109 protein-coding genes, 1 tRNA gene and 3 rRNA genes (2 of these 113 only partly in view) are annotated in these 111,007 nt (G+C 67.9%); 77 read left to right on the top strand and 36 right to left on the bottom strand.

Annotated elements, in window-relative coordinates:
- A protein-coding gene (locus JSQ98_RS15420; RefSeq protein WP_211649595.1) for a helix-turn-helix transcriptional regulator crosses the window boundary here: on the bottom strand, positions 1–593 show its start. Its footprint begins 1,984 nt before the window's first position; only the first 593 of its 2,577 coding nucleotides appear in the window; it begins with the start codon at positions 591–593; its stop codon lies off the left edge, out of view.
- Between the two features lie 282 nt (positions 594–875).
- On the opposite strand from JSQ98_RS15420, the gene JSQ98_RS10355 reads away from it, so the two are divergent.
- From JSQ98_RS10355 to JSQ98_RS10340, 4 genes are all read left to right on the top strand, one after another.
- On the top strand, positions 876–1,775 hold the full coding sequence (locus JSQ98_RS10355) for an ABC transporter substrate-binding protein (RefSeq protein ID WP_090145636.1): 900 nt from the start codon (positions 876–878) through the stop codon (positions 1,773–1,775).
- Between the two features lie 11 nt (positions 1,776–1,786).
- On the top strand, positions 1,787–2,815 hold the full coding sequence (locus JSQ98_RS10350; RefSeq protein ID WP_090145634.1) for an amino acid ABC transporter permease: 1,029 nt from the start codon (positions 1,787–1,789) through the stop codon (positions 2,813–2,815).
- On the top strand, positions 2,812–3,591 hold the full coding sequence (locus JSQ98_RS10345) for an amino acid ABC transporter ATP-binding protein (RefSeq protein WP_283242027.1): 780 nt from the start codon (positions 2,812–2,814) through the stop codon (positions 3,589–3,591). Before JSQ98_RS10350 ends, JSQ98_RS10345 begins: the two co-directional genes overlap by 4 nt.
- A gap of 150 nt (positions 3,592–3,741) precedes the next feature.
- The gene (locus JSQ98_RS10340) at positions 3,742–6,996 is read left to right on the top strand and encodes a M14 family zinc carboxypeptidase (RefSeq protein WP_211649593.1); all 3,255 of its coding nucleotides are present in this window, start codon (positions 3,742–3,744) and stop codon (positions 6,994–6,996) included.
- 57 nt (positions 6,997–7,053) lie between these two features.
- On the opposite strand, the gene tagD is transcribed toward JSQ98_RS10340, so the two are convergent.
- From tagD to JSQ98_RS10320, 4 genes are read right to left on the bottom strand one after another with little or no spacing between them, the layout of a single operon-like run.
- Positions 7,054–7,452 carry a glycerol-3-phosphate cytidylyltransferase gene (gene tagD / locus JSQ98_RS10335; RefSeq protein WP_090145630.1) on the bottom strand — a complete coding sequence of 133 codons (399 nt, stop codon included), beginning with the start codon at positions 7,450–7,452 and terminating at the stop codon, positions 7,054–7,056.
- Between the two features lie 35 nt (positions 7,453–7,487).
- Positions 7,488–7,703, bottom strand: coding sequence for an SCO4848 family membrane protein (locus JSQ98_RS10330; RefSeq protein ID WP_200330861.1), 216 nt, complete (start codon positions 7,701–7,703; stop codon positions 7,488–7,490).
- A gap of 56 nt (positions 7,704–7,759) precedes the next feature.
- Entirely contained in the window at positions 7,760–8,947 is a 1,188-nt protein-coding gene (locus JSQ98_RS10325; RefSeq protein WP_200330863.1) for an MFS transporter, read from the bottom strand.
- The gene (locus tag JSQ98_RS10320) at positions 8,934–9,617 is read right to left on the bottom strand and encodes an FCD domain-containing protein (protein WP_090145626.1); all 684 of its coding nucleotides are present in this window, start codon (positions 9,615–9,617) and stop codon (positions 8,934–8,936) included. The genes JSQ98_RS10325 and JSQ98_RS10320 overlap by 14 nt, the downstream gene beginning before the upstream one ends.
- A 100-nt stretch (positions 9,618–9,717) precedes the next feature.
- Here JSQ98_RS10320 and JSQ98_RS10315 point away from each other — a divergent pair, with 100 nt between their 5' ends.
- The 8 genes from JSQ98_RS10315 to JSQ98_RS10280 all read left to right on the top strand — a co-directional run bounded on the left by JSQ98_RS10315 (position 9,718) and on the right by JSQ98_RS10280 (position 17,978).
- The gene (locus JSQ98_RS10315; RefSeq protein WP_211649591.1) at positions 9,718–10,767 is read left to right on the top strand and encodes an amidohydrolase family protein; all 1,050 of its coding nucleotides are present in this window, start codon (positions 9,718–9,720) and stop codon (positions 10,765–10,767) included.
- An 83-nt stretch (positions 10,768–10,850) separates the two neighbouring features.
- On the top strand, positions 10,851–12,500 hold the full coding sequence (locus tag JSQ98_RS10310) for an ABC transporter substrate-binding protein (RefSeq protein WP_211649589.1): 1,650 nt from the start codon (positions 10,851–10,853) through the stop codon (positions 12,498–12,500).
- Positions 12,501–12,503: 3 nt separating this feature from the next.
- Entirely contained in the window at positions 12,504–13,454 is a 951-nt protein-coding gene (locus JSQ98_RS10305) for an ABC transporter permease (RefSeq protein WP_336662180.1), read from the top strand.
- A complete protein-coding gene (locus JSQ98_RS10300; RefSeq protein ID WP_090145618.1) occupies positions 13,451–14,335 on the top strand; it encodes an ABC transporter permease in 885 nt (294 codons plus the stop codon). The genes JSQ98_RS10305 and JSQ98_RS10300 overlap by 4 nt, the downstream gene beginning before the upstream one ends.
- Positions 14,332–15,189 carry an ABC transporter ATP-binding protein gene (locus JSQ98_RS10295; RefSeq protein ID WP_234037130.1) on the top strand — a complete coding sequence of 286 codons (858 nt, stop codon included), beginning with the start codon at positions 14,332–14,334 and terminating at the stop codon, positions 15,187–15,189. Before JSQ98_RS10300 ends, JSQ98_RS10295 begins: the two co-directional genes overlap by 4 nt.
- A complete protein-coding gene (locus tag JSQ98_RS10290; RefSeq protein WP_211649587.1) occupies positions 15,186–16,022 on the top strand; it encodes an ATP-binding cassette domain-containing protein in 837 nt (278 codons plus the stop codon). The genes JSQ98_RS10295 and JSQ98_RS10290 overlap by 4 nt, the downstream gene beginning before the upstream one ends.
- Positions 16,019–17,548: a chlorohydrolase family protein gene (locus JSQ98_RS10285; protein WP_211649586.1), complete on the top strand. Its 1,530-nt coding sequence runs from the start codon at positions 16,019–16,021 to the stop codon at positions 17,546–17,548. The genes JSQ98_RS10290 and JSQ98_RS10285 overlap by 4 nt, the downstream gene beginning before the upstream one ends.
- A gap of 22 nt (positions 17,549–17,570) precedes the next feature.
- Complete coding sequence (locus JSQ98_RS10280; RefSeq protein WP_090145610.1) at positions 17,571–17,978, top strand: acyl-CoA thioesterase; 408 nt, start codon at positions 17,571–17,573, stop codon at positions 17,976–17,978.
- Between the two features lie 6 nt (positions 17,979–17,984).
- Here JSQ98_RS10280 and JSQ98_RS10275 read toward each other — a convergent pair whose 3' ends face one another.
- From JSQ98_RS10275 to JSQ98_RS10265, 3 genes are all read right to left on the bottom strand, one after another.
- On the bottom strand, positions 17,985–18,455 hold the full coding sequence (locus tag JSQ98_RS10275; RefSeq protein WP_211649584.1) for a GNAT family N-acetyltransferase: 471 nt from the start codon (positions 18,453–18,455) through the stop codon (positions 17,985–17,987).
- Complete coding sequence (locus JSQ98_RS10270) at positions 18,452–18,757, bottom strand: cupin domain-containing protein (RefSeq protein ID WP_090145604.1); 306 nt, start codon at positions 18,755–18,757, stop codon at positions 18,452–18,454. Before JSQ98_RS10270 ends, JSQ98_RS10275 begins: the two co-directional genes overlap by 4 nt.
- Positions 18,758–18,822: 65 nt before the next feature.
- The gene (locus JSQ98_RS10265) at positions 18,823–20,034 is read right to left on the bottom strand and encodes a PucR family transcriptional regulator (protein ID WP_211649582.1); all 1,212 of its coding nucleotides are present in this window, start codon (positions 20,032–20,034) and stop codon (positions 18,823–18,825) included.
- A 172-nt stretch (positions 20,035–20,206) separates the two neighbouring features.
- On the opposite strand from JSQ98_RS10265, the gene JSQ98_RS10260 reads away from it, so the two are divergent.
- The 3 genes from JSQ98_RS10260 (at position 20,207) to JSQ98_RS10250 (ending at position 25,843) form a co-directional block, all read left to right on the top strand.
- A complete protein-coding gene (locus JSQ98_RS10260) occupies positions 20,207–22,249 on the top strand; it encodes a hydantoinase/oxoprolinase family protein (RefSeq protein ID WP_211649580.1) in 2,043 nt (680 codons plus the stop codon).
- A complete protein-coding gene (locus JSQ98_RS10255; RefSeq protein WP_090145595.1) occupies positions 22,246–24,249 on the top strand; it encodes a hydantoinase B/oxoprolinase family protein in 2,004 nt (667 codons plus the stop codon). The genes JSQ98_RS10260 and JSQ98_RS10255 overlap by 4 nt, the downstream gene beginning before the upstream one ends.
- Positions 24,250–24,448: 199 nt before the next feature.
- The gene (locus JSQ98_RS10250; protein WP_346728772.1) at positions 24,449–25,843 is read left to right on the top strand and encodes a purine-cytosine permease family protein; all 1,395 of its coding nucleotides are present in this window, start codon (positions 24,449–24,451) and stop codon (positions 25,841–25,843) included.
- A gap of 109 nt (positions 25,844–25,952) precedes the next feature.
- On the opposite strand, the gene JSQ98_RS10245 is transcribed toward JSQ98_RS10250, so the two are convergent.
- Entirely contained in the window at positions 25,953–27,419 is a 1,467-nt protein-coding gene (locus tag JSQ98_RS10245) for a helix-turn-helix domain-containing protein (protein ID WP_176698232.1), read from the bottom strand.
- Positions 27,420–27,511: 92 nt separating this feature from the next.
- Between JSQ98_RS10245 and pxpA the strand changes: the two genes are divergently transcribed.
- The 7 genes from pxpA (at position 27,512) to JSQ98_RS10210 (ending at position 32,724) form a co-directional block, all read left to right on the top strand.
- Positions 27,512–28,246 carry a 5-oxoprolinase subunit PxpA gene (pxpA, locus tag JSQ98_RS10240; protein ID WP_090145589.1) on the top strand — a complete coding sequence of 245 codons (735 nt, stop codon included), beginning with the start codon at positions 27,512–27,514 and terminating at the stop codon, positions 28,244–28,246.
- 95 nt (positions 28,247–28,341) lie between these two features.
- The gene (locus JSQ98_RS10235; protein WP_090145587.1) at positions 28,342–28,578 is read left to right on the top strand and encodes an acetyl-CoA carboxylase; all 237 of its coding nucleotides are present in this window, start codon (positions 28,342–28,344) and stop codon (positions 28,576–28,578) included.
- Positions 28,579–28,628: 50 nt separating this feature from the next.
- Complete coding sequence (locus JSQ98_RS10230; RefSeq protein WP_211649576.1) at positions 28,629–29,984, top strand: acetyl-CoA carboxylase biotin carboxylase subunit; 1,356 nt, start codon at positions 28,629–28,631, stop codon at positions 29,982–29,984.
- Positions 29,981–30,874, top strand: a complete 894-nt coding sequence (locus JSQ98_RS10225; protein WP_211649574.1) for a 5-oxoprolinase subunit B family protein — start codon at positions 29,981–29,983, stop codon at positions 30,872–30,874. Before JSQ98_RS10230 ends, JSQ98_RS10225 begins: the two co-directional genes overlap by 4 nt.
- The gene (locus tag JSQ98_RS10220) at positions 30,864–31,829 is read left to right on the top strand and encodes a 5-oxoprolinase subunit C family protein (RefSeq protein WP_211649572.1); all 966 of its coding nucleotides are present in this window, start codon (positions 30,864–30,866) and stop codon (positions 31,827–31,829) included. Before JSQ98_RS10225 ends, JSQ98_RS10220 begins: the two co-directional genes overlap by 11 nt.
- A gap of 10 nt (positions 31,830–31,839) precedes the next feature.
- A complete protein-coding gene (locus JSQ98_RS10215) occupies positions 31,840–32,034 on the top strand; it encodes a tautomerase family protein (protein WP_090145576.1) in 195 nt (64 codons plus the stop codon).
- Between the two features lie 120 nt (positions 32,035–32,154).
- Entirely contained in the window at positions 32,155–32,724 is a 570-nt protein-coding gene (locus JSQ98_RS10210; RefSeq protein WP_211649570.1) for an HdeD family acid-resistance protein, read from the top strand.
- A 12-nt stretch (positions 32,725–32,736) separates the two neighbouring features.
- Here the strand turns inward: JSQ98_RS10210 and JSQ98_RS10205 are convergent, their stop codons facing one another.
- The 4 genes from JSQ98_RS10205 to JSQ98_RS15280 are packed head-to-tail and all read right to left on the bottom strand — an operon-like array spanning position 32,737 to position 35,251.
- Positions 32,737–33,198, bottom strand: a complete 462-nt coding sequence (locus JSQ98_RS10205) for an SseB family protein (RefSeq protein ID WP_200330885.1) — start codon at positions 33,196–33,198, stop codon at positions 32,737–32,739.
- A gap of 18 nt (positions 33,199–33,216) precedes the next feature.
- Positions 33,217–33,900: an energy-coupling factor transporter transmembrane component T family protein gene (locus JSQ98_RS10200; protein ID WP_211649568.1), complete on the bottom strand. Its 684-nt coding sequence runs from the start codon at positions 33,898–33,900 to the stop codon at positions 33,217–33,219.
- Entirely contained in the window at positions 33,897–34,646 is a 750-nt protein-coding gene (locus tag JSQ98_RS10195) for an energy-coupling factor ABC transporter ATP-binding protein (protein WP_211649567.1), read from the bottom strand. Before JSQ98_RS10195 ends, JSQ98_RS10200 begins: the two co-directional genes overlap by 4 nt.
- Complete coding sequence (locus JSQ98_RS15280; RefSeq protein ID WP_090145561.1) at positions 34,643–35,251, bottom strand: biotin transporter BioY; 609 nt, start codon at positions 35,249–35,251, stop codon at positions 34,643–34,645. The genes JSQ98_RS10195 and JSQ98_RS15280 overlap by 4 nt, the downstream gene beginning before the upstream one ends.
- 125 nt (positions 35,252–35,376) lie before the next feature.
- Here JSQ98_RS15280 and JSQ98_RS10185 point away from each other — a divergent pair, with 125 nt between their 5' ends.
- From JSQ98_RS10185 to JSQ98_RS10160, 6 genes are all read left to right on the top strand, one after another.
- Positions 35,377–36,015 carry a TetR family transcriptional regulator gene (locus tag JSQ98_RS10185; RefSeq protein WP_211649565.1) on the top strand — a complete coding sequence of 213 codons (639 nt, stop codon included), beginning with the start codon at positions 35,377–35,379 and terminating at the stop codon, positions 36,013–36,015.
- On the top strand, positions 36,015–36,782 hold the full coding sequence (locus JSQ98_RS10180; protein ID WP_211649564.1) for an alpha/beta fold hydrolase: 768 nt from the start codon (positions 36,015–36,017) through the stop codon (positions 36,780–36,782). The genes JSQ98_RS10185 and JSQ98_RS10180 overlap by 1 nt, the downstream gene beginning before the upstream one ends.
- Before the next feature lie 35 nt (positions 36,783–36,817).
- Complete coding sequence (locus tag JSQ98_RS10175) at positions 36,818–37,105, top strand: hypothetical protein (RefSeq protein WP_200330892.1); 288 nt, start codon at positions 36,818–36,820, stop codon at positions 37,103–37,105.
- A 20-nt stretch (positions 37,106–37,125) separates the two neighbouring features.
- Positions 37,126–37,422, top strand: coding sequence for a hypothetical protein (locus tag JSQ98_RS10170; protein ID WP_211649563.1), 297 nt, complete (start codon positions 37,126–37,128; stop codon positions 37,420–37,422).
- A gap of 161 nt (positions 37,423–37,583) precedes the next feature.
- Positions 37,584–37,727: a hypothetical protein gene (locus tag JSQ98_RS10165; RefSeq protein WP_211649562.1), complete on the top strand. Its 144-nt coding sequence runs from the start codon at positions 37,584–37,586 to the stop codon at positions 37,725–37,727.
- Between the two features lie 45 nt (positions 37,728–37,772).
- Entirely contained in the window at positions 37,773–37,976 is a 204-nt protein-coding gene (locus JSQ98_RS10160) for a hypothetical protein (protein WP_211649561.1), read from the top strand.
- A gap of 105 nt (positions 37,977–38,081) precedes the next feature.
- Here the strand turns inward: JSQ98_RS10160 and JSQ98_RS10155 are convergent, their stop codons facing one another.
- Both JSQ98_RS10155 and JSQ98_RS10150 read right to left on the bottom strand, forming a co-directional pair.
- On the bottom strand, positions 38,082–38,411 hold the full coding sequence (locus tag JSQ98_RS10155; protein ID WP_200330898.1) for a DUF7882 family protein: 330 nt from the start codon (positions 38,409–38,411) through the stop codon (positions 38,082–38,084).
- 143 nt (positions 38,412–38,554) lie between these two features.
- A complete protein-coding gene (locus tag JSQ98_RS10150; protein ID WP_176698230.1) occupies positions 38,555–38,722 on the bottom strand; it encodes a hypothetical protein in 168 nt (55 codons plus the stop codon).
- Positions 38,723–39,017: 295 nt separating this feature from the next.
- Between JSQ98_RS10150 and JSQ98_RS10145 the strand changes: the two genes are divergently transcribed.
- Complete coding sequence (locus tag JSQ98_RS10145; RefSeq protein ID WP_090145548.1) at positions 39,018–39,446, top strand: hypothetical protein; 429 nt, start codon at positions 39,018–39,020, stop codon at positions 39,444–39,446.
- 41 nt (positions 39,447–39,487) lie between these two features.
- On the opposite strand, the gene nucS is transcribed toward JSQ98_RS10145, so the two are convergent.
- The 3 genes from nucS to JSQ98_RS10130 all read right to left on the bottom strand — a co-directional run bounded on the left by nucS (position 39,488) and on the right by JSQ98_RS10130 (position 42,877).
- Positions 39,488–40,180, bottom strand: a complete 693-nt coding sequence (gene nucS, locus JSQ98_RS10140; protein ID WP_211649560.1) for an endonuclease NucS — start codon at positions 40,178–40,180, stop codon at positions 39,488–39,490.
- Positions 40,181–40,204: 24 nt separating this feature from the next.
- Positions 40,205–41,458, bottom strand: coding sequence for an MFS transporter (locus tag JSQ98_RS10135; RefSeq protein WP_211649559.1), 1,254 nt, complete (start codon positions 41,456–41,458; stop codon positions 40,205–40,207).
- 78 nt (positions 41,459–41,536) lie between these two features.
- A complete protein-coding gene (locus tag JSQ98_RS10130; RefSeq protein WP_249290805.1) occupies positions 41,537–42,877 on the bottom strand; it encodes an MATE family efflux transporter in 1,341 nt (446 codons plus the stop codon).
- A gap of 47 nt (positions 42,878–42,924) precedes the next feature.
- On the opposite strand from JSQ98_RS10130, the gene JSQ98_RS10125 reads away from it, so the two are divergent.
- Positions 42,925–44,901, top strand: a complete 1,977-nt coding sequence (locus JSQ98_RS10125; protein ID WP_211649557.1) for a M13 family metallopeptidase — start codon at positions 42,925–42,927, stop codon at positions 44,899–44,901.
- 18 nt (positions 44,902–44,919) lie between these two features.
- Here JSQ98_RS10125 and JSQ98_RS10120 read toward each other — a convergent pair whose 3' ends face one another.
- Positions 44,920–45,813 (bottom strand): hypothetical protein, encoded by an 894-nt coding sequence (locus tag JSQ98_RS10120; protein WP_141653184.1) that lies wholly within the window; start codon positions 45,811–45,813, stop codon positions 44,920–44,922.
- Positions 45,814–46,090: 277 nt separating this feature from the next.
- Here JSQ98_RS10120 and JSQ98_RS10115 point away from each other — a divergent pair, with 277 nt between their 5' ends.
- The 6 genes from JSQ98_RS10115 to JSQ98_RS10090 all read left to right on the top strand — a co-directional run bounded on the left by JSQ98_RS10115 (position 46,091) and on the right by JSQ98_RS10090 (position 51,942).
- Positions 46,091–46,861 carry a DUF1684 domain-containing protein gene (locus JSQ98_RS10115; protein WP_090145522.1) on the top strand — a complete coding sequence of 257 codons (771 nt, stop codon included), beginning with the start codon at positions 46,091–46,093 and terminating at the stop codon, positions 46,859–46,861.
- 44 nt (positions 46,862–46,905) lie between these two features.
- Positions 46,906–48,411: an ABC transporter substrate-binding protein gene (locus JSQ98_RS10110; protein WP_211649555.1), complete on the top strand. Its 1,506-nt coding sequence runs from the start codon at positions 46,906–46,908 to the stop codon at positions 48,409–48,411.
- Positions 48,412–48,510: 99 nt separating this feature from the next.
- Complete coding sequence (locus tag JSQ98_RS10105) at positions 48,511–49,473, top strand: ABC transporter permease (RefSeq protein WP_211649554.1); 963 nt, start codon at positions 48,511–48,513, stop codon at positions 49,471–49,473.
- Positions 49,470–50,372, top strand: coding sequence for an ABC transporter permease (locus tag JSQ98_RS10100; protein WP_249290804.1), 903 nt, complete (start codon positions 49,470–49,472; stop codon positions 50,370–50,372). The genes JSQ98_RS10105 and JSQ98_RS10100 overlap by 4 nt, the downstream gene beginning before the upstream one ends.
- A complete protein-coding gene (locus JSQ98_RS10095; protein ID WP_211649553.1) occupies positions 50,369–51,187 on the top strand; it encodes an ATP-binding cassette domain-containing protein in 819 nt (272 codons plus the stop codon). The genes JSQ98_RS10100 and JSQ98_RS10095 overlap by 4 nt, the downstream gene beginning before the upstream one ends.
- Complete coding sequence (locus JSQ98_RS10090) at positions 51,184–51,942, top strand: ABC transporter ATP-binding protein (protein WP_200330914.1); 759 nt, start codon at positions 51,184–51,186, stop codon at positions 51,940–51,942. Before JSQ98_RS10095 ends, JSQ98_RS10090 begins: the two co-directional genes overlap by 4 nt.
- Positions 51,943–52,060: 118 nt before the next feature.
- Here JSQ98_RS10090 and JSQ98_RS10085 read toward each other — a convergent pair whose 3' ends face one another.
- Positions 52,061–52,996: a tRNA uridine(34) hydroxylase gene (locus tag JSQ98_RS10085; RefSeq protein WP_211649552.1), complete on the bottom strand. Its 936-nt coding sequence runs from the start codon at positions 52,994–52,996 to the stop codon at positions 52,061–52,063.
- A gap of 102 nt (positions 52,997–53,098) precedes the next feature.
- Between JSQ98_RS10085 and JSQ98_RS10080 the strand changes: the two genes are divergently transcribed.
- Positions 53,099–53,962 (top strand): MerR family transcriptional regulator, encoded by an 864-nt coding sequence (locus tag JSQ98_RS10080; RefSeq protein WP_211649551.1) that lies wholly within the window; start codon positions 53,099–53,101, stop codon positions 53,960–53,962.
- Positions 53,963–53,973: 11 nt separating this feature from the next.
- Here the strand turns inward: JSQ98_RS10080 and JSQ98_RS10075 are convergent, their stop codons facing one another.
- Together JSQ98_RS10075 and JSQ98_RS10070 are read right to left on the bottom strand one after the other, a co-directional pair.
- Positions 53,974–55,539 (bottom strand): carboxylesterase/lipase family protein, encoded by a 1,566-nt coding sequence (locus JSQ98_RS10075; RefSeq protein WP_346728771.1) that lies wholly within the window; start codon positions 55,537–55,539, stop codon positions 53,974–53,976.
- Positions 55,540–55,547: 8 nt separating this feature from the next.
- Positions 55,548–56,351 (bottom strand): FadR/GntR family transcriptional regulator, encoded by an 804-nt coding sequence (locus tag JSQ98_RS10070; RefSeq protein ID WP_090147232.1) that lies wholly within the window; start codon positions 56,349–56,351, stop codon positions 55,548–55,550.
- 158 nt (positions 56,352–56,509) lie between these two features.
- Here JSQ98_RS10070 and JSQ98_RS10065 point away from each other — a divergent pair, with 158 nt between their 5' ends.
- The 5 genes from JSQ98_RS10065 (at position 56,510) to JSQ98_RS10045 (ending at position 64,076) form a co-directional block, all read left to right on the top strand.
- On the top strand, positions 56,510–57,079 hold the full coding sequence (locus JSQ98_RS10065; protein ID WP_211649550.1) for a YbhB/YbcL family Raf kinase inhibitor-like protein: 570 nt from the start codon (positions 56,510–56,512) through the stop codon (positions 57,077–57,079).
- Positions 57,080–57,247: 168 nt separating this feature from the next.
- Positions 57,248–58,255, top strand: coding sequence for an ABC transporter substrate-binding protein (locus JSQ98_RS10060; RefSeq protein WP_090145513.1), 1,008 nt, complete (start codon positions 57,248–57,250; stop codon positions 58,253–58,255).
- 60 nt (positions 58,256–58,315) lie between these two features.
- Positions 58,316–59,371, top strand: coding sequence for an ABC transporter permease (locus tag JSQ98_RS10055; protein ID WP_211649549.1), 1,056 nt, complete (start codon positions 58,316–58,318; stop codon positions 59,369–59,371).
- A gap of 4 nt (positions 59,372–59,375) precedes the next feature.
- Positions 59,376–60,167, top strand: coding sequence for an ABC transporter ATP-binding protein (locus JSQ98_RS10050; RefSeq protein ID WP_211649547.1), 792 nt, complete (start codon positions 59,376–59,378; stop codon positions 60,165–60,167).
- Positions 60,168–60,281: 114 nt separating this feature from the next.
- Positions 60,282–64,076: an aldehyde dehydrogenase family protein gene (locus JSQ98_RS10045; protein ID WP_249290803.1), complete on the top strand. Its 3,795-nt coding sequence runs from the start codon at positions 60,282–60,284 to the stop codon at positions 64,074–64,076.
- Positions 64,077–64,080: 4 nt separating this feature from the next.
- Here JSQ98_RS10045 and JSQ98_RS10040 read toward each other — a convergent pair whose 3' ends face one another.
- Positions 64,081–64,542 carry a GNAT family N-acetyltransferase gene (locus JSQ98_RS10040; RefSeq protein WP_090147226.1) on the bottom strand — a complete coding sequence of 154 codons (462 nt, stop codon included), beginning with the start codon at positions 64,540–64,542 and terminating at the stop codon, positions 64,081–64,083.
- A 116-nt stretch (positions 64,543–64,658) separates the two neighbouring features.
- On the opposite strand from JSQ98_RS10040, the gene JSQ98_RS10035 reads away from it, so the two are divergent.
- From JSQ98_RS10035 to JSQ98_RS10015, 5 genes are all read left to right on the top strand, one after another.
- A tRNA-Tyr gene (locus JSQ98_RS10035) sits at positions 64,659–64,743 on the top strand.
- A gap of 605 nt (positions 64,744–65,348) precedes the next feature.
- Positions 65,349–66,876: ribosomal RNA gene (locus JSQ98_RS10030) — 16S ribosomal RNA — on the top strand.
- 490 nt (positions 66,877–67,366) lie between these two features.
- A 23S ribosomal RNA gene (locus JSQ98_RS10025) occupies positions 67,367–70,475 on the top strand.
- A gap of 132 nt (positions 70,476–70,607) precedes the next feature.
- Positions 70,608–70,724 (top strand): 5S ribosomal RNA (gene rrf, locus JSQ98_RS10020).
- The 16S, 23S and 5S rRNA genes sit together here, the layout of an rRNA operon.
- Before the next feature lie 144 nt (positions 70,725–70,868).
- Positions 70,869–71,135 (top strand): helix-turn-helix domain-containing protein, encoded by a 267-nt coding sequence (locus tag JSQ98_RS10015; RefSeq protein ID WP_200331941.1) that lies wholly within the window; start codon positions 70,869–70,871, stop codon positions 71,133–71,135.
- Between the two features lie 16 nt (positions 71,136–71,151).
- Here the strand turns inward: JSQ98_RS10015 and JSQ98_RS10010 are convergent, their stop codons facing one another.
- Both JSQ98_RS10010 and JSQ98_RS10005 read right to left on the bottom strand, forming a co-directional pair.
- Positions 71,152–71,529, bottom strand: a complete 378-nt coding sequence (locus tag JSQ98_RS10010; RefSeq protein WP_211649545.1) for a hypothetical protein — start codon at positions 71,527–71,529, stop codon at positions 71,152–71,154.
- Positions 71,530–71,664: 135 nt separating this feature from the next.
- Positions 71,665–72,477, bottom strand: coding sequence for an endo alpha-1,4 polygalactosaminidase (locus JSQ98_RS10005; protein ID WP_211649543.1), 813 nt, complete (start codon positions 72,475–72,477; stop codon positions 71,665–71,667).
- 73 nt (positions 72,478–72,550) lie between these two features.
- Here JSQ98_RS10005 and JSQ98_RS10000 point away from each other — a divergent pair, with 73 nt between their 5' ends.
- Entirely contained in the window at positions 72,551–73,492 is a 942-nt protein-coding gene (locus JSQ98_RS10000; RefSeq protein WP_211649541.1) for a 2-hydroxyacid dehydrogenase, read from the top strand.
- 31 nt (positions 73,493–73,523) lie between these two features.
- On the opposite strand, the gene JSQ98_RS09995 is transcribed toward JSQ98_RS10000, so the two are convergent.
- Positions 73,524–74,375, bottom strand: a complete 852-nt coding sequence (locus JSQ98_RS09995; protein WP_249290802.1) for a LysR family transcriptional regulator — start codon at positions 74,373–74,375, stop codon at positions 73,524–73,526.
- A gap of 227 nt (positions 74,376–74,602) precedes the next feature.
- On the opposite strand from JSQ98_RS09995, the gene JSQ98_RS09990 reads away from it, so the two are divergent.
- The 9 genes from JSQ98_RS09990 to JSQ98_RS09950 all read left to right on the top strand — a co-directional run bounded on the left by JSQ98_RS09990 (position 74,603) and on the right by JSQ98_RS09950 (position 82,378).
- The gene (locus JSQ98_RS09990; protein ID WP_211649537.1) at positions 74,603–75,073 is read left to right on the top strand and encodes a CBU_0592 family membrane protein; all 471 of its coding nucleotides are present in this window, start codon (positions 74,603–74,605) and stop codon (positions 75,071–75,073) included.
- A 134-nt stretch (positions 75,074–75,207) separates the two neighbouring features.
- Positions 75,208–76,593, top strand: coding sequence for a glycine--tRNA ligase (locus JSQ98_RS09985; protein ID WP_090153028.1), 1,386 nt, complete (start codon positions 75,208–75,210; stop codon positions 76,591–76,593).
- Positions 76,594–77,033: 440 nt separating this feature from the next.
- Entirely contained in the window at positions 77,034–78,200 is a 1,167-nt protein-coding gene (locus tag JSQ98_RS09980; protein WP_211649535.1) for a CPBP family intramembrane glutamic endopeptidase, read from the top strand.
- Positions 78,193–79,722 (top strand): hypothetical protein, encoded by a 1,530-nt coding sequence (locus JSQ98_RS09975; protein WP_211649534.1) that lies wholly within the window; start codon positions 78,193–78,195, stop codon positions 79,720–79,722. Before JSQ98_RS09980 ends, JSQ98_RS09975 begins: the two co-directional genes overlap by 8 nt.
- A gap of 116 nt (positions 79,723–79,838) precedes the next feature.
- Entirely contained in the window at positions 79,839–80,276 is a 438-nt protein-coding gene (locus JSQ98_RS09970) for a YtxH domain-containing protein (protein WP_090153019.1), read from the top strand.
- Positions 80,273–80,737, top strand: coding sequence for a phage holin family protein (locus JSQ98_RS09965; RefSeq protein WP_200331955.1), 465 nt, complete (start codon positions 80,273–80,275; stop codon positions 80,735–80,737). The genes JSQ98_RS09970 and JSQ98_RS09965 overlap by 4 nt, the downstream gene beginning before the upstream one ends.
- Positions 80,734–80,994 carry a DUF3618 domain-containing protein gene (locus tag JSQ98_RS09960; protein ID WP_090153010.1) on the top strand — a complete coding sequence of 87 codons (261 nt, stop codon included), beginning with the start codon at positions 80,734–80,736 and terminating at the stop codon, positions 80,992–80,994. Before JSQ98_RS09965 ends, JSQ98_RS09960 begins: the two co-directional genes overlap by 4 nt.
- A gap of 169 nt (positions 80,995–81,163) precedes the next feature.
- Positions 81,164–81,955, top strand: coding sequence for a uroporphyrinogen-III synthase (locus JSQ98_RS09955; RefSeq protein WP_211649532.1), 792 nt, complete (start codon positions 81,164–81,166; stop codon positions 81,953–81,955).
- 3 nt (positions 81,956–81,958) lie between these two features.
- A complete protein-coding gene (locus tag JSQ98_RS09950; RefSeq protein ID WP_090153001.1) occupies positions 81,959–82,378 on the top strand; it encodes a hypothetical protein in 420 nt (139 codons plus the stop codon).
- 92 nt (positions 82,379–82,470) lie between these two features.
- Here JSQ98_RS09950 and JSQ98_RS09945 read toward each other — a convergent pair whose 3' ends face one another.
- The 3 genes from JSQ98_RS09945 to JSQ98_RS09935 all read right to left on the bottom strand — a co-directional run bounded on the left by JSQ98_RS09945 (position 82,471) and on the right by JSQ98_RS09935 (position 85,059).
- On the bottom strand, positions 82,471–83,046 hold the full coding sequence (locus JSQ98_RS09945) for a nitroreductase family protein (protein ID WP_211649530.1): 576 nt from the start codon (positions 83,044–83,046) through the stop codon (positions 82,471–82,473).
- A 103-nt stretch (positions 83,047–83,149) separates the two neighbouring features.
- Positions 83,150–84,133, bottom strand: coding sequence for an AEC family transporter (locus JSQ98_RS09940; RefSeq protein ID WP_211649529.1), 984 nt, complete (start codon positions 84,131–84,133; stop codon positions 83,150–83,152).
- A gap of 44 nt (positions 84,134–84,177) precedes the next feature.
- Positions 84,178–85,059 carry a LysR family transcriptional regulator ArgP gene (locus JSQ98_RS09935; protein WP_211649528.1) on the bottom strand — a complete coding sequence of 294 codons (882 nt, stop codon included), beginning with the start codon at positions 85,057–85,059 and terminating at the stop codon, positions 84,178–84,180.
- 87 nt (positions 85,060–85,146) lie between these two features.
- Here JSQ98_RS09935 and JSQ98_RS09930 point away from each other — a divergent pair, with 87 nt between their 5' ends.
- On the top strand, positions 85,147–85,764 hold the full coding sequence (locus JSQ98_RS09930) for a LysE/ArgO family amino acid transporter (protein ID WP_211649527.1): 618 nt from the start codon (positions 85,147–85,149) through the stop codon (positions 85,762–85,764).
- A 20-nt stretch (positions 85,765–85,784) separates the two neighbouring features.
- Here JSQ98_RS09930 and JSQ98_RS09925 read toward each other — a convergent pair whose 3' ends face one another.
- Together JSQ98_RS09925 and JSQ98_RS09920 are read right to left on the bottom strand one after the other, a co-directional pair.
- Complete coding sequence (locus JSQ98_RS09925; RefSeq protein WP_090152985.1) at positions 85,785–86,531, bottom strand: response regulator; 747 nt, start codon at positions 86,529–86,531, stop codon at positions 85,785–85,787.
- The gene (locus JSQ98_RS09920) at positions 86,528–87,763 is read right to left on the bottom strand and encodes a sensor histidine kinase (RefSeq protein WP_211649526.1); all 1,236 of its coding nucleotides are present in this window, start codon (positions 87,761–87,763) and stop codon (positions 86,528–86,530) included. Before JSQ98_RS09920 ends, JSQ98_RS09925 begins: the two co-directional genes overlap by 4 nt.
- A gap of 174 nt (positions 87,764–87,937) precedes the next feature.
- Here JSQ98_RS09920 and JSQ98_RS09915 point away from each other — a divergent pair, with 174 nt between their 5' ends.
- From JSQ98_RS09915 to codB, 5 genes are all read left to right on the top strand, one after another.
- The gene (locus tag JSQ98_RS09915; RefSeq protein ID WP_090152974.1) at positions 87,938–88,939 is read left to right on the top strand and encodes a tripartite tricarboxylate transporter substrate binding protein; all 1,002 of its coding nucleotides are present in this window, start codon (positions 87,938–87,940) and stop codon (positions 88,937–88,939) included.
- Positions 88,936–89,592: a tripartite tricarboxylate transporter TctB family protein gene (locus JSQ98_RS09910; RefSeq protein WP_211649525.1), complete on the top strand. Its 657-nt coding sequence runs from the start codon at positions 88,936–88,938 to the stop codon at positions 89,590–89,592. The genes JSQ98_RS09915 and JSQ98_RS09910 overlap by 4 nt, the downstream gene beginning before the upstream one ends.
- A gap of 2 nt (positions 89,593–89,594) precedes the next feature.
- A complete protein-coding gene (locus tag JSQ98_RS09905) occupies positions 89,595–91,133 on the top strand; it encodes a tripartite tricarboxylate transporter permease (protein ID WP_211649524.1) in 1,539 nt (512 codons plus the stop codon).
- Between the two features lie 152 nt (positions 91,134–91,285).
- On the top strand, positions 91,286–91,792 hold the full coding sequence (locus JSQ98_RS09900; RefSeq protein ID WP_090152965.1) for a nucleoside deaminase: 507 nt from the start codon (positions 91,286–91,288) through the stop codon (positions 91,790–91,792).
- Positions 91,789–93,078, top strand: coding sequence for a cytosine permease (gene codB / locus JSQ98_RS09895; RefSeq protein ID WP_090152962.1), 1,290 nt, complete (start codon positions 91,789–91,791; stop codon positions 93,076–93,078). Before JSQ98_RS09900 ends, codB begins: the two co-directional genes overlap by 4 nt.
- 39 nt (positions 93,079–93,117) lie before the next feature.
- Here codB and JSQ98_RS09890 read toward each other — a convergent pair whose 3' ends face one another.
- Positions 93,118–94,188 (bottom strand): threonine aldolase family protein, encoded by a 1,071-nt coding sequence (locus tag JSQ98_RS09890; protein ID WP_211649523.1) that lies wholly within the window; start codon positions 94,186–94,188, stop codon positions 93,118–93,120.
- Between the two features lie 137 nt (positions 94,189–94,325).
- On the opposite strand from JSQ98_RS09890, the gene JSQ98_RS09885 reads away from it, so the two are divergent.
- The 4 genes from JSQ98_RS09885 to JSQ98_RS09870 all read left to right on the top strand — a co-directional run bounded on the left by JSQ98_RS09885 (position 94,326) and on the right by JSQ98_RS09870 (position 98,258).
- Complete coding sequence (locus tag JSQ98_RS09885; protein WP_211649521.1) at positions 94,326–95,210, top strand: ABC transporter ATP-binding protein; 885 nt, start codon at positions 94,326–94,328, stop codon at positions 95,208–95,210.
- Entirely contained in the window at positions 95,207–96,130 is a 924-nt protein-coding gene (locus JSQ98_RS09880) for an ABC transporter permease (RefSeq protein ID WP_211649519.1), read from the top strand. The genes JSQ98_RS09885 and JSQ98_RS09880 overlap by 4 nt, the downstream gene beginning before the upstream one ends.
- A gap of 218 nt (positions 96,131–96,348) precedes the next feature.
- Positions 96,349–97,620 (top strand): sensor histidine kinase, encoded by a 1,272-nt coding sequence (locus JSQ98_RS09875; protein ID WP_211649518.1) that lies wholly within the window; start codon positions 96,349–96,351, stop codon positions 97,618–97,620.
- The gene (locus tag JSQ98_RS09870) at positions 97,620–98,258 is read left to right on the top strand and encodes a response regulator (RefSeq protein WP_211649516.1); all 639 of its coding nucleotides are present in this window, start codon (positions 97,620–97,622) and stop codon (positions 98,256–98,258) included. Before JSQ98_RS09875 ends, JSQ98_RS09870 begins: the two co-directional genes overlap by 1 nt.
- A 200-nt stretch (positions 98,259–98,458) precedes the next feature.
- On the opposite strand, the gene JSQ98_RS09865 is transcribed toward JSQ98_RS09870, so the two are convergent.
- Positions 98,459–99,277 carry a siderophore-interacting protein gene (locus JSQ98_RS09865; RefSeq protein ID WP_211649514.1) on the bottom strand — a complete coding sequence of 273 codons (819 nt, stop codon included), beginning with the start codon at positions 99,275–99,277 and terminating at the stop codon, positions 98,459–98,461.
- Between the two features lie 199 nt (positions 99,278–99,476).
- Between JSQ98_RS09865 and JSQ98_RS09860 the strand changes: the two genes are divergently transcribed.
- From JSQ98_RS09860 to JSQ98_RS09850, 3 genes are read left to right on the top strand one after another with little or no spacing between them, the layout of a single operon-like run.
- A complete protein-coding gene (locus JSQ98_RS09860) occupies positions 99,477–99,836 on the top strand; it encodes a GntR family transcriptional regulator (protein WP_211649512.1) in 360 nt (119 codons plus the stop codon).
- Positions 99,833–100,747 carry an ABC transporter ATP-binding protein gene (locus JSQ98_RS09855; RefSeq protein ID WP_090152937.1) on the top strand — a complete coding sequence of 305 codons (915 nt, stop codon included), beginning with the start codon at positions 99,833–99,835 and terminating at the stop codon, positions 100,745–100,747. The genes JSQ98_RS09860 and JSQ98_RS09855 overlap by 4 nt, the downstream gene beginning before the upstream one ends.
- A complete protein-coding gene (locus tag JSQ98_RS09850; protein ID WP_211649510.1) occupies positions 100,744–101,454 on the top strand; it encodes a hypothetical protein in 711 nt (236 codons plus the stop codon). The genes JSQ98_RS09855 and JSQ98_RS09850 overlap by 4 nt, the downstream gene beginning before the upstream one ends.
- 112 nt (positions 101,455–101,566) lie before the next feature.
- Here the strand turns inward: JSQ98_RS09850 and JSQ98_RS09845 are convergent, their stop codons facing one another.
- The gene (locus JSQ98_RS09845; protein ID WP_249291115.1) at positions 101,567–102,943 is read right to left on the bottom strand and encodes a dicarboxylate/amino acid:cation symporter; all 1,377 of its coding nucleotides are present in this window, start codon (positions 102,941–102,943) and stop codon (positions 101,567–101,569) included.
- 206 nt (positions 102,944–103,149) lie between these two features.
- On the opposite strand from JSQ98_RS09845, the gene JSQ98_RS09840 reads away from it, so the two are divergent.
- From JSQ98_RS09840 to JSQ98_RS09820, 5 genes are all read left to right on the top strand, one after another.
- Positions 103,150–103,638, top strand: coding sequence for a YajQ family cyclic di-GMP-binding protein (locus JSQ98_RS09840; protein WP_090153057.1), 489 nt, complete (start codon positions 103,150–103,152; stop codon positions 103,636–103,638).
- A gap of 40 nt (positions 103,639–103,678) precedes the next feature.
- Positions 103,679–104,446, top strand: a complete 768-nt coding sequence (locus JSQ98_RS09835; RefSeq protein ID WP_141653264.1) for a hypothetical protein — start codon at positions 103,679–103,681, stop codon at positions 104,444–104,446.
- Positions 104,447–104,485: 39 nt separating this feature from the next.
- Positions 104,486–104,902, top strand: a complete 417-nt coding sequence (locus JSQ98_RS09830; protein ID WP_090152918.1) for a DUF3151 domain-containing protein — start codon at positions 104,486–104,488, stop codon at positions 104,900–104,902.
- Between the two features lie 106 nt (positions 104,903–105,008).
- Complete coding sequence (locus JSQ98_RS09825) at positions 105,009–106,295, top strand: adenylosuccinate synthase (RefSeq protein WP_211649507.1); 1,287 nt, start codon at positions 105,009–105,011, stop codon at positions 106,293–106,295.
- A gap of 12 nt (positions 106,296–106,307) precedes the next feature.
- Positions 106,308–106,610, top strand: a complete 303-nt coding sequence (locus JSQ98_RS09820; RefSeq protein WP_090152909.1) for a chorismate mutase — start codon at positions 106,308–106,310, stop codon at positions 106,608–106,610.
- 74 nt (positions 106,611–106,684) lie between these two features.
- Here JSQ98_RS09820 and fdhA read toward each other — a convergent pair whose 3' ends face one another.
- Positions 106,685–107,896: a formaldehyde dehydrogenase, glutathione-independent gene (gene fdhA, locus JSQ98_RS09815; RefSeq protein WP_200331989.1), complete on the bottom strand. Its 1,212-nt coding sequence runs from the start codon at positions 107,894–107,896 to the stop codon at positions 106,685–106,687.
- 213 nt (positions 107,897–108,109) lie between these two features.
- Here fdhA and JSQ98_RS09810 point away from each other — a divergent pair, with 213 nt between their 5' ends.
- A complete protein-coding gene (locus JSQ98_RS09810) occupies positions 108,110–109,042 on the top strand; it encodes a helix-turn-helix domain-containing protein (RefSeq protein WP_211649506.1) in 933 nt (310 codons plus the stop codon).
- Between the two features lie 54 nt (positions 109,043–109,096).
- Positions 109,097–110,146, top strand: a complete 1,050-nt coding sequence (locus tag JSQ98_RS09805) for an Rv2578c family radical SAM protein (RefSeq protein ID WP_211649505.1) — start codon at positions 109,097–109,099, stop codon at positions 110,144–110,146.
- A gap of 48 nt (positions 110,147–110,194) precedes the next feature.
- On the opposite strand, the gene JSQ98_RS09800 is transcribed toward JSQ98_RS09805, so the two are convergent.
- A protein-coding gene (locus JSQ98_RS09800; protein WP_211649504.1) for a 3-methyladenine DNA glycosylase crosses the window boundary here: on the bottom strand, positions 110,195–111,007 show its 3' portion. The gene runs 204 nt beyond the window's last position; 813 of the gene's 1,017 nt are visible here — the last part of the coding sequence; the start codon falls outside the window, past its right edge; the stop codon is at positions 110,195–110,197.

Here is a 111,007-nt window from a genome sequence, read left to right as displayed (position 1 = left end):
GGCAGCGTCGCCGCGAGCGCAGCGATCTCGTCCGTCGTGAATGCGAGATCGCTGATGCTGAGGGAGGTGACGGCGAGCCCTGCCGCGGTCAGGGGAACCTCGAAACGGGTGCGCGATCTCGATGCGGCGAGCAGTCTCAGGTTCGGGGATCGGCGAAGCAGCGACACCAGTTGATCCTGCAGCTCGCCCGCGACGAAGTGCAGGTCGTCGAGCACGAGCGTGACGGGATGCGGGTCGCGCATCGAGGCCGAGGTGATGAGCGAGAGTGCTTCTTCGGGGCGAATGCGTCCCGCCAGGTAGTCGTTCGCGAGCGACGCGAAGGTCTCGGGGCGTGCGGCCTGCAGCGCCTGGAGGAGTCTGGACCACAGACTGTGCGGATCGCTCGCACCGGAATCGAGTGCGACCCATGCCGGTGCGGAGGGGCGGTGATACGCCAGCCACTGCGACATGAGCTCGGTCTTCCCCGCGCCCTGCTCGGCGTGGATGATGACCACGCGCCCGGAATGGCCGATCCGGTGGAGGAGGCGGTCGCGCCGTACGTGCCCGTGCGCGTCGACCGCGGCGCGCGCTTCGGCCACAACGTCCCCCGGCACTGAGCTTCCCCACTTCTTCAGCCCGGTTCGTTCCCGCGACCACGGGCTGAGGTGCTTCGCGTATCCTGCGGCTCCTGGTCGGGCCGGTCACAGCTTAACCGGAATGTTACCTCAGCCGCCCGGCCGGGGAAGCGGCGGATTCCAGCGCCGTACTGCCGGTCGCGGCAGTCGCTGTATGGACCGGGGGAGAGACTCTGTCACAGATCCGTTACCGGAGCGCAGTAGGCTCGGGGTCGAGATTCAGACCGGACTCCCAGTCCCTTCCGAAACATGGAGACATCAATGAAGATTCGTTTCGCACTTCCCGCTCTCGCCGCAGCGGCCGTGCTCACACTCACCGGGTGCGTCAACAACGCCGAGTCCGAAGGAGGCGCGGGGTCGGGCGATGCCGCACCGGCGACCGAGATCACCGCGGATGACGCCGCGGTCGAACTCCTTCCGCAGGAGCTCAAGGATTCCGGCGAACTCCGCATCGGCACCGACGCGGAGTACCCGCCGAACGAGTACAAAGACGCCGACGGCAACCCCGTGGGCTGGGGCGTCACCCTCGCCGAGGCGGTCTCCGCGAAGCTCGGTCTCGAGCCCAAGTGGGAGATCCTCGGGTTCGACAGCATCATCCCGCGCATCCAGGAGGGGGCACTCGACATGGGCTCCTCCTCGTTCACCGACAACGTCGAGCGCCAGAAGTCGGTGGACTTCGTCGACTTCCTGAACGCGGGCACGCAGTGGGCCGCTGCCAGCGGCTCCGACGTCGACCCCGACGACGCGTGCGGCCTCACCGTGGCCGTGCAGGCGACGACGGTCCAGGACACCGACGAGCTGCCGGCGAAGTCGAAGGCCTGCACCGACGCCGGTAAGGATGCGATCGAGATCCTGCGGTTCGACGGGCAGCCCGAGGTGACGCAGGCCGTCGTCGACGGCCGCGCCGACGCCTTCTCGGCCGACCTGCCCGTAACGGGCGACGCGGTCGCGAAGCTGAGCGACCAGCTCGAGACCGTCGGAGACGTGTTCGATGCAGCTCCGTACGGGTTCGCCACGCAGAAGGACAGCGACACCACGAAGGCGATCCAGGCGGCGCTGCAGTCGCTGATCGATGACGGCACCTACCTCGACATCCTCACCGAAGCGGGGATCGAAGACGGCGCGGTGGAGCAGGCCGACATCAACGCCGGCACGGAGTAAACGCGTAGATCATGTCGCATACCCACTCCTCTGATGCGGGGCCAGAGGCCCCGCATCAGGAGTCGGCGCCGATCGAGGCGATCCGACTCCGGCACCCCTGGCGCACGGTGTTCGCCGTCGTGCTCCTGCTCCTCGTGGCGCTCTTCATCTACGACACAGCGTTCAACCGTCCGGTGTTCAACTGGGGCGAGGTCGGCAAGTATCTGTTCGATGTGCGCATCGTGTCGGGCGCCGGCTACGCGCTGCAGCTGACGGTCTACTCGATGATCATCGCCGTGCTGCTCGGCGTCACCATCGCCGTGATGCGCCAGTCGCCGAACCCGGTCGTGAAGTCGATCGCCTGGGTGTTCCTGTGGCTCTTCCGCGGCACCCCGGTCTACGTGCAGCTCGTCTTCTGGGGCCTGGTCCCCACGATCTACAAGTCGATCAGCCTCGGGGTCCCGTTCACGGAGGCCGCCTTCACGCTCAACACGAAAGATCTGCTGAGCTACTTCACGCTCGCCGTCATCGGCCTGGCCTTGAATGAAGCGGCCTACATGGCGGAGATCGTTCGCGCTGGGCTCCTCTCCGTGGAGAAGGGGCAGAACGAAGCGGCGACCGCGCTCGGCCTCGGCTGGTGGCACACGATGAGTCGCGTGATCCTGCCCCAGGCCATGCGCGTCATCATTCCGCCGACCGGCAACGAAGTCATCTCCATGCTGAAGACCACGTCGCTCGTGACCGCCGTGCCCTTCACGCTCGACCTGTACGGGCGGGCGCGCGACATCTCGGCGGTGACCTATCAGCCTGTGCCGATGCTGATCGTGGCGTCCATCTGGTACCTGGCCGTCACCTCGATCCTCATGGTGGGTCAGTACTTCCTCGAGAAGCACTTCGCCAAGGGGGTGCTGCAGCGACCGGACGTCATGAAGCCGACCGTCGCCACGCAGTCGGTCCGCGTCGTCGGCGTCGAGGACCCGGCGCATCCGACCTACCCCAGTGCGAGCGGCGGCGAGAACATCGTGCCTCCCCACAATCGACCCGGAGGGGGCGGCGCATGAGCGTGCACGCGACAGATACGCCGATGGTGCAGGCGGAGGGCGTCTCGAAGTCCTTCGGCTCGAACCTGGTGCTCAAGTCGATCTCACTCGAGGTGCAGCGCGGCGAAGTGCTCTGCCTCGTCGGGCCCTCCGGCTCCGGCAAGTCGACGTTCCTCCGGTGCATCAATCACCTGGAGACCGTGAACGCCGGCCGGCTCACCGTCGACGGGGTGCTCGTCGGGTATCGGCAGAAGGGCGACAAGCTCTACGAGATGCATCCCCGCGAGGCTGCGGCACAGCGTCGCGACATCGGCATGGTCTTCCAGCGGTTCAACCTCTTCCCGCACATGACCGCGCTCGAGAACGTCATGGTCGCCCCTACGCTGCTGAAGAAGGGCACCAAGGCAGAGCTGAAGTCGCGGGCGATGGAGCTGCTCGCGCGCGTCGGCCTCGCCGAGCGCCACGACTACTACCCGGCGCACCTGTCGGGCGGGCAGCAGCAGCGCGTCGCGATCGCGCGAGCGCTCGCGATGGATCCGAAGCTCATGCTCTTCGACGAGCCGACGTCGGCCCTCGATCCCGAGCTCGTCGGCGAGGTGCTCGACGTGATGAAGGGTCTCGCGGAGAGCGGCATGACGATGATCGTCGTGACGCACGAGATGGGATTCGCGCGGGAGGTCGCCGACAAGCTCGTGTTCATGGACGGCGGCGTCGTCGTGGAATCGGGAGACCCTGCAGAGGTGCTCGCGAATCCGAAGCGCGAGCGCACCAAGGCCTTCCTGTCGAAGGTGCTGTAGACGCCGAGAACCTCAGTGCTCGACGCCGCGGCGTCGGCGCGGGATCGTGGCGGGCCCGTTCGGGCCCCCGCCACGTGTGCAATACCCGGCCGCATCGGAGAAGTCTTCCGACGCGGTTGGAGTCAATGACGACTGAACAGAAAGGCAACGATGGTTACGAAACGGTCATCAACGGCCATGATCGGTGCGGGAGCACTGGTCGCGGCGTTGTTCGTGGGGGGGATTCCCACCGCGGCCACTGCAGCTCCGGGCGATGCGCCCACTCCCATCACCTATGAGATCTCCGACCGCGTGCAGGGGCCGGCCAGCTATCCGGTGCAGTCGCCGCTGCCCGAAGCGCCCGATGATGCGAACGATCGCTCCATCGCGCGCGGTGCCGTGCCGTACGCGGAGGTGGCCCGCACGGTGAACCGCCTGATGACCGAGAGCGATCGTGTCTCCGCGCAGGTCGTGGGCAGCTCCGTGCAGGGGCGCGACATTCAGCTCGTCACGCTGACGTCGCCGGAGACGGCCGAGCAGACCGCGCAGCAGCGCGCCTGGAAGGAGCGGATCAAGCAGGATCCCGCCGGAGCCTCGGCCGATACCGCCCTCACCGAGGGCTACAAGGTGCCGATCTGGTTCAACGGCAACATCCACGGCAACGAGTGGGAGGGCGCGGACATCATTCTCGAGTACATCGAGAAGCTCGCCACCTCCGAGGATCCCGCGATCGTCGAGATGCTCGAGCAGTACCGGTTCTACTTCACCGTGACCAACAACCCCGACGGGCGCGTCAACGGCACCCGCGCGAACGCCGACGGCTTCGACGCGAACCGCGACATGATCACCGGCGTCACCCCCGAGTCCCGCGTGATCCGCGACCTCGCAGGGATCATCCAGCCGACCTTCTACGTCGACCTCCACGGGTACACCGACGTGCTCCAGATCGAGCCCTGCGGCCCGCCGCACGGTGAGAACTACGAGTACGACCTCTTCCTGCCGCACGCCTACTCGGCAGCGCTCGCGATCGAGCAGGCCGTGGTCGGCGCGAACATCGAGGGCAACACCTACGTGGGCGCAGACGGCAACGCGACGACGGAGAACACGGGCAAGATCCTGATTCCGTACCGCGACATCCGTTCGGGCTGGGATGACTGGCCCCCGCTCTTCACGCCCCAGTTCCTCGCATACCAGGGTGCCGTCACCAACACGGTCGAGTTGCCTCTCGGACGCGGCGGCAACCCGGATCAGGCCGAGAGCCAGCGCCGCACCGACGTCAACGTCGAGGTCGGCATGGTCACGGTCGAGAGCGCGACGGATTACTTCGCCACGAACTCGGCAGCCCTGCTGCAGAACCAGATGGAGATCTTCCGCCGGGGCGACGCGGGCGAGCCGCTGAAGTCGATTCCGGCCGACCCGAATCCCGCGGACTACCCCGGTATGCCGCACGAGTGGATCGACGTCTGGGACGAGACCGACGTGTACGGCGCGGAGTTCCCGCGCGCCTATGTGATCCCGGAGAACACGGATCAGCAGCGGTCGGTGACCGACGCTGCGCGACTGGTCGACCAACTCATCGCCAACGGGGTCGAGGTGTCGCGCGCGACCTCGCCGCTGACCGCCGGAGACACGACGTATCCGGCCGGGAGCTATGTTGTCGACATGCACCAGCCGCTCCGAGGAATGGCGAATGTGCTGCTCGCAGACGGCTCGGACATCACGGAGCGCGTGCCCGACATGTACGACATGTCGGCGTGGAGCCTGTCTCTGCTGTGGGGCGCTGACGTCTTCCCCGTCGGCGCGTCGCAGGACGCCTCGCTGGACGGAGTCGGGCTGGAGGCCGTCGCGGCGGCCGCACCGACGGGCGTGCTGCCAGATGCAGCCGGCTACCTCGAACTCGAAACTCCCGGAGCCGCCGAGTACCAGGCGATCAACGTGCTGCTCGAGCAGGGCGTCGCCGTGTCGTCGTTCGCCGACGGATCCGTGATCATCGGCGGCGACGAGGCGACACGCGCCGCAGCGCTGGCCGTGGCCGACGCCTACGGCGTGCAGTTCACCGCGACGACGGGGGTGCGACTCCTCACCGAGACGAGCACCGCATTGAAGCCGCTGCGGGTCGCCTACACCGGCAACCAGGATGACCGCGTGACGTTGAACCGGCTCGGGTTCACCGACCAGGTGCGCGTCGACGCGGCGTCGCTCACGGCCGACCCGTCGCTGCTCGACGACGTCGACGTGCTGTGGGTCGGCGGCAACCTCGCCTTCACCGCTGCCCAGACGGCGGGAGCCGACGCCGTGGCTGCGTTCATCGCGGCCGGCAACGGCGTCGCGGGCCGCGGCACGGCGGTCGCGAATGTCGCGAACGCTTTCGGTCTGACCCAGGTGACCGCGACGGCCGGAACGAACAGCTCGAACGGCATCGTCCGCGTGGACAACACCGAGGGCGGCCTGCTCTCGACCTATCCGCAGGACACGGCCTTCGTCACTCCGGCGGTCTGGTACACCGGGTTGGCGGAGAACGCCGTGATCGAGCAGAGCTACGCGGCGGAGAACCTCTTCGTCTCGGGGCACTGGGCAGATGGCGAGGGCACCGGCCGTGCAGCGGCCGCAGGCCAGGCGTCCGCGATATCGGCGGTCGCCGAGTCGGGCAGCGAGCTCGTGATGTTCGGCACGTCGGTCAACTACCGCACGCACCCGGTCGGCAGCTACCCGTGGATCGCTCGCGCGCTCTTCGAGGTGAATGCGAACGCCGGCACCGCGGTCCCGGTGACGCTCGGCGAGGAGCACCTCACCGACGACACCCGCGGTGGCGTACAGGTGCCCGATGAGATCGAGATCGGCGCATCGTTCGACGTGACCTTCGCGGACATCGCCGACGGCACCGAAGTCGCGCTGAGCTACTTCGGTGCAGGCGTGCCGGCCTCGGACTCGACGGAACCGGCCGCGATGTCACTCCTCGCGATGGGCACCGTCACCGGCAACACACTCACCGTCGATGCGCTCCCAGAGGGCATCGAGCCCGGTGAGCTGCGGATCGCGGCGACGCGGGACGCGGGCGCCGTGCTCATCGGCTGGGACGACACGGTCGCGGTCGCTGCCGAGGTTCCGGGCGGAGACCCGGGTGCTGAAGCCGACGGCACCGCGGCGGGTGGTGCTGCCGGTGCAGCCGACGGCGGCGCGAGCGGCGCGGCCGCTGGTGCGGCCGACGGCAGCGCGTCCGCCGGTGGAGCATCGGCCGGCGGGGCATCGGCATCGGCCGACGCCGCATCGGCGAATGGTGCCGCTGACGGCGGCCGTGGCGAGCTCAGCAACACCGGCGGCATGGAGCTCACCGGTGGAATCGCGCTCGCACTGCTGCTGGTGCTCGGTGGCGGAGCAGTGCTGGTAGCGCGTCGCAAGCGTCTCGCACAGGAGACCGGCGCCTAACCGGCGGGCAGGGTCAGTGCGGGGGCGGGAGCTGGTCTTCCGCCCCCGCACTGCGCGTTACGCGCCCTCGCCGAGGTCGTTCTTGATCTTGGTGGTGGAGACGCCCTCGGTGCGATCGAGGTAGACGACCTCGCAGTAGTCGCGCAGGATCTCGAAGCGCGGGTCGCCCTCCCAGTCGCCGCCCATCACGACGGTGTCGATCTCGTACTTCTGCACGTCGCGGATCTTCTGATCCCACGCTTCCTCCGGGATCACGAGGTCGACGTAGCGCACAGCCTCGAGCATGTTCTTGCGCGTCTCGAAGTCGTGGTACGTCTGCTTGCCCTTGCCGGCGTTGAACGCTTCGGATGATGCCGCGACGACGAGGTAGTCGCCGAGCGCTCTGGCCCGGCGCAGGAGTCGAATGTGGCCCCAGTGCAGCAGGTCGAACGTGCCATAGGTCAGGATCCGCTTCATCCTCCCAGTGTACGGTTCGCGGCGTCGGCGAGGACTCAGGCGACGAGCACCCAGACCCCCGCGATCGCGGAGGCGATCGCGATGAGCAAAGCGATGCCGATGAGCACGGCGTGCACCGTCAAGAATGTGGTCGCCCGGCCCTGCTCGTCGCGTGCGCGCGGATCCTTCGCGATGCGCGTCCAGAACCGCGGCCACACCACCACGTTGTAGAAGGCGTTGACGAGCAGCAGGATTCCGGCGAAGACGACCATCTGATCAGTGTAAATGCCCGCGGGCGCGCGTGCATCGTCGCGCACGCGGGCAGCTTTCACGCGCTCGGGGGGCGGGAGGCGCGGGCGCTCGCGATCCCGAACCCGAGTTCGCAGAGGGCGACGGCCGCCAGCATGAGCAGCACCGCCGGCCAGGTCACTCCGGCTTCGACGAGAAGCCCGGGTACGAGCGGACCGGCCGCCGCACCGCCGTACCCGATGCCCTGGCTGACCGCGGAGAAGGCGGCGGTCTGCGCGACGTTCGGGGAGGTGAACACGATGAGCGCGATCGAGAGACCGAATGCGGAGCTCAGCGCGACGCCGAGAATCGCGATGGCCACCGGCATGAGCGCCACCGGTGCGAACCCGAGGCCGACGAGGCCAACGATGGCGAGGAGCGCAGCCGCGACGATCAGGCCGATGCGCCAGCGCGCACGCGAGGCGAGGCTGGGGGCGATCAGCGATGCGGGGAGGCCGGCGATGCTCATCCACGCGAGGAGGAGGCCCGCTTGAGCCGGATCCGCGCCGCGTGCGATCGCGATGGTCGGCAGCCAGGCGGTGAGCGAGAAGTAGATCAGAGCCTGGCATCCGAAGAACCCGGTGACCGGCCACAGTCCGCGTGCCGCGAAGATCGACTCGCGCGGCTGCGCGGTGACGACCGTTCCAGAGCGCCCGCCGCCGTCGACGCGACGCCCGAACGCGATGGCGAGGGCGCAGGCGATGAGGAGCGGTACCGCCCATGCTGCGAGCGCCGGGCCGACGTGCTCGCCGAGCGCGTGGAACAGCGGAATGGAGAGTGCGGCACCCGTTGCGGCGCTGACGCCGAAGGAGGTGGTGTACACCCCGGTCCAGAATCCGCCTCGCGCGGAGAGGGAGTGGCGGATGATCTGAGGGGCCAGGATCCCGAGGAGTGCGATGGACGCTCCGACGGCGACGGTGCCGATGAACAGGGACGCCGGAACCAGCGGCCGCAGCAGCGTTGCGACGGCGAGCACGGCGAGGAGCAGTGAGATCGCCCGCGTCAGGCCGAGGCGCGACACCAGGACCGGTGCGAGGGGCGAGGCGATGCCGAAGAGCAGCACCGGAATCGAGGTCAGCACCGCGATCGCCGTGTGCGACAGCCGGTACGCGTCGCCGATCTCGCCGAGGAGCGGCGACACGCTGGTGATCGGGTAGCGTACGCTCAGCCCGACGGCGACGACGAGTATTCCTGCTGCGATCCCCTGACTGCGGCTAGGGCCGCTCATCGAGCAGACGTTCCTGCTGGGCGAGCACGCCGAGCGCGGCGTCGCGCGCCTGTTCGGGATCACCGGCGGCGATCGCCCGAAGCAGGGACTCGTGCTGATCCGCGCGATCCGGATCCCCGCCTGCGGCGAGGCACGAGGCATCCGAAACGGATTCGCGCAGGGAAGTGTCGAAGCTCGCGTAGATGTCGAAGAGCAGCTGATTGCCGGAGGCCGATGCGATGGCGAGGTGGTACGCCACGTCTGCCTCGGTGAACGCCTCCGAATCGCGCGCCGCGATCGCTGCACGGCGCTGCTCGAGCAGCTCTGTGAGGCGCGCGAGATCCTCGTCGGTGCGTGAGGTCGCCGCCTCCGACGCGGCGAGGGCGTCGAGGGCGCGGCGCACGCGGATGACTTCGCGGCTGTCGGCCGAGTGGAGCGCCCGGCGCAGGGCCACCTGCGTCGGATCGGTCGCGATGACGTAGGTGCCGTCGCCCTGCCGGGTTTCGAGCAGGCCGAGCTGCACGAGGGCGCGAACCCCCTCCCGCACCGAGGGGCGACTGACGCCGAGCACCACGGTGAGCTCGGCTTCCGAGGGGATGCGGGTACCGAGCACCCAGCGCCCCTCGCTGATCTCGCGCTTCAGCTCATCGACCACCGTGTCGACGAGTGAGCGCCGTTGAATATGTCGCACGTCACCATCCTTGCAGATTCGGGTACTTGTATGGTTATCATATGTCTTACGTTTAACCGGCGCTATCCCGAACCTGCACGGACGCATGAAAGGCTCTCCAATGACGGCGACCCCCACTCCGACCCGGCTCCGCACCCCCGGCCTCGTCGATGGCCACGTCCACCCGGACAAATCATCGTGGGGCGCTCCGTGGATGTCGCGCCGGCCGGCCTCGACGCTCGCGGAGCTCATCGAGAACGACCGGGCGACGCAGTTCTCGTACGCGCGGAGCGTCGAGGAGCGCGCGTACGCCCTGCTGTCTCACGCGCTCGCCAACGGCACGCTCGGCATGCGTGCGCACGTCGATGTCTCCTCCGAGCTCGGCACCGCGAACGTCGAGGGCGTGCGCGCCGCGGCCGAGCGGCTCCCCGGCCTCACGGTGCAGATCGTCGCGTTCCCCCAATTCGGCCTGGTCACCAACCCCGGCACGCTGGAGGCGATGGCTGCATCGCTCGACACCGGCGCCGATCTCGTCGGAGGCATCGACCCGGGCGGTATCGAGGGAGATCTGCACGGGCATCTCGATGCCGTGTTCGGTCTGGCCGACCGCGCGGGGCGCGACATCGACATCCACCTGCACGACGGCGGTGAAGACGGCCTCGCGCAGATCCGCGAGATCGCCCGCCGGACGACAGCTGCCGGGCGTCACGGTCGCGTGACGATCGGGCACGCCTTCGCGCTCTGCGACACCGAGCTGCCGAGCCTCGGCGAGACGCTCGATCTCGTCGCAGAAGCCGGTATCTGGATCGCGACCTGCGCACTGGGGCCGGATCCGGTGCCCGAGCTCGACCGCTTCGAGCGCCACGGCGTTCGACTGGTCGCCGGCTCCGACGGAGTCCGCGATTCGTGGAGCCCCTTCGGCACCGGCAGCATGGTCGATCGAGCGCACCTGCTCGCGTATCGCACCGGCGCGATCACCGACGCCGAACTCGAGCGCGCCTTCAGCATCGCGTCCGTCGCGGGCGGGGCCATGCTCGGACTCCCCGAGATCGCCGAGTGGACCCCCGAGAGCACCACGTACCTCGAATTCGAGGCTGAGAATCTGGCGCAACTCGTCACCGATCGGCCCGCACCTCAGCGCGTGGTGCGCGGCGGCGTCTCCGTCGTCTGACGCGCCGGCGCGCACCCACTCACACTCGAACCACGCTTACCGCAACACTCATCGCAGCACCTCGCAGGAACAAAGGAGTCCCCGTGTCCAAACGACCTCTCACGCTGATCGGCGCATTCGCCGTCGCAGCGCTGACCCTCACCGCGTGCGCCGGAGGCGGGGGATCCGCTTCCGGTGGAGACGGCGCAGGCGCAGCCTTCGACATCGACGCCGCGAACCTCGCGACCACGACGGAGCCGGGCACGGCCCCCGTCGATGAGGTCACGTGGAACCTCCCGTACGAGCCGCTCTCCCTCGACCCCATGCTCTCGTTCAACTACGCCGAGAACACAGTCGACGCGAATCTCTGCGAGGGCCTGACCCGCATCACGTCCGACCTCGACATCGAGAACGCGCTCGCCGAGTCGGTGGAGTCGCCCGACGACACCACCTACGTCTACACGCTGCGCAACGACGTCACCTTCTGGGACGGCACACCGCTCACCGCCGACGACGTGGCCTACTCGCTCGCACGACAGGTCGGGCCCGACTCGGCGACGTACTGGGCCGACTACTTCGCCAACGTCGCATCGGTCGAGAAGACGGGTGACCTCGAAGTGACCGTCACGCTGACGCAGCCGGACGCGCTCTTCGAGCAGGGCATGTCGAGCGCTGCCGGTGCGGTCGTCTCGAAGGCCGCAGCCGAGGCCGCCGGCGAGCAGTTCGGCACCCCCCAGGGGGGCCTGATGTGCACGGGACCCTTCTCGCTCGAGAACTGGGAGCCGGGCAAGGCCATCACCCTCGCGAAGAATGCGGACTACTGGGACGCTGAACTCGTGCCGAAGGTGGAGCGGCTCACCTTCAGCTTCATCGCAGACGAGTCCACCGCGGTGAACGCGCTGCGCACCGGCGACGTCGACGGTCAGTTCTTCTACCTGCCCCCGGCCGGGCTGACGCAGCTCGAGGACAGCGATGCGACGATCACGTTCGGCGAGTCGTACATCTTCTGGTCGCTCCGCGCGATTCAGGAGACCGGAACCTTCTCGAACCCGAAGGTGCGCGAAGCGCTGCTCGCGGCGATCGACACGGAAGCCATCGCCGACGTCGTGTTCCAGGGCGCGGCCATCCCGTCTCCCGTGCTCACCGGCCCCGCCTACTACTCCGACGACGAGGCGGGCGAGCTCTTCCAGGAGGCGTACGACAGCTACTCGATCGAACCCGACATCGAGCGGGCCAAGTCGCTCCTCGCTGAAGCGGGCGACATCTCGGCTCCGATCGTGCTCGGCGTGCAGGGCTCGTCGGCGGTGCACGAGCAGACGGCCAACCTGATCCAGGCCGCCGGTGAGGCGATCGGTCTCACCATCGAGACGAAGGTGATCCCGGTCGAGCAGTTCGGCAACCTCTACTTCGACGAGACGGCGCGCGAGGGTCTCGACGGCTTCTTCACGACCTACTACGGCAACGTGACGGATCCGCTCGACGTCTACACCACCTTCACCCCCGACAGCACGAACAACTTCATCAAGTACGACGGGGCCGCGGAGGAGCTCGCCGAGGCCCGCAGCACGCTCGACCCGGTCGAGCGCGCGAAGCACACGATCGCCGCGCAGGATAAGATCACGCGCGACCTGCCGTGGCTGCCCATGGGCGACCTCCCGGTGATCCTCGTGCAGAACGAGGCGATCTCGGGCGCCACCGCATCATCGGCCTACCTCGGATACCCGTGGGCCGCGACCATCGGGGGCGTGGAGTAACCCGTGTCCATTCCCGCATTCCTGCTGAAGCGAACGGGTGGGCTCCTGCTCGTTCTGCTCGTCACCTCGTTCGTGGTGTTCGGCATGCTCTATCTCGCTCCCGGGAGCCCGCTCAGCTTCGTGCTCGGGCCCCGGGGCGGCACGGCCGAGCAGATCGCGCGGGTGACCGCGCAGTACCACCTCGACGACCCGTTCTTCGTGCGGTACTTCGCCTGGATCCGCGACATCCTCAGCGGTGACCTCGGCGACTCGGTCGTGTACCGGCAGCCCGTCTCCGATCTCATCGGCGGCCGCATCGGCACCACGGTGGCGCTCATTGCGCTCGCGACGCTCATCATCGCCGTGGTCGGCGTCGGCCTCGGCCTCATCGCCTCGTTGAAGGGCGGCTGGGCCGACCAGGTCATCACGACGCTCTCGACGCTCGGCCTCGCCACGCCGGCATTCGTCGTCGGTGTCGCGCTCATCAGCGTCTTCGCGGTCGGACTGGGGTGGTTCCCGACGAACGGCAGCGGCAGCGGGGGCGTCGATACGCTCTACCACCTCGCGCTCCCCGCCATCGCGCTCGCCGTGGCGAGCGCCGCCTACCAGACCCGCATCACGCGGGCCTCAGTGCTCGAGGAGGAGGGGCGCGAGCACGTGCAGACCGCGGTCGCCCGCGGACTGCGACCCCGCATCATCATCCAGCGGCACATCCTCCGCAACGCGCTGATCCCGATCACCACAGTGCTCGGCCTGACCGTGGCGACCCTGATCGCGGGCGCCGTCGTGATCGAGAACGTCTTCGCGCTCGACGGCCTCGGGTCGCTGCTCGTGCGGGCGATCCTGCAACGCGACTTCGCCGTCGTGCAGGCCGTCATCCTCGTCCTGGTCGTCGCGTTCGTCGTCATCAACGCCGTCGTCGACTTCCTGTACACGATCATCGATCCGCGCATCCAGCTGGGGAGCAAGCAATGACCGCGCCGCGCACGACACAGATCGCCCTGCGACGATCGCAGACGAACGACCCCGGCCGCCTCGTGCTCGCCGGCCGCAAGCTCGGCCCGACCGGCATCATCGCGGTCGTCGTGCTCGCGGTGTTCGTCATCGCCGCCGTCTTCGCACCGTGGCTCGCGCCCTACGATCCCGACTTCCCCGACCTCTTCGCCGCGCTCTCCGGGCCGAGTGCCCAGCACCTGCTCGGCGCCGATGCGCTGGGCCGGGATCTCCTGTCGCGCCTGATGTACGGGGCGCGCATCACCCTGCTGGGGCCGACGCTCGTGATTCTCATCGCGACCGTCGTCGGCACCGCGCTCGCGTTGATCGCCGCCTGGAATCGGGGCCGGGTCGACACCGTGATCTCGTGGGTGCTCGACGTGCTCTTCGCCGTGCCCGGCATCGTGTTCGCGCTGATCGCCGTCGCGATCTTCGGACCCAACCTGCCCACGGTCGTCGTCGGCCTCTCGATCGGCTACATCCCGTACGTGGCCCGCGTGGTGCGCGGTGCGGCCCTCCGCGAGCGAGGCATGCCGTACGTGCAGGCGGCATGGCTGCAGGGCCAGTCGGGCGTCGGCATCAGTCTGCGCCAGATCTTCCCCAACGTGCAGCCCATCGTCGTGGCGCAGGCCGTCTCGTCGCTCGGCTTCGCGGTGATCGACCTCGCGGCCGTCTCCTTCCTCGGTCTCGGGGTGCAGCCGCCGACCGCGGACCTCGGTCTCATGGTGAAGAGCGGCTTCGACTCCCTCCTGCGCGGCCAGGCACTCGAAGCCATCGCCGCTGGTCTCGCGATCGTGCTCATCGTGTGGAGCATCACCGTCATCGGCGACCGGCTCGCCTCGAACGCAAGGAGCATCCGATGAGCGCGCCACTGCTCGAAGTGCACGACCTCCACGCCAGCCTCATCACGAAGTACCGTCGCCTCGACCTGCTGAACGGTGTGAGTTTCACACTCGACCGGGGCGAGGCGCTCGGCCTCGTCGGCGAGTCGGGATCGGGCAAGTCGCTGACCACCCGCGCGATCACCCGCATGCTCGCCCCCGGATTCCGCACGACGGGGACGGTGCGCTTCGACGGAGAGTCGGTGCTCGACATGAAGCGAGAGCGGTTGCGCGGCTACCGGGCCCGGGACGTCGGCATGATCTTCCAGGATCCCCGCGCCCACGTGAACCCCGTGCACACCGTCGGAGACTTCCTCACGGAAGCTCTCGTGCGCGACCGCGGGGTGAAGCTCGACGACGCGAAACGCCGAGCCGTGCAACTGCTCGACGAGGTGGGCGTGCGGCACGCGGAGCGCCGACTCGCGCAGTACCCGCACGAGCTCTCGGGCGGGCTGCTCCAGCGCGTGATGATCGCGAGCGTGCTGCTCGCGGAACCGCAGTTGATCCTCGCCGATGAGCCGACGACCGCGCTCGACGTCACCGCGCAATCCGACGTCATGGCGATCCTCGACGAGCAGCGCAAGGCGCGCGGCCTGTCACTGCTCTTCATCACGCACGATCTCGAACTCGCGAACGCCTGCTGCGACCGACTCGCCGTCATGTACGCCGGGGAGATCGTCGAGCAGGGTGCGCAGGTCTACGAGGCGCCGCAGCACCCCTACACGGTCGAGCTGCTCGGAGCGCGGCCGAGCATCGCGGAGCGGCTCGATCGGCTGCCCGTGCTCGAGTACAACCTGGAGATCCACGAAGCACTGAAGGCGAGGGCCGACGCATGAGCGCACCCATCATCACCGTGACCGACCTGCGCAAGGTGTTCGCCGCCCCGCGCGGCTCGAAGGGCGAGGACGTGGTCGCCGTCGACGGCGTCTCCTTCGAGCTGCACCCCGATGAGTGCCTCGCGATCGTGGGGGAGTCGGGGTCGGGAAAGACCACGGTCGCGCGCATGATCGTGGGCCTCGAGACCGTCACCTCCGGCACCGTGACGGTGCTCGGCGCGGATCGCACTGCCGCACCGCGCAGCCTCGCCGCCCGCCGGGAGCGCGCGCGCGAGGTGCAGTACGTGTTCCAGGACCCGTACTCGTCGCTCAACGGGAGGCAGCGCATCGGCGAGGTCATCATGTCGAATCTGCGGCTGCACGCGAAGGCGGTCGGGGCGCGGCCGACTGAGGGCACGGTCAAGCAGCGCGCGCAGGGCATTCTCGACTCGGTCGGGCTTCCGCAGCGCTTCTTCGACCGCCTCCCGCGAGAACTCTCCGGCGGGCAGCGGCAGCGCGTCGCGATCGCGCGTGCGCTCGCCGCAGACCCGAAGGTGATCGTGCTCGACGAGGCCGTCGCGGCCCTCGACGTGTCGATCCAGGCGCAGATTCTCAATCTGCTCGCCGACATCAAGGCGGAGCGGCAGGTGAGCTACCTCTTCATCTCGCACGACCTCGCGGTCGTCAACCAGATCTCCGACCGGATGGTGGTGATGGAGAACGGTGTGATCGTCGACCACGGCGCCACGGCCGAGTTGCTCGCGCACCCCACGCACCCGTACACCCGGTCGCTGCGCGCGGCGGTTCCGGGGCCGGGGTGGAAGCCGACCCGGCGCGAGAAGCTGGCGTCGTGAGCGCCGCCGCAAGCATCGCGGTGCGCGCCGCGCACGCCATCGTGTTCGACGAGGGGCGCGACGGCGGCCCGGGCTTCACCCTGATGCGCGACGCGACGGTGCTCGTGACCGGCGACCGCATCACCGCGATCGCGCACGGAGGCGCGGGAGAGGAGCTCGTCGCGGAGGCGGCCGAAGTGATCGACCTCGGCGAGAGTCTGCTGATGCCCGGCCTCATCGACCTCGAGGGGCTCGTCGACATCGACCACCTGCTGCTCGACTCCTGGTGGAGCCCAGAGCACGAGGCGCGCCTCGACTGGTCTGCCGACTACGCGAGGGCGCCCCGCGAGGTGCTCTCCCCCGCTGATCGCAGCCTGCTGCGCCGATACGGTCTCGTGCAGCTGATCCTCCACGGGATCACGAGCGCGATGCCGATCTCGTCCGAGATCCACGGCGCCTGGGCTGAGACGCACGACGACCTGCTCGATACGGCCGGCATCGCGAGCGAACTGGGCATCCGCACCTTTCTCGGTCCCTCGTACCGCTCCGGGGTGCACGTGACCCGTGCCGACGGATCGACCGGAGTGCACTGGGATGAGGCTCGAGGCGAAGAGGCCTTCGCCGGTGCCGTGCGCTTCCTCGACACCGTGGACGCGATCGCCGACCCGCTGGTCACTGGCGTGCTCGTGCCGTGCCGCATCGAGACGGTGACCGATGCGATCCTCGCCGAGACCGGGCGCGTCTCCGCGGAACGCGGCGTGCTCGTGCGCGCCCACGCGACGCAGGGCCTCGATTCCGAGATCGGGGTGCTCGCGGGGGATGGCCGAGAAGCGCCGCTCGACGCTCTCGATCGCGCTGGCCTGCTCACCGATCGCCTGATCCTCGCCCACGGCGTCTACCTCGACGTCCACCCCGACGTGCACGGGGAGGATCGCGGTGACCTCGCCAGGCTCGCCGCAGCAGGCGCGTCGCTCGCCCACTGCCCGCTCACGAATGCGCGCTACGCGTTCTGGCTCGAACGGCTGTCGCAGTACCTCGACGCCGGGGTGAACATCGCCCTCGGCACCGACTCGTTCCCACCCGACCTCGTGCGCGCCATCGATGCCGGCGTGCAACTGGCGAAGGCGCAGCACGACGACCTCGGACGCGGCATGCTCGCCGAGTACGTCGAGGCCGCGACGCTCGGCGGGGCCAGGGCGCTGCACCGGCCCGACCTCGGACGCATCGCACGGGGCGCAGCCGCCGATCTCGTCGCCTTCGCGCTCGACGACGTTCGGATGGGAGCGGTCGACGATCCGATTCGTACGCTCGTGCTCGCGGGGTCGGGTCGCGATGCGCACTTCAGCATGGTGGCGGGCCGCGTCGTGATGCGGGACGCGGCGATTCCCGGGGTCGATCTCGATGCGCTGCGACGCGAGGGCCAGCGCGTCTTCGAGCAGTTGCGAGCCGCGTATCCCGAGCGCGACGCACTCGCCGGGCCGCACGGGTCGAGCGAGGCCGAGCTCTTCCCTCCGGTGTTCCCGGCGTACCAGCCGCGTCACGGCTGAGCGCCCCCATTAGGCTGACGGCATGAACGAGTACCGCCAGATCGTCCGCAAATGGGTGAAGCCGGAAGACCTCAATCAGCACGGGGCGCTGTTCGGCGGCCGCCTGCTCCAGTGGGTCGACGAGGAGGCGGCGATCGTCGCCGTCGCGCAGCTCGGCACCATCGACGTCGTGACCAGGCACATGTCGGCGATCGACTTCTCGGCGCGCGCCGACCGGGGCGACCTGCTCGAGCTCGTCTACTCGATCGTCGCCTACGGCCGCACCTCGATCACCTTGGCGTGCCGTGTGGAGAACGCGGTCACCGGTGCCGAGATCCTCACGCTCGAGCGCATCGTCTTCGTCGCGGTCGATGCGACGGGCGCTCCGGTCGTGCACGGGCGCACCGCCCCGACGCCGGGCACTGAGCGCCTCCGCGAGTCGTCGAAGTGACGCCGACTACTCGGCGGGTCGCAGGTCGTAGGTGACCCACGGCGTCAGCGTCGCGACCCGATCGTAGAGGCTGCGGGCGGTCGTATTGCTCTCGTCGGTGATCCACCGCACGAGCGATGCGCCCTCGTCTCGCGCGATCTCGGCCAGGCGGTGCAGGATCGCGGTGCCCGCTCCCGTGCCGCGCGCATCCGGCGCGGTGAACAGGTCGTCGAGGTAGAGGCCGCTGTCGCCGTAGATCGGGCGGGCGTAGGCGCGGTAATGGGCGAGCCCGACCGGCGTGCCGTCGACCTCGGCGATGAGCCCGCGCGTCTGGTGGGCCGGGTCGGTGAGCCACCCCCAGACCGTGTCGTACACCGCTGGGTCGTGCGGTTTCTCGTAGAAGTCGCGATAGCCGCGGTACAGCTCCGCCCACGTCTCCCGGTCGTCGGGTGCGACATCGCGCACGCGGACGCGGCCGGCAGTCGCCCCGTCGCTCATGCGAGGCGCTCCGTCTCGACGAAGACGATCGGCGCGCCGTCGCCGCGATTCTCGACGCGGTGCTCGGAACCGGCGGGTCGCGTGTAGCTCTGCCCGAATACCAGTTCAGCGACGATCTCGCTGCCGTCCGCGGCGACGACGTGCATCGTGTCGGTGACGAGCGGCACGACGACGTACTCGAAGTCGTGCCGGTGCATGGGGATCGCGCCCCCGGGCTGGATCGTCCACCGCGTGACTCTGAAGAACTCGTTCTCGAGCTGCACCTCGCCCTGTGATCCCGTGCCGTGTGCGTCGCTGCTCATGCATCCTCCTCGAACGTGGTGCGGTCTTCGCCGGGAGGCCGGCACCGCAGAACCTGCTCCTCAGCCTACGCCCGCTCGGCGTCGCCGAGACTGGATCGGAGTCCGATGAGTTCGGGATACAGGGCGAGGATCACGTTCGAGAGCACGAACGACGACGTGATGGGCTGCCCGAGCGCCTGCTCGACGCGCGACAGGCGATACCGGACGGTGTTGGGGTGCACGAAGAGTGCTGCAGCGGTGCGGGTGACGTTCTGCTCGGTGGCCAGGTACGTGACGAGAGTCTCCCGCAGCTGCGGTGCGGCGACGGGGGCCAGCGTGCTGCGGATCCGCTCCTCCAGCTGGCGCGCGTCGACGTGCGAGAGCAGCCAGGTGGCGAGGTCGATGCGGTCGATGAGCACGGGGCCCAGCCCTTCCGGGGCGGTGGCCGCTGCGGCCCATTGACGTGCGATGCCGAGACCCGTCTCCGCTTCGCGCACGCACTCGGAGATGCGGGAGAGCGCGGAGAACGGCGCGGAGACGCCGACGAGATACTGGCGTGAGATGTCTGCGAGCCACCGCTCGCTCGCCGGCGTATCCGGCACGATCGCGGAGAGCGTCGCCGGGGCGTCCATTCCGACCCGTCGCAGCATCGCGAGGAGCGGCAGCTCCTCCGACCGCGCCCTGGCATGGAACTGGGTGACGTGCCCCTCCGTGGCCGTCGTGCCGTCGATCGGCGCCGCCTCGATCGTGCGGATGGCGGCGTATGCGGGGAACCGGAATTGCGCGAGCCGACTCCAGAAACGGTGCTCGCGAGCGGGGAGCACCCCGTCGTAGAGCGATGAGATGAGCTGCTCGTTGTCCCGCCGATCGCGCTGGGTCGCGCCGTACTGGATGCCGTGGACGGCGCCGAGCAATCGCTCGGAGGTGTCGAGGAGGAGTTCGCCGAGCTGGTCGAGCGTGTCGGCGCCCCGGCTGGCGATCGCGATGACGTGCACGCCGTCCCTGAGCGCGACCCGCCGCGTGCGCACCGCCCACCGCCCGATCGACAGCTGGAGCTCGCGGCGGTGCGTCGCCGCCACCTCGTTCCAGATGAGCTGGGTGGGTGCCTCGCCGGTGCTCGCGACGATCGTGCCCTCGAAATCGTAGATGACGGCGGTGCCCTTGCAGAGCGTCGCGATGCGGGACGTCAGGGCGTGCACCGGGTCGGTGGAGGCGACCGCGGAGAGCAGGGCGTTCGTGATGTCGAGCGTGGTGCGGAGGCGATCGATCTCGGTGATCGGAACGGACGGCGTCGTCATGCGGTGCTCCGAGCATTGTGTGAACGGGAGATTTCAGAGAGGGTTTCGATGCGATTTTTGGAGATTCTACAAGAGGGCGCTCTGAAAGCTTCGTATTCTCTAGTGACCACGGCGACGAGGCGCAGCAAGGTTGAGGCATCCGGAACTCAACGATGAACTCCAGGAGGAGCCCATGAACCATGTCCGTGTCGCAGTCGACGTCGGAGGCACGTTCACCGATGTGTGCATCTTCGATGACGATACGCAGCAGATGCGCATCACGAAGGTCCCCTCGACGCCGAGCGATCCGATGGAGGCGGTGATGCACGGCGTCGCTCGCGGAGAGATCGATCTGTCGCAGGTCGTCCAGTTCTCGCACGGCACGACCGTCGCGACGAACGCGCTCATCACCCGGAACTTCCCGGCCGCCGCTCTCGTCACCACCCGCGGGTTCCGCGACGTACTCGAAATCCGGGACGGCACGAAAGACGATCTCTGGGATGCGTACAACGACGTCTCGGAACCGTACATCAGGCGCCGGGATCGCTTCGAGGTCACAGAACGCATCGACTACAACGGCCACACCATCACCGCCCTCGACGAGGGCGAGGCGCGCGCACTCGCCGAGCTGCTGCATCGCCGCGGGGTGAAGACCATCGCCGTGTGCTTCCTCAACTCCTACGCGAACGCCGCTCACGAGACCCGCATGCGGGAGATCATCGAGGAGACCATTCCCGATGCGACCGTCTCAACGTCGGCCGAGGTGCTCCCCGAGATCTTCGAATACCCGAGGTTCAACACCGCCGTCGCGAACGCCGTGCTGGCCCCCCTCGTCTCGGGGTACGTGAATCGCCTGGCCGCGCGCCTCACCGACGGCGGCTACCGGGGCGATCTCCTGCTCCTCCACTCGGGCGGCGGCTCCATGACGCCCCGTCTCGTCGAGAAGTTCCCGGTGCGGCTCGCCGCCTCCGGCATCGCAGCCGGAGCGATCTCGGCGAAGCACATCGCGCAGCAGTGCGGGTACGACAACGCGGTGAGCCTCGACATGGGCGGAACGTCCACCGACATCGCGCTCGTCGCGGACGGCGAACTGCGCGTCTCCCAGGAGTGGCAGGTCGAGTACGGCCACCCGATCATCTTCCCCTCGATCGAGGTGCTCACCATCGGCGCGGGCGGCGGCTCGCTCGCGCACATCGACATCGCCGGCTCGCTGCGCAACGGCCCGCAGTCCGCCGGGGCCGACCCCGGCCCGGCGTGCTACGACACGGGCGGCGACGCACCCACGAACACGGACGCCAACGTCGTACTCGGCCGGCTCGGCACGTCGCTCGCCGGTGGCGCGAAGCACCTGCAGAAATCGCTCGCCGAGGCCGCGATCACCCGCGCGATCGCCGAGCCGCTGGGCATGGAGCTCGCGGAGGCGGCCCACGCGATCGTCGCTGTTGCGAACGCCAATATGGCCGACGCGGTGCGGTTGGTCTCGATTCGACGCGGATACGACCCCCGCGACTTCGCCCTGCTCGCCTTCGGCGGCGCCGGAGCGCTGCACGGTGCCGACGTGGCCAGAGAGCTCGGGATCCCGACGGTCGTCGTCCCGCCCAGTCCCGGTGTGACCTCCGCCATGGGGTGCCTGCTCGTCGACATTCAGCACGACTTCGCGCATATGTACACCGGTCTCGCCTCGGGGGCTGATGAGGAGGGCATCGAGCAGGAGTTCGTCGCACTCGAGAACGAGGCGTCGGCCCGCCTGCGCCACGAGGGCGTCGCCGAAGCGGACGGGCTGCTGCAGCGCAAGATCTCGATGCGGTACCAGGGGCAATGGCGGTCGCTCCAGGTGCCGATGGGCTCGGGTCCGGGCGCCGTTGAGCAGGCGGTGCGCACGTTCCACGAGCAGTACGAGCGGGAGTTCGCGTTCCGGCAGGACGACGCGCCGGTCGAGGTGTATCAACTCCACCTGACGGCCGTCGGCAAGATCCCGAAGCCGTCGTTCAGGCCGGCGGAGGTGGTCGAACAGGCTCCGGGTGAGCCTGAGGATCGCCGCGACGTCTACTTCGGGTCCAACGGCTGGCTCGATACGCCGGTCTACGATCGCGACGCGCTCGCCGCAGGCACCGTGTTCAGCGGGCCCGCCATCATCAACCAGCTCGACTCGACCACCGTCGTGCCCCCGCACACGAACGCGGAGATCGACGAATGGCTCAACATCCGCATCCACCTCGAGGAGATCAACTCATGAGCGACACCCTGATCCAGGCGCCGGCGACGGGCGCCGCTCCCGCCCGGAGCACCACCCTCGACCCGGTGACCTTCGAGGTGCTGAAGAACGCCTTCGCCACCAGCGTCGACTTGATGAGCGAGCAGATCCTCCGCACGTGCTATTCGTTCGTCATCTACTCGCGGGACTTCTCCTCCGCGCTCTGCGATGCGCGCGGCAACACCGTGATGCAGGGCTCCGGCGACATCGCGGTGCACGTCGGCACCCTTCACTTCCAGGCGAAGGCGGTGATCGAGCAGTTCGACGGAGACATCCACCCCGGCGATGTGTTCGCGATCAACGACCCCTATCGCGGCGGCACGCACTTCAACGACGTCTCCTTCGTGCGTCCCGTGTTCTCCCAGGGGCGCATCATCGCCTTCGCGCAGAACAAGGGTCACTGGGCCGACATCGGCGGGAAGGTGCCGGGCTCCTTCGACGTCTCGGCGTCCGAGCACTTCGGGGAGGGGCTGCGCATCCCCCCGATCCGCGTGTGGTCGAAGGGCGTCTTCCTGCACGATGTCGCGCAGCTGCTCGTCGCGAACACCCGCGCGCCCGAGCAGGCGCTCGGCGACCTGCACGCTCAATCGGAGGCCACGGCGGTCTGCGAACGGGAGGTGCTGCGGCTCGTCGAACGGTACGGCACCGAGACCGTCGAACTCGCGATGCAGGAGACGCAGGACTACGTGGAGCGGACCGTGCGGCGCCGTCTGGCCGACCTGCCCCGCGGCCGGTGGGAGACCGTCGACTACCTCGACCTCGATCCCGGCAAAGCCGAGGGGCTCGTGCCGGTGAAGATCGTCATGACGCTCGATGGCGAAGGGATCCACTACGACCTGGAGGGCAGCGCCGGCGTCGTCGACACCTTCTTGAACTCCGGCTACGGCACGACATTCTCCGCGATCTACGCCGGCACGAAGACGTTCTTCCCCGATGTGCCGCTGAACTCCGGTTTCTACGCGGCGGTCACGGCGGAGATCGGGCCGGAGGGCACGGTGGTGAACGCCGGCTGGCCGCACGCCGTGACCGGCTTCTGCTCCGGGCCGTACGAGAAGCTGATGAACGGGATCTTCGAGATCTGGTCGCAGATCATGCCGGAGCGGGCGATGGCGTGCGCCTTCAACCTCGAGTATCTGCTCGTGGGCGGGCGCGACTCCCGACGCGAGGAGAACCCGTACTTCATGTGGTACGACTGGATGGCCGGCGGCTGGGGCGGCCGCTCCTCCAAAGACGGTTCGACGGCGACGGCGCCAGTGTTCGGCGTCGGGCTCGCGGTGCAGGCGTGCGAGGGTCAGGAACGACTCACCCCGGTCCTCACCACCATGCACCGCATCGGCACCGATTCAGGCGGCCCAGGCCGGTTCCGCGGCGGGTGCGGCGTCGAGAAGGGCGGAACGCTCACCGATGCTGACGCCTCGGTGATGAGCTACTGCTGCGACCGCGCACGCTCCATCACGTGGGGGATCGAGGGCGGCCTGCCGTCGATCCCGCACGGCGTCTGGCTCAATCGCGACACCGAGAACGAACGGTTCCTCGGCTCCATCTTCTCCTCGGTCCCGGTGCAGCCGGGCGACACCTTCTACCGGCCTTCGGCGGGCGGGGGCGGCTTCGGAGATCCCCTCGATCGCACGCCGGATGAGGTGCTGGAAGACGTGATCGACGACTACGTCTCGATCGAGCGAGCAGCGGCCGATTACGGCGTCGTCGTCATCCCGATCGATCCCGATCTCGACCAGTACGAGATCGATCGGGAGCGCACCGCCGAGCAGCGAGCGCACATCCGCACGCATCGCCGGGGGTGGCTCGAGGAGGACCCCGAGCGCATCGCCGAGCAGTACCGCGCCGGGGAGATCGATCTGCTCGATGTCATTCGGCGGCACGGCGTGATTCTCGACTGGGGCACCGGCGAGCTCTTCGTCGAGACCACGCGACAGCACCGGGAGCAGATGGTGCGGCGATCCGCCTCGCACTGGGCTGCCTAGCGCGCTGCTGCAGCGCGTCTGATCCCGGAGGGGAGGGAAGGGCCGGTATTCGATGGGGCACGCCGCTCGTTGCGGTTTGTGCAAATGCCAGAGAATGTCCCGGCCCTTCCGGCTCCTGCACAGTACTTCATCGGGTCTCGACTTATCACAATGAGATGGCGACGCCCACTCACACCCAATACCAATGGAGGTACGGACCGTGACAATCAACCTCACCGGGAGCAACGACGACGTCGAAGCGACCGATGCACTCGCCCGAACAGGCGACGACCAAGACCAGATGAGCCGTGGCCGATTGACGATGGCGTGGTACGGCACGGCGAGCGCCTTCTTCTTCGTCTACATCGGCGCCGCGATGGCTTCGGCGTACGGCACGGTGAACGCGATCATCGGCATCGTGCTGACGATCATCGCCTACGGCCTCATCAACAGCGTGCTGTCGCGCTACGCGATCAACAACCGCACAACGGTCGCCCAGTTCTCGCGGACGATCCTCGGCAACGCCGGGTCGGCCATCGCGATGATCATCTTCGCGCTCATCGCGATCTACTACGCGGTCTTCGAGGGCTCCATCGTGGCCTACGCGTTCATGACCGCGTTCGGCGGCGAGATGTGGGTGTGGAGCCTCGTCGTCGTCGTCTACTCGACACCGCTCATCATCGGCGGAGTGCGACGCTTCCTCGACAAGATCAACGGCATTCTGATGCCGATCTACTTCTTCGGGCTCGTGGCCGCCGTGATCTGGGCGGGGGTGCAGTACGGGTTCACGGATGCGTGGCTCACGCAGGCGCCCGACGTTCCCGTCCCGCTGTCGATGGGCGGCCCTGGCTGGCTGGCGACCTTCGCCGGGTACATGGGCGTCTGGATCATGATGATGTTCACCATGGACTTCGCCTCGCTCGGCAAGCGCAAGGACATCGCGTACCACCAGCGCGTCACCTTCGGCCCGTTGTTCTACGTGCTCGCCTACGGATTCTCGGCGTTCGTCGGCATCTTCCTGACCTTCACGATCCCCGGGCTCGAAGCCTCGGAAACCGGTCTCGCCGGCGGCCTCGTGAGCCTCATGGGCATCCTGGGCCTGATCGTCGTGATCGCGACGCAGACCCGCATCAACACCGCGAACTACTTCCTCGGCGCCGCGAACCTGCGGGCGTTCGGGGAGAAGGTGTTCAAGATCAACATGCCGAACATCGTGTGGGTGCTGCTGTCGTCCGTCATCATCTTCCTCTTCATGCTGCTGCCCGTCGTGGAGTACCTGCTCATCGCGCTCGCCTGGCAGGGCGTGCTCGTCACGGCCTGGGTCGCGATCGCGCTGACCCACATCCTGCTCGGTCGCTGGCAGAACGAGGAGCACTCGGCGATCGGCGACCAGCACTACAAGGCGTTCAACAACAACGGTCTGATCGCCTGGGTGGTGGCGACGCTCGTTGGCATCGTGATGCTGCAACTCGGCACGTTCAACCCAGACCTCGCCGGCATCGGCGCGACCTGGGGGCCGATCCTCACGGCGGTCTCCGCGGCGCTCGTCTACGGGATCCTGTGGAAGACCAACCCGGTGAGCCGCACCGGCCTGATCAAGGTGGTCGGAGCTTGAGCATCGCGGGATCCTGACTCCCGGGAGTTCGACACGGGGAGCGCGTGCCGTGCTGCGACAGAGATGCGCAGTGCGGCACGCGCTCCCCGTGTGCGTCCGGAAGGAGCGGCTAGTACGGCTCGATCTCCACCAGCCGCAGCGCCATGAGGCACGTGGCGCGGCCGTCGAGCGTGTCGAGCGAGATGCCGAGCAGCTCCTCGATGCGGCGCAGGCGGTAGCTCAGCGAATTGCGATGGATGTAGAGCTCCTCGCAGGTTCGCGACGGCTGAGCGTCGTTGCGCAGCCAGATCCGCAGCGTCGGCAGCAACTCGGTCGCGCGGTGCTCGTCGTGATCGAGCAGGGGGGCGAGAAATCGCTCCGCCGCCTCACGGGCCCCCCGCCCGGCTGCGGCGGCCACGACCGCGCTGAGGCCGAGCACGGGCGCCAGCACGGGAGCCGACACGTGCCGGATCAGGTTGAGCGCATGGACGAGTGCGATCCGCAGCTCGTCGATCGTGCGGGCCGGCCCGCGCAGCACGAGCGGCAGCACCGGCTCGATTCCGAGCAGTCGTTTCGAGACCTCGTCGAACGCCTCCCGCGGGAACTGGGCCAAGGCGATGAGCTGCTCATCGAGTTCGGCGACGCGAACGTCGTGGAACGTGTCGTGCAGTGCGACGCGGAGCTTCCAGGCTGCTGCGGCGTGCTCACCGCTCATGTCGGCGACGAGCAGCGTCGTCTCGGCGCGTCGGCTCAGCCCGAGTTCGTGGAACGCGTTCGCCACGTCGCTCCGCGTCGACTCCGACCAGGCAACGCACCGGTTCACGAAACGCAGCATGTCCTGGTGGCTGCTCGCATCGACCACGACCGAACGGTTCAGCTGCAGGGCGAGGATCGAGGTGACCGGGGCGAGGAGCGCCTCGACCTCCGCGGACGACCCGTAGAGCCGCACCGCGAGCTGGCAGGAGTTGCTGAGGCCCATCGGCAGCGGCACGGTGACGGTGTCCGGCTGCGACGCTCGTGCGGCGCCCGTGCGCCACGTCACCGTCTCCGGGTATTGCGCGATGAGCGAATCGAACGCGTCGTACACGGCGATGGGGAGCTCGAGCGCGGCGTACATGGCCGCGAGCAGCGTCGAGATCTCCGCGCCCTGGCTGGCGAGGCGCGCGCATTCGTCGGCGAGCAGCCAGCCGCGGTCGAGCAGGGCGATGCGCTCCGCCTGCAGCATGCCCTCGACGTGCTGATCGATCTTGAGGAGGGGGACGGTGGTCGGCACTTCGAGCAGCGGCAGATCGTGAGCAGTGCAGGCCGTGATCAGGCCTTTCGGCAGCGAATCGTGCGCGGCGCCGACCGCGAACGCCAGTGCGGCGACCGGCACGCGGGTGAGCCGCTCCACGTAGCCGTCCCAGATGCTCTCCTCCGAGAAGTTCATGCCGATCCCCGAGGTCAGGAGCAGCACGTTGGCGTCGAGAAACGGGGTCGGATCCAGGTGCTCGGTCGGCGCGCAGCGCACGATCTCCTGGCTCAGTCGGTCGGGTCCGGTCGGCGTCTCCAGCCGCAGTTGCAGGGAGTGCTCGGTCAGCAGGTCGGCGACGCGCATCGGGCATCCTCTCGCGCTTGCACAAATCACATCAGAAATTTCTTGCAACTGCATAATAACGTTCGCTTGACGCTCCGCGTAGCTTGGGGGCTATGACATCACAGCGAAGTGACTCGGTTTCGGTGAACTCGGATATGGGCGAGGCCTTCGGTCTCCACACCTTCGGCAACGACCCGGCCCTCATGTCGCTCATCGACGTCGCGAACGTCGCGTGCGGCTTCCACTCGGGCGATCCGGGAACCATGGATGCGACGGTGGCGCTCGCGCAGCAGCACGGCGTTCGCGTCGGCGCCCACCCCGGGCTCCCCGATCTCGTCGGGTTCGGGCGCCGGGAGATGAAGCTCACGCCCGACGAGGTGGAGAGCCTCATCCGGTACCAGGTCGGCGCCCTCGCCGGATTCCTGCGGAAGTACGACCTGCCTCTCAACCACATCAAGCCTCACGGGTCGCTCTACGGGATGCTCGCGCGCGATGAGGCGCTCATGCTCGGCGCCGTCAAAGTCGCGCGCGACTTCGGCGTTCCCGTGTTCGGGATCGCGGGTTCCGCGCATCAGCGCGTCGCGGAGCGCGAGGGCGTCGAATTCGTCGGCGAGTTGTACGTCGACCTCGACTACAACGCCGACGGAGGGCTGATCATCCTGCGGCAGCCGCACGAGACCAACATCGTCGCGGCGTCGGAACGGGCACGTCGCGCGCTCGATACCGGAACCATCCTGGCGATCGACGGCACCGAGCTTCCGATCTCGTTCGGCAGCATCTGCGTGCACTCGGACACCCCGAACGCCGTCGAAGTGGCGACGGCCGTGCGCGCCGTGGTCGACGGGTAGCCGCGCGCCGCCACTCGGCCGCCGCCCACCGGCGACGCCGCGACCCCACGGTTCCGCCGCGACCCCTCCTCGATCCCCTGAAGAAAGCAGATTCCATGAGTTCACAGATCATCGCCCCCATTCCCGGCATCTTCTATCGCCGCCCCGCCCCCGACAAGGATCCGTTCGTCGAGGAGGGCGACTCGGTCGAAGCCGGTCAGACCGTCGGCGTCATCGAGATCATGAAGCAGTTCACCGAGGTGCGCAGCGACACCGCCGGCGTGCTGGCCTCCTTCGCGGTCGAGGATCTCGGCATGGTCGGCCCGGGCGACGTCATCGCGACGATCGACTGACAGCCGCCCCTCGTCCACCGAAGACCTCCGAATCGAGTGAAGGACACACCTTGAAGAAACTGTTGATCGCGAACCGCGGCGAGATTGCTGTGCGGATCATCCGAGCGGCGAAGGAGATGGGCATCGCGACCGTCGCGGTGGCGAGCGAGGCCGACCGGGAGTCGGACGCGGCACGGTACGCCGACGCATGCGTGGTCATCGGCCCCGCTCCCGCCGGGCTCAGCTACCTCAACCAGGACGCGGTGATCGCCGCCGCCGTCGACACCGGTGCCGACGCAGTGCACCCCGGATACGGGTTCCTCTCCGAGAACGCGGGATTCGCGCGCAAGGTGCAGGAGGCGGGCCTCATCTGGGTCGGCCCGAACCCGGATTCGATCGACCTGATGGGAGACAAGGCGCGCGCACGCCAGGCCGCCATCGAGGCCGGGGTGCCCGTGCTCGCCGGCACGGACGGAGTGCTCGACGTCTCAGGGGATCTCGAAGCGCTCGCAGAGGGCATCGGCTATCCGCTGGTCGTGAAGGCATCCGCGGGCGGAGGCGGCCGGGGGATCCGTCGCATCAACGCCCGCGCCGATCTCCGGAGCACGGTCGAGGTCGCGCAGGCCGAGGCGCTCGCAGCGTTCAACTCGAGCGACGTGTACTTCGAACGCTTCGTGACGCACGCGCGGCACGTCGAGGTGCAGATCTTCGGCGACGGCGAGAGCTGGGTGCACCTCGGCGATCGCGACTGCTCGATGCAGCGTCGGCAGCAGAAAGTCATCGAAGAGGCTCCGGCTCCCGGGCTCCCGGACGATCTGCGCGAGCTGATGCGCGCGACCTCGGTCCAGCTCGCGCGTCAGACGGCCTACACCGGCGCCGGCACCGTCGAGTTCCTGTACGATCCCGAGCGCCAGGAGATCGCCTTCATCGAGATGAACACGCGACTGCAGGTGGAGCACCCGATCAGCGAGGCCATCACCGGCATCGATCTCGTGCGCGAGCAACTGCGCATCGCGGCGGGCGAGAAGCTCGGGTACACCCAGGCGGATATCCGTCTCGACGGGCACGCCTTCGAGTTCCGCATCAACGCCGAAGATCCGAACAACAACTTCATGCCGAGCCCCGGCCGCATCGAATCGCTCGATCTCTCGGGCGGGCCGGGCGTGCGCGCCGACTTCGGATTCCGGGCGGGCCAGACCGTCGTGCCGTTCTACGACTCGTTGCTCGGCAAGCTGATCGTGTGGGACGTCGACCGCGACCACGCGCTCGCGCGCGCCGCTCGGGTGCTCGATGAAACGGAGATCGCAGGAATCAACACGACGGTGCCCCTCATGCGCCGACTGGTCGCCCTCGACGACTTCCGCTCGGCCACGCATCACACGACGACCATCGAATCGGTTCCCGGCCTGTTAGGAGAATCCGCATGACGCTCACCGAGCACGCGCGATACAGCTGGGGCGGCGACGAGTTCCTGCTCGTCGAAATCGCCCCCGACATGTCGCTCGAGGCGAACTTCGTCGCGAACGCCATGGCAGCGGGACTCGAAGAGCAGGAGCTCGACGGCATCGTCGACATCTGCCCCGCGAACGCATCACTGCTCATCCGCTTCAACCCGGACGAACTGCCGCACGCCGACCTCGAGCACGCTGTGCGAGCTCTCGAAGCGGAGGTCAAGCAGGCGACGGTGCAGGAGCTGGAAACCCGCATCATCGAGGTTCCCGTCTGGTACGACGACCCGTTCACGAGCGAGACCGAGACCCGGTTCCGCGAGGGCTACCACCAACGACCGGAGGGGTCCGACCTCGACTACAGCGCCGAGGTGAACGGACTCGCGAACGCGGCCGAGTTCATTCAGCGCCACCACGAGACGCCCTGGCTGGTCTCCATGGTCGGCTTCGTCGCCGGCCTCCCGTTCCTCTTCCAGCTGACCCCGAGGGAGCGGCAGCTGCAGGTGCCCAAGTACCTGAGCCCGCGCACCGACACGCCGCCGCTCACACTGGGGTACGGCGGCTGCTTCACCGCGCACTACTCCGTCCGCGGAGCCGGCGGATACCAGATGCTCGGCATCACCCCGAGTCCGATCTTCGACCCGGAGCAGAAGCTCGCCGACTTCGCCGACTTCATGGTGCTGTTCCGCACCGGAGACATCGTGAAGTACCGTCCGATCGACGAAGCCGAGTACACCGAGATCCAGGCCGAGGTCGAGGCCGGAACCTACCGCTACAAGCAGGCGCCGGTGCGCTTCACCCTGGCCGAAGCGCTCGCCGATCCCGACGCGTACAACCGCACTCTCCTGGAGGCTCTCGATGTCGCTTGAGGTACTTTCCCCCGGACTCGCAACGACCGTGCAGGATCGCGGACGCTTCGGTTACTACCGCTTCGGGATCCCGCAGGGCGGCGCGATGGACCAGTACGCGGCGGCACTCGGCAATCGTCTCGTCGGCAACACCGCTGATGCTGCCGTGCTCGAGTGCACCTACCTGGGACCCCAGCTCAAGACGGATGCTCGGGCGGTGATCGCCGTCACCGGTGCGCCCGTCGAGGTGCTCGTCAACGGTGAACCCGCGCCGCAGAACGCGCGTCTCGTGCTCGAAGCGGGAGACGAGCTCTCCTTCGGCATGCTCCGCGGCGGTTCGAAGTTCTTCGTCTCGGTGGCCGGAGGCATCGACGTTCCCCGCGTGCTGGGCTCGAGATCCACCTATCCCATCGGCAAGCTGGGCGGGTTCGAGGGGCGCGCCGTGCAGGCGGGAGACGTGCTGCCGGTCGGCGAAGCGATGCCTCGCGAACTGGCCGTGATGGAATCGATTCCCGAGGATCTGCTGCCGACGTACGACCGCGAGGTGGCCGTCCGCATCATGCTCGGGCTGTACGACCACAAGCTCACCGAGGAGGGGCTCGCCAATCTCACGGGGGCGGAGTGGACGCTGACTCCGGTCGCCGACCGCATGGGGCTCCGCTTCGACGGCCCGGGGGCGGAGTGGAAGCGCGAGGAGCAGCCGTTCGGCGCCGGGCAGGACCCGTCGAACATCACCGATGCGGGGTACGCGGTCGGCTCGATCCAGATCCCCGGCGGCACGCAGCCGATCGTGCTGCACTGCGATGCCGTTTCGGGCGGCGGGTACGCGCAAGCGGCGACGGTGATCAGCGCCGACATGGACCTCTTCGCGCGCATGGCTCCGGGTGCGAAAGTGCGCTTCGTGGCCGTCACGATGGACGAGGCGCTCGCGGCTCGAGCCGAACGGAACGCCCGCTTCGCGCGGGTCTGGGAGTGAGGAGCGCACGATGCCACTGGTGAACGTGAAAATGTTCGAGCACCGCCTGCAGCAGGACCCGGACCTGGCGAGGCGACTCGCCGTCGCCATCGACGACGTGGTGGCCGAGTACTGCACCGGGCCCGACGGCAAGCGGCCGGATACGTGGGTGACCGTCGAAGGCGTGCCGAGGGAGCAGTGGACATTCAACGGCGACACGCGGTGAATGGGCGTGCCCGGGCCGAGATCCGGCTCGGTGCACGCTCGTGCTCGAGGTGATGTTCGGCCACAATGGGCTCAGGGAGCGCTGATCGGCGTTCCCGCACCTCGAGTAGGGGAGGCCGCTATGTCCACTGAAACTTCCGCCAGGTACGCACCGGGCGACGGTATCCGAACCGCGCTCGGCATCGGCGGGCTCATCGCCATCGTGCTCGGCCTGCTCATCATCTTCTTCCCGGCGAAGTCGGGTGCCGTGACCGTGCAGATCGTCGCGGCACTCGCGGCCGCCTACGCCCTCGTCGTCGGCGTCGTGTACATCGCTACGGCGGTGTTCACCCGGATGATCGGCGGATGGGCGAGGACGGGCCGCATCGTGCTCGGCCTGCTCTACGTCATCGGCGGCGTCGTGATGCTCGTGAACCTCGGTGCGACGGCCGCTCTGCTCGCGATCTTCCTGTCGGTCACCGTCGGCGCGCTCTGGCTGTTCGAGGGGGTGCTCGCGTTCAGCACGGTGAAGCAGTCGCCGAACCGCGCGTGGAGCATCATTCACGGTGTGATCAGCGTCCTCGCGGGTGCGACGCTCATCGTCACCCCGCTGCTCGCCGCTGTGACGCTCTGGCTCCTGCTCGGCATCTCGATGCTCGTGCTCGGCATCGTGCAGGCCGTGCGCGCCTTCGGCATGAAGCCCGCGGTGTGACGTCGGGGCGCCTTATCTCATGCCCTCGAGTAGCTCGGCGGTGATCTCCTCGTCGCCGGCGGCGAGCGCGACGTACTTGCGCAGCAGCACGAGTGACGCCGAAGCCTTGTCGAACTCAGCTGCGACGAACCGGTCGCTGGAGATGAGGGCGAGCGCATCGCGGGCCGGCATGACCGCGCCCTTCACCTGGTCGCCGCGGCTCGTCGGAGCCACGGCGCGCAGTTCGGCCATCGAGGTGAAGATCGGCAGCACGGGCTGACCCGTCGTCGACCGGATCATGCGCACGCGGTGCCCCTTCTTCTTCGACGGTGCACCCGTGACGTCGACCACCAGGTACCCGTCGCGCAACGCGGTCAAGAACGACGCGAGGTGCGCATAGTCGGGCTGCTGCTGCAGCGCGGTCAGCGCTTCGCGCACCGCTTCGTTCGCATAGTCGGCGTGCACGTCATCAGGAATCGGCGACTGCTCGGTCATGCGCTCTAGCCTACGGGCTCATTCCTCGCCGATGCCCCGCGCGGCGAGGGCCTCCCCGGTCGATTGCGCATGCGCCACCGTTCGCAGCACGAGCGGCACGACGCGGGCCCGCGGATCCCGTTCGAGGCCGCGCGCCCGCGCCGCGAACGCCGTTTCCCGAGCGATGCCGAGAATGCTGGGGATGGCGCGGATCACCAGGGAGAACGCGAGTGCGGCGCGCTCCGGTTTGGCGCCGAAGCGTTGCAGCGGGCCGAGGGCCCGGGTGATCGTGTCGAGCATGTCCTCGACCGCCGTGCTCGCCGTCACCGCGCTCGCGACGAGCACGAGGGCGAAGAGGTCGCCGATGACGGAGTACCCCCGCGCGAAACCCGACGCCCACGCAGCGGCGTTCGGCAGCTCGACGCCTCCCGGCCCCCAGCCGCCGTCCTGACCGAACGCCGCGCTCGCCGCGGTGAATACGAGCAGTGGAACGGCGATGAGTGAGAATCGCCGTGCCGCTCGCCAGAACTCCCGTCCGCGCAGGCCCGCGATGAGCGCGAGCGCGACGGCGGCGAGCAGCCCGAGCGTGGTCGAGATCGGGCCGCCCGTCGCCATGACGACGCACGCGAAGACGAAGAGGCCGATGAGTTTCAGGCCGGGTCGCACGCGGTGCAGGGGCCCCTCGCGGGCGATGTACTCGCCCAGCGGCGACGACGCGGTCACTGCGAGACCGTGTTCCGGTAGTGCGCGATCGCCGCTGCCGGGTGACCGTCGAAGACGATGCGGCCGTCGTCGACCACGAGCGTGCGGTCGGCGCGAGCCGCGAGATCGAGGTCGTGGGTCACCACGACGACCTGTTGCGGGAGTGTCATCAGGAGATCGCCGATCATGCGCGCATTGCGCAGGTCGAGCAGGGTCGTGGGCTCGTCGGCGACGAGGATCGCCGGGTCGGTCGCGAGGACCGAAGCGATGGCGAGCAGCTGCTTCTGGCCGCCGGAGAGGGTGTGCACGCTGTGGTCGGCGAGGTGCTGCAGTCCGAACCGCTCGAGGGCGGCCGATGCCGCCGCCTGCCGGGCCGCGCGGTCTCGGTGGCTGCGACGGAGCGAGAGCGAGACGTCTTCGATGGCGGTCGGCATGATGAGCTGCGCGGAAGGGTCGGTGAAGACGAAGCCGACGTTTCGCCGCACGGCTGCCCCGTCGCGACGCGTGTCGAGGGAGCGCCGGGCACCGCCCTCGGCGAGCTCGATGCCCACGGTGCCGGCGCTCGGCTCGACGAGCCCGTTCACGAGCCGCGCGAGCGTCGACTTGCCTGAACCGTTGCCGCCGATGACGGAGACGCGGTGCTCGCCGAGCGAGAGCGAGGTGGGGTGGAGGATCGTGACGTCATCGTTCGCGGTCGGCGCCGAGACGACGACGTTCCGCAGTTCGATCGAACTGCTCGCGATGGAGCCCGTTCCCAGGGCGGTCATCGTCGCGGGAGGAGGGCGGGGAACGCCCGGTGCACGGCGGTCGCGACGATCGCGACGATGAGCGTTTTCACGAGGTCACCCGGCCAGAACGCGAGATCGAAGACGAACGCGGCCCCGATGCCCATTTCGGCGCGCCAAGCGAGGCCGAGCGGGCCGAGGGTGTGCACGAAGACGAGGTTCGCGATCAGTCCGGCGACGAAGATGAGCGGGATGCTCGTGGCGACCTTGCGGCGCGGCAGCCGCTCGACGATGAAGCCGATGAGCCACGCTGCGAGCGGGAAGCTCACGAGGTAGCCGACGGTGGGGCCGGCGAACGGCGCGAGCCCTGCTGATCCTCCGCTGAACACCGGAAGGCCGGCGGCGCCGACCGCCATGAAGAGCAGCACGGCGAGCAGGCCGCGGTTCGCCCCGAGTACGGCGCCCGCGAGCATCACCGCAAGTGTCTGCAGCGTGATCGACGCGGGTCCGAGGCTGATGCCCGGGATGATCGAGCACACGGCGATGAGGGCCGCGAATGTGGCGATGAGCGCGAGATCGGTGGCGACGTGGCGACGCGGGGCGTTGGGTGATTCCTGTCGTGCGGCGGTGAGGTCTGCAGCGGTCACGATGTCTCCGTGGTCTGGCCGTTTTGCGGCGATGTCGATGCCGGCGCGACCCGGATGTCGCGCCGGCGGTCGAACCTGAACAGTGTTCTGGTGAACGCTGTTCAGGTTAGCGCTAGGCTGAGCGGATGCGCAACACGCTCGCCGACGTCGTCTCCGCGGCACTGCGCGTACTCGACGAGAACGGGCTCGAGGGGTGCTCGATGCGCCGCGTCGCAGCCGAGCTCGACGTGCAGCCGAGCGCTCTGTACCATCACGTGCCCAACAAGCAGAGCCTGCTGGCGCTCATGGCCGATGTCATCGTCGACGGGGTGGGCGAGCGGGACGCTGGCGTCCCGGACGAGGACGGCGGAGGGCACTCGGGAATGGCCCTCGCGCGGAACGCATGCCTCGCGATGCGCAGTGCGATGCTCGCCGTGCGAGACGGGGCAGACGTGGTCGCGACGGCAGCCGCCTTCAGGCTCGGCGCGTCCGCGGTCGAGCAGCGGCTCGCCGAGTGGGTCGGGGCCGACGGGGCCCGCACGCTGCTCTTCTACACCTTCGGGCAAGCGCAGTCGACGCAGACCCATCGGCATGCGGCATCGCTGGGAGCGCTCATCGGGCCGGAGAGCGGGCGCGCCGGTCAGCGGAGCGGAACGAACGGAGCGCCATCGGACCCGGTGCTCGAACTCGACGCATCGTTCGAACGCGGGCTCGACATCATCCTCACCGGACTCGAATCGGAGCACCGAGCAACCGGGGCGCCGACGAACGGTATTCTGCACTGATGACCTCGCGCGACCTCACGTACGACCTCGGCCCGGTGGCGATGTCGTACGGCGAGACAACCGCGCCCTCCGACTCCATGCACCGCACGTTCGTTCTCGTGCACGGCATCGGGATGGGGCGGGTCGTCTTCGACGGAATCAGCGGAAAGCTCGCTGCCGAAGGGCGGGTGCTCGCGGTCGACCTTCCTGGCTTCGGCAACTCGCCCGAGCCGGGCACGGCAGCGACGCTCGAGCAGACCGCGGAGGTCGTCGCGCAGTTCGTGCGAGATCGCGCCACCGGCCCCGCTGTGCTCGTCGGGCACTCGATGGGCACCCAGATCGTCGCGGAAGTGGCCTATCGTCATCCCGAACTCGTCGAAGCCCTCGTGCTCATCGCGCCAACGGTGAATCCGCGCGAGCGCAGCGCCATCCGGCAGGGCCTGCGCATGGCTCAGGATCTGGTGGGGGAATCGCCCAGGGTGCTGCTGCTCGGGCTTCGCGAGTATGTGAAGACGAGTCCCCGCTGGTTCCTCAACAAGCTCCGATTCATGCTCGCCCATCGCCTCGAGGAGATCTGCCCCGACATCGAGGCGCCGGCGCTCGTGCTCAGCGGAGAGACCGATTGCGTGAGCCCGCGCGAGTGGGCGCGTCAGGTCGCGTCCGCCCTCCCCGCCGGCACGTTCGAGCCGATCCCGAAGCGAGGGCATGAGGCGATCATCCGCAGTCCAGAGCCCGTGGCGTCCATGATCCTCGATTTCGTGCGGAGCCGGTGCCCCGAGCGCGAATAATCACAACGTCGGAGGTCGCTCGTACGCTGCTGCCCGTGGGGGAACGGTCGAATCTGATCCAAGTGGCGAGCGACGAGTGGATCGTCATGCGAGAGTTCGCGCAGTATCCGAAGGCCGTCATTCGCGGAATTCGCGACACCTCGGGAGAAGCGCGCTACCTGCTCCTGGCGTGGCATCCGGTGCGTCATCGGCAACGAATGGTCGGCATCTACAGCTCACGGGAGGAGGCCGAAGCGGCTGTGCCGTGGCCGTCGCGCTCGCCGCAACTGCCCGGCCTGCCGCCGTCGAACGCTCGCCGAACGCCTGCGCGGCGATCCCGCTGACATCGTCTACAATCGAACATATGTTCGAATCAGTCATCGGCCCGAAGATGCCGCTTCACGACGACACGGTGGTCGTCTGGATGGTCGACGGCAGGCCGGCTCGCCTCGTGTTCGAGCGCGCGCGATGGCGGGTGGAGGGCGAACCTCGCCCGATCGTCGAGGTGCCCGACGAGCACATCCACCCCCTGATCACGCACGTCGCCGAGCGGCACACGGGGTGGCGATGCACGGTGCGGCGCGACGGCGGGGCAGAGTGCGTCGAGCTCGCAGTGAGACGCGACGGGGTGCGTTGGATCGCGGAGCGCCTCGCGAGGTGAGCCTCTGGGCCGCTCTGCGACAACGGCACCCAAGAACTCGCGGTCATGGTCGTCGAGGCCGCCCCCGCTCGCCGATCCCCTGCCAGCACCGGCGACGCAACCCCCTGTTCGAAACGCGCCGGGCGACGGAGGCTGGAACTCCAACCGGAAAGGAGTTCACTATGAGCATGCTCGATGACGCTGCGGACGACACCAAGAACGCCGTGAAGCACGCACGGAACGAAGCCGTGGAGGACCGGAAGAAGGACCAGGGCGTTCAGCCCGGGGAGTCCCCGCGGGCCGAGTCCGAGACGACGACCGACTGAGCGCAGATCCTCATCGATCGTCCGTCTCTGGAGAGGAGCAGCATCATGTCGACGAATCTGAATGATCCGGGCCGCGCGGACGCCGAGGGCGCCCACCTGGGAGCCGAGGGCAACGGGCCGCTGGTCGATCCTGATTCCCCCGAGCAGCCGCTCGCGCAAGAGCACGAGGAGGGCACCGGCTTGGACAGCCCGGTCGCTCCGGGGGTGCCCGATCAGCAGGACCCGGACGCGGCAACCGAATCCGAGTAGCCGCCCGACACCGCGCTGACGCGGGGCGGAACGCGATCGCCCTCTTCGCCGAATATTCCGGCGGAGAGGGCGATCGCGTGTGGGCCACCGCTCACCGCTCACCGCTCAGCTGAGGTCGGGGTTCTTCTTCGCGTACTTCTCGGCCTCCTCCTCGGAGATGACGACCAGGCCGCGAGGCGTGTGCGAGAGGGCGTTCAGCACCTTCAACCATCGCTGGTTGTACTCCGGTTCGCGGCCGCCCGAGAAGCGGAAGGCGAGTTCGGCGTAGGGCGACATCCAGAGGGAGAATCTGCCGCTGCCGTCAGCGGCGCCCCGATGCCAGCTCAGGAAGAAGCACTCCTGCTTTCTCAGCTTCTGCCCGATCACGAACTTCAGATGCATTAGCAATCGGTCTTCGAATTCGAACTCTTGTCCCCCGAAAATCAAATACCCCATGCCCGAAGCATTGCATATCCCGACGCGGGGAGGCCGGAGTTCAGTCAAACTCGAGGGTCAGCTAGTGGTCTCCATGCTGGAACATGCAGTCCCTGGGGGAGATCGGGGTGGATACCGGGCGCGCGTCGACAGCGCTCGGGTGATCAGGGCTTCTTGACGCGACCCTTGATGGTGCCGACGATCAATGTCCCTAGGAAGAGGATGATGCCGATGATCGCGAGCCAGAGCAGCCCCTTGAACACGAAACCGATCACGGAGAGAATCGCCCAGAGGACGAGAAGGATGACGACGACAGTCCAGAGGTTCCTCATGGACGAAAGCGTACTCGTGCGTGAAGCCGATGGGATACCCCTTGCGCGGTTTCTGTCGCCAGCCCAGGAGTGAGCGCGGCGACGGGTAGAGTTGTCCCCAGGCGTGGGAACGCCTCCTCTATCCGGCGCCGTGACATGTTCTCTGCACGACGAAGTCAGCGATCGCTGCGGTGCACGGATTCATTCACGAGAAGCACCCTGCAACGTTCGTTAGCGCACCGAGGTCCCTTGCTACCGACGCCCACTGGGGATACGACTATGGAACAGGCGGGCTCGCGCCCCCGGATGGAAACACATGAAAACTGACCACGAAGACAAGCGCACGTTCTCGACGCTGGCGGAGATGTTCCAAGCCCGCAACACGCCCGCGGCCAACCGCGACTTCATCGCTCATGCCTTCGACGATGTCGAGGTCATCGAGATCGTCGAAACACGGTCCTACGTGAAAGTCGTCCGCGGGCACGGAGCGGATCTGCGGATCTATCGCAGCATCATCTGCGGCTACTCGACGGAGAAGGAAGCTCTGCAGCTCTCCGGTGCGCCGCATGCGGTGCTGAGCAAGTCGCGACCCGGATCCTGGTCGGTGGAACTCCCGGAGCGGGCCGGCAACGGCGGTGCCGTCAGAGCCGGCGCGCGGGAGAAGAAGCCCTCATGGATGCGCACGCCGTGCCCGAAATGCCGCTACCTGATGAACGAACAACGAGAGTGCACGAACTGCGCCTGAGGTCACGCGTCCCCTGACGCGGCACCCGCGCTCGGCGTGGCTCAGAAGAGGGTGTTCTGGTCTTCCATGCCGCGCATCGCGTCGTAGTCGAGGAGCAGGCACCGGATCCCGCGATCCTCTGCGAGCGTTCGCGCCTGCGGCTTGATCTCCTGCGCCGCGAAGACCCCGGTCACGGGAGCGAGCTTCGGGTCCCGATTCATGAGCTCGAGGTAGCGGGTGAGCTGTTCGACGCCGTCGATGCCGCCCCGTCGCTTGATCTCGATGGCGACTGATCCGCCGGCGGCGTCTTTCGCCAGGATGTCGACGGGGCCGATCGGGGTCATGTACTCGCGGCGCACGAGGGTGTGGCCGGCGCCGGCGAGCTCGATCTGATCGGCGAGCAGCTCTTGCAGGTGCGCTTCGACGCCGTCCTTGATGAGGCCGGGATCGACACCGAGATCGTGCGCGCTGTCGTGGAGGATCTCGAAGATCGAGACGATCAGCTTGTCGGCGGTCTTCTTGTGGGTGACCTGCCAGGCCTCGACGATTCCAGCACTCGTCTGCGTCTCGTCGAGTTCGAGCTGCGCGTGCGAGCACGGCGGGCTCATCCAGTTGAGCGGCTTGTACGACCCGCCGTCCGAGTGCACGAGGATGCTTCCATCGTTTTTCAACATGAGCACGCGCTTCGCACGCGGCAGGTGCGCCGAGAGGCGGCCTGCATAGTCGACTGAGCAGTCTGCAACAACGATTCGCACCCGCAGGAGTTTACCGGGTCGGGCTTAGTGCGCGGACCCGGACCCCTGACGCGGCTCGCGAGCGGCGCGGGCCATGATGAAGACGAACACGGAGAACGCCGCGAGAGGCCAGAAGGCCTGCAGCAGACCGAGGTGCTCGCCGAGAAAACCGATGCCCATCGGGCCGAGCAGGAACGCGGTGTAGGCGATCGCCGACACGGCGGCGACGTCACGGGTCGCGGTCGCCTGGTTGTCGGCGGCCGCCGAGATGCCGACCGGGAATCCGAGCGAGCATCCGACGCCCCAGAGCACGGCGCCCACCACCGACGCCCAGGCGAAGGGGACGAGGATGACGAAGACGAGCCCGATGATGACGAGGATCGCGCCGCCGCGAAGCACGCGTACGCGCCCGAAGCGGATGAGGAGCCAGGAGCCGGCGATGCGCACGAGCGTCATCGAGACGAAGAAGACGCCCAGCGTGAGCGCCGCTGATTCGTTCGCGAATCCGCGTCCGTCCGCGAGCGCGAGAGGCAACCAGTCGCTCGCCGTGCCCTCGGCCAGTGCCATGGACATGGCGATGAGGCCGATCACGAGGATGCGCGGCTCTCGCCAGGGCGAGTAGCGCGCGCCCGGGGTGGGAACGCCGCCCGTCACCGGAGCCACGGGGATCGGACCGGTGTGCACGTTCGGCAGGCTCTCGGATGCCGAGTCCTCGAAGTTGCCCCGAGGCAGGTTCGGCAGCGCGAAGATCGACACGATCAGGATCAGCGCGTACGTCGCTCCGAGGTGCACCGGAACGATGATCCCGGCCGATTCCGAGATCGCGGAGACGCCCATCGCGCTGACGCTGCCCAGGCTGTACGCGGCGTGCAGCAAGGGCATGCGCGGCTTTCCGAGCGCGCGCTCGGCCCCAGCGCCACTGACGTTCATCGCGACGTCGGACGTGCCGAACATCAGGCCGTAGACCACCAGGCACGCGATCGCCGGAGCGGTGGCGTCGACCCAGAAGAGGGTCGCCGCGGTGGGCAGCATGAGTGTCTGACCGATGATCCCGATGACCAGCGTGCGACGGGGCCCGAGCCAGGAGACGGTGCGTCCTGAGAAGACGAGGCCGGTGAGCGAGCCGAGTGCAAGTGAGAGGCCGAACCAGCTCATCTCAAGCGTGCTCGCGCCGAGATGGTCGCGAAGCGCCGGGATGCGTCCCAGCCAGCTGCCGAAGCCGAAGCCGAGCAGCGCGAAGATGACGAGCACGCCGGAGGTCCAGCGCGCCGCGAAACGATTGTCGAACGAACGAGGCAAGCTGCTCCTGTGCAAGATGAGGGGGCGTGAAAAGCTCAGATTATCAATTGCGGGGCCCTGCGCGTGCGGTTCCACCCGCTACACGCCGAGCCGCACCCAACTGTCGCTCCTGGCGCGAACGCCCAGCGTCACGGCGCGCGCCGCCATGAACACGATCGTGAAGGCGGCGGTGAGTGCAATGAGGCCGCCAGTGCCCGTCGGGACGAGCACCGTGAGTATCCAGAGCACCGGCAGGTAGGCGGCGAGGTTCACGAGACTGGTCCACGCGAGATACCGTGCGTCACCGGCGCCCATGAGCACGCCGTCGAGCACGAAGACGAACCCGGCGAGCGGCAGCGAGAGCCCGAGTACGAGAATCGCAGCTGGCAGGATCGACAGCACCGATGCGTCGTCCGTGAACACCCGCCCCACCACGGGGCTTGCGGCAGCCAGTGCGCCGCCGAAGACGACGCCGCAGCCGATGCCCCAGAACACGCTGCGCCGCACGATCAGTCGAGCACGACGCGAGTCGCCCGCACCGAGTGCGTCGCCGATGAGTGCCTGAGCCGCGATGGCCAGCGCATCGAGCGCGAACGCGGCAGTGGAGAAGATCGTGAAGACGACCTGGTACCCCGCCGTCGCCGCCGTGCCGTGACTCGTCGCTGCGAAGACCGTCGCGAGGAGTGCGGCGCGCAGGCCGACGGTGCGCACGAAGAGCCACCCGCCGCTCTGCCCCGCCCGGCCCAGGCCCTCGCGGCGCGGGAGGAGACGCGCACCCGCACGCCTCGCGTGGCGTACGACCACGATCAGATAGACGGCGACCATCGACCACTGCGCGATGACGGTGCCCCATGCGCTCCCGGCGATGCCGAAGCCCAGACCGTAGATGAACCACCAGTTGAGCAGTGCGTTCAACGCGAACCCGACCGCGGCCACCGCGAGCGGGGTGCGCGTGTCCTGCAACCCGCGCAGCAGCCCGCTGGCGGCGAAGACCACCAGCATCGCCGGAATGCCGAGGCAGGAGACCGTGAGGTAGGCGAGGGCCTGCCGCGTCGCCGCCTCGGTGGCCCCGAAGGCGGCGACGACGGGGCCGCTCGCGAGCCAGAGCGCTCCACCGACCGCGACGCCGATGCCGAGGGCGAGCCACAGGCCGTCCACGCCGAACTGCACGGCGCCGCGCAGGTCGCCGGCGCCCCGCGTACGGGCGACGAGAGGCGTCGTCGCGTAGGCGAGGAAGATCATGAGCCCCACGGTCGTCTGGAGCACCGCGCTGGCGACGGCGAGACCTGCGAGCGGGACGGCGCCGAGGTGGCCGACGAGCGCGGAGTCGACGATCAGGAACATCGGCTCCGCGATGAGCGCACCCAGCGCCGGTATGGCGAGATGCGCGATGCTGCGATCGACGCTCCTGCGCTGCATTCGTGGGCCGTTTGCGGTCATGCGACAACGGTAGCCCCCACCGCGGACACCACCAGTAGGGTGGTCGCATGAGCAACGCAGCGCCCGTCTCCGGCATCGACATCTCCGAACTCGATCCTGCGGTTCGGCCGCAGGACGACCTCTATCGTCATGTGAACGGCAAGTGGATCGACCGTACCGAGATCCCTTCGGATAAGGCCCGATACGGCTCGTTCGCGGTGCTCGCCGAGAACGCCGAAGAGGCCGTGCGCGACATCATCACCGGGACGGAGCCTCCCGAGGCGGGCGCGGAGGCGGCGACCGAGGCGGACAAGGTCGCAGCCCTCTACGCGAGCTTCATGGACGTCGAGCGCGCTGATGCCCAAGGGGCGGATCCCATCGCCGCAGACATCGAGCGGGTGCGGGAGATCGGCTCCGTCGACGAGCTGCTCACCGTCGTCGCGCAGTTCGAACGACAGGGTCTCGGCGGGTTCTACGGCATGTACATCGACAACGACCCGGGCGACCCGGCTCGGTACATCGTCTTCGTCATGCAGGGGGGCCTGGGACTGCCCGACGAGTCGTACTATCGCGAAGAGCAGTTCGCCGAGATCCGGCAGCAGTACCAGGCGCACATCGCGCGCATGCTCGGGCTCGCGGGCGTCGCCGATGCCGATCGCCTTGCGGGTCTCGCCTACGACCTCGAGCGCCGCATCGCCGCGACGCACTGGGACAAGGTGGCTAGCCGCGACATCCAGAAGCTCTACAACCTGCGCACGTTCGCCGAGCTGCAGGAGCTGACGCCGCAGCTCGACTGGAGGGCGTACCTCGCTGCGATGGGCGCGCCAGAATCCGCGTTCGCAGAGGTCGTCGCCGCGCAGCCCGACGCGATCGAGGGGCTCGCCGCGCTCTTGGTCGACGCAGAGCTCGACGCCTGGCGGGCGTGGCTGATCTGGAGCCTCGTGCGCTCGTCGGCCGCGCTGCTCTCGCAGGAGATCTCCCGCGCCAACTTCGACTTCTACGGCACGGCACTCACGGGTGCGCCTCAGCAGCGCGAGCGCTGGCGTCGCGGCGTCTCCTTCGTCGAGGGCGCGATGGGGGAGGCGGTCGGGCGTCTGTACGTCGAGCAGCACTTCGACGAGCGCGCCAAGGCCGCGATGGACGGGCTCGTCGAGCATCTCATCGAGGCGTACCGCGACTCCATCGAGCAGCTCGGGTGGATGAGCCCGGAGACCCGCGCCCGGGCACTCGACAAGCTCGACCGGTTCACACCCAAGATCGGATACCCGACGAAGTGGCGCGACTACTCCGCGCTCGCCGTCGACGCTGGCGATCTGGTGGGGAACTCCCGCCGCGTGTCAGAGGTCGAGTTCGCCCGGGAGATCGGGAAGGTCGGCAAGCCCATCGATCGCGACGAGTGGTTCATGACCCCGCAGACCGTGAACGCCTACTACAACCCGGGCTTCAACGAGATCGTGTTCCCCGCCGCGATTCTGCAGCCGCCGTTCTTCGACGTGAGCTGGGACGCCGCGGCGAATTTCGGTGCGATCGGCGCCGTCATCGGCCACGAGATCGGCCACGGCTTCGACGACCAAGGCTCGCGCTACGACGGCGACGGCCGCCTCACGGACTGGTGGACCGAAGACGACCGCGCGGCGTTCGAGGCGCTCACCGGTGCGTTGATCGGGCAGTACAACGAGCTGTCGCCGGAGGGGGCGGACGGCCAGACCGTGAACGGCGAGCTCACGATCGGCGAGAACATCGGCGACCTGTCGGGCCTCGAGATCGCCTGGAAGGCGTACCTCCGGTCGCTCGAGGGAGCCGAGCCTCCCGTGATCGACGGGCTGACCGGCGCCCAGCGCTTCTTCCTCGCCTGGGCGCAGGCGTGGCAGCAGAAGTCGCGCCCCGAGGAGACCGTCCGGCTCCTCACCATCGACCCGCACTCGCCGAACGAGTTCCGCTGCAATCAGATCGTGCGCAACCTCGATGCGTTCCATGAGGCGTTCGACACGCGGGCGGGCGATGGCCTGTGGCTCGATCCGGCCGAGCGCGTCTCGATCTGGTAGCGCTCAGCCCGGCTCTCGTCACCTGCCGGGCGGCAACGACGTGATGTCGTAGTGGTCGGCGCTCGCGCTGGCGGGCTCCGGATGCGGCAGGGGCGGCGCGTACCTGGGTGCGGCCGGTGCTGGGCTCGCGCCCGCGTCCGGACCCGCTGCGAGCGGGCCTGGCACGAACTCGAGTTCGATCGGCAGCGCGAACGGCGCGGGGCCGAACGCCTGACGGGCCGCCTTGGTGACGCGTCGCGCCAGGAGATGATTGCCGGTGCCGCCGACGACCGCGCCGATGCCGAACGGAAGCGCCTTGCCGACCACGGAGGCGCCCCCGACTCCGGCGAGCCGGTGCATGAACGAGGTCTTCAGGCGATCGAGCAACGGCCCCATCGCGTACCGCGGAATCGCGGAGGTGAGCATCTTGCCCCAGTAGTCCCGGCGTGTGCCGCCGCCTCCGACGGCCTGCATGGTGACCTGGCGCACGAGGTCGGCTCCTTCGTTGCCGAGCATGAGCGCGAGCACCAGTGCTCTGGTGCGCTCGCGGTCGGTCATCGTGATGCCGTGCACCTCGGCGACGGAGTGCGCGAACAGCGCCGTCGCCTCGACGAAGCCGAGCGTCTCGGCGCCGGCCAGCCCCAGGGCGATGCCGGTGCCGACGGCCGGGATCACCGCGGCGGCTCCGACTCCAGCACCGCCTGCGGTGACGGTCGCGATGTAGCGCGTTTCGAGCACGTGGATGATCTGCTCCGGCGTGGCCTGCGGGTACTTCTTGCGAATGCGGCGGAGATGGGCGAGCACGGGCGGGCGCTGGACCGCGAGCAGTCGGTCGAGTGAGCGTTCGACGACGGGGCGCGGTTCGCCGCTCGCGCTCGTGCGCGGCTGGGTGAAGCGCGTGATCATGCGTTCGCGCCGGGGAGGTCTGCTCATGCGGGAATCGTAGAGCACCACCCTGCGCGATCGGCGCATGCGCATGCCAGAAGCGAACAGGGCTTGCGCCAGCGCACCCGGCGCCGGCCGGCCCGGTCGGCCCGGAGCACTCAGGGGGAGCCGGCGGGCTGGAATACCTCCGCTCCATGTGTCGTTCGACTGCACAAGCGTTCGCGCGCCTCGCGCGAATGCGAGATACTTGCGGATTGTGAATGCGTCGCATTCGGGGAGCTTCATTGCGGAGCGCACGACCGTCGACGACAGAAGGAGAGACACCATGAACGCAGCCTCGCAGCCCGCCGCGGTTCCGACGCCCGAGTCGGCGCACGAGGCCTGGCGGGCGGGTCGGCGCGCGTCGGTGACCTCCGCCACGGGCAATCTGAGTCTGATCGAAACGCGATGGTTCCCCGGCGACGTCGACGAAGAAGCGGCCGCCCGCCTCGTCGCAGCCGAACGCGATGCCGCGCCCGAGGGTGTCACGGTCACCTCCGTCGAGCGGAAGAACATCGCGAGCGGCCGTGCCGAGCACGGTCTGCGCGTATGGGATGCGAACGCACCGGCGATCCGCGCCTTCGAGGAGATCGAGACGTTCCCGTTCGATCCGAGCTGGATCATCGAGGCCGAGTTCACGCCGGTCTCGTCCGACCGCACCGTGCCATTCGAGCACATCCGCGACGCCGGTGGCAGCCGCGACCTCGTCGTGCCGGGCGACATCACGTTCGAGCGCGACGGGCAGCGGTTCACCCTCGCTGCGTTCGACGACGCCGGCCAGCTGCTGCTCGTGTTCGGCGACCCCACGAACGGGCTGACGGACGACACCGGCACGTACGGGTCCGGTCGTTTCCTCTTCGTCGAGCGCGACGCTGCCGAGTTCGGAGAAGCGGGGCACGTGCGCCTCGACTTCAATCGGGCGTTCGTGCCGCCGTGCGGCTTCTCCGCCCAGTACAACTGCCCGATGCCGCCACCTCAGAACCGCCTGCCCTGGCCCGTGCACGCGGGGGAGCGCTTGCCGCGCTTCACCGATGGCTTCGACATCTACACGATCTGACGACGCCAGACCCGAAGCTCCACCCCACCACTCGAAGGAAACCCATGCCCTCCCTCAAGAAATCAGCGCTCGCAGCGATCGGCGCGCTCGCTGTCACTGCGCTGGCGCTCACCGGGTGCGCCTCGAACGGCGGCGCCTCCGCCGGCGGCGCCGACGCCACGATCCGCATCGGGTCGCTGTACGAGCCCGTCAACCTCAGCAACACCGCGGGCGGCGGGCAGGGCGTGACCGAGGCGCTCACCGGCAACGTGTACGAAGCGCTGTACCGCCTGAATGACGACGGCACGACCGAGCCGCTGCTCGCGACCGGGTACGAGGTGAGCGATGACGGACTCACCTACACGTTCACCCTGCGCGACGACGTGACCTTCCACTCGGACAAGGCGCTCACCTCGGCCGATGTGAAATCGAGCGTCGAGGCCGTCGTCGCACCGGAGTCGCAGTCGGCGCGCAAGTCGAGTCTCGAGGTCGTCGCCGATATCGCCACGCCGGACGACCGGACGGTGGTCTTCACGCTGAACGAGCGCTCGATCTCCTTCCCCTACCTGCTCACGTACATCTGGATCGTGAACTCGGAGGCGACCGACCTCGAGAACTCGGAAGACGGCACGGGGCCGTACACCCTCGGCGAGTGGAAGCGCGGCAGCACCCTGACGCTCGAGCGCTGGGACGACTACTGGGGCGACGCGGCGAAGAACGCCGAGGTCGTCTACAACTACTTCACCGACGCGACCGCAGAGGACACGGCGCTGCAGAGCGGCCGCATCGATCTCATCACGAGCGTGCAGAACCCCGACTCGCTGCCCCAGTTCGAAGACTCGGGCAACTTCACCATCACCGACGGCCAGTCGACGACGAAGGAACTGCTCGCATTCAACGACCGCGTGGCGCCGTTCGACGATGTGAAGGTGCGCCAGGCGATCTACTCCGCCATCGACCGCGAGAAGCTGCTGGGCGCGATCTGGGGCGATTACGGCACCGTGATCGGCTCCATGGTGCCCCCGACCGACCCGTGGTACGAAGACCTGAACGACCTCAACGCCTACGATCCCGACCGCACGAAGAGCCTGCTGGAGGAGGCCGGCCTCGGCGACGGATTCGAGTTCACCCTCGATACGCCGAGCTACGATCCGCACCCCGCCGTCGCCGAGTTCTTGCAGTCGGAGCTGAAGAAGGTCGGCGTCACGGTCGACATCAACACGATCAGCGCCGACGAGTGGTACACCAAGGTCTTCCAGGAGCACGACTTCGAGGCCACGCTCCAGGAGCACGTCAACGACCGCGACGTCGTCTGGTACGGCAACCCCGACTTCTACTGGGGCTACGACAACCCGCAGGTCGCGCAGTGGATCGACCAGGCGGAGCAGGCGGAGACCGAGGCCGAGCAGACCGAGCTGCTGAAGCAGGCCAACCGTCAGATCGCCGGAGATGCCGCGAGCGCGTGGCTCTACCTGTACCCGCAGATCGTGGTCGCGGCCGATACCGTTTCGGGCTACCCGGTCAATGGGCTCAACTCGCAGTTCTTCGCCTATAACATCGTCAAGGAGTAGTGGCGTCGGCGCCCGGCACGTCGGCCGGGCGCCGCGCGCACCCGCGATCGACGCGGCACGCCGCGCACCGCCGATACAGACACTGCAAGGGGAGGGCCGATGACCGGATATGTGATCCGGCGCGGCCTGCTGCTCATCGCCTCGTTCGCCATCGCGATGGTGCTCATCTTCGTGCTGCTCCGGCTGCTTCCCGGTGACCCGGCGAATGCGCTGCTCTCGGTGAACGCGACGCCGGAGCAGATCGCCGCAGCGCGCGCGCAGGTGGGGTCGGATCAGCCGATCCTGGTGCAGTTCGGTGCGTGGGTCGCGCAGATGCTTCGGCTCGACCTCGGCGAATCGCTCATCACGGGCGCTTCGGTCGGCGATGAGATCTCCGCGCGCCTGGCCGTCACCCTCCCGCTCACGGTGTTCGCCTTCGCACTGGCGGTCGTCGGCTCGCTGCTCGCCGGCGTCACCGCCGCCGTGCGCGCGGATCGCTGGTACGGCGTGGTGCTCTCCGGGGTGGCCCAGCTCGGGATCGCGGTGCCCGTGTTCTGGGTCGGCATCATCCTCGTGTGGGTGTTCGGCCTGCTGCTCGGATGGTTCCCGACCGGCGGCTTCCCGATCGACGACTGGAACGACCCGGCGGGCGCGGTCTCGTCGCTCGCGCTCCCCGCGATCGCGATCGCCTGCGTCATGGGCGCATCGCTCACTCGTTACGTGCGCTCGGCGACGCTCGATGTGCTCGGCAGCGACTATCTGCGCACGGCCCGCGCGCACGGATCTGGATTCGGCGAGGCGCTCTGGCGTCACGGGCTGCGCAACGGCTCCGTGCCGGTCATCTCGGTGCTCGGGATCGAACTGGCGTCGACGCTGCTCGGCGCCGTGGTCGTGGAGAGCGTCTTCGCGCTTCCCGGCCTGGGGAGCTACCTCGTCGACGGCATCTCGCGCCATGACTTCTCCGCGATTCAGGGTGTGCTCGTGGTGACCACGCTGCTGGTGCTGCTGGTCGGCTTCGTCGCCGATGTCGCGCAGCGCATCGTCGATCCTCGGTTGAGGCGAACGGTAGGGGTGGGGGCATGAGCGAGCTCAGCGGCACGGTCGCACCCGGATCCGCGGATCCGGGTCCCGAGACGGCTCCGACTCATCGGCGCGGGGGCCGGGCCGTGCGGCGCAGTGCGACGCTCACGGCCGGACTCGTGCTCGTCGGCATCGTGGTGCTGATGGCGCTGGTCTCCCTCGTCTGGCTGCCGTATCCGCTCGACGACACTTCGGGCGGGCGGCTCTCCGGCCCGAGCGGCGAGCACCTGCTCGGCACCGACAAGCTCGGGCGCGACCTGCTCAGCCAACTCATGGTCGGCGCGCGCATCGCGCTCCTGGTGGGGGCCGGATCCGTGCTGATCGCCGCCGTGCTCGGGGTCGCCATCGGCCTGCTCGCCGCGCTCGCCGCGCCCTGGCTCGACGATGCGATCTCGGCCTTCATCGACGTCGCGATCGCGTTTCCCGTGCTGCTCACGGCGATGCTCATCGTGGCGCTGCAGCCGCCGTCGCTCGGGTCGGCGATCCTCGCCATCGGGCTCGCGATGTCGGCGATCGTGGCGCGGGTGTCGCGGATCCTCGCCAAGCGCGCGGTCGGATCGCAGTACGTGATCGCTGCGCGCACGAGCGGTACGCGCACCCTCGGCATCATTCGCCGTCACCTGCTGCCGAACATGGCACCCACGCTGGCGGTCACCCTGGCGCTGCAGTTCGGCGCCGCGGTACTCGCGGAGGCGAGTCTCTCGTACCTCGGCCTGGGCGCCCCGCCTCCCAACGCCTCGTGGGGGCGCTTGCTCCAGGAAGCGCAGGGCACCGTGCTCACGGCTCCGATCGGCGCCATCGCCCCTGGCGTCGCACTCGTCGTGCTGGTGCTCGGCGTGAACTTCGTCGCCGATGGTCTGCGCGATGCGGCCGACCCGACTCGACGCGGGAGGAGCGCATGACCGAAGCACTGCTGCGCGTGAGCGCACTGCGCGTGCGCTCACGAGACGCCGCGCTCGTCGATGGAATCGATTTCGAGGTCGCCGCCGGTCAGCGTCTCGGGCTCATCGGGGAGTCAGGATCCGGCAAGTCGTTGACCTCGCTCGCGATCACCGCGCTGCTCCCCGACGGCCTCCGCGCAACGGGATCGGTGCGGCTCGCCGGAGTCGAGACGGTGGGCGCCGACGAGCAGAGCGTGCGTCCGCTCCGAGGGCCGGCCGCCGGCGTCGTGTTCCAAGAGCCGCTCACGGCGCTCGACCCGCTCATGCGCGTCGGCAGGCAGATCGCGGAGCCGATCCGGCGCCACCTCGGGCTTCGGGGCAGCGCACTCGACCGTGCGGTCGCCGAGGCGCTCGACGAGGTGCGGCTCGGCGAGCAGCGGTTCGCTCGTGCGTTCCCCCATGAACTCTCCGGCGGTCAACGACAGCGGGTCGCGATCGCCATCGCGCTGGCTGCGCGCCCCCGACTGCTCATCGCCGACGAGCCGACCACCGCGCTCGACGTGACCGTGCAGTCCGAGGTGCTCGATCTGCTCGACCGGCTGGTGGCCGAGCGCGACATGGGGTTGCTGTTCGTGAGCCACGACCTGGCCGTCGTATCGCGCATGACCGACCGTGTACTCGTGCTGCAGCGGGGCGCGGTCGTCGAGGAAGGCGCGGTGCGTCAGATCCTGCGCGCGCCGCAGCACCCCTATACGGCCCAGCTCGTCGCGCACGCGCGCGTCCTCGACGCGGCGCTCGACGGTTCTGGCCCGACTGACGCGGAGGGCAGGCGATGACGGTACTCGAAGCGAGCGGCGTCGACTTCTCGTACGGCGCCCGGCGAATTCTGACCGGCGTCGACCTCGCAGTGGCTGCGGGTGACTCCGTCGGCATCGTCGGAGAGTCGGGGGCGGGCAAGTCGACGCTGCTCTCACTCCTGCTCGGGCTCGCGGCACCAGCGCGCGGCGAGATCCGGTTCGACGGCGCTCCGCTGCGCCTGCGGGATCGCACGCTCATGCGCCGGTTCCGCAGCGGCGTCCAAGCCGTCTTCCAGGATCCGTACTCGTCGCTCGATCCACGGCAACGGGTCGATCGCATCATCGCAGAACCCCTCGAATCCCTCGGCCTCGCCCGGGGGGCGGAAGCGGGCGCACGCGTGCGCGCCGCGCTCGCATCCGTCGGGCTGCCAGCAGACGCCGCTTCCCGCTACCCGCACGAGTTCTCGGGGGGCCAGCGTCAACGCATCGCGATCGCTCGCGCGACCGTCGTTCGGCCGCGCGTGCTCGTCGCCGATGAGCCCGTCAGCGCGCTCGACGTCAGCACCCGCACTCAGGTGATCGAGCTCATCAACGAGCTGCGCGCCGAACACGGGCTCGCGCTCGTCATGGTCTCCCACGACCTCGGCGCCGTTGCGGCGACCTGCGAGCGCACCGCGGTGCTCGAAGGCGGCCGCGTGGTCGAGACGGGCGCCACCGGTGATCTGCTGGCGAGGCCGCGAGAGGCGTACACGCAGCGCCTGATCTCGGCGATCCCGCGCCTTCCGACGGACTGACCCGTCAGACGCGCCCGTCGCCACTCACTCGAGCGGGGTCACTCTTGGTGCGTGTCGTGGTGCAACACGCACCAAGAGTGACCCCGCTCGCAGGTGGGGGAGGGGGCGGGGCGCTCCCTCACACCGCTGCGTGCTCCTCGCAGGGGGCCCCGGCGTGCTGGTCGCACACCACGAAGCGGTGCTTGCACGCAGGGTCGGCGCAGTTCGCCACGGTGTTCGAGGGGGCGTCGCACACACGGCACCTGCCGACGACAGCTGCGCCGGGCGCGAAGTCGAGCGCTTCGCGGCCGTCGAATACGGCAAGCGATCCTTCCCACAGTCCGTCGTTGCCGAAGGCCTCGCCGTATTTCACGATGCCGCCGTCGACCTGGTACACCTCGTCGAAGCCGCGATCCCGCATCGCGGCAGAGAGGATCTCGCAGCGGATGCCGCCGGTGCAGTAGGTGACGACGGGCCGGTTCTTGAGCGCGTCGAAGTCGCCGGCGTCGATCTGCGCGATGAAATCGTGCGTCGTGCGCGTATCGGGGACCACCGCGCCCCGGAACCGACCGATCTCGGCCTCCCACGCGTTGCGCCCGTCGAAGAACACCACATCGTCTCCGCGCTCGGCCACGAGTTCGTTGACCTCATGCGGGGAGAGATGCACGCCGCCGCCGACGACGCCGTCGTCGTCGACGCGGGTTTCGTCGGGGATTCCGAATGCCACCAGCTCGTCGCGCACCTTCACGCTGAGCTTCGGGAAGTCGCTGATGCGCCGCCATCGCGGCCCGCGCTCGGTGCCGTGCAGTCGCTCATCCGGGGCATCGACCAGTGCCGTTCCCATGCTCCACTTCGGCTCGAGCCCGGCGAACGGGGCGTACTCGCGAGTGCGCCGCACATACTGCTTGCAGGCGTCGAGCTCGCCGCCGACCGTGCCGTTGATGCCGTGGCGCGAGATGATGATGCGTCCTCGCAGGCCCAACGATTCGCAGAGCTGCCGCTGCCACAAGCGCACGGCCTCGGGATCGGCCACGGGGGCGAAGACGTAGTACAGCAGGATCTTGGGCTCGCTCACCCGTTAATGGTACGCGGGAAGCGCGCAGCGAACCGCACCAGCGCAACGCTTGACATTGACGCGGCGTCAACGCGTAGCGTGACATCTGGAACGGAGAACACCATGACGACCACGAATACGCGTGCGTTGCACAGTGTGCAGGCGGTGGCTCGCGCGGCGAGCACGACCTCGCGCACGCTGCGGCACTACGACCGCATTGGTCTGCTGCCGCCCACGTGCATCGGCTCGAACGGGTATCGCTACTACGACGACCGGGCGCTGCTCCGCCTGCAGCGCATCCTGCTGCTCCGCGATCTCGGTCTGGGCCTCGACGCCATCGCCCGGGTGCTCGCGTCGCAGGATGCCAGCAGCCGCAGCGCGCTGTCGGATCGCACGGCGCAGACCGCCGAGACCGAGATCCTGCAGTCGCACCTCGCGATCCTCCGCCGCGAGCGAGAGCGCATCACCCGCCAGATCCGCGCCGTGGAGCGTACCATCGCCGCCCTCCCGGGCATGACCGACACCGCACCAGCAGGAGCACTGATGACTGAGAACATCTTCGACGGATTCGACCACGCACAGCACCGTGAGGAGGTGGAGCGGCGCTGGGGAGACCGCGCGTATGCGGAGGGCGACCATTGGTGGCAGGGGCTCGGCAGCGGTGCGCGCGAGGCGTGGCAGCGGCACAGCGCCGACCTCGCCGCAGCGTGGCGCATGGCCGCCGAACGCGAGCTCGACCCGGCGGGAGCCGAGGGGCAGGAACTCGCCGCCCAGCACGTGGCCTGGTTGCGGGGGATACCTGGGACCCCCGCCGCCGACCCCGCGGGTGATCTCGCCGGATACGTGCGCGGGCTCGGCGAGTTGTACGTCACGGACGAGCGCTTCGCCGCGAACTACGGCGGAGCGACGGGGGCGGAGTTCGTGCGGGACGCGCTGGTGCACTACATTGCCCACGATCGCGCAGAGGGCGCGAGCGGCGCGCGGTGATCTCGCGCGCGTCAGCGCGAGGGGTGCGCGCTCGCGTCGCGCGAGTGACTCGCTTCGAGCAGGGCCGCGGCTGACGCGTACGCATCGCGCTGCTCACGCACCGGAACATCGAAGATCCGTGCGGGGCCGGTTCCGTCGCGGTCGGCTTCCCACCCCGGGTCCCCGTCGCGCGCGAAGCGCACCAGGGCGCCGTGCACGGCGTCCGCGAGAGCTTGCGGAGGGGCGGTGCCCGCGACGCGCTCGACGCCCACGGCATCGAGGCGGTCGAAGACGAACGGCACATCACTGCAGTGCCCCGCGAAGTGCGGTGCGCCGGCCTTGGTATCGGGTGCGTGCCAGGAGTAGCGAGACGTCCAGGTGGTGCCCGCAGCTGCAGACGCTCCGCGGGCCCGGGCGACACGGGGCACCCATGAGCGGAACACGGCGTCCGTGGCGTACCGCCCGACGAGCGCGACGCTGCTCGCGGTCGCCTGGACCTCCGGCGTCTCGAGCCAGCGATCCGCGACCGCCGCGGACGCTCCGAGGGCGCGCAGCACGGCACGGCGCGGCGCACGGTCGAGGATGGCGCGCGGTGTGAACATTCCCATGAGCTCGTCGTCTGCGGTGCTCAGCGCCAGGGGCACGTGCGCGCTGGGCCCGTGCGCTGTGCCCTGCAACGCGTCGAGCGGCACCACGTCACCGTCCGGGAGCGGGCCGATCATGAGCCCGTCCCGGAGCATGCCGTGCACGTCGCGAAGGATGCGGGGCGCGGCAGGCGCCGTGATCCGGCGCTGCAACTCGATGATTCTCGCCTCGGGCAGCGACCCGAGACCGGCGAGATCGGGAGTCACTCCGCCCAGACGGGCCAGGTGCCGGGTGCGAGCCGCCGCGGCGTCGAGCGACGGCGCGGCGACGGCCGCCGACATGGCGTAGCCAGCGGCGAAGAGCCCCTCAGCCGCTGGAACGCCGAGCAACGTGAGCACCGCGCCGCCTCCGGCGGATTGCCCCGCGATGGTGACGCGATCCGGATCACCCCCGAACCCTGCGACGTTCTGCTGCACCCATTCCAGCGCGCGCACCCAATCGAGTACCCCGCGGTTGGCCGGAGCGCCGTCGACGGAGCCGAACCCGATGAAGCCCAGCCGGTACGAGATCGTCACGAGCACCACTCCGTCGCGGGCGAACGCGCGGCCGTCGTACCACGGGCTCGCCGGGGAGCCTGAGATGAAGCCGCCGCCGTGGATCCAGACGATCACGGGCAGTTTTGCCGATGCCTCCGGCGCAGGTGTCCATACGTTCACGTTCAGTGTGTCGTCGCCCGGAATCGAGTGCTCGGGGATCAGCGTGATTCCCGTATCGCCGCGCTGCGGGGTGGGCCCGAACGCCGATGCGTCCCGGATCCCGTCCCACGCCTCGCACGGCTGCGGAGGTGCGAATCGCAGGGCGCCCACGGGCGCAGCCGCGTACGGGATGCCTCGGAATACCGCGGCGCTCGACCCCTCTGCCGCGCCCGGACTGCACGGCTCCCAGGTCCCCCGAACCGCTCCGGCGGCTGTCCGCACGACGGGGCGCGACGCGCGATCGCTGACGGTCTTCACCGGACGAGTCAGAGTCGCGACTGGGCTTCCGCCCGCGCGAGCACGTGATCCTGCGCCATCTGCGCTTCATTGATGCGCTGCTGCTGCTCTGGCGTGCGGGCGAGCGGAGGGATGACCTCGTGCTGATCGTTCACGATCACGACGTCGTGGTCGACGTGGTTCACCATCGCATGGACGGCGTCGATGAAGTCCTGGCGTCGAATCGCGTCGAGCACGCGGGCGTGGTCGCGCTCCATCTCCGCGCCGGTCGCGACGTTCGCGAGACGACCGCGGTGCTCCGGAGTGCGCAGGCGATCGTTGATTCCGGCGTAGAGCGCGGCGAGCAGACGGTTCTTCGCGGCGTCGAACACGAGACGGTGGAAGCGGCTGTCGAAGGCCGTGTCGACGTCGCCCGCGAACCCGAGCACGGGGCAGCGGGTGCATCCGACCTCTTCGATCGCGGCTCGTTCGAGCGCCGCGATGTCTTCATCGGTGCGGTGCAGGGCGGCCTGCTGCGCGGCTTCGATCTCGAGGGCCCGGCGGTAGCTGAGGATCTCCTCGAGGGTGAAGTCGGTGAGGAACTCGTTGAGGAGGGTGCTCGTCGGCGCGGCCGAGCGCACGAACGTGCCGCGACCGGGCAGCGTCTCGAGCATCCCGATGCTCGCGAGCGACCGCACGGCTTCGCGCACGGTCGACCGACCGACGCCGGTCTGCTCTGCGAGCTCGGGCTCGATGGGAATGCGCCCGCCGACCGGCCATTCGCCGGTGGTGATCTTGCGACGCAGGTAGGCGAGCGTCGCGCGTGCTCGATCTGACCCTGTGGTCGCTGCCATGATCACTCCGATTCGTCGGGCGCCGTGTGCGCCGATGCCGAGAACTCAGTATATCGAGCGCCTTCGAGGGCGTCGGGGCGCGAAAGATCGGTTCGCGGAAGCCATTGGAGCGGTCAGCCGCTGACCGTAGTCTGGAGGTCAGAACACCAGGGGGTGCCATGACGAACAAGAATCCGAGCCGCGGCGACATCGACCCGTATGCGCGCATGCGGCAGGTACCCGGCTTCACGCTGCGGAGTGCCGACATTCAGGACGGCGAGCCACTGCCTGCCGAGCAGTACGCCGAGGCGGCAGGGGGATCCAATCGCTCGCCGCAGTTGAGCTGGGCCGACTTCCCGGCGGGCACGAAGAGCTTCGCCGTCACCTGCTTCGACCCGGACGCGCCGACGGGGTCGGGGTTCTGGCACTGGGCCGTCGCGAACCTACCGGCGAGTACGCTCGAGCTCCCGGCCGGTGCCGGCGCTCTCGCAGGCGCGCCCGGCGGCGCGCTGCTGCCGGCCGCTGCGACGACCATGCCGAATGAACGGCGCGAGCGCGCGTTCACCGGTGCTGCGCCGCCGGAGGGCACCGGCGTGCATCACTACTGGTTCGTCGTGCACGCGCTCGGCGTCGAGCACCTCGACATCGACCCGGATCTCACACCGGCGGTCATGGGGTTCATGATGCGCGATGCCGTACTGGCCCGTGCAGTCATCGTCGCCACCGGGGAGTTCGGCCAGGCTGACTGACCGATCGATCGGTCAGGAATTACAACGCCTCGGTCACGAAGAGACCCCGAGTTGCTCCCGCGGGGGGATCGCGGTCTACGATGCTTGAATCGGCGTAAGTTCTCGCCGACTCGCTCAGTTCGCCGAAGCACTGACCCGGCGACGTCCCCCACAAAGGATTCGATACCCATGCGACAGACCTCGTTCCGCCGCCGCGCCCTCACCATCGCCGGCGTCACCGCAGCGGCAGCACTCACCCTCAGCGCCTGCTCCTCACCCGACTCGTCAGGCGAGGGAGGATCAGCGGAGACCTTCAACATCGGAATCAGCCAGTTCGTGCAGCACCCGGCACTCGACTCCGCGACCGAGGGCTTCAAGCAGGCGTTCATCGACGCGGGATACGTCGATGGCGAGACGGTGAACTTCGACGAGCAGAACGCGAACGCAGAGCAGGCCACGGCCGTCACCATCGCGCAGGGCTTCGCGACCTCCGACAACGATCTCGTGCTGGCAGTGGCGACACCGGCAGCGCAGGCGGCCGCTCAGGCGATCACCGACAAGCCGATCCTCTTCACCGCGGTGACGGATGCGGTGTCGGCGGAGCTCGTCGACTCCAACGAGACCCCCGGTGGCAACGTGACCGGAACCAGCGACCTGGCCCCGCTCGACGAGCAGCTGAAGATGCTGCAGGAGATCGTTCCCGACGCGAAGAAGGTCGGCATCGTCTACGCATCGGGCGAGGTGAACTCCGAGGTGCAGGTCTCGGCGGCCGAGGAGGCCGCGAGCGACCTCGACCTCGAGATCGTCACGAAGACCGTGACCACTGCCAACGACATCGCTCAGGCGACCGAAGCGCTCGGAGACGTCGACGCGATCTACGTGCCGACCGACAACCTCGTCGTCTCGGGCATCGCCTCGCTCGTGCAGGTCGCGGAGGAGAAGCAGATCCCCGTCATCGGGGCCGAGGCCGGCACCGTCGAGGGCGGCGCGGTCGCGACGCTCGGCATCGACTACACGGATCTGGGGCATCAGACCGGTGAGATGGCCATCAAGATCCTGGAAGACGGAGCCGACCCTGCAGAGATGGCAGTCGAGGTCTCCAAGAGCTTCACGTACGTGGTGAATCCGGGCGCCGCAGAGCGCATGGGCGTCGAGATCCCGAAGGATATCCTCGACCAGGCGGAAACCGTCGAGTAACCCCGGGCCCCCGGCCCGCACGGTTTCTCCAGCACACGACACGAACAGGATGACCATCGCATGATCGGCGCGCTCGAACTCGGCCTCATCTACGGGGTGATGGCACTGGGCGTCTACCTGACGTTCCGAGTGCTCAACTTCCCGGACCTCACGGTCGACGGCAGCTTCACCACCGGCGCTGCTGTCGCGGCCGCGCTGATCACGAACGGTCACAACCCCGTCCTCGCCACCCTCGCCGGTGGCGGGGCGGGGATCGTCGCGGGCATCATCACCGGCCTGCTGCACACGAAGGGCCGCATCGACGGCCTCCTCTCCGGAATCCTGACGATGATCGCCCTCTGGTCGATCAACCTGCGAATCATGGGCACCGCGAAGGAGGGCACCGCGGTCGCCGCCAACCTCCCGCTGCTGCGGGCCGACACGGTCTTCACCCCGCTGCGCGAAGGAGAGCTCCTCGGCACCTGGGGCGGCGTCGCCATCATTCTCCTCGCCGTGCTCGTGCTGAAGGTCGTGGTCGACTGGTTCCTCTCGACCAACCTCGGGCTCGCCATTCAGGCGACCGGAGACAACGGGCCGATGATCCGCAGCTTCGGCGTGAACACCGATCGCACGACGATTCTCACCCTCGCCATCTCGAACGGATTCGTGGGGCTCTGCGGGGCGCTCGTCGCGCAGTATCAGGGCTTCGCCGACATCAGCATGGGCGTCGGCCTGATTCTCGTCGGGCTCGCATCCGTCATCCTCGGCCAGGCCATCTTCGGCCAGCGCTTCATCTGGCTCGCAAGCCTCGCGGTCGTGCTCGGCGCGGTCATCTACCGCCTCATCATCTTCTTCGCACTGCGCGCCGGTCTCGATCCGAACGACATGAAGCTCATCACCGCGCTCCTCGTGATCGCGGCGCTCCTGCTGCCGCGGTGGGGGTTCCTGCGCAAGATCCCGATGCTGCGACGCAAGGACGGCCGCGTGGTGCTCGAGGAAGTCACCGCCCCGGCCTCCGCCGACGCCTCGCCGAGCGTTGCTGCGCCCGCCGGAGCCACGACCGCGCGCGTCGGCGCTGATCCCGCGTCGCCCGCGGCCGGCACTACGCCCGAACCCGACACCCAGGCCGGAAGGTAGCCGCATGCTCACCATTGAACGCATCGAGAAGACGTTCTTCCCCGGCACCGTCAACGAGCGCCGCGCACTCGGCGGCCTCAGCCTGCGCCTCGACGAAGGCGACTTCGTCACCGTCATCGGCTCCAACGGCGCCGGCAAATCGACATTGCTGAACGCCATCTCGGGTCGCTACAGCGTCGACTCCGGCAGCATCGAGATCGACGGCCAGCGCGTCAACAAGCTCAAGGAGTACCAGCGCGCCAAGTTCATCGGCCGCGTGTTCCAGGACCCCATGGCGGGCACCGCTCCCGATCTGACGATCGAGCAGAACCTTGCGCTCGCCGAGCGTCGGGGCAAGAGCCGCGGGCTCGGGCTCGCACTCAGCCGTACGCTCCGCGACCGCTTCCGTGAAGAGCTCACCGCGCTCGAACTCGGTCTCGAGCACCGGCTCACCGCCAAGGTCGGCCTGCTCTCCGGCGGCCAGCGGCAGGCGTTGTCGCTGCTCATGGCCGGATTCACGCGTCCCAGCATCCTGCTGCTCGACGAGCACACCGCCGCACTCGACCCGCAGCGCGCGGCACTCGTCACCGAGCTGACCGACCGAATCGTCTCCCAGGGCGCGCTCACGACGCTGATGGTGACGCACAACATGGAGCAGGCGCTGCGACTCGGCAACCGCCTCATCATGATGCACGAGGGCAACATCGTGTTCGAGGCGTCGGCGGAGCAGAAGCGCGAGCTCACCGTGCCGCGCCTGCTCGAGGAGTTCGCGAAGATCAAGGGCGCGCAGCTCGACGATCGCGCCCTGCTGGCCTGAGGCGCATCGCCGACGGTGTCTCCTGCGGGATCTCCGACGGCCGAAACAGCCGGGAGATCCCGGCTTCGGCGCGCGCTCCCGCCAAACATGCGCGACCACTCATACAGTGGGGTCATGGCAGCTGAACCCATCGCCCCGGCGTCGGTGTGGGACGCCGTGTCCGAACGATCCGAAGCGCTGGCGCACGCTTGGATCTCAGGCCTGCGCGATCGGGCGCCGGATGAGACGGTGCACCCCCGCGGATCCGGGCACCTGCTCGAGGGGCTGCGCCGCGATCCCGAGAGTTTCGAATTCACACGGAGGCTGCTCGAGCTCGTCGCCGGAACGGAAGACGCGTTCGCTTCGGCGGTCGGACTCCATGCCATGGCGCAGGAAGTACCGGATTCCATGCCGGCGCGCGACCGGTTCGCGGTACGGGCGGGTGGAGCGACATCTCTCGGGCTCCCCTGGGCAGTCATGCCGGTCGCTCGCCGCTGGCTCCGGGATCGCGTCTCCGGGCTGGTGCTCGCCGCTCGGCTGCCCGGCGCAGCGGGCGGAACCGGAACCGCGACCTGGCTCAGCTCGGCCGCGGGAGCAGCGCTCGCCGACGCGCATCGGAGGTACTCCGACGCCGGACTGCGGGCAGTCACGCGGCCGCTCGGCAACGGCGTGCACGGGCCCGACGGCGCTGCCGGGGAAGTGGCGCGACTCGCCGCCCTCGCAGCGCATCCAACCGTCGCACATCTGGTGGTCGAACCGGAGCGCATCGCCCCCGGCGGCACGGAGTGGACGTTCGACGACGACGTCGCGCGCGCCGCATCCGCACTCGAACCCGTGCTGCGCGCCTCGGCTGAGCACGGAACCACGATTCATCTGTCCGCTCGAAACGTGCGGTGGGCGCGCATGCTGCCCGAGATCGCGATTCGTGCACTCGTCGACCCCGCGCTCGACCGAGCGCGCATCGGGGTGCAGTTGCTCGCCGAACTGCCGGAGTCGCGCGAGTACTACGGCCGTCTGAGTCGTTGGGCGCAGCGCCGCGTCGCCGAGGGCGGGGCGCCGGCCGAAGTCGTCATCGGCGTGGGCGGCGTGGCCGGTGGCGAACGCATCGCGTCGATCGAATCGGGGCTCCCGGTGCCGGTGCTGGAAGAACGCGTGGACGTGCTCGCACAGCTGCTGCGGCTGACGGAACTCGCGCTGCACCCGGGACGAGCGGCGGTGCTGCGGCCCGTGATCGCCACAGAGGACGTGCTCGTGCTCGCGGCCGCGGTCGCCCTGGCCGACGAGCTCGGATCGCGAGAACTCAGCGCGGTGCAGTTGCGCAGCGGCGTCGCCCCCGGGCTCGCATCGGTGCTTCGCGAGACCCTCCCCGATGTGCGCGTCGTCGTGCCCGTCGTCCCTCCGAAGGAATTCGGCGGTGCCGTCGATCTGCTCGTCGGCATCGCAGCTGAAGCCGCCGATCCAGACTCGGGACTGTCCAGACTCGAGGCGCTCATCGCACGGGAACCCGAATCCGGGGGAGGTGAGGACGACGCCGGAGAGATCGCGAGCGAACCCGCTGAGCTGACGCGCGAACGGGCGCTGTCGCAAGCGTTCACCGAGTTCGGCACCGCACTCGCACGGGCAGCGGAGCCGGCTCCGGCGTCGCACCGCACCCAGAACCGGGCGCGCGAATGGGATCCGTCGGAGCGCGACAGTGCGTTGTTCTACCGCGCCCCCGACGAACCGGCGCGATTCGAGACCGGTGGCCTCACTGCTGCGGTACTGGGGCTGACGAGGGGGTCGACGGGAGAGTTCACCCTCGAGGCCGTCGCCCCGCCGCGCGCGATCCCCGCCGTGTCTGAATCCGGTTTCGCGAACGAGCCGGCCACCGACGCGACCGTGGCGGCGAATCGCGAGTGGGCGCGAGACCTCTTCGCGGAAGCCCGTGCACGGACGGGTGACGACGATGCCGCGAACGCCACGATTGCCCTCTCGGCAGCCGATCTCGATCCGGAACTCGTCGCGGAGGATGCGCGTTCTCGAGCCGAAGCGTGGTCGGCCCAGTCGACTCGCACGCGGGCGTCACGGCTGCGCCGCTCGGCACTTGCGATGGTCGCCGCACGGGATCGACTGATTCAGCTGCTGGCCGCCGACACGGGCGCCCCGATCGCCGAGCTCGACGCCGAAGTGGACGACCTGGTGGATGCGGCCCGATACAGCGGCCAGCTCGCCGAGGCGCTCGGTGCGGTGCGCGGCGCCACGTTCGTTCCGGAGCGGCTCGTGCTCGTCGCCGCCGATGCGCCCACCCCGCTCGCCGTGCAGGCGGAAGCGGTCTTCGCCGCGCTGGCAGCGGGAAGCGGGGTGCTCTGGCTCGTGCCGCACCGCCTCCTGGCATCGGCGTCGGCCGTGATCGAAGAATGCGAGGTCGGTGGCCTGACGCCCGGTGTGGTTCGGCTCGAAGCCGCAGTCGTCGGCCGAACCGTTGCCGAGCTCGCGGCACATCGAAGCGTCGATCGCGCGGTCGTGATCGGATCCCGTACTGACACGACCGACCTCGCGCGTCGTCGGCCCGACCTCCGGGTCGAAGGGCAGTTCCGGTCGCGCGGCTTCGTGCTCGTCACGCCGTCCGCCGACCTGGATCGAGCGATCGACGACGTCGTCGCCTCGGCGCTCGGCCGCTCGGGAGGCAGTCTTCGCGCCGCCAGGGGCGTGATCCTGCTCGGCAGCGTGGCGCGATCGCGGCGTTTCCGAGAGGGGCTCGCCGATGCGGTACGAGCCCTCCGGGCCGGCGACAGCGCGCGCGAGTCCGACGCCACGATCTTGGGCCTCCGGGTCGGCCCGCTGCACGCCCCGGCCGACGAGGCCGAGCGGCGTGCGCTCTCCGAACTCGCTCGCGGAGAGGAATGGCTCGTGCAACCCGAAGCCCTCGATTCGGAGGGACGGGTGTGGAGCCCGGGAGTGCGGGCAGGGGTCTCGGCGAATGCGACCTTCTGGGACGATGCGCGGACGGTGCCCGTGATCGGCATCACCACAGCGCATTCGCTCTCCGAGGCGTTGGCGCTGCAGAACCGTGAGGGCACCGGCGGCGTCGCGGCGATCCACTCCAACGACGGGGACGAGATCGGTGCCTGGCTGGAGGGCATCGAAGCGGCCGCAGTGTCTGTCAACCGTGCGACGACGCACGTTCGCGTGGAGCGGCACCCGGGCGGAGGGTGGAACGATGCCGGCATGGGCCTCTCCGGCCTCGCCGGCGGGCCGAACCGATTGATTGCCCTGGGCTCGTGGCGCGTTCGGGAGGGGAGCCGGAGCGAGACCCTGCATCTGCGCGGGCTCGAACCCGAGATCCGGTTGCTCATCGAGACGCTGCAGCCCGTGCTGCCCTATCAGGCGTTCGACGAGCTCAGGCGCGCCGCGCTCGCCGACGCCTTCACGTGGCGCACGTCGTTCGGCGTCGATCGCGACACGATCGGGCTCGGGATCGAGCGCAACCTCATCCGGCACCGACCCGTCGCCACGCACGTGCGCCTCGCGGAAGGCGGAGCCCTCGTCGCCCTCGCACGCGTGATCGCCGCCGCGCTGCTCGCTCGCGCACCGATCACGGTCTCGACCGGAGAGGTGCTCCCCGTCGAACTCACCGATTTCCTGGAGCACCGCGACATCGAGCTGTCGCTCGAGCGCGATGAGGACTGGCTCGAGCGACTGGCGGTGGCCGGGGCGGTAGCCGCTGACGGGACCCGGGCCCTCCGGGTGCGCCTCATCGACGGTGACCGTGTTCGGGCGGCGGAGTGGCTCGGACCGCAGGATCGCGTCGCCATCTGGGCGGAGCCAGTAACGATGGCGGGTCCGGTCGAGTTGCTCTCCCTGGTTCGGGAGCAAGCAATCTCTGCGCGGGCGAACCGGCACGGGCTCGCGGTGACCGTGCCGGGGCTCGATGACGCGATCGAGCCGTGAGGCGTTAGTTCAGGCGCATGGGAGTGTGCGGAATGCCGTCCTCGAGATACTCGGCGCCGCAGCTGATGAAACCGAAGCGCGCGTACCAGTCGACCAGGTGCGATTGCGCGTGGAGCATGATCGGTCGCCCGGCGCACCGTTCGATGGCCGCTTCGAGCAGCACCGCGGCGACACCGTGACCCCGCCACGTCGGGGCGGTGACGACACGACCGATGCTGCGGGTGCCGCGCTCGCCGGGCTCTTCCACGAGGATCCGCACGGTTGCCGCGATCGCCCCACTGGCCTCTTCCGCCCAGATCTGAACTGAGCCGCCCTCCAGATCGCGTCCATCGAGATCGAGGTACACGCAGTCCTGCTCGACCACGAAGACCTCCTGCCGAAGTGCGGCGACACGGTAGAACGTCGTCGCGGACATGTCGGCGACGTGAGCGGCCTGCAGCGTCAGTTCCTCGGGAAGATCTCTCATGCACCGATACTCCCATGCGTCGGCAGCGCGTGCGGGCTCGTCTCGGTGCGTCGAGGATTTCCGTTCGCGCACTGGAGCCGCTAGGGTAGATTCCTGGTTGCGTTCGCGCGACCGATGGCGGGTTACCCGAGCGGCCAAAGGGGGCTGACTGTAAATCAGCTGGCAACGCCTACGGGGGTTCGAATCCCTCACCCGCCACCAGTACTGAAGGCCCCGGCCTCATTGAGAAATCGATGAGGTCGGGGCCTTTCGCTTTTCCCGGGGCGAGTGGCCGTGGGATCGGGGGAATCGAGATCCGGCGCCGCTCGCAGTAGACACGCCCGGGATGTGGGCGCTAGTTGCCCTGCAGCCAGGATCCCCGTAATGTATTCCCTTGTCAGCGAAACGGAAAACGGCGCGAAAGCGGCCGAGATTCGAATCGGACATCGGCTCTCTCGAGATCACCGAGAGCAGGACTTGCGAAAGTCTGGCTCGGGCGTGTAAAGTGAGAGACTCGATCTCACCGCAAGGTGGACGCCCCAAGGGCGGTCCAGCTGGAGCGCGTATTGCTCCCAGCGGTAGATGACAGGTTGCTGTTCGGAGCTTCCCTTGGTTGGGTGTGACGGGTGGTGTCTGGTCTTTGAGAACTCAATAGTGTGCACTTAAATTGTCATATGCCAATTTAATTTATAATCCCCGACATCCAGGTTTCTGGGTGTGGGAGATTCCTTTTTTGGATAACAAGAATCGTCAGTATTGATGGTTCTGTTGCCAGATTGAACTCGTTGGATGTTCCGGTTTTTCCCCGGGGCGTGTGGCAATCGTTTTTTACGGAGAGTTTGATCCTGGCTCAGGACGAACGCTGGCGGCGTGCTTAACACATGCAAGTCGAACGCTGAAGCTCCCAGCTTGCTGGGGGTGGATGAGTGGCGAACGGGTGAGTAACACGTGAGTAACCTGCCCCGAACTCTGGGATAAGCGCTGGAAACGGCGTCTAATACTGGATATGTCCTATCACCGCATGGTGTGTAGGTGGAAAGAATTTTGGTTCGGGATGGACTCGCGGCCTATCAGCTAGATGGTGAGGTAATGGCTCACCATGGCGACGACGGGTAGCCGGCCTGAGAGGGTGACCGGCCACACTGGGACTGAGACACGGCCCAGACTCCTACGGGAGGCAGCAGTGGGGAATATTGCACAATGGGCGCAAGCCTGATGCAGCAACGCCGCGTGAGGGATGACGGCCTTCGGGTTGTAAACCTCTTTTAGTAGGGAAGAAGCGAAAGTGACGGTACCTGCAGAAAAAGCACCGGCTAACTACGTGCCAGCAGCCGCGGTAATACGTAGGGTGCAAGCGTTGTCCGGAATTATTGGGCGTAAAGAGCTCGTAGGCGGCTTGTCGCGTCTGCTGTGAAAACCAGAGGCTCAACCTCTGGCCTGCAGTGGGTACGGGCAAGCTAGAGTGCGGTAGGGGAGATTGGAATTCCTGGTGTAGCGGTGGAATGCGCAGATATCAGGAGGAACACCGATGGCGAAGGCAGATCTCTGGGCCGTAACTGACGCTGAGGAGCGAAAGCATGGGGAGCGAACAGGATTAGATACCCTGGTAGTCCATGCCGTAAACGTTGGGAACTAGATGTAGGGCCTGTTCCACGGGTTCTGTGTCGTAGCTAACGCATTAAGTTCCCCGCCTGGGGAGTACGGCCGCAAGGCTAAAACTCAAAGGAATTGACGGGGGCCCGCACAAGCGGCGGAGCATGCGGATTAATTCGATGCAACGCGAAGAACCTTACCAAGGCTTGACATATACGAGAACACTGTAGAGATACAGGACTCTTTGGACACTCGTAAACAGGTGGTGCATGGTTGTCGTCAGCTCGTGTCGTGAGATGTTCGGTTAAGTCCGGCAACGAGCGCAACCCTCGTCCTATGTTGCCAGCACGTAATGGTGGGAACTCATGGGATACTGCCGTGGTCAACACGGAGGAAGGTGGGGATGACGTCAAATCATCATGCCCCTTATGTCTTGGGCTTCACGCATGCTACAATGGCCGATACAAAGGGCTGCGATACCGCGAGGTGGAGCGAATCCCAAAAAGTCGGTCTCAGTTCGGATTGGGGTCTGCAACTCGACCCCATGAAGTCGGAGTCGCTAGTAATCGCAGATCAGCAACGCTGCGGTGAATACGTTCCCGGGCCTTGTACACACCGCCCGTCAAGTCATGAAAGTCGGTAACACCCGAAGCCGGTGGCCTAACCCCTTGTGGGAGGGAGCTGTCGAAGGTGGGACTGGTGATTAGGACTAAGTCGTAACAAGGTAGCCGTACCGGAAGGTGCGGCTGGATCACCTCCTTTCTAAGGAGCACTCGACACCTTTCGGGGTGTCGCAGAATGGCTCGATCAGTGGCATACGTTCACTGCGAGCCGCTCATGGGTGGAACATATGACAAGCAAGCTTGCTGGCTCGCCTGTGTGAGTACGTCATGTCCGTTTCGGCGGGGGTGATTGGAAATCCTGGGTGGGTGTGGTGAGTGGGCAGAAAGTGCATACTATTGGGTCCTGGGAGACCAGCCGGTCGCATCCTTTTAGGGGTGTGGGTGACTGATTCCTTGACCTGCTGTCACGAGACGTGTTGCTCGTGGGGGTGGGATCGACCGTACGTTGAGAACTACACAGTGGACGCGAGCATCTTGCAGTGTCATATCTTTCCGTGTCTGGATCGCCTTTGGGTGTGATGGGTGTGGGCGGGTGTGGTGCTGCTGATACTAATTAATTTCATTGGTCACACACCTGGCGGATCCCTTTGGGGGTTTGGGTGGGTGTGTGTTTCTGAATACTTATGTGATTTCAAGTTTCTAAGAGCAAACGGTGGATGCCTTGGCATCTGGAGCCGAAGAAGGACGTAGTAATCTGCGATAAGCCTCGGGGAGCCGATAAACGGGCTATGATTCGAGGATTTCCGAATGGGGAAACCCCGCCAGGGCGCGTGCGTACCTGGTGACTCCCGCCTGAATATATAGGGCGGGTAGAGGGAACGTGGGGAAGTGAAACATCTCAGTACCCACAGGAAGAGAAAACAACAGTGATTCCGGGAGTAGTGGCGAGCGAAACCGGATGAGGCTAAACCGGTCATGTGTGATACCTAGCAGGGGTTGCATGGTCGGGGTTGCGGGACGTGCCGTGAAGGGCTGCTGACCTTCGAACGTGAGAGTGAAGCTATAGGAGAACGCCTTGGAATGGGCGACCGGAGTGGGTGAGAGTCCCGTATCCGAAATGGTTTTACCGCGTGGTGTGTATCCCAAGTAGCACGGGGCCCGAGAAATCCCGTGTGAATCTGTCAGGACCACCTGATAAGCCTAAATACTTCCAGATGACCGATAGCGGACTAGTACCGTGAGGGAAAGGTGAAAAGTACCCCGGGAGGGGAGTGAAATAGTACCTGAAACCGTTTGCTTACAATCCGTCGGAGCAGGCTTTGTATCTGTGACGGCGTGCCTTTTGAAGAATGAGCCTGCGAGTTAGCGATATGTGGCGAGGTTAACCCGTGAGGGGCAGCCGTAGCGAAAGCGAGTCTGAATAGGGCGATTCAGTCGCATGTCCTAGACCCGAAGCGAAGTGATCTATCCATGGCCAGGTTGAAGCGACGGTAAGACGTCGTGGAGGACCGAACCCACTTAGGTTGAAAACTGAGGGGATGAGCTGTGGATAGGGGTGAAAGGCCAATCAAACTTCGTGATAGCTGGTTCTCTCCGAAATGCATTTAGGTGCAGCGTTGCGTGTTTCTTGCCGGAGGTAGAGCTACTGGATGGCCGATGGGCCCTACAAGGTTACTGACGTCAGCTAAACTCCGAATGCCGGTAAGTGAGAGCGCAGCAGTGAGACTGTGGGGGATAAGCTTCATAGTCGAGAGGGAAACAACCCAGATCACCAACTAAGGTCCCAAAGCGCGTGCTAAGTGGAAAAGGATGTGGAGTTGCTGTGACAACCAGGAGGTTGGCTTAGAAGCAGCCACCCTTGAAAGAGTGCGTAATAGCTCACTGGTCAAGTGATTCCGCGCCGACAATGTAACGGGGCTCAAGCACGCCACCGAAGTTGTGGCATTCATATTTATAGGTAGGCCTTCGTGGTCCAGCCGTATGGATGGGTAGGAGAGCGTCGTGTGGCGAGTGAAGCGGCGGTGTGAACCAGTCGTGGATGCCACACGAGTGAGAATGCAGGCATGAGTAGCGAAAGACGGGTGAGAAACCCGTCCTCCGGAAGACCAAGGGTTCCAGGGTCAAGCTAATCTTCCCTGGGTAAGTCGGGACCTAAGGCGAGGCCGACAGGCGTAGTCGATGGACAACGGGTTGATATTCCCGTACCGGCGGTAAACCGTCAAAGACCTAACCAGTAGTGCTCAGCTATCCAAAGCCTGTTACGGATCCTTCGGGTGATGTGCGGGTGGAGGTTGCGAACCCGATACTGGGGTGGTGAGCGTGAGGTGTGACGCAGGAAGGTAGCCTGTGCCGGGCGATGGTTGTCCCGGTGTAAATGTGTAGCCCGTCGATTATGAAGAGTTTTCGGCTTTGGGTGAGACATGATGCGGACCCGTATGGGGAAGCAGGTGATCCTATGCTGCCAAGAAAAGCATCGACGTGAGGTTTGCTGTTGCCCGTACCCCAAACCGACTCAGGTGGTCAGGTAGAGAATACTCAGGAGATCGAGATAATCATGGTGAAGGAACTCGGCAAAATGCCCCCGTAACTTCGGGAGAAGGGGGGCCATCCACTTATACCAACTTGCTTGGGAAAGGGTGTGGTGGCCGCAGAGACCAGTGGGAAGCGACTGTTTACTAAAAACACAGGTCCGTGCTAACACGCAAGTGGATGTATACGGACTGACGCCTGCCCGGTGCTGGAAGGTTAAGAGGAGAGGTTAGACCTTTGGGTCGAAGCTTTGAATTTAAGCCCCAGTAAACGGCGGTGGTAACTATAACCATCCTAAGGTAGCGAAATTCCTTGTCGGGTAAGTTCCGACCTGCACGAATGGCGTAACGACTTCCCAGCTGTCTCCACCGTGAACTCGGCGAAATTGCAGTACGAGTAAAGATGCTCGTTACGCGCAGAAGGACGGAAAGACCCCGTGACCTTTACTACAGCTTGGTATTGGTGTTCGGTGTGGCTTGTGTAGGATAGGTGGGAGACTGTGAAGCTCAGACGCTAGTTTGGGTGGAGTCGTTGTTGAAATACCACTCTGGTCATATTGGATATCTAACTACGGACCCTGATCGGGTTCTGGGACAGTGCCTGGTGGGTAGTTTAACTGGGGCGGTTGCCTCCCAAAAAGTAACGGAGGCGCCCAAAGGTTCCCTCAACCTGGTTGGCAATCAGGTGGCGAGTGTAAGTGCACAAGGGAGCTTGACTGTGAGACTGACAGGTCGAGCAGGGACGAAAGTCGGGACTAGTGATCCGGCAGTGGCTTGTGGAAGCGCTGTCGCTCAACGGATAAAAGGTACCTCGGGGATAACAGGCTGATCTTGCCCAAGAGTCCATATCGACGGCATGGTTTGGCACCTCGATGTCGGCTCGTCGCATCCTGGGGCTGGAGTTGGTCCCAAGGGTTGGGCTGTTCGCCCATTAAAGCGGTACGCGAGCTGGGTTTAGAACGTCGTGAGACAGTTCGGTCCCTATCCTCTGCGCGCGTTGGAGATTTGAGAGGATCTGACCCTAGTACGAGAGGACCGGGTTGGACGGACCTCTGGTGTGCCAGTTGTTCTGCCAAGGGCATGGCTGGTTGGCTACGTTCGGGATGGATAACCGCTGAAAGCATCTAAGCGGGAAGCCGGCCTCGAGATGAGATCTCCGTCACCCTTGTGGTGGTGAGGCTCCCAGTAGATTACTGGGTTGATAGGCCAGATGTGGAAGCACTGTAAGGTGTGGAGCTGACTGGTACTAATAAGCCGATGACTTGATTTCTTCCTCCCCTTGAGTGTGGGAGGGCATGAGTATCTTCAGTAACGATTGTTTCGCGTCCACTTTGTGGTTCTAGACGTACGGCCACACACGTCCACCTGTTTGGGGTGGGGTGTGGTCATATGTGAATAGAGTTACGGCGGCCATAGCGTCAGGGAAACGCCCGGTCACATTCCGAACCCGGAAGCTAAGACTGATTGCGCCGATGGTACTGCAAGGGGGACCTTGTGGGAGAGTAGGACACCGCCGGACACCTTTTACAGAAAGGGTCGTACAGTGTAAGCCAGAGACGGCACACACTGTACGACCCTTTCGCCATTTCAGGGCCTGCAAAGCCCTGACAGTGTGACTCATGATCGGTGGACTCATAGTCCGCACGACCGGCAAGGTGGTTGAGTGGAGATTCCAGCTCATCGCAAAGCCTTCGGGTCCCGTCTTCGTGAGCTGCGGGTCGCTCGCGGCTGGAGCTCTCAAGAAGCATTCGCGTTGCACGCAGGCCTCGACCGCACGTACGTCAGCGGAATCGAGAGCGGACGCCGCAATCCGACTCTCGACGTTGCAGCGCGCATCGCGGGTGCCCTGGAGGTGCCGCTGTCCGAGCTGTTCACCCAGGTGACGCTCGACATGGGCGCATCCGCACTCGCGGACGCCGCGAACCGGTAGCTGCTCCTCGCGCGAGTCACCAGCGGCTCTCGAAGACTCGCTCGCTCGGGACGGCTCGGAGGAGTCTCGCGTACTTCGCGTGGAACTCGAACTCATCGGTGCGGCCGAGCTCGAGTTCGATGAGAGACGGGTGGGGGCGTCGCGTGCCCGGGAGTCTCGTGAGGTGCTGCGCCTTGTCGGTGCTCGGCGCCCAGATGGTGACGTGCGCGCGCTCATCGGTTCCGGGGATCGGGAGCTCCACGTACTCGCTTCCCGGTGGGAATGACTCGGCACGCGTCAGCCATTCCCAGAGCCCTGGATCATCGCCGTACAGTACGGTGGCACCCTCGGGGTCAATGTCGTCGAACAGTGCGATCACGAAGGGTTGGAAACCGGGGGAGCCGTCGGGTGCCATGAGCTTCTCCATCTCATCTGCGCGTCGTTGTGCCCCCGCACCCCGCCGCCCTGCAGGCGGGTCCATGTGACGCATGGTCTACACCGTTTATTGTGCCTCATGCCTCCGACACTCGCTGAGCCGGGTGTCGCGACCTCAGCGGCAGGTCGAGAACTCGTACGCTGAACTCCCCGGGCGCGACAGCTGCCGATCTCGCAGGACCACGGAACGCGGCGTTTCTGGGTCGGCGCACATCTCGGAGAACGCCCGCGGCAGAGCATCGTCGTATTCGATGTCGATGACGGCGGCGCCGTACACCTCCGTGTACCGTGCGCATTCCGAGTACACCGCGCACTCCTCGGTGATCGCGAAGTCGAAGCCGGCAAGCCGGCGCAGCAGTTCGGCATCTTCGGCAGAGTTCTTCTGAGCCGCGGCAAGCCCGGCATCGTGCGCGACGCGCACGTAGGCGGTTGCAAGGGCGAGATTGTCCTCGCGCGCGAGCGCTCCATCGCTCCGGGTATACGTATCGAGGTTGTCGAACTCCACAGCGTCGAACCCCGCCTGGGCGCATGCGTCGATCCAGGGCGATACGACCTCGAGGATGCGTTCACGAGATGAACGGGACGACGTGTCGAGGAGTGTCTCATCGGGCCAGTCCGGATCGGCCACGAACTCCGAGCCCGCGCGCAGGAGCGCCTCGTCTGGCCAGATGCCGCGCTCGCCCGGCTGCGTCTGGAAGCCGTTCACGTAGCAGATCGAGTACCGAGCCCGATCCGGCTCGTCGAGACGATCCCGAGCGACGATCTCCACTTCAGAGGCCGGCTCGTAGCCGCCGCCCAGCTGATAGTCAGGTATTCCGCCCTCGGGAGGGAGCACCACGGCGCCGGCGGGCGGCGACGCGCAGCCGGCGAGCAGCATCAGCATGCACCAGGCCAGCGCCCGCCCGCCTCGCTTGCCGCGACTCGTCATGTCTGATCCTCCCGGTGCAGCACGCGCTGTGCCGCAGCCTCTCGATGCTACAGCTGACGCTAGACTCGCAGCCATGAGTGACCTCGTCGTGTCTCTGCCATCGGACCCCGGACTCCGCGAGGCGGTGGGCGACGTCGACGGAGTGGATTTCTGCGCATGGGACCTCGACGGGCCGGCGCCGCGCGACAGATTCGATATCGTCGTCCCGCCGTACTGGGGAGGCGCCCGCCCGCTCGCGCATCTCTCCGAGGTCGAGGCGAGGCTCGTCCAGTGGCAGTCCATCGGGTACAACGGCGTGGCGAAGCACCTCCCCGAGGGCCTTCCTCTCGCAAACGCTGCGACGGTGCACGAGGGTTCGACCGCCGAGCTCGCTCTGGGACTCGCGCTCGCCGCGCAGCGCGGGATCCCCCAGTTCGTGCGCGACAGTGATGTGGAACGGTGGCAGCTTCGCTCGCTTCCAAGCCTGGCCGACCGTCGCGTGCTGCTCATCGGCTACGGGGGCGTGTCGAAGGCGATCGAGGCGAGACTCGCCGGGTTCGAAGTAGAGATCACCCGCCTCGCGCGCACCGCCCGACGAGAAGAGAACCTGGCCGGCGACACCGTCGAAGTGCGCGGATTCGACTCGCTGCACGAGTGCCTCGCCGACGCGGAGATCGTCATGCTCGCGGTGCCGTTGACCGACGGTACGCGGGGCTTGCTCGACGGTGCAGCGCTCGCGGCATTGCCCGATGGGGCCCTGATCGTGAACGTGGCGCGCGGCCCGGTCGTCGACACGGACGCGCTCGTCGCCGAGTTGCAATCGGGTCGATTGCGGGCAGCGCTCGACGTCACGGATCCCGAGCCCCTTCCCGCTGGGCACCCGCTCTGGAAGGCTCCCAACGTGCTGATCACCCCTCACGTGGGGGGAGACTCGAGCGCAATGCTCCCGCGCATGTCGGCGCTGATTCGCCGTCAGATCGCCCATTTGCAGCGCGGCGAGGCTCCGGAGAACCTCGTTCTCGGGACCTGGGGCTGAATTCGCCCGAGCGACCCGGGGCGCGGATCCCTCAGCGGTGCTGGTGATCCGAAGCGGTTTCGCGGGGCGCCGTCAGCAGCTGGAAGAACTCGACGGCGGCTCCCACAGCGGGATCGGGTTTGCGCCCGACGCGATAGCGCAGAGAGATCTGGCGCGTGCCGAGTCCGGGGAGCTCGTGAGTCTCGACCCCTGTCAACGTGAACTCCTGCAGGGCGAGCTGGGGAAGGAGAGCGACGCCCTCTCCGGCGGCGATGAGGGCGAGCGCTGACTGATGGCTCGCGTACCGGTGCGGAGAGGTCGTCGAGGATCTGAGCCGCTCGCGTACCCGCTGGGCCGCGTGATGCACGCCTGAACTGCGGTCGACCTCGAGCCAGGGGAGCCGCAGCTGATCCAACGCGATCACGCCCATCGTCGCCTGCGTTCCCGCCGGGGCGACGAGCACCCACGGGTCATCGAGGAGTGCGACCTCGCGCACACCTGGACCGAGGGGCGGTGGCGGTATCGATTCGTCGCGCTCGATGGCGACGAGATCGAAGGCGGCGGTGCGGAGGCCCCGCAGGAGATCGGGGAGGTCGCCTTCGACGGCCTCGAGGTGGACGCCGGCGAGTTCCGTGCGCCACCGGGGGAGCGCAGGTGCGATCACGCCGCTCAGGAAGCTCTGAAACGCGCCGAACCGCACGGTGCCGCTCGGCATTTCGCTTGCCGCTCCGACGCGAAGGGCGGCCTCGTTGACCTCGCGTTCGACGTTCTCGGCGAGTTCGACGAGCTCGCGACCGGCAGCGGTCAGCGTGACACCTCGGGGGCTCCGCACGACCAGCGGCACACCCACCTCCGCCTCAAGCCTCGCGAGCTGCTGAGACACCGCCGACGGCGCGAGGCTCAACGCCTCCGCGGCGGCCAGAACCCCGCCGCTGCGCGCGATCTGGAGCAGGAAGGGCAGTCGGAAACCGCAATTCTCATATTCAGAAATTCTACATCCGGCATGACGAAAGATTCGATTGTGCTGGATCGCGGGGCGTTCGAAAATTGACGAGTCGGCGCGTCGGGCCGGTGGGGGCATCGGTCGGGGTTCCTGAGGCGTGTCTGAAAACGAGTGGGAGGTGGGCGGCGTTGGAAACGTTGATCGGGAGCGTACTGGGCTGGGTGGGGACTCTCGGCACATTCGTGGCGTACGTGCTGATGCTGCGCGGTACCTGGTCGCCGTCGACGCGGGCCTATCTCACGTTGAACACCGTCGGCGGACTGCTCGCCGCGGGCGGCGCGCTCGCATACGGGGCGTGGCCCTCGTTCGCGTCGAACATCGTGTGGGGTCTCATGGGCGCCTACGGCCTGCTCGCGACGTTCAGGCGCAGGTCGGCGCCGATGTGCGTGGAAGACGTGCCCGGGTCACCCTCCACGTCGGCGGCGACGCTGGCGATGACGGTGCCCCTCCCGGTGCTGCCGCTCCCGCAATCGCCCTGGGATCCCAGCAACACCGTGGCGGCGCCCATCAGCCTCCCGTGGCTGCCGCGCGCCGACACCGCCGAGACTCCTTCGAAGCTCACTGCGAGCCAGACGCAGCCCGCCGCGCTCGCAGCGTAGCGGGCAGCAGCTCACCTCTCGACAGGCACCGTCGGGATGAGCGGCATCGGTCGGTAGACTGGGCGTCTCTGCCGTTGCGTCACGAGCGCATCGGCGCCAAGATCCCCGCTTGCACCTTGGAGTGATACAGAATTATGGCTGAGCAGTCCCGCCTCGATAAGGTCATCGCCCTCGCCCGCCACCGCGGCTTCGTCTTCCAAGCGGGTGAGATCTACGGCGGATCGCGCTCCGCGTGGGATTACGGCCCCTTGGGCACCGCGTTGAAGGAGAACATCAAGCGCCAGTGGTGGAAGGCCATGGTGCAGAAGCGAGACGATGTCGTCGGCATCGACTCGAGCGTCATCCTTCCGAAGCAGGTGTGGGAGGCTTCAGGGCACGTCGAGGTCTTCAGCGACCCGCTGATCGAGTGCCTGCACTGCCATAAGCGCTATCGCGAAGACCACCTCATCGAGGCCTTCGAGGAGAAGAAGGGGCGTGCTCCGAAGGACGGGCTCGCGGAGATCGTCTGCACGAACTGCGGCACCCGTGGGCAGTGGACGGAGCCTCGCGCATTCTCCGGTCTGCTCAAGACCTATCTCGGCCCGGTCGACGACGAGGCCGGCATGCACTACCTCCGCCCTGAGACCGCGCAGGGGATCTTCGTGAACTTCGCGAACGTGCTCCAGGCAGCGCGCATGAAGCCGCCGTTCGGCATCGGACAGATCGGCAAGAGCTTCCGCAACGAGATCACGCCGGGCAACTTCATCTTCCGCACGCGCGAGTTCGAGCAGATGGAGATGGAGTTCTTCGTCGAGCCAGGCACGGACGAGGAGTGGCAGGAATACTGGATGAACGAGCGCATGGCGTGGTACGTCGGCCTCGGCATCGACCCCGAGAACCTGCGGTTCTTCGAGCACCCGAAGGAGAAGCTCTCCCACTATTCGAAGCGCACCGCCGACATCGAGTACCGCTTCGGGTTCACCGGCGGAGAATGGGGCGAGCTCGAAGGCATCGCGAATCGCACCGACTTCGATCTCTCGACGCACTCGAAGCACTCGGGCAAGGATCTCAACTTCTTCGACCAGACGAAGAACGAGCGGTACACGCCGTACGTGATCGAACCAGCAGCCGGCCTCACCCGCTCGCTCATGGCCTTCCTCGTCGATGCGTATCGTGAGGAGGAGGTCGCGAACGCGAAGGGCGGCACCGATAAGCGCACGCTGCTCGCGCTCGATCCGCGTCTCGCGCCCATCAAGGCGGCGGTGCTTCCGCTGAGCCGCAACGAGGCGCTGTCGCCGCTCGCGCGGGAGATCGCGCAGGAGCTTCGCGATGACTGGAACGTGGACTTCGACGATTCGGGGGCCATCGGGCGTCGCTACCGGCGGCAGGACGAGATCGGCACGCCGTTCTGCGTGACGGTGGACTTCGACTCGCTGGACGATAACGCGGTGACTGTGCGCGAGCGCGACACGATGGAGCAGGTGCGCGTGCCGCGCGCAGAGCTGCACGCCTTCCTCGCCGAACGCTTGCGCGGAGCCTAGCGAAACGCAACGCGTTTCGGTCGGCTCCGGTGACGCGGAGCGTCAGCCCATGGAGCGCAGCGAAGGGTGGGAGCCTAGCGAAACGCAACGCGTTTCGGTCGGCTCCGGTGACGCGGAGCGTCAGCCCATGGAGCGCAGCGAAGGGTGGGAGCCTAGCGAAACGCAACGCGTTTCGGTCGGCTCCGGTGACGCGGAGCGTCAGCCCATGGAGCGCAGCGAAGGGTGGGAGCCTAGCGAAACGCAACGCGTTTCGGTCGGCTCCGGTGACGCGGAGCGTCAGCCCATGGAGCGTTCTCGGGCCGAGCCCCCGGTCGCCGGGCCGAGCCCCTATCGAGAACACGTTTGTTCGATAGGGGCTCGGCGCGCGCACAGGGATTCGGTGTCGAGGGCTGACGACACGCCTCAGGCGTCTGCGGGTGGCGGGTGAGAGGATAGGGATCATGACGAGCACTGGATCCGAGCCTCCCGAGCTTCCCGAGCGCCCTGAGTTCCCCGCCCCGCAGCAGCCCGGCGCGCCGGGTGCGCAGCAGGGCGGTCCAGCACCTGAGTGGGGCTGGGTGCGCCCGCAGGCGGTGCTGCAGACCGTGGAGACGGAACCCCTGGAATATCATCGCCTGCTCCGTGGCGTCGCGAATTACCGCTGGTGGAAGCCGTTGCTGCTGTTGCTGCTCTCCGCCGTTTACTTCGGTATCTTCACCGTCATCATCAGCATCGCCTTCGTTCCGATCCTGATGACGGACCCCGCTTACCTCGAGGGCATCGTCTCCGGCGAGGGGGACGTGCTTGATACGCAGGTACCGGTGTCGGTGCTGCTCTCCCTGGTGTCGATCATCATCATGATTCCGTCGGTGATCCTCGCGATGCTGACCCTCGGCATGCGTCCCACCGGGCGCATCTGGTCGGTGGCCGGCCGCATTCGGTGGGGATTGCTCGGCCGCGTCTCGCTCGCGGCACTGCTCGCCGTCATCGTGATGAACGTCGCTGGAATCGCGCTCGAGATCGCGATGGACCCCGCTTCGCTGATGGAGACCGCGGAGACGTCGTCTTCGGGAGCGGACTTCGACTGGACGGCAGCCTGGACGTCTCTGATTCTGGTCGTGCTGCTCGTTCCGCTGCAGGCGACGGCTGAGGAAGTCGTCTTCCGCGGTCTGTTCATGCAGGTGCTCGGATCGTGGCTGAAGAGCCCGTGGTTCGGGATCATCATTCCCTCGGTCGGTTTCGCGCTCGCCCATATCTACGACATCTGGGGCCTCCTCGCAGTGGGCGCCCTCGGGCTCGTCGCCGGCTGGGTGACCTGGCGCACCGGTGGTCTGGAGGCGGCCATCGCCATTCACATCGTGAACAACCTCATCGCCTTCGGCTTCATGACCTTCGCCGTCGGCGGCGAAACCGCGCAGGTCGAGGCGACCGGAGGCCCGGGGTCGTTCATCGGTTCGCTGGTCGGATATGCCCTGTTCATCTGGCTCGTGCTGCGCATCTTCCGCAAGCACGGGTACGGCCGCTCGCGCATCGATCTCGTGCAGGTGCCGGTGACGGAGCCGGCTCTCGCGGGCGGAGCGCCGATGACCGGCGGTGGGGCGCCGCAGGGTCCGCAGCAGCATGGTTGACGTCTACGTCATCGGCGAGGGCCCAGTGGAGCTGGCGGCGGCTCTCGAATTCGCGGAGGTGGGCCTCAGCGTGCGCATCGGACGCGCCGCGACGTCCGGTGGCGCGGCGTTCGCCGCTGGAGCTGCCGATGGTGGCGGTGCCGACCGAGCTGACGAGGCTAGAGCCGGGTTCTCGCCCGATGAGGTCACGGATCCAGACGGAACGCTGCGGGCGTTCCTCGACCATGTGGCGTCGCCCCTTTCGCCGGGTGGCGCCCCGTTGATCGGTGCTCGGCCGATCAGCGAGGCGCCGGTGCCGGTGCTGTTGCGCGGCGCAGATCGAGCCTGGACCATGCAGCCAACGCCCGCGGTCCTGGGGATTCCCGCGGTGCCGCTGTCTCGAGAGAGCCTCGCGGTGCTGGGGCGTCGCGGTGCCGCGCGTGCATTTCTCGATCGCGTGCGCCCCGTGCTGACGATTGGCAAGACGCGCTCGCTCGGTCGACTCGTGCGATCGCGGCTCGGGAAGAGCGCGTTCGACCGACTGGTGGACCCTATCGCGCGAGCGAAGTACGGCGTGAGCGCCGATCAAGTCGACGTGGCGATCGCTGCCCCAGGGCTCAATGAAGATGTCACCACAGCCGGGTCGCTCTGCGGTGCAGCGCTCGCGTACGCAGAACGGCATGTTGCACGTGAAACCCGCGTGCGACCCAGTGCCGGCTGGGAAGCGCTCCGCGAAGCTCTGCTCGAGCGGCTCGCGCTGTACGGTGCCGAAGTCTCTGACGCGCCCGTCGTCGGCGTTCGCAGTATCGGGGCCGCAGGCGGTGACGAATCAGACGCCGGTGACGGATCAGGCGCCGGTGACACCTCTGCCCCCGACGCCGACAGTGATCGCGGCGGAGCGACCGAGTGGCTGATCGAGGAAGCGGGCGTGCGGGTCCCGGCGAGCGCCGTCGTGATGGGCGACCGCGCAGTCGGTTTGCCCGGCGTGCCCGCCGAGGGGCAATTCCCGGAGGCGTCATCGATGCGATGGGTCGCGGAACTCGACGTGACGGCACCTGACTTCGTCACGGCCGCTCGCGCAGCGGGAGGCCGTCGTGCGGCAGTCGAGACGGTTGCCGCGCCGAACGGCGAGCTGTGGAGCGTCGCCTGGGAGAGCGCGCTCGACGATTCCGAGACCTCGACGTGGCGGATCCGCTTCGCAGGGCCGGCCCGCGACGTCGACGGGGCGGGTGCTCCACGAGCTGAGGCGCTCGCCGACGTTCGCGCCGCGATCGCCACGATGCTGCGCGACGTGCTCGACGCCTCGGGGGCGCGGCGCACGGATCTCGACCTGCCGGTCAACCTCCGGATGGTCCCGGCTCTGTTCGCGAGTGTCGAGGCACGCGACCGCTCCCTGCTCCATACCACTTCACCGGTCGCAGCGGAATCCACTTGCCTGAGGGTGGGTCCCGCAGTGCATAGTGGAGACCTCGCTGCAGCCGTCGCTGAGGCTCGAGAGCGGTCGGTGCACCTGCGCCGAAGGCTCACAGGCATCGCTGAGTGACGACAGCGGCGCGAGATGGGGGAATCGCCGGAGAAGCGACCCCCAAGCGCTGCACCCGCACCCGCACCGGGAGTAGGCTGGGCGAAGACCAGGAACCGCCACGAACTGGAGGCATCATGAAGGGCAAGATCGCATTCGTTCTCGGCGCAGCTGTGGGGTACGTGCTCGGTTCACGTGCCGGACGCGAGCGCTACGAGCAGATCAAGCGTGGCGCAGAGCAGGTGTGGAACACCCCATCAGTGCAGCAGGGCGTCGACGCTGTGCGCGACGCGACCCGGGGAACCGTGGAGAACGTGAAGGACACGGCGCTGCGCGCCGGGAAGAACGCCTTCGCTTCCCTCGTCGGGGGGCAGAGCCGCTCGTCGTCGCAGTCCGGTGCAGCTCCGCAGCGCAGCGCCTCGTCGCAGCATGCCGCGTCGTCCCAGCACGCATCCTCGGTGCCGGCTCAGCCGAGCAGCACCCCGAAGAAGTCGCCGAGTGACTCGTCGACCTCCGCGCAGGCTGACTCCGCGGACACCAACGCGTCCGCGGAGGCGGACGGAGGGAACGCATGAGTCGAAGGAAGGACGAGGCCGGCACGTTCGAGCTGCTGACCCGCCTGCCGCATCAGATCGTCAGTCTGGCGAAGATCGAGTATCAGAACGCCAAGCGCGAGATCATCACGAAGGCCAAGCGCGCAGGGATCGGAGCCGGTGCGATCGTCGTCGCGCTGTTCTTCCTGTTCTTCATGCTCGAAGCTCTCGTCATCGCGGCGATCGCCGCTCTCGCGATCGTCTGGCCGTGGTGGCTGGCGGCACTGGTGGTGGCGGCCGCGCTGCTGCTGCTCGCGGCCGTCGCGATCCTGGGCGGGATCGCGCTGATCAAGCGCGGCAATCCGGTGCCGGAGGAGACGCTCGACCGCGTCGGCGGAGATCTCTCTGCGATCGGTGAGGTGCGTGTGAACGCAGAACCGACCGCGACGCACCATTCCGCGCGCGAAATGCCGCGCGTCGGTGAAGAAGGGAACTGGCGATGAGCTCCGAAGAGAAGCGCCACGGCATCGCCGAAGCGGATCAGGCCCGAACCGAGCTGTACGACACGCTCTCACAACTCAAGGTGCGATTGAACTACGCCCAGCGCGTCGACGACGCCGTCGAGGACGCGAAGGTGCGGATCGCCGAGGAGAAGCGGGACAACCCGGCAGGCTTCGGGGCAGGAGTCGCCGGCGTCGCGGTGCTGGCGGGCCTCGCTGTCTGGGGCATCGCATCGGCGGTCGCGCGACGCTTCTCCTGATTCGCGCGCAGGTCACAGTTCTATTTCGTTCACCCCGGGAACCGTCGTCGTTTTGCTTCGGCGCGGTGGCAGGGTAAGAATAGGGTCAATGGATTTCCGGGAAGGGCCCGTATGCAGCTCTGCGCTGCAGGCGATGGCCATTCGTATTGGTATCGAGTGAGTGGGGTGTATGTCTGCTGAGGCGAAGCCGCTCAGTGGCCTTCGGGTGCTCGTTCCTCGGGGCGGTACCTGGGGCGATCTGGTCTCAAGAGCCCTGCGTGAACGCGGTGCGCACACGGTCATCGCACCGCTCGTCGACTTCGCGCACACGAGCGAAGAAGACAAGCTCGTCAGCGCGCTGAAAGACCTCGAGGCCGGTGCGTTCGACTGGCTGACGGCGACGAGCTCAACAGTCGCCGACGTGCTCAAGCACCACAACGCGGTGATCCCTCCGGAGACGAGTGTCGCTCTGGTCGGAGAGGCGACGGCCGTCGCCTTCACCGACGCCGGATATCCCATCACCCGGACGCCGAGCGAAGAGAACAGCACGCATGCGCTGCTCGATGAGTGGAGCGAGATCGAGACGGACGCGGTGCTGAAGGTGCTCACGCTGCGTTCCGATGTGGCGATTCCCGTGCTCACCGAGGGGCTCATGGACCGCGGGCACGACGTGACCCAGGTGCTCGCGTTCCGCACCGTCGGCGTGCCCGCATCCGTGCACATCCGAGAGGACATCGAGTCGGGCCGCATCAACGCGCTGCTCGTCGCTTCGGCGAAGATCGCCGAAGAGGTCGCGGCGCAGTTCCCGGACCTCCCCTCCGACACGATCGTGGCGTGCGTCGGCGTGAACACGCTCGAGACCGCTGCGGAGCTCGGACTCCCCGCAGATGCGGACGATCCGTCGCACCCCGACTACGCGCTCAAGCGCGCGCTCATCGAGACCGTCGAATCGGTCATCGACCAGAGCGACATGCTGGACTGACCGATGGCACGAGTCGAGGTGCACCCCGATCGCGTGGTGATCCGCATGACCGCTGCCGAGCGGTTCGCCGCGATGCGCCGCCGGGACATCGTGCTCGATCGGTCTGCGATCACATCGGCCATCGTCACGGACGACCCGTGGGTCTGGGTGCGTGGCGTGCGAGTTCCCGGTGCCGCCATTCCCGGCCGCCTCGCGGCAGGAACCTGGCGCAATTTCACCGGCAGGGATTTCGTGCTGGTGCGCAGAGGCCGGAAAGCGGTCGTCATCGACTTCGAGAACCCCGAGGGCGCCGAAGAGGATCACGGCTGGCAAGGCGAATTCGACCACTTCTCGCGGGTGATCGTCTCATCGGTGCACGCGGGAGAGCTCATTCAGGCCCTGCGGCTCGATGGCGGCGAGACCGCGGTCGATACCGAAGCCTGACGCGCCGGCGCGCGGCGAAGCCGGACGAGAACCGGTGCACGCCCGCTCGGTGCTGGATACCCGGTACCGAGGCGAGGCGCGGGGCCAGCGGGTCAGTCGCGGACGAGCACGAGCGAGTCGAGATCGAGACGCGTGCGCGGGGCGAGCTCACGTTCGCGGAGCACTTCGGGAAGGCTGTCAGCTGAGCCGAGCTTGCCGATCGCGCTGATCGAGACCGGCACGAGACGATCCTCCAGGTCGAATGCGGCGCGGATGGCGTCGCGGTCGAACCCGCCGAGCTGATGCAGGTGCAGTCCCTCCGACGTTGCTTGCACGCTGAGGTGCGCGACCGCCTGTCCGAGGTCGTATTCCGCCCACGGCCGAGCGTTGCCCTCGGCGTCGGTGGTCTCCGCGACGTTCACGATGAGTGCGCCCGCGTTCACGGCCCATTCGCGGTTGAACCCGACCAGGGTCTCGGTGATCCGAGCGAAGATCTCACCGCCCCTGCGTGCGATGATGAACCGCCACGGCTGGGTGTTGTTCGCGCTCGGCGCCCAGCGGGCGGCCTCGAGGATACCGCGAAGAGCGCCCTCAGGGAACGAGTGCGTGGTGTCGAAGGCGCGCGGGCTCCAGCGTTCGGCGAGAGATTCGATGACGGGTGCGCTGGTGATTGCGGTGCGCGGGCTCACGATGGGGCTCCTCAGGTTGTGCGAACGGGGTATCCGACTGACTGCAACTGCGGGGGCGCGCGGACTATTCCCGGTTCGAAGGCGAACGTGGCGGCTGCTCGATTCAGCCGAGGAGCCAGGCGACGCCCGCGATGATCGGCAACGACGCGAATGTGGTGAGGAAAACGGTGTCTCGCACCATCGTCTCTCCGCGTCGGTAGGTGGCGGCGTAGTTGTACACGTTCTGCGCGGTCGGCAGTGCCGCGATGGTCGTGGCGACGAAGACCTCATGCGCGCCGAGGCCGAAAGCGGTTGCGAGGCTCCAGGTGACCACGGGCATGAGCAGCAGCTTGAGCGCGGAGGCAGTGAAGACCGCGGCGCGGCCGGTGCCGCGCTGGAGGGCGCGCTGCCCGTAGAGCGAGATGCCGAAGCTCAGCAGGACCATCGGGATGGCGGCGTCGCCGAGCATTTCGAGCGGGGCCGAGACGATCTCAGGGATGGGGAGGCCGATGAGCGCGACGATGAGGCCGAGCACCGACGCGATGATGATCGGATTGGAGGCCGCGCGTCCGAGCGCGGCGAGGGCGCCGTGGAAGGCGCCTCGAGGCCTCGGCGCGGACGCCGCGGCCGCCTCTGCCTCGGGAGCGCCGTCGACGAGTCTGCCGGTGCGCGTCGCCTCGAGCATCGACAGAATGGTCGGCGCGAAGCAGAGCAGCTGCACGAGAATCAGTGGCGCCACGTAAGCGGCGTCGCCCAGGATGTACACCGCCACCGGCAGCCCGAGATTGTTCGCGTTGACGTATCCCGAGCAGGCAGCGCCGAGTGTCGTCGTTGCCAGGTCGCGCTTGAACCAGAGACGGGAGGCGATGACGAAGACGGCCGCGACGATGACAGCGGCGAGACTCGTGATGAGGATCACGGGTGACAGGATGACGCTCGGGTCGCTCTGTCGGAGCACGGTGAACAGCAGCGCCGGGGTTGCGACGAAGAACGCCACATTGTTCAGCACGCGGCGCTGGTCGCCCTGCACGACTCCGAATCGAGCGGTGAGGTATCCGGCTCCGATGATCCCGAGAATGAGCGCGAACCCCTGCAGCACTCCGAACATTCAGCTCCTCCCGGCCCCTCCCATCCTAGGGGGAGGCCCGGAGATCACCCGAGCGCCGCCGCTGCCTCTGCGGCGATGATCCGGGAGAGATCGTCGAGCACGGGGGAGTCGAGTTTCCAGCGCTGCCAGAAGAGCGGCATGAGGATCGGCCGGTCGCCGAGCGCGACGAGGCGCCCGTCGGCGAGCCCGGCTGCGCACTGCAGTTCGGGGAGCATGCCCCAGCCCATGCCGAGTTCGATGGCGTGCGCGAACTCGGCCGAAGATGGAATGAAGTGGCGGGGCGGTGCGACGGTGGTCCGCGTGATTCGGCGGATGAATCGCTGCTGGAACACGTCGTGCCGATCGAACTCCAGCTGCGGAGCCGTGGCGAGCGCGGCCCCGGTGACGCCATCCTCGAAGTGACGCGCTGCGAAGGCGGGGCTCGCCACGGCGAAGTACCGGTCGGTGCCGATGCGGGTCGAGGTGCATCCGGGCACGGCGGTGGAAGTCGCGGTGAGCGCGGCCATAGCGGCGCCGCTGCGCAAGCGCTCGGTGGAGATGGTCTCATCCGCGCGCATCACCTCGAATGCGGCGCCGGTTTCGCGGGAGGCTCGTGCCAGCGCCGGAACGAACCACGTGGCCAGTGAATCGGCGTTCACGACGATCGGAATCAGCGTGCCGGTCGCCTCGTCAGCGCCGAGCTCCGCAGCGACATCGACCGCGATCTGCTGCACCTGACGGGCTGCGCGCAGCGCGACGGCTCCGGCAGCGGTGACGGTGACGGGACGCGTGCGCTGGAGCAGGACCGTTCCGACACGCTGCTCCATGGCGCGCACGCGCTGGCTGATCGCCGACGGCGTGATGTGCAAGCGCCGCGCCGCGCCTTCGAAGCTCCCCTCGTCGAGGATCGCAGCGAACGTGGCGAGGTGCTCGACGGGGAAGTCCATGCCCCGATCTTAAGCAGAATTCATGATGGTGAAGGATATGCACGCAGGTGCAATGAGGTCCTCCGCCCCTGCGCATCGTACCTTCGAATGGTGATCATTCCTTTTCTCATCGGCGCGGGCAGCGGGCTATCGCTCATCGTCGCGATCGGTGCTCAGAACGCGTTCGTCTTGCGGCAGGGCATCAGGCGAGAGCACGTGCTTCCCGTGGTGCTCATCTGCGGACTCGCCGACGCGATTCTGGAATTGCTGGGAGTCGCCGGGATCGGACTCGTCGTCGAACGCGCACCGGTGCTCCTCGAGATCGTGCGCTGGGGCGGCGTCGCCTTTCTGCTCTGGTACGCCTGGTCGGCGGCGCGTCGAGCCCTGCGCCCCGCCGGGCTGGTCGCCGGACAGGCCGACGCCGCGTCACTGCGGCAGACCGTGACGGCCTGCCTGGCGATCACGCTGCTCAACCCGCACGTGTACCTCGACACGATGGTGCTGATGGGGTCGCTGGGGAACGCGCAGGGGGATCCGGATCGCTGGTGGTTCGTGCTGGGCGGGGCCCTCGCGAGTCTGTGCTGGTTCGTCCTCCTCGGGTACGGCGCACGAGCGCTCACGCGCTTCTTCGAGACCCCTCGATCGTGGCGCATCCTCGACTCCGTAGTGGCTGTCACGATGCTGGTGATCGCGGCGCGCATCGCCTTCGGCGGCATCGGCGCCTGAGGCCAGAGCTCGGGAGAGGGCTAGCCGGCGGGCGGCGGCACCAGGCGGTAGAGCACCTCGGGGCGCCCGCGCTTGCCGTAGCGGTGCGCGAGGTCGATCGCACCGGTCTCGACCAGATGATCCAGATAGCGTCTCGCGGTGGCGCGGGAGATCTCGCACCGTTGCGCGAGCTCCACCGCGGAGAGCGGAGCCACGGGATCGAGCGCGGAGAGCACCGCCGACAGGGTCACCTCGGAGATGCCCTTCGGCAACGCGGCATCGGCTTGATCCCGCTCAGCGCGCGCCGGTGCGCGGAGGTCGATCCGCCCGGTCGACTGCAGGCGATCGATCTCCCCCTGCCCGAGGGTCATCTCCCGCGCGGCGGCTGCGGCATCCCGGCGTTCGTCTCGGTAGCTCGCGAGGCGCGCATGCAGGGCCTGCTCCGTGAACGGCTTGACGAGATACCCGATGACGCGCGCCGCGAGTGCCTGCCGCACGGTCACCTGATCGCGCGACGAACTGATCACGAGTACGTCGGGAGAGGCCTCCCGCACCGTGCGCAATCGGTTCAGCACCTCGATGCCGCTGACGTCGGGCAGACGCATGTCGAGGAGCACGAGATCCACGTCACCGCGCAAGCTGTGCTGCACGGCCGCGCGACCCGTGCCGACCGTCGCCGTCACCGCGAACCCTGGGGCCCGCGACACGTAGTGCCCGTGCAGCTTGCGCGCGCCGGCATCGTCGTCGACGACGAGCACGCGAATGGGGGCCGGATCAGACGGGCTCATGTGCGCGCCTCGAGCTCGAAGCGGAACCGGGCGCCGCCCAGATCGGATCGCCCGACCTCCACGGTGCCGTGCCGGTCGGCGATGACGCGTCGCACGAGGTCGAGCCCGATGCCGCGCCCGAACCCCGTGGCGTCGCCCTTCGAGGAGAAGCCGCGCGCGAACACCCGGTGAGCGGCCGGCGCCGCGATTCCCGGTCCGTCGTCGGCGACCTCGCCGTGCAGCACGCCGTCGGCCTCGATGAGTGCGCAGCGCACCCGAGTCGCGCCCGCTTCTCCCGCATTGCGGCAGAGATTCGCCAGCACCAGGGTCACGTCCTCGTCGACATCCCGCTCGACGTCGATGGCCGTCTCGAGCACGGCTCCGAGCCCTCCGAGCTCCGCCCGCAAGGCGTCGAGCGTCGCGCGCAGCAACGGGTGGTGGACCTCGGCGGGACCATCGCTCTCGTCGATGGGGGCCGCGCTGGCGATGTACGCGAGCGCCTCCGTCGTATCGCCGTGGGAGACGAGCCCGTGGATGACGTGGAGTCGCGTGTGGAACTCATGGGTTTGCTCCCGCAGGGCGGCGGACGTTCGCCGCATGCTCTCCGCCTCCGTGGCAAGCGCATCGAGGCGGCGGAATCGTCGCTCGAGGAGCGCCGCGAGTGCGGAGCTCGCGAGCGTGCCGATGAGCAGGGCGCCGAGAGCCCAGGGCAGCAGCTGGCGGAGCGCACCCTCGAAATCGGCCGATATGCGCGACTCGAGAATGCCGACGGAGAGGGAGCCGATCACAGCGCCGGCATCGTCGCGGACCGGTACCTTCGCTCGCAGCGTGGTGCCGATGGTGCCGCGTTCGGTGCCCAGGAACTCCTGCCCGGCGAGCACGTCGTCGATCGAGGTCGACACGTGCCCGCCGCGCAGCGCGGGGGTGGGGTGCGTGATCCGGATGCCCCGATCGTCGGTGATGACCAGGTAGTCGACGCCGGCCGCCTGCTCGACGACGTCTGCCAGTGGTTGCAGTTCGCGCGTTGCATCGCCGACGTCGTCACCCGTGCGTTCGAGTACCGAGCGCACCTGGTCCAGCTGCGCCAGGCTGGTCGCGACGTCGCGCACCCGCTCGCCGGTGGCCTCGCGAATGCTCGACTCCTGCACTGAGACGGCGATGCTCGTGGTGACCCCGACGCTCGCCAGGACGAGCAGGGTCGGGAGCAGCAGGATCGCGAGCCGCGCGAAGCGCGACGTCGACCAATGCGGCATCGCAGCACCTCCTGTCACAACCGTCGCCTTCCGCTTTGCGCGCCCCGGATCGCGCCGCTGCGATCACCGTGAGCATTTATGAGCACAAATCGCGTGGAGCGGGCGCGCACGGGAAATGGTTGACATCTTATAGGCGTCAGTGCGGCACAACGGCGTCCGCACGAAGGAGTGAACATGACAGATACACCGCAACGAAACGTGCGCCGCACGGTGCTGCGCGTCATCGGCGGCGCGATCGCCGCGTGCGCCGTCGGCGTGGCCGCATTCGGATCGATCAGCTCCGCGTCGGCCGGCAGCGACATCCACTCGTCATTGACCATCGTCGCCCCGGCCGCAGCGGGTGGCGGCTGGGACACGGTCGCGCGTGAGATGCAGCAGGCGCAGCGTGCGAACGGCCTGAGCACCAATGTGCAGGTCGTCAACATGCCGGGAGCCGGGGGCACGATCGCCCTGGGCAACCTGTCGACGCTCGAGGGGGAGGCGAACACGATGCTGGTGGGAGGCACCGGGCTGCTCGCCGCCACCATCCAGTACGGCTCGGATGCGACGCTCGACGACGTCACCTCCCTCGCCGTCGTGTTCGAGGAGTACGACGTCATCGTCGTGCCGGCCGACTCGCCCTATGAGACTCTGGACGACCTCGTCGAGGCCTGGCGCGACGACCCGAAGTCGATTCCGTGGACAGGAGGCGGCTCGTTCGATCAGCTCGTCGTCACCGATCTTGCGCTCGCCGCGGGGATCGAGCCCACCGAGACGACGTACATCTCCTCGGACGGCGGCGGCGAGGCCGTCGCAGCGCTGCTGAACGGCACGGCCCAGGCCGCAACCGGGGGCTACCCCGACAACATCGACCAGATCGAGTCGGGCAGGCTTCGGGCGCTCGCGATCGTCGCCGAGGAGCCCATCGAGGGAATCGACATCCCGACGGCGCGCGAGCAGGGCTACGACATCACGCTCGCGAACTGGCGCATGCTCGCGGCACCGGCGGGGCTCACCGAGGAAGAGACCTCCGGGCTCAGCGAACTCGTCGCTGACACGCTGGCGACGCCCGAGTGGGCAGCCGCCGTCGAGCGCTACCACTGGACCGAACAGGTGATCACCGGCGACGACCTGGACGCGTTCCTCGCGGAGGAACGGGATCGGATCGCTCGCCTGTATGAGGAGATGGGGCAATGACGCCGACCAGCAACCCGACCGCGATGTCCGCGGTCGTCGGCGAGGAGATTCGCTTCTCGACCGGGAGCCCGCGCACGACCGCCTGGCTCAAGCATCTGATCATGCCGGTGCTGCTGCTGGCATTCGCCGCCTATCTCGGCTTCGGCATGCTCACCATGCGCGTTCCCGAGGGCACCGCATTCCCCGGCCCGCGCTTCTTCCCAGCGATCATCGCCGGCGGGCTCCTGCTCTTCGCGATCCTGCTCATTCTCGCCGCGGCGAGGCAGCTTCGCGCCGACAGCGCCGCACGTACGGCTGCGACTCGCCAGGTCGATGACTTCGAACTGCTCAGCTCGGAGCACGACGCGCTGGCGGAGCGCGACGGAGCGACGGGCGATGGAGCTGCGCGTGATGGAGCGCGCGCGGTCAAGATCGACTGGCGGTCCCTCGCCTGGGTGATCGGATCGTTCGCCGCGTTCGCCCTCCTGCTCGACGTGCTCGGGTGGGTCATCGCGGCCGGCCTGCTCTTCTGGTGCGTCGCACGCGGCTTCGGCTCTCAGAAGCCGATCGCGAGTCTCGTGACGGGCTTCACCGTGAGCTCGCTCGCCTACATCGCGTTCGACATGGCGCTCGGCATGTCGCTGCCCTCGGGCATTCTGGGCGGGGGGTTCTGACCATGGAATCACTCCAGCTCCTGATGGAGGGCTTCGCCGGAGCCCTCACCTGGCAGAACCTCGTCTGGGTGCTCGTCGGCTGCCTCCTCGGCACCGCCGTCGGCGTCATGCCGGGCCTCGGCTCGTCGATGGCGGTGGCGCTGCTGCTGCCGGTCACGTTCTCGCTCGAGCCCACGGCCGCCTTCATCATGTTTGCCGGCGTCTACTTCGGCGGGCTCTTCGGGGACTCGACGATGGGCATTCTCATGAACACGCCGGGCCAGGCCTCGGCGATCGCCTCGACGTTCGAGGGCCACAAGATGGCGTTGAACGGCAAGGCCGCGCAGGCGCTCGCGACCGCTGCGATCGGCGCCTTCGTCGGCGGGTTCATCGCGTCGATCCTCGTCGTGTTCCTCGCGCCGGCGCTCGCCGACTTCTCCTCGAGCTTCGGCCCCGCCGAGTTCTTCGCGCTCGCGGTCTTCGCGTTCGTCGCAACCTCCTCGGTGGTCACCGATAACGCGGTGAAGGGACTCGCAGCGCTCTTCATCGGTCTGGGCATCGCGGTGATCGGGATCGACGGCGCCTCCGGCGCACCGCGCTTCACCCTCGACTCCCCGTTCCTGTTCGACGGCATCTCGCTGGTCACCGTCACCGTCGCGGTGCTCGCGCTCGGCGAGGTCATCTACGTCGCATGCCTCGAACGGCACATGAACGACAAGGCGATCATCAAGCCGAAGGGGCGCCCGTGGCTGTCGAAGGCGGAGTTCCGTGAGGCGATGCCGGCGTGGCTGCGCGGCACCGTCATCGGCGTCCCGTTCGGCGTGGTGCCGGCCGGCGGCTCGGAGATCCCGACCTTTCTCGCCTACGGTCTCGAGAAGCGGCTCGACGCGCGTCGCAAGACGCCCCGCTTCGGCACCGGTGCGATCCGCGGTCTCGCCGCCCCCGAGGCTGCCGGCAACTCGACGACGGGCATGGCGATGGGCGCCCTGCTCGCACTCGGTCTCCCGATCTCGGCGACCGCCGCGATCATGCTCGCCGCCTTCCGCCAGTACGGCCTGCAGCCGGGCCCGCTGCTCTTCGAGCGCGCCCCGGACCTGGTGTGGGTGCTGCTCGCGAGCTTCTTCATCGCGATGATCGTGCTGCTCATCCTGAACCTGCCGTTCGCGATGCTGTGGGCGAAGCTGCTGCTGATCCCGCGGCCGTACCTGTATGCCGGAATCACGGTCTTCTGCGCCCTCGGAATCTATGCCACGTCGGGCTCGATCTTCGACCTGTTCCTGCTGCTCGGCATCGGATTCGTCGGATTCCTGATGCGGGCGCTCGACTTCCCGATCGCACCGCTGATCATCGGCATGGTGCTCGGGCCGCTCGCGGAGACGAGCCTGCGCGACGCCGCGATGAGCGCGAACGGCGATTTCTCGGTGCTGGTGAGCGGGCCGATCACGATGGCGCTGTACGGACTGCTGCTGCTCGTGCTCGTCTTCGCGGTGCGGGGGCGGATCGTCGGTCGGCGCCGCGCGAAGGCGGCCGAGGAGGCCGATCGGCAGTCGGTCGGGGCGTAGGCGCTCGGGCGCGGTCTCCGTGAGAGGTCCGGCTTCGGTGGGACGCTCGGACGACGAGTCGTCCGACCGAAGCCGGATCTCTCACCGAACATGTGGCGCCGGGGCGGGCGCGAGGAACGCCGCAGCGCTCGCACGGCGATACGATTGCAGTCATGCCGATCTCCGCTCAAGACCGAACGTATCTCGACCTCGCCATCGAACAGGCGCAGCTGGGCTGGGACGAAGGCGGGGTGCCCATCGGCGCCGCCCTCGTGCGCCACGGCGCCGACGGACCCGAGGTGCTCGCCGTCGGCCGAAACCGACGCGTGCAGATGGGCAGCGTGATCCGCCACGGCGAGACCGACTGCCTCGAGAGCGCCGGTCGCCTCCCGGCGAGCGTCTACCGGGAGTGCACCCTCTACACGACGCTCTCGCCGTGCACCATGTGCGCCGGCACGGCGATCCTGTACGAGATCCCGCGCATCGTCATCGGCGAGCACCGCAGCTTCGAAGCCTCCGAGGCCTGGCTCGCGAGCAACGGCACGGAACTCGTGATCGCCGACGACGCGACCTGCATCGACCTGATGGATCGCATGATGCGCGAACGCCCCGAGATCTGGGCCGAAGACATCGGCATCGAGACCGACGAGCTCGCCGGCGGCGCCCGGGTCGGCGAGTGAGCGCAGCACCCGAGACCGAGACGGTCATCGACCGGGACTACCCGGTCACCCCCGTGCCGCAGCACGCACGCAAGGGATTCTTCTCGCTCATGGTGGTGCTGCTCGGCTTCACCATCTTCACACCGACCATGCTCGCGGGCGCCGCGCTCGGGCAGTCGTTCGCGCTGAACGATCTGCTCGTCGTCATCCTGCTCGGCTCCGCCGTGCTCGGCGCATACGTCGCGGTGCTCGGATGGATCGGTGCGCGCACCGGACTCACCACGGTGGTGATGGCCCGGTACACGCTCGGCAGCCGCGGCTCGAAGCTCGCATCGATCCTGCTTGGAGGCACGCAGATCGGCTGGTACGGCGTCGTGATCGGCACGATCGGCGAGCTCACCGCGCAGGCGTTCGGGTGGGAGAGCTTCGCCGCGAAAGCCGCGGTCATGGTGGTGGTGAGCGCGCTCATGTGCGCGACCGCCGTCTACGGGTACCGCGGCATGTACTGGGTATCGCTGATCTCGACTCCGCTGATCCTCATCCTCGCGTTCTGGGTGATGTTCCGGTCGCTCGAAGAGGTGGGCGGCTGGGCCGGTCTCGCCGCCGTGCAGCCGGATGCGTCGATGTCGATGCCGATCGCGGTCGCCGTCACCACGGTCGTCGGAACGTTCGTCTCCGCTGGCACGCAGGCGCCCAACTGGACGCGCTTCGGGCGCACGGGCCGCCAGGCGGTGCTCGCCTGCGTCATCGGATTCTTGATCGGCAACGGGCTGATGATCTTCTTCGGCGCGGTCGGCGCGATCACGTTCGGCGAAGGCGACTTCGTGCTCGTGCTCTTCAACCTCGGCCTCGTCGGCTGGGGGCTCTTCCTGCTCTTCGGCAACCTGTGGAAGTCGAATGCCGACGCGGCGTACTCATTCGGCGTCGCCGGTGCCGAGCTCTTCGAGAAGCCCAGCAAGACCCGGTTCGTGATCATCGGCTCGATCATCGGCACCGTGCTCGCGCTCTTCGGTGTCAACGAGCACCTGCCCCAGTACCTCGGGCTGCTCGGCACGTTCATCCCGCCCCTCGGCGGCGTCATCATCGGCGATTACCTCGCACGGTGGCGGCGCACCCAGATGCCAGAGGGGGAGGCGCTGCCGCGCGCGAACTGGGTCAACCTGGGCGTCTACGCGATCTCGTGCGCGCTCGCCTGGTTCGCCGGTGAATTCGGGATCGGGATTCCTCCGATCATCGGTGTCGTCGCAGCCCTGGTGCTGTCATTCGCCCTGGCGCGGCTGTCGCCCCGGCGGCCGCTCGCGGGCTGAAGCCGCTCGTGGGCTGAAGCCGTTCGCGGGCGGAGCGGGTCAGCCGGCGAGCACGGTCAGCAGTGCGTCGACGTCCGCCTCGGTCGTGTCGAACGCGCACATCAGGCGGTAGAGCCCGGGCTGCGTCGGCCACGCGCCGAACGCGAACGCGGACTGGGCCCGCGTTGCGGCCTCGGCGGGCAGCTCGACGAATACGGCGTTGGACTCGACGGGGTGGGCGATCCTGACCCCGGGCACGGTTTCTTCGAGGGCGCGCACGCCCGACGCCAGGCGCTGCGCGAGTTCGTTCGCACGCGTTGCGGAGCGCAGCCACAGGTCGCCCTCGTACAGCGCGAGTAGCTGCGCTGAGATGAAGCGCATCTTCGAGGCGAGCTGCAGGTCGATCTTGCGCAGATAGCGGATCCCGTCAGCAGCTTCCGGTCGCAGCACGACGACGGCCTCCGCACCCAACAGGCCGTTCTTCGTGCCGCCCAGGCTCAGCAGGTCGACGCCGACGTCAGTGGTGAGCTCGCGCAGCGACGCGCCGAGGTGCGCTGCCGCATTGCCGAGCCGGGATCCGTCGACGTGCAGCACCAAGCCGAGTTCGTGCGCCTGATCCGCGAGGGCGCGGATCTCATGAGGGGTGTAGACGGTGCCGAGCTCGGTCACTTGCGAGATCGACACCGCGCCCGCCTGAGACCGGTGCTCGCTGCCGAAGCCCCACGCCTCGCGAGCCACGAGTTCGGGGGTGAGCTTGCCGTCGGGCGTCTCGATGCCGAAGAGCTTGAGACCGCCGGTCTTCTCCGGGGCACCCGCCTCGTCGGTGTTGATGTGCGCGGTGCGAGCGCAGATGACGGCGCCCCAGCGGGGGAGCGCGGCCTGCAGTGCGAGCACGTTCGCGCCGGTGCCGTTGAAGACGGGGAACGCTTCCGCCTCGGCGCCGAACAGCTCCCGAGCCACCTCTTGGAAGCGGGCCGTGACCGGGTCGCCGCCGTACGCGGGGACGTGGCCCGTGTTCGCGAGCGCGAGCGCCTCGATCACCTCTGGGTGCGCGCCCGACCAGTTGTCGGAGGCGAACGCGCGGGAGACTGGCGCGGTGGCTGCTTCTGGCGATGCGGCGTGCTGGCTCATCGCTCCAGCCTACGCTCGGCGAGCCCGTGGCGGGAGCGCGGACCCCACGCGGAACCCGGCGGGGTCCTCCGATCGGTGGACATCAGGTCGCCCATCCGGTCGTTCCCCGCCGCTTCGGCACCGGGCAGTCTGGAAACATGAACAGCACACTCAGCTCCGCGGCCGTTTCGGTGCGCGGGCTCACGAAGCAGTACGGATCGCGACGGGTGCTCGACGGCGTCGACCTCGACATCGCCCGAGGCGAGACGTATGCGCTGCTCGGGCCGAATGGCGCGGGTAAGAGCACGGCCATCGAGGTGCTCGAAGGCGTGCGACGAGCGATGAGCGGCGACATCTCGGTGCTCGGCGAGCACCCGCTCTCGGCGCCGCGCGTATGGAAGTCGAGGATCGGCATCGTGGCGCAGTCGACCGGGGACGCCGGCCCCTACACCCCGCGTGAGCTGATCGCGCACTTCGCGACGCTCTACCCGAACCCTCGCGGCGTCGACGAGGTGCTCGATCTCGTCGGGCTCACGGAGCAGGCGAAGACGCGGGCGACGAAGCTCTCGGGCGGACAGCAGCGGCGGCTCGATGTCGCACTCGGCATCATCGGGCGGCCGGAGCTCGTCTTCCTCGATGAGCCGACCACCGGTTTCGATCCCGAAGCGAGGCGTCACTTCTGGGCGATGCTCGACGGCCTGACGGGTGAGGGCGCTGCGGTGCTGCTCACCACCCACTATCTCGACGAGGCGGAGTACCTGGCCGATCGCGTTGGCGTGCTCTCCGGCGGCAGGATCGTCGCTGAGGCGACGCCCGAATTGCTCGGCGGCGCCGAGGCTCGCACCCCGGTGGTCAGCTGGCGCGACGCCGCGGGGGTGCGTCACGAGGAGCGCACCGCTGTGCCCGGTGTGGTCGTCGAACGGTTGATGCACGAGGCGCGAGAGATCGGCATCCCGACCGGGCCGGCCGAGCTCGAAGTGCGACGCCCGGCACTCGAAGACATCTATTTGAACCTGATCGGCGCGAACGGAGCGGAACGATGACGACGAACGATGCGAAACGGGGGGCGGGTCCCGCTCAGGTGGCAGGGCCAGCGCGAGCGGCAGGAACGGACGCCTCGGGGCCCCACTCGAACGGCGTCGCACCCCGGCTCCCCGGGATCCTCCGCTCGGGGTGGAACAACATCGGATTCGAGTTGCGCGGTTACTTCCGGACGCCCGATGCCGTCTTCTTCACGTTCCTCTTCCCGCTCGTGATGCTGGGCATCTTCGGGGTCGCCTTTCAGACGTCCGGCGAGGTCGGTGCGCGGGCAGACGGCACCGGGGGCGTGACGATGGCCGCCTACTACCTCCCCGGCATGGCCGCTGCAGGATTGCTCCTCATCGGAGTGCAGAATCTCGCCACCGATATCGCCCGCGAGCGGAGCGACGGATGGTTGCGGCGCTTGGGCGGCACTCCGCTGTCGCCGGTGAGCTATTTCATCGGCAAGATCGGCATGATCCTCGTGACCGCCCTCGCTCAGCTGCTGCTGCTCATCGCGTTCGCCGTGGTCGCCTTCCAGGTGGAGCTTCCGACGGAGCCGGAGCTGTGGGGGCGATTGGCCTGGCTGTTCGGGCTCGGGATCATCGCGATGGCCCTCCTCGGCGTCGCGCTCTCGGCGCTGCCTCGCTCGTCGCGCAGTGCGACGGCGGTGATCCTGCCGGTGGTGCTGCTGCTGCAGTTCATCTCGGGCGTGTACCTGCAGTTCTCGATGCTGCCGGAGTGGTTGCAGCAGGTGGCGAGCCTGTTCCCGTTGAAGTGGTTGGCGCAGGGGATGCGCTCGGTGTTCCTGCCCGATCATTTCCAGTTGCAGGAGCTCGGGGAGTCGTGGGATCTCGGTCTCGTCGCCCTGAACCTGGCGGCCTGGCTCGCAGTGGGCCTCGCGCTCAGCCTCCTCACGTTCAGATGGCAGCGGCGGTCATAGGCGAATGCGTGAGCATTCGCGACCGCCGCTGGTGCCGCCCACGGCGGCAGCCCACGGAGCGGAGCGCGGGGTGAGCGGCGGTCATAGGCGAATGCGTGAGCATTCGCGACCGCCGCTGGTGCCGCTCACGGCGGCAGCCCACGGAGCGGAGCGCGGGGTGAGCGGCGGTCATAGGTACGAGATCGGCCTCGGTGCGCGGGGCGTGAGAGAGTGATGCCATGAGTCAGCTGGAGACACCGGGGATCGCGTCGGGGCGCTTTCCGCTGCGCTGGTGGGATGCCGGCGTCGTGGTCACCCTCGTCGCGATGGCCATTGTCGGCGGTCGCGAGCTGCAGTTCGACGGTGCGCCCGCGGCGCCGGATCGGGTGGCCTGGACCTTCGCGCCGCTGGCGGCGCTCGCGCTCTGGTATCTCGCGGTCGGGCGGCGCGTGATGCTTCGAGCCGTGCGCGATCTGCCTGCGACCGCTGCCGATGCGCTCTTCCTGGTCGGGCTGGTGCTGCTGGTGGGGGTTGCGACGTTCGGGGTGACCTCGTACGCCACGCTTCAAACCATCGGGTATCCGCTGGTCTGGACGGTCGCGCGCCGCTATCGCGAAGCGGTCGCATGGAGTGCAGCACTCGCGGTGGCGGTGTGCATCGGTTTCGTCGGCCCGGGTGACCCTTTCGGTCGCGCCGGCGGCTTCTGGGGTGCGTTCGCCGTCTCGGCCCTCTCGCTCGTCTTCGCGCTGGTCATGGGAACGTGGATCACGGGCATTCACGCGCAGGGGGAGCGTCACCGCGAACTCGCAGAGGCGCTGCGGCGCTCGCAGCACGAAGTGGCCGCGCTCTCGGAGGCCGCCGGTGCCTCTGCCGAGCGGGAGCGGATCTCGCGCGACCTGCACGATACGCTCACGCAGACGCTCACCGGTCTCGTGATGCTGAGCGAGCAGGTGGATCGCGCGCTCGCCGCAGGTGATGCCGCTGCCGCGCGGGATCGGCTCGAACGGGTGCGCTCAGCGGCCCGAGAGTCGTTGCAGGAGGCGAGGGTGCTGGTTGCGACGACCCAGCCGCTCGGCGACGGCGGCCTGGAGGCATCGATCGAGCGGACGGTGACCCGCCTCAGGGAGGATACGGAGCTGCGGGTGACGTGCGAGCTCGAGTCGTTGCAGCTGGATCGCGAGCGGCAGGTGATGCTGCTGCGGGCGACTCAGGAGGGCCTGGCGAATGCGCGCAAGCACGCGCAGGCGACGAGGATCTCGGTGATGCTGGTGCGCGGTGATGACGGATCCGTCGTCCTCCGAGTCGATGACGACGGGGTGGGGCCGCAAGCGGCGGGTGGCGGGGCCTCTGCAGGCGGGTACGGCCTGTCGGGCCTTGCCGACCGCATCCGAGGAGTGGGCGGTGAGGTGCGGTTCGGCGATGGGCCGGGGTGCGGTGCGCGCCTGGAGGTGCGACTGCCGGCGACCGTTGCGGCGGCCGCGCCCGGTCACGAGCGAGAAGGAGTTCGTTGATGGTACGCATTCTGGTCGTGGACGATCACCCGATCGTGCGTGCTGGTATCGCGGGTCTGCTCGCGACCGAGCCTGATTTCGAGGTGGTCGGCGAGGCGGCTTCCGGGGAAGCCGCGCTCGACCTGGTGTCGGCCGCGCGCCCGGACGTCGTGCTCATGGATCTCCGGATGCCGGGAATGGGCGGCGTCGAGGCCACCCGGCGACTCGCCCGCCTCACGGCGTCGCCTCCGCGCGTGCTCGTCTTCACGACGTACGAGGAGGATGATCAGATCCTCGCCGCCATCGAGGCCGGGGCGAACGGGTATCTCGTCAAGGCTGCGCCCGCTGACGAGCTGGCGGCCGGTGTGCGCGCGGTTGCCGCCGGGCAGACCGTGCTCGCGCCGTCGATCGCCGCGCAGCTGGTCGCTCGGGCTCACGCCGGCCCTGAGGATCGCGCGGAGCGGGGCCCGCGGCTCACTCCTCGGGAGGTCGAGATTCTGCGGTTGGTCGGGGATGGGATGAGCAACCCGGAGATCGCGGGGCGGCTGTTCATCGGCGAGTCGACGGTGAAGACTCACCTGCTGCGAGCGTTCGAGAAGCTCGGCGTGTCGGATCGCACGCGAGCGGTGACGCGCGCGATGGAGTGCGGGATCCTGTAGCGCTGCGCCGCGCCTGTGGATAACTACACGGGTGTGATTCACACTGTGGATGGTCGATGCTTCCGCGGAATCACGGCGTTCTTGAGGGTTGGTGCGCGCTTCCCTGAGCGGCTCTCGGGATGGTTGTGCACAGGACTGTAGCGGCACTGTGGAGAATTACACCGTTGTCATTCGGGCCGGGATCGGTCCGTTCCAGAGCTCTAACGCTGCCGCCAGTATCCGCAGAAATCGACCGCCTGCTTGGCGACGCCGCACTCGTTGACGAGGTGACGTCGGCCGCCGGTTGCGAGCTGCTGCTCGCCTGCGACGAACGCCGAGACGGGGCCAGCCGTCGCCGATGCCGGGAGTCCGCGAAGCGCATCGAGGGCCGCGGATCCGGGGTGAGCGCCCGGCTCGCGAACGATCCACTGCACGTCGACGCCGCTCGGGGCCTCGACCGGTTGGCGATCCGCAGCGTCGGGCACCTCGATGATCGCGTGGCCCGTGCTCTCCGGTCCGATGTCGCGCAGGACGCCGAGCACCGCGGGGAGCGCGCTCTCGTCGCCCGCCAGCACGACGCGATCGGCGTCCTCGACCGCGCGGTATCCGCATCCCTGATCGATCAGCGCCACCCGGTCGCCGATGGGGAGCGACGTGGCCCAGGGCGCGGCGACGCCCGCGTGCGCCGGATCATCCGATTCGTGCGCGACGAAGTCGATGTCCATCTCGTTCGTCTCGGGTCGGAACGCCCGCACGGTGTAGTTGCGGATCTCGGGCCGCGTCGCCTTCGGCAGGGCCAGGTACTTCAGGTACCCGCGAGTATCGAATCGATCGGACATGCGATCGAATCGGGTCGCTTCGCCGGCAACGGGCATGGCGAGTCTGAACCACTGATCGAAGCCGAGGTGACGCCAGCGTGAGAAGTCGTCGCCGCCGACGGTGAGGCGCACGAAGCCGGGGGATATGCGATCGGCGCGCAGCACCTCGGCCGTGACGAGACCGGTCTCCGCGTGGGCGACGACGATGTTGCTGGAGGGCATGGCGGATCCTTCGGTTCGCGGGAGTCGGCGGCATGACGCGGCCGGAGCACCCCAACGGTAGTTCATCAGATGAATGCTCCGCAAGTGCTCGTTGACAGACTCGGCGGCGGTATGTAGGTTCATTAGTGAAGTAACTAACCAAGGAAGCTGCGAGGCGAATCCGTCCGAGTCAGCGACCCCGACTGAAACGAGGTGAGGAGTGTTCGATGACAACCGTCCGATCTTCCTCCAGCTCGCCGACCGCCTCGCAGACGACATCCTGCGCGGCACGTACGACGAGGACGAGCAGGTTCCCTCGACGAACGAGCTCGCCGCGCACATGCGCATCAACCCCGCGACGGCGGGCAAAGGGCTCAGCCTGCTCGTCGATCAGGGGATCCTCTACAAGAAACGCGGCATCGGCATGTTCGTCGCCGCAGGCGCGAGGGCGCGTATCGCTCAGGAGCGTCAGCACGGCCTCACCGAGCGATTCGTGCGGCCGCTGCTCCATGAAGCCACCGCCCTCGGCCTCACCCACTCCGATGTCATCCGACTCATCGAACAGGAAGCGGAACAATGACCCAGATCGCTATTGAGACGCACGGGCTCACGCGGCGCTATCGCGGCGCCACCGCGCTCGACGACGTCACCGTGCAGGTGCACGCGAACACCATCACCGGGCTGCTCGGCCGCAACGGCGCGGGCAAGACCACCCTCATGTCGCTGATCACGGCGCAGGATCGGCCGAGCTCTGGCTCGGTCAAGGTCGGCGGCCACGATCCCTTCGAGCGCGCCGAGACCATCGAGCAGATGTGCTTCGTGCGCGATAACCAGCGATACCCCGACGATTACACCCTGAAACTCGCTACCCGAGCAGCACGATTCTCGTTCCCGAACTGGAATCAGGAGGTCGCGGATCGCCTCATCGACGCGTTCCGCATCCCGTCCAAGCCGATCATCAAGAAGTACTCGCGCGGACAGATGTCGGCGCTCGGCATCGTGCTCGGACTCGCCTCCCGGGCGCCCATCACCTTCTTCGACGAGCCCTACCTGGGTCTCGACGCGACGGCGCGGGCGATCTTCTACGACGAGCTGCTGCGCGATTACGCGGAGCGCCCTCGCACGGTCGTGCTCTCCACCCATCTCATCGATGAGATGGACCGGCTGCTCGAGCGCGTGATCGTGATCGACCAGGGGCGCATCGTGCGGCACGAAGACGTCGATGCGATGCGCGGGAGCGCCTTCCAGGTCGCGGGCAAGGCGAGCGAGGTCGACGGCTTCCTCTCAGGGCTGCCGGTGCTGTCGCGCCGACGCGTCGGCGGCCTCGCGACAGCGGTCGTCAACACGCCGATGACGGCGCAGCATCGAGCCGAGGCCGGCGGGCTCGAACTCGCCCCCGTATCACTGCAAGATCTCGTCGCCGCCTACGGCCTCGGCGACACCGTCGCGGACGACGGGGCGGACACGCATATGGAACGGAGCGCAGCATGAACCGCATCATCAATGTGACTCGCCTGCACATGAACAAGATCGGGAGCTTCGTCACAGTTCCGATCGTCATCCTCGCACTGGTCATGGTGATCTCGATCGTCATCGCGCTCGCCATCCAGCGCGCCACGGGAGGCGCGGGCGGTGCCGAGTACGTCGACGGAGCGCGGCAGAACGGCGGCGTCGTCTGGTCGCTGCCCGGATTCCTCGTCTACTACGGCGTGCAGGCCGTGGCGACGACCTATCCCTTCGCGCTGACGCTCGGAACCACGCGCCGCAACTTCATCCTCGGCACGATGCTCTCGAACGTGCTGCAGGCCGCGTACATCGCGCTCCTGCTGGTGCTGCTGCTCGGCATCGAACTCGCCACGGACCACTGGTTCATGTCGGTGTACGTGCTCGACGTGTATCTGCTCGGCGCCGGCGACCCGTGGGTGCTCGCCGTCACCGGCTTCCTCGGAGTGCTCTTCTGCCTCACGATCGGCGGCTTCTTCGGTGCGATCTGGGTGCGATTCGGGGCGAAGGGCCCGGCGATCGTGGGATCGGCCATCGGGCTCGTGCTCGCGGTTCTCCTCCTGGTGTTCGCACCGCAACTGCCGGAGATCGTGATGGGCATCACCCGGGCAGACATCGCTCTGGGGGCGATCGTCACGATCGTGCTGGCGCTCGTCGTCACCTGGTTCGCGATGCGGCGCGCGGCGGTGCGATAACGGCCGCGCATCTCCTGCCGTACGACGCCGAGCGGGCGCCGGCCGGGTTCGATTCGGAACCCGACCGGCGCCCGTCTCCGATGCTCAGCGCACGATTCGGGAGGGCCGAGTGTCAGCCCCGGCGCAGCGTCGCTTCGCGCGCGTCTCGCGACGCCTCCTCCGACGCGCGGTGCTCCTCGACGTCGGTGTTGTCGAATGCGAGCCCCTGACGGGGCGCGTTGTACAGATCGAGGTCGATGATTCCCTCGCGCTTCGCGACGATCGCGGGAACGAGCGCCTGACCGGCGACGTTCACGGCCGTGCGACCCATGTCGATGATGGGGTCGACTGCGAGAAGCAGCCCGACGCCCTCGAGCGGAAGCCCGAGCGTCGACAGCGTGAGCGTCAGCATCACGGTCGCGCCCGTCGTGCCCGCGGTCGCCGCGGAGCCGACCACCGAGACGATGACGATCAGCAGGTACTGCACGATCGTGAGGTCGATGCCGAAGAACTGCGCGATGAAGATCGCCGCGACTGCCGGGTAGATCGCGGCGCACCCGTCCATCTTGGTCGTCGCTCCGAGCGGCACGGCGAAGGAGGCGTAGCCGCGCGGCACGCCGAGGTTGCGCTCGGTGACGCGCTGGGTGAGCGGCAGTGTGCCGATGGACGAGCGGCTCACGAAGCCGAGCTGCACGGCCGGCCACACTCCTGAGAAGTACTGCTTCACGGAGAGGCCGTGCGACTTCACGAGAATCGGGTAGACCACGAAGAGCACCAGCGCGAGTCCGAGGTACAGCACCGCGACGAACCACGTGAGCGTGCCCATCTGGTTCCAGCCGTACTCGGCGACGGCGTTGCCGATGAGGCCGATCGTGCCGATCGGGGCGAGGCGGATGATCCACCACAGGATCTTCTGGATGATTGCGAGCGCTGATTCCGTGAGCACGATGAACGGTTCGGCCTTCTCGCCGATCTTGAGCGCTGCGATGCCCACGGCGGCCGAGATCACGATGACCTGCAGCACATTGAAGCTCGGGCTCGCAGAGAGCGCGCCGCTGCCGGCATCGACGCTGCCGGAAACGCCGAGCCCGAGGAAGTTGGTGGGGACGAGGCCGGTGAGGAAGTTCCACCAGGTGCCGACCGAACCGGGCTCTTCGGGGGTCAGCGCGGTCTGCGATGCGGTCGAGCCGGGTTGCAGCGTGACGCCGAGCACGATGCCGATGGTCACCGCGATCAGCGCGGTGATGGCGAACCAGAGCAGAGTCTGGCCCGCGAGGCGAGCCGCATTCGTCACCTTGCGCAACCCGACGATGCTCGAGACGATCGCCGTGAAGACGAGCGGGATCACTGCCGCGCGCAGTAGCGAGACGTAACTGTCGCCGATGGTCGCCAGCGTGGCGTGCAGGCCGTTGGGGTTGTCCTCGGCGTCGGGGCCGAGCGACATGGCGACGCCGCCGAGCACGAGGCCGATGACGAGGGCGGCGAGGATCTGCCACCCGAACGACGTCATCCAGCGGGGGAGGCGGCGAGCCCGATGCGGGGCGGCCTGAGTTGCAGACACGGTGAGGAGTCCTTTCGAGTGCGGTGCGGCGTGCGGAACCCAGACAGCTTAGCAAATCATTCGTTCAGCGAATACGTGTCATCACTTTTTGTAGCTCCCCGTGCGACCCGGATCGGGAGGGGGTGGCGGCGCTGCCCCTCGGGTACGCTGGGGGCATGGCTGATTCTTCGTTTGACGTGGTGAGCAAGATCGACTCGATGGAGGTCGAGAACGCGGTGAACCAGGCGCGCAAGGAGGTCGAGCAGCGCTACGACTTCAAGGGCGTCGGCGCCGACGTCTCGCTCTCCGGTGAGAAGGTGCAGATCAAGGCGAACACGGAAGAGCGCGCGAACGCCGTGCTCGACGTGCTGCACTCGAAGTTCATCAAGCGCGGGCTCTCGTTGAAGGCGCTCGACACCGGTGAGCCCTACGCCAGCGGCAAGGAGTACCGCATCGACGCGCAGCTGAAGGAAGGCATCGATCAGGCCACCGCGAAGAAGCTCAACAAGCTGATCCGCGACGAGGGCCCGAAGGGCGTGAAGTCCCAGATCCAGGGCGACGAGTTGCGCGTCTCCTCCAAGAGTCGCGATGACCTGCAGGCGACGATGGCGCTGCTCAAGGGCGCTGACATCGACGTCGCTCTGCAGTTCGTGAATTACCGCTGACCACTCGCGTCAACGGAACGGTCGGCGCTACGGTGAGCGCATGCGAACGATCCTCACCTGCGCTGCCGCGGTGCTGTGCAGTGCGATCCTGCTGACCGGGTGCGCGACCGAGCCCTCGACTGCGCCCGGAGCGACGAGCACTCCGTCCACGTCCGATCCCTCCGCCACTCCGACCGAGACATCGGAACCGGCGCCGACTCCGGAGCCCACCACGCCGCCGGAGCCCACCCCGGAGCCGTGGGATCGCGCAGGTGACGCGGCCGGTCCCGTGAGCTTCGAGCTGCCCTCCGGGTGGTCGTTGGTGCGCCTGCCCTCCGCCTATGACGAGATGGGGTTCTTCCAGGCGCAGATCGTGGACCCGGACGGTGCTGCACAGCTCTACTTCTCGAACCGGGTCACCGGGCTGGGCGGAGCATGCACTCCGGAAATGGCCACCCTGCACATCGAGGAGCTCGACGCGGAGCCGGTCGAGATCGCGGGGTTCGTGCCCGAACCCACCGATGAGGCAGGCGCGCCGACCACGGACGCGCGGTTCGTGTACCGGGTCTCGAACCTCGGAGACGGCGCCGTGGCCAGCCTGTCGCTCGCGAACTTCACCCCGCGCGACAGCTGCATGTATTACAACCGGCTGCTCGGCGGCACGGGGGCGACGCCGTCGAATTCCGTTGTCGCCGCCGACTGGATGCAGGTCGACAGCACCTCGAGCGGGCGCGTCTTCGCGAGTCGAGCGGAAGCCGAAGCCTTCATGCAGACGGAAGAGTACGCGACGCTCAAGCGCATCCTCATGTCGATGCGGCTGCAGGCGTGAACCGGCGTCTCCTCGGAGCCGCATCGCTACACTGACAGGATGATCGGCGCGAATCTGCTCGAACCAGAACCCACTCTCCTGGCTGCCGACACCGCGGTGTCGCAGGCGCTCGACTCGGAGCGCGACCTCGACGCCGTCGTGCGCGAGCACCCGGAGTCGCCGCTCGTCTGGGCGCTGCTCGCCGACGCAGCCGACGCCGAGGGGCGCGAGATCGAGGCGTACGCCTTCGCGCGCGTCGGCTATCACCGGGGCCTCGACGCGCTGCGCAAGGCGGGATGGCGCGGGGCGGGCCCCGTCCCGTGGTCGCACGAGCCCAATCGCGGGGTATTGCGCGCACTGTACGCGCTGCGACGCGCGGCCGAGCGCATCGGCGAGACGAGCGAGGTCGAGCGGCTCACCGAGTTCCTCGACGGCGCCGACCCGGCGGCGATCGCCGCGATCGAACGGGAGCGCTGACCGTTCCGCCCCGGCGATTCGTCGCCGGACGGCGGGCTCCGCCGGGAGACGGCGGCCCTTCGCTAGACTGGGCCGGTACGTGCCGTTGCCGAAGGAAGGGGCTGAAATGCCCGCAGTGCTCATCACCGGTGCCCAGTGGGGCGACGAGGGGAAGGGTCGGGCCACCGACCTCCTCGGCAGCCGCGTCGACTACGTCGTCAAGTTCAACGGCGGCAACAATGCCGGCCACACCGTCGTCGTCGGGGCGGAGAAGTACGCGCTCCACCTGCTCCCGTCAGGGATTCTGACCCCCGGCGTGACCCCGGTGATCTCGAACGGCGTCGTCGTCGACCTCGAAGTGCTCCGCGGTGAACTCGAAGCGCTCGGCGGCCGCGGCGTCGATGTCTCGCGGCTCAAGGTCAGCGCGAACGCCCACGTCATCACGGCGTACCACCGCACGCTCGACAAGGTGACGGAGCGCTTCCTCGGAAAGCGTCAGATCGGCACGACGGGTCGCGGCATCGGTCCCGCGTACGCCGACAAGATCAACCGCGTCGGCATCCGCATCCAAGACATCTTCGACGAGGGCATTCTGCGGCAGAAGGTCGAGGCCGCGCTCGAGTTCAAGAACCAGGTGCTCGTCAAGATCTACAACCGCCGCGCCATCTCCGCCGACGAGGTCGTCGAAGACCTGCTCAGCTATCGCGAGATGCTCGAGCCGATGGTGTGCGACACGGCGCTGCTGCTGCACGAGGCGATGCAGGACGACAAGACGGTGCTGTTCGAAGCCGGACAGGCGACCATGCTCGACATCGACCACGGCACGTACCCGTTCGTCACCTCCTCGAATGCGACGGCCGGCGGCGCGAGCACCGGTTCGGGGCTGCCGCCGCACGCGCTCGACCGCGTGATCTCCGTCGTCAAGGCGTACACCACGCGCGTGGGCGCCGGACCCTTCCCGACCGAACTGTTCGACGAGTCCGGCGACTACCTGCGCAAGCAGGGGTTCGAGTTCGGCACCACCACTGGGCGGCCGCGCCGCTGCGGCTGGTACGACGCGCCCATGGCCCGCTATGCCGCACGCATCAACGGCGTCACCGACTTCGTGCTGACGAAGCTCGACGTGCTCTCCGGCCTCGAGACCATCCCGGTCTGTGTGGCCTACGACGTCAACGGCGTGCGGCACGACGAGATGCCGGTGAACCAGAGCGACTTCCACCACGCGAAGCCCGTGTACGAGGAGTTCCCGGGCTGGAACGAGGACATCTCGGGCGCCCGTCGCTTCGAGGATCTGCCGAAGAACGCCCAGGACTACATCATCGCGCTCGAGGGCATGAGCGGATCGCGCATCTCGGCCGTCGGCGTCGGCCCCGAGCGCGAGCAGGTCGTGGTGCTGCACGACCTCCTCGGATAGGCGGAGGACCGCATGAGCGAGCCGACCCCCCTCGAACGCCTCGAACGGCTGCGATCGAGCATCGACAACATCGATGCGGCGCTGGTGCACATGCTCGCCGAACGATTCCGCTGCACGCAGGAGGTCGGGCAGTTGAAGGCGGAGCACGACATGCCGGCCGCCGATCCCTCGCGGGAATCGCGTCAGATCGACCGACTCAAAGGGCTCGCCGTCGACGCGCACCTCGACCCGGAGTTCGCCGAGAAGTGGTTCAACTTCGTCGTCGCCGAGGTGATTCAGCACCACACGCAGATCGCCGACGAGCACAACGCGTAAGTCGGCCCCGACGCAGTGATGCGCGGTGCACGTCGATGAGAACGTGCACCGCGCATCACTGACGCCGCTCGGGGCTACGACACCATGCCGTGCGGATCGATCACGAACTTCTGCGCGGCGCCCGCGTCGAACTGGGCATAGCCCTCGGCCGCCTGATCGAGGCTGATGGTCGTCGCTCCGACCGCCTGGGCGATGTGCGCGCGGTCGGCGAGGATCAAGTTCATCAACTGCCGGTTGTACTTCTTCACCGGGCACTGACCTGTCACGAGGCGGTGCGACTTCGCCCAGCCGAGGCCGAGGCGCACGCCGATCTGCCCGTGCTTCGCCGCCTCGTCGACGGCTCCGGGGTCGCCCGTGACGTAGAGCCCCGGAATGCCGAGCGATGCGCCGGCCCTGGCGACGCTCATGACGTCGTTGAGCACAGTCGCCGGAGCCTCTGCCGCATCATGACCGTGCCCTCGCGCCTCGAACCCGACGGCGTCGACGGCGGCGTCCACCTCGGGCTCGCCCACGATGTCCGCGATGATGTCGGCGAGTGCGTCGCCCTTCGAGAGGTCTGCCGCGGCGCAGCCGAAGCTCTCGGCCTGCCGCAGGCGGTCGGCGTTCATGTCGCCGACGATGACCGTCGCGGCGCCGAGCAGTTGCGCGGAGTACGCCGCTGCGAGGCCGACCGGCCCGGCACCCGCCACGTAGACGGTCGATCCGGTGGTGACGCCAGCCGAGACCGCGCCGTGGTACCCGGTCGGGAAGATGTCGGAGAGCATCGTGAGGTCGAGGATCTTCTCCAGAGCCTCATCGCGGTCGGGGAACTTCAGAAGATTGAAGTCGGCGTAAGGGATCATGACGTACTCGGCCTGACCGCCGAGCCAGCCGCCCATGTCGACGTACCCGTAGGCTGCTCCCGCACGCGCGGGGTTCACGTTCAGGCAGATCCCGGTCTGGCCCTCGTTGCACATGCGACAGCGGCCGCAGGCGATGTTGAACGGCACGGAGCAGATGTCGCCGACGCTGTGGAAGAGCACGTCGTCGCCGACCTCGACGACCTCGCCCGTGATCTCGTGCCCGAGCGTCTGGCCGACGGGCGCCGTGGTGCGGCCGCGCACCATGTGCTGATCGCTCCCGCAGATGTTGGTCGTGACGAGCTTGAGAATCACGGCGTGCGGGGCGGATCGCTTGATCCCGAGCCCCTCAGCGACTTCTTGCGGCAGCTCCAGCGTCGGGTAGTCAAAGTTCTCGACCGCCACTTCGCCCGGGCCCTTGTAGACGACGATCCTGTTGCCTGACATGGAGACTCCATTCTGAAGAGGCGCTGCGTTGCGCCGCTGCGTACCGTGTAGCATCACCGGTAACACCACGGTATGGCACCGAATGCCCGTCGGCATGTGCCGCCTCTGCAGGAGCATTGGCAGTATCTGCGCGAGTGAGCGGCGCTGATCGGGTGCGTGATGGCGGATTGCAGCAAAGCAGTGTCGAAGCGCCGGGGGATGCCAATGGAGCCGATGAGCGTGCACGGGATCGAAGCGTGGCAGCGCCTGGCCAGTCGCATGTTCGTCCCGCTCCGCTGCCGTGCGGATGGGTCCCGTTTCTCGGCCCGGATCGCCCAGCGCCGCATCTCTCCGTCGATGTGGGTGAGTCGCGTGGCGTTCGACGCGCACGAGGCCGAGCGTCCGCGCGCCCTCGTCGACGCCGATGCCACCGATCACCTGCTCGTGATGATGCAGCTGCGCGGATCCTGGACGCTGACGCAGCGCGGCCGCGGCGCGCGGCTCGGCGCCGGTGCGCTGGCGTTCGTCGATGCCGGGGAGCCGTATCGCATGTCGGTGCCGACGCAGGGGCAGGATCTCATCGTGCTGCAGCTGACCCGGGAGTCGCTGGGGCTTTCCGACCGCGCGATCGGCAGTTCGGTCGCGCGGTTGATGGAGTCTTCGGTACCGGGCCAGGCGGCGCTGCGCGCGCTGCTGTTCAGCCTGCAATCGCGGCAGCTCTCGCTCGACCCCCACTCGGGGGCGGGTATCGCGCGGGCCGTGAGCGACACGCTCGCTGTCGTGATGCGAGCCCTCGCGCAGGAGGGGGCGCCCGATGAGGATCGCCGGGCGCGCCTCGCGGTGCTGCAGCGCTGGCTGCGAGAGCACTGCGGTGATCCCGGTGTCACCGTCGACCGCCTGGCGGCGCATCACTTCCTCTCGGTGCGTCAGGTGCACGCGCTCTTCGCCGAAGCGGAGGACTCGCCGGCGGCGTACCTGCGGCGCGTTCGCTTGAGTCGTGCGACGGAGCTGCTCGATGAGCGGGTTCGCAGCGGCATGACGGTGCGCGCGATCGCCGGAGAATCGGGGTACTCCGACTCCGCGACGTTCATCCGGGCGTTCACGCGCAGCTACGGCTGCTCGCCGACGCAGTGGCGCCGCGGCGTGGCGGGCGAGTCGCACGAATAGCCGTCGGCTGGCGATTCGCTTGCAATCCATTCGAACATATGTTCGAATACTCGCATGAGGTGGAGTGGGCAATCGGTTGCGGCATCCGAGGACGGGGCGCTGGCCGGTCTGTCGATGTCTCAGGTGGCCGCAGTCCCCGGGCACCTCCGCACCGTGCGATCACCGGAATACGCTGGCATGGCGTTCCATGAAGTGCTCGCGAAGAGCGCGCTGAATCGTGTGCCGGGCGAATCGTCGATGCCGTTCTCCTGGACCATCAACCCGTACCGGGGGTGCTCGCACGCGTGCGTGTACTGCTTCGCCCGCGGCTCGCATCGGTATCTCGATTTCGACACCGGCAAAGACTTCGACGCGCAGATCGTCGTGAAGGTGAACGTGGCCGAGGTGCTGGGCCGCGAGCTGGCGAGGCCCGGATGGGGGCGCGAGTGCGTCGCGCTCGGCACCAACACCGACCCGTACCAGCGGGCCGAGGGGCGGTACCGTCTCATGCCCGGCATCATCTCAGCGCTCGCCGCGAGTGGCACGCCCATGTCGATCCTGACGAAGGGCACGCTGCTTCGGCGGGACCTGCCGATGCTGGTCGACGCCAGTGAACGGGTGCCCGTCGAGCTGGCGATGTCGATCGCCGTCGGCGACCACGAACTGCAGCAGTCGATCGAACCGGGCACTCCGACCACTCGCGCGCGGCTCGACACGATCGCGGCCGCCAGGGACGCGGGCCTCGCGGCTGACGTCTTCATCATGCCCGTGCTCCCCGGTCTGACGGATGGGCCCGACCAGCTCGAGCGCTTGATCAGAGACATTCGCGATGCCGGGGCGCGATCCGTCGTCTACGGAGCACTGCACTTGAGATCGCACCTGAAGCCGTGGTTTCTCGAATGGCTCGAACGGGAGCACCGCGAGCTTCTGCCGCTCTACCGATCGTTGTACCCGGGCGCATCGAGCCGGGCGCCGCAGGCGTACCGCGTGGAACTCGCCGCACGCATCAGGCCGCTCATCTCGAGATACGGCCTCGAGCGCACGGGCACTTCGCGCACGCGCACGCTCGCGCAGAACGCGGCGGCGGAGGCGACCCCCGGCGTGCCCGCGCCCACACTCTTCTAACGCTGCGCATCCATCGCTGCGCACGCTACACGCAACGTGCGAGCGGGGTCACTCCTCGTGCGTGTCTCCCGTGCGACACCCACCAACAGTGACCCCGCTCGCATCGGGCGCGGCGGCGCTACCGCTCGCATCGGGCGCGACGGCGGCGCGAGCCGCCGCGATCGCGTCGAGCACGCGTCGACGCAGCGCATCGCCGCGTTCGGCGAAGCCGCGCTGGAGGTGCGCGTACTCGCGCTTCCCAACTGCGGTTTCGATCGCCACCGCGGCGAGCGGCCGTCCGTCGACGCCCGCGTACGCGCTCACATCGTAGGGGGAGGCTCGCATGTCGACTTCGCGAATATCGCGGGCCAGCACGAAGGCGTCGAGCAGGACCTCGCCGGGGACGATGGGCCCGAGCTTCGCCGTCCACTTGTACACGTCCATGCCGGCGTGCAGGCAGCCTGACTGCTCGGTCTCCGGCTGCGTCTCGCGCGTCGGGCGCATCGTGTTGAGCGGCGCCGCATCGGGGGTGAAGAAGCGGTACGCGTCGAAATGGGAGCACCCGATCGGGTGCGTCTCGACGACGTGGTCGGTCGCCGCGTGCCCGATGCGGAGGGGGAGCGAGGTGTGCCGCAATTGCTCGGGCGACATGCGGTAGACCATCGCCCACTCGTGCAAGCCGAAGCATCCGAAGCGCGGCGGCCGGGAGAGCGTCTCGCTCAGCAGCCGCTCCACGTAATCGACCGTGCCGCCGCGGCGCGCGAAGAACGCACCCGCATCAACCTCGGCAGCGCTGACGCGACGGTCGGCGTTGCCAGCACTGATCGGATCCGTGCCGACCGCGCGGTAGTGCTTCCACGTGGCGCGATCGTGCGCCTCAGC

The organism is Leucobacter manosquensis, assembly GCF_018304845.1.
Classification (GTDB): Bacteria; Actinomycetota; Actinomycetes; order Actinomycetales; family Microbacteriaceae; genus Leucobacter; species Leucobacter alluvii.
Note: the sequence above shows the minus strand (reverse complement) of the source record. Positions and strands in the feature narration are given on the sequence as shown.

Bases quoted from the DNA above. Each gene is read 5' to 3' on its own strand.
- JSQ98_RS10210 (WP_211649570.1), top strand. From the start codon at position 32,155: ATGTCCACTGAAACTTCCGCCAGGTACGCACCGGGCGACGGTATCCGA.
- JSQ98_RS10165 (WP_211649562.1), top strand. From the start codon at position 37,584: ATGAGCATGCTCGATGACGCTGCGGACGACACCAAGAACGCCGTGAAG.
- JSQ98_RS10105 (WP_211649554.1), top strand. From the start codon at position 48,511: ATGACCGGATATGTGATCCGGCGCGGCCTGCTGCTCATCGCCTCGTTC.
- JSQ98_RS09865 (WP_211649514.1), bottom strand. From the start codon at position 99,277: ATGCCCTCCAGCAACATCGTCGTCGCCCACGCGGAGACCGGTCTCGTC.
- JSQ98_RS10260 (WP_211649580.1), top strand. From the start codon at position 20,207: ATGAACCATGTCCGTGTCGCAGTCGACGTCGGAGGCACGTTCACCGAT.
- JSQ98_RS10080 (WP_211649551.1), top strand. From the start codon at position 53,099: ATGACGACCACGAATACGCGTGCGTTGCACAGTGTGCAGGCGGTGGCT.
- JSQ98_RS10290 (WP_211649587.1), top strand. From the start codon at position 15,186: ATGAGCGCACCCATCATCACCGTGACCGACCTGCGCAAGGTGTTCGCC.
- JSQ98_RS10235 (WP_090145587.1), top strand. From the start codon at position 28,342: ATGAGTTCACAGATCATCGCCCCCATTCCCGGCATCTTCTATCGCCGC.
- JSQ98_RS10000 (WP_211649541.1), top strand. From the start codon at position 72,551: ATGAGTGACCTCGTCGTGTCTCTGCCATCGGACCCCGGACTCCGCGAG.
- JSQ98_RS10195 (WP_211649567.1), bottom strand. From the start codon at position 34,646: ATGACCGCCCTGGGAACGGGCTCCATCGCGAGCAGTTCGATCGAACTG.
- JSQ98_RS10155 (WP_200330898.1), bottom strand. From the start codon at position 38,411: ATGGGGTATTTGATTTTCGGGGGACAAGAGTTCGAATTCGAAGACCGA.
- JSQ98_RS10270 (WP_090145604.1), bottom strand. From the start codon at position 18,757: ATGAGCAGCGACGCACACGGCACGGGATCACAGGGCGAGGTGCAGCTC.
- JSQ98_RS10295 (WP_234037130.1), top strand. From the start codon at position 14,332: ATGAGCGCGCCACTGCTCGAAGTGCACGACCTCCACGCCAGCCTCATC.
- JSQ98_RS09920 (WP_211649526.1), bottom strand. From the start codon at position 87,763: ATGCCGCATTGGTCGACGTCGCGCTTCGCGCGGCTCGCGATCCTGCTG.
- JSQ98_RS10300 (WP_090145618.1), top strand. From the start codon at position 13,451: ATGACCGCGCCGCGCACGACACAGATCGCCCTGCGACGATCGCAGACG.
- JSQ98_RS10265 (WP_211649582.1), bottom strand. From the start codon at position 20,034: ATGACGACGCCGTCCGTTCCGATCACCGAGATCGATCGCCTCCGCACC.
- pxpA (WP_090145589.1), top strand. From the start codon at position 27,512: ATGACATCACAGCGAAGTGACTCGGTTTCGGTGAACTCGGATATGGGC.
- JSQ98_RS10120 (WP_141653184.1), bottom strand. From the start codon at position 45,813: ATGAGCAGACCTCCCCGGCGCGAACGCATGATCACGCGCTTCACCCAG.
- JSQ98_RS10330 (WP_200330861.1), bottom strand. From the start codon at position 7,703: ATGGTCGTCTTCGCCGGAATCCTGCTGCTCGTCAACGCCTTCTACAAC.
- JSQ98_RS10245 (WP_176698232.1), bottom strand. From the start codon at position 27,419: ATGCGCGTCGCCGACCTGCTGACCGAGCACTCCCTGCAACTGCGGCTG.
- JSQ98_RS10110 (WP_211649555.1), top strand. From the start codon at position 46,906: ATGCCCTCCCTCAAGAAATCAGCGCTCGCAGCGATCGGCGCGCTCGCT.
- JSQ98_RS09840 (WP_090153057.1), top strand. From the start codon at position 103,150: ATGGCTGATTCTTCGTTTGACGTGGTGAGCAAGATCGACTCGATGGAG.
- JSQ98_RS09830 (WP_090152918.1), top strand. From the start codon at position 104,486: ATGATCGGCGCGAATCTGCTCGAACCAGAACCCACTCTCCTGGCTGCC.
- JSQ98_RS10275 (WP_211649584.1), bottom strand. From the start codon at position 18,455: ATGAGCGACGGGGCGACTGCCGGCCGCGTCCGCGTGCGCGATGTCGCA.
- JSQ98_RS10185 (WP_211649565.1), top strand. From the start codon at position 35,377: ATGCGCAACACGCTCGCCGACGTCGTCTCCGCGGCACTGCGCGTACTC.
- JSQ98_RS09845 (WP_249291115.1), bottom strand. From the start codon at position 102,943: ATGACGTCGTTCGGGTGGCAGATCCTCGCCGCCCTCGTCATCGGCCTC.
- JSQ98_RS10355 (WP_090145636.1), top strand. From the start codon at position 876: ATGAAGATTCGTTTCGCACTTCCCGCTCTCGCCGCAGCGGCCGTGCTC.
- JSQ98_RS09960 (WP_090153010.1), top strand. From the start codon at position 80,734: ATGAGCTCCGAAGAGAAGCGCCACGGCATCGCCGAAGCGGATCAGGCC.
- JSQ98_RS09885 (WP_211649521.1), top strand. From the start codon at position 94,326: ATGAACAGCACACTCAGCTCCGCGGCCGTTTCGGTGCGCGGGCTCACG.
- JSQ98_RS10130 (WP_249290805.1), bottom strand. From the start codon at position 42,877: ATGACCGCAAACGGCCCACGAATGCAGCGCAGGAGCGTCGATCGCAGC.
- JSQ98_RS10150 (WP_176698230.1), bottom strand. From the start codon at position 38,722: ATGAGGAACCTCTGGACTGTCGTCGTCATCCTTCTCGTCCTCTGGGCG.
- JSQ98_RS10045 (WP_249290803.1), top strand. From the start codon at position 60,282: ATGGCAGCTGAACCCATCGCCCCGGCGTCGGTGTGGGACGCCGTGTCC.
- JSQ98_RS09880 (WP_211649519.1), top strand. From the start codon at position 95,207: ATGACGACGAACGATGCGAAACGGGGGGCGGGTCCCGCTCAGGTGGCA.
- JSQ98_RS09835 (WP_141653264.1), top strand. From the start codon at position 103,679: ATGCGAACGATCCTCACCTGCGCTGCCGCGGTGCTGTGCAGTGCGATC.
- JSQ98_RS10225 (WP_211649574.1), top strand. From the start codon at position 29,981: ATGACGCTCACCGAGCACGCGCGATACAGCTGGGGCGGCGACGAGTTC.
- JSQ98_RS10125 (WP_211649557.1), top strand. From the start codon at position 42,925: ATGAGCAACGCAGCGCCCGTCTCCGGCATCGACATCTCCGAACTCGAT.
- JSQ98_RS10345 (WP_283242027.1), top strand. From the start codon at position 2,812: ATGAGCGTGCACGCGACAGATACGCCGATGGTGCAGGCGGAGGGCGTC.
- JSQ98_RS09890 (WP_211649523.1), bottom strand. From the start codon at position 94,188: ATGAGCCAGCACGCCGCATCGCCAGAAGCAGCCACCGCGCCAGTCTCC.
- JSQ98_RS09980 (WP_211649535.1), top strand. From the start codon at position 77,034: ATGACGAGCACTGGATCCGAGCCTCCCGAGCTTCCCGAGCGCCCTGAG.
- tagD (WP_090145630.1), bottom strand. From the start codon at position 7,452: ATGAAGCGGATCCTGACCTATGGCACGTTCGACCTGCTGCACTGGGGC.
- JSQ98_RS09940 (WP_211649529.1), bottom strand. From the start codon at position 84,133: ATGTTCGGAGTGCTGCAGGGGTTCGCGCTCATTCTCGGGATCATCGGA.
- JSQ98_RS10205 (WP_200330885.1), bottom strand. From the start codon at position 33,198: ATGACCGAGCAGTCGCCGATTCCTGATGACGTGCACGCCGACTATGCG.
- JSQ98_RS10220 (WP_211649572.1), top strand. From the start codon at position 30,864: ATGTCGCTTGAGGTACTTTCCCCCGGACTCGCAACGACCGTGCAGGAT.
- JSQ98_RS10315 (WP_211649591.1), top strand. From the start codon at position 9,718: ATGACGGCGACCCCCACTCCGACCCGGCTCCGCACCCCCGGCCTCGTC.
- JSQ98_RS10095 (WP_211649553.1), top strand. From the start codon at position 50,369: ATGACCGAAGCACTGCTGCGCGTGAGCGCACTGCGCGTGCGCTCACGA.
- JSQ98_RS10050 (WP_211649547.1), top strand. From the start codon at position 59,376: ATGCTCACCATTGAACGCATCGAGAAGACGTTCTTCCCCGGCACCGTC.
- JSQ98_RS10170 (WP_211649563.1), top strand. From the start codon at position 37,126: ATGTTCGAATCAGTCATCGGCCCGAAGATGCCGCTTCACGACGACACG.
- JSQ98_RS09965 (WP_200331955.1), top strand. From the start codon at position 80,273: ATGAGTCGAAGGAAGGACGAGGCCGGCACGTTCGAGCTGCTGACCCGC.
- JSQ98_RS09875 (WP_211649518.1), top strand. From the start codon at position 96,349: ATGAGTCAGCTGGAGACACCGGGGATCGCGTCGGGGCGCTTTCCGCTG.
- JSQ98_RS09850 (WP_211649510.1), top strand. From the start codon at position 100,744: ATGAACCGCATCATCAATGTGACTCGCCTGCACATGAACAAGATCGGG.
- JSQ98_RS10325 (WP_200330863.1), bottom strand. From the start codon at position 8,947: ATGAGCGGCCCTAGCCGCAGTCAGGGGATCGCAGCAGGAATACTCGTC.
- JSQ98_RS10065 (WP_211649550.1), top strand. From the start codon at position 56,510: ATGACGAACAAGAATCCGAGCCGCGGCGACATCGACCCGTATGCGCGC.
- JSQ98_RS10055 (WP_211649549.1), top strand. From the start codon at position 58,316: ATGATCGGCGCGCTCGAACTCGGCCTCATCTACGGGGTGATGGCACTG.
- JSQ98_RS09825 (WP_211649507.1), top strand. From the start codon at position 105,009: ATGCCCGCAGTGCTCATCACCGGTGCCCAGTGGGGCGACGAGGGGAAG.
- JSQ98_RS09810 (WP_211649506.1), top strand. From the start codon at position 108,110: ATGAGCGTGCACGGGATCGAAGCGTGGCAGCGCCTGGCCAGTCGCATG.
- JSQ98_RS10215 (WP_090145576.1), top strand. From the start codon at position 31,840: ATGCCACTGGTGAACGTGAAAATGTTCGAGCACCGCCTGCAGCAGGAC.
- JSQ98_RS10070 (WP_090147232.1), bottom strand. From the start codon at position 56,351: ATGGCAGCGACCACAGGGTCAGATCGAGCACGCGCGACGCTCGCCTAC.
- JSQ98_RS10255 (WP_090145595.1), top strand. From the start codon at position 22,246: ATGAGCGACACCCTGATCCAGGCGCCGGCGACGGGCGCCGCTCCCGCC.
- JSQ98_RS10100 (WP_249290804.1), top strand. From the start codon at position 49,470: ATGAGCGAGCTCAGCGGCACGGTCGCACCCGGATCCGCGGATCCGGGT.
- JSQ98_RS09905 (WP_211649524.1), top strand. From the start codon at position 89,595: ATGGAATCACTCCAGCTCCTGATGGAGGGCTTCGCCGGAGCCCTCACC.
- JSQ98_RS09805 (WP_211649505.1), top strand. From the start codon at position 109,097: ATGAGGTGGAGTGGGCAATCGGTTGCGGCATCCGAGGACGGGGCGCTG.
- JSQ98_RS09935 (WP_211649528.1), bottom strand. From the start codon at position 85,059: ATGGACTTCCCCGTCGAGCACCTCGCCACGTTCGCTGCGATCCTCGAC.
- JSQ98_RS10060 (WP_090145513.1), top strand. From the start codon at position 57,248: ATGCGACAGACCTCGTTCCGCCGCCGCGCCCTCACCATCGCCGGCGTC.
- JSQ98_RS10280 (WP_090145610.1), top strand. From the start codon at position 17,571: ATGAACGAGTACCGCCAGATCGTCCGCAAATGGGTGAAGCCGGAAGAC.
- JSQ98_RS09970 (WP_090153019.1), top strand. From the start codon at position 79,839: ATGAAGGGCAAGATCGCATTCGTTCTCGGCGCAGCTGTGGGGTACGTG.
- JSQ98_RS10115 (WP_090145522.1), top strand. From the start codon at position 46,091: ATGAACGCAGCCTCGCAGCCCGCCGCGGTTCCGACGCCCGAGTCGGCG.
- fdhA (WP_200331989.1), bottom strand. From the start codon at position 107,896: ATGTCAGGCAACAGGATCGTCGTCTACAAGGGCCCGGGCGAAGTGGCG.
- JSQ98_RS09915 (WP_090152974.1), top strand. From the start codon at position 87,938: ATGACAGATACACCGCAACGAAACGTGCGCCGCACGGTGCTGCGCGTC.
- JSQ98_RS10145 (WP_090145548.1), top strand. From the start codon at position 39,018: ATGAAAACTGACCACGAAGACAAGCGCACGTTCTCGACGCTGGCGGAG.
- JSQ98_RS10005 (WP_211649543.1), bottom strand. From the start codon at position 72,477: ATGACGAGTCGCGGCAAGCGAGGCGGGCGGGCGCTGGCCTGGTGCATG.
- JSQ98_RS09950 (WP_090153001.1), top strand. From the start codon at position 81,959: ATGGCACGAGTCGAGGTGCACCCCGATCGCGTGGTGATCCGCATGACC.
- JSQ98_RS10040 (WP_090147226.1), bottom strand. From the start codon at position 64,542: ATGAGAGATCTTCCCGAGGAACTGACGCTGCAGGCCGCTCACGTCGCC.
- JSQ98_RS10340 (WP_211649593.1), top strand. From the start codon at position 3,742: ATGGTTACGAAACGGTCATCAACGGCCATGATCGGTGCGGGAGCACTG.
- JSQ98_RS09985 (WP_090153028.1), top strand. From the start codon at position 75,208: ATGGCTGAGCAGTCCCGCCTCGATAAGGTCATCGCCCTCGCCCGCCAC.
- JSQ98_RS10180 (WP_211649564.1), top strand. From the start codon at position 36,015: ATGACCTCGCGCGACCTCACGTACGACCTCGGCCCGGTGGCGATGTCG.
- JSQ98_RS09900 (WP_090152965.1), top strand. From the start codon at position 91,286: ATGCCGATCTCCGCTCAAGACCGAACGTATCTCGACCTCGCCATCGAA.
- JSQ98_RS09820 (WP_090152909.1), top strand. From the start codon at position 106,308: ATGAGCGAGCCGACCCCCCTCGAACGCCTCGAACGGCTGCGATCGAGC.
- JSQ98_RS09855 (WP_090152937.1), top strand. From the start codon at position 99,833: ATGACCCAGATCGCTATTGAGACGCACGGGCTCACGCGGCGCTATCGC.
- JSQ98_RS09955 (WP_211649532.1), top strand. From the start codon at position 81,164: ATGTCTGCTGAGGCGAAGCCGCTCAGTGGCCTTCGGGTGCTCGTTCCT.
- JSQ98_RS09975 (WP_211649534.1), top strand. From the start codon at position 78,193: ATGGTTGACGTCTACGTCATCGGCGAGGGCCCAGTGGAGCTGGCGGCG.
- JSQ98_RS09930 (WP_211649527.1), top strand. From the start codon at position 85,147: ATGGTGATCATTCCTTTTCTCATCGGCGCGGGCAGCGGGCTATCGCTC.
- JSQ98_RS09870 (WP_211649516.1), top strand. From the start codon at position 97,620: ATGGTACGCATTCTGGTCGTGGACGATCACCCGATCGTGCGTGCTGGT.
- JSQ98_RS10160 (WP_211649561.1), top strand. From the start codon at position 37,773: ATGTCGACGAATCTGAATGATCCGGGCCGCGCGGACGCCGAGGGCGCC.
- JSQ98_RS10010 (WP_211649545.1), bottom strand. From the start codon at position 71,529: ATGGCACCCGACGGCTCCCCCGGTTTCCAACCCTTCGTGATCGCACTG.
- JSQ98_RS10350 (WP_090145634.1), top strand. From the start codon at position 1,787: ATGTCGCATACCCACTCCTCTGATGCGGGGCCAGAGGCCCCGCATCAG.
- JSQ98_RS10090 (WP_200330914.1), top strand. From the start codon at position 51,184: ATGACGGTACTCGAAGCGAGCGGCGTCGACTTCTCGTACGGCGCCCGG.
- JSQ98_RS09910 (WP_211649525.1), top strand. From the start codon at position 88,936: ATGACGCCGACCAGCAACCCGACCGCGATGTCCGCGGTCGTCGGCGAG.
- JSQ98_RS09925 (WP_090152985.1), bottom strand. From the start codon at position 86,531: ATGAGCCCGTCTGATCCGGCCCCCATTCGCGTGCTCGTCGTCGACGAC.